104 protein-coding genes, 2 tRNA genes and 3 rRNA genes (2 of these 109 running past the window's edge) are annotated in these 113031 nt (G+C 62.2%); 45 read left to right on the top strand and 64 right to left on the bottom strand.

The genetic code is table 11. The features are described from left to right. On the bottom strand, nt 1-910 hold the 5' portion of the coding sequence (locus tag PQR27_RS27985) for an isopenicillin N synthase family dioxygenase (protein ID WP_408526842.1). The gene continues 68 nt to the left of window position 1, outside the view; only the first 910 of its 978 coding nucleotides appear in the window; the start codon lies at nt 908-910; the stop codon falls past the left edge of the window. Between the two features lie 282 nt (nt 911-1192). Between PQR27_RS27985 and PQR27_RS27990 the strand changes: the two genes are divergently transcribed. The 5 genes from PQR27_RS27990 (at nt 1193) to hutC (PQR27_RS28010) (ending at nt 5067) form a co-directional block, all read left to right on the top strand. Beyond that, complete coding sequence (locus PQR27_RS27990) at nt 1193-2020, top strand: transporter substrate-binding domain-containing protein (RefSeq protein ID WP_408526843.1); 828 nt, start codon at nt 1193-1195, stop codon at nt 2018-2020. An 80-nt stretch (nt 2021-2100) separates the two neighbouring features. Continuing rightward, on the top strand, nt 2101-2751 hold the full coding sequence (locus PQR27_RS27995) for an amino acid ABC transporter permease (RefSeq protein ID WP_408526844.1): 651 nt from the start codon (nt 2101-2103) through the stop codon (nt 2749-2751). Between the two features lie 15 nt (nt 2752-2766). Further along, a complete protein-coding gene (locus tag PQR27_RS28000; RefSeq protein WP_408526845.1) occupies nt 2767-3429 on the top strand; it encodes an amino acid ABC transporter permease in 663 nt (220 codons plus the stop codon). A gap of 19 nt (nt 3430-3448) precedes the next feature. Further along, nucleotides 3449-4318: an amino acid ABC transporter ATP-binding protein gene (locus PQR27_RS28005; protein WP_408526846.1), complete on the top strand. Its 870-nt coding sequence runs from the start codon at nt 3449-3451 to the stop codon at nt 4316-4318. Then, entirely contained in the window at nt 4315-5067 is a 753-nt protein-coding gene (gene hutC, locus PQR27_RS28010; RefSeq protein WP_408526847.1) for a histidine utilization transcriptional repressor HutC, read from the top strand. Before PQR27_RS28005 ends, hutC (PQR27_RS28010) begins: the two co-directional genes overlap by 4 nt. Nucleotides 5068-5123: 56 nt before the next feature. Here hutC (PQR27_RS28010) and hutC (PQR27_RS28015) read toward each other — a convergent pair whose 3' ends face one another. From hutC (PQR27_RS28015) to PQR27_RS28055, 9 genes are all read right to left on the bottom strand, one after another. Then, nucleotides 5124-5807 carry a histidine utilization transcriptional repressor HutC gene (hutC, locus tag PQR27_RS28015; protein ID WP_408528322.1) on the bottom strand — a complete coding sequence of 228 codons (684 nt, stop codon included), beginning with the start codon at nt 5805-5807 and terminating at the stop codon, nt 5124-5126. Nucleotides 5808-5988: 181 nt separating this feature from the next. Beyond that, nucleotides 5989-7638 (bottom strand): HAL/PAL/TAL family ammonia-lyase, encoded by a 1650-nt coding sequence (locus PQR27_RS28020; RefSeq protein ID WP_408526848.1) that lies wholly within the window; start codon nt 7636-7638, stop codon nt 5989-5991. Nucleotides 7639-7659: 21 nt separating this feature from the next. Next, nucleotides 7660-8451: an ABC transporter ATP-binding protein gene (locus PQR27_RS28025; protein WP_408526849.1), complete on the bottom strand. Its 792-nt coding sequence runs from the start codon at nt 8449-8451 to the stop codon at nt 7660-7662. A 35-nt stretch (nt 8452-8486) separates the two neighbouring features. Then, nucleotides 8487-9242 carry an ABC transporter permease gene (locus PQR27_RS28030; RefSeq protein ID WP_408526850.1) on the bottom strand — a complete coding sequence of 252 codons (756 nt, stop codon included), beginning with the start codon at nt 9240-9242 and terminating at the stop codon, nt 8487-8489. Nucleotides 9243-9256: 14 nt separating this feature from the next. Further along, the gene (locus PQR27_RS28035; RefSeq protein WP_408526851.1) at nt 9257-9979 is read right to left on the bottom strand and encodes an ABC transporter permease; all 723 of its coding nucleotides are present in this window, start codon (nt 9977-9979) and stop codon (nt 9257-9259) included. 89 nt (nt 9980-10068) lie between these two features. Continuing rightward, on the bottom strand, nt 10069-10893 hold the full coding sequence (locus PQR27_RS28040) for a transporter substrate-binding domain-containing protein (RefSeq protein WP_408528323.1): 825 nt from the start codon (nt 10891-10893) through the stop codon (nt 10069-10071). 321 nt (nt 10894-11214) lie between these two features. Continuing rightward, complete coding sequence (locus PQR27_RS28045) at nt 11215-11895, bottom strand: methyltransferase family protein (RefSeq protein WP_408526852.1); 681 nt, start codon at nt 11893-11895, stop codon at nt 11215-11217. 24 nt (nt 11896-11919) lie between these two features. Then, entirely contained in the window at nt 11920-12777 is an 858-nt protein-coding gene (locus tag PQR27_RS28050) for an arylamine N-acetyltransferase family protein (RefSeq protein ID WP_408526853.1), read from the bottom strand. A gap of 409 nt (nt 12778-13186) precedes the next feature. Beyond that, complete coding sequence (locus tag PQR27_RS28055) at nt 13187-13867, bottom strand: hypothetical protein (protein ID WP_408526854.1); 681 nt, start codon at nt 13865-13867, stop codon at nt 13187-13189. A gap of 338 nt (nt 13868-14205) precedes the next feature. Here PQR27_RS28055 and PQR27_RS28060 point away from each other — a divergent pair, with 338 nt between their 5' ends. The 6 genes from PQR27_RS28060 to PQR27_RS28085 all read left to right on the top strand — a co-directional run bounded on the left by PQR27_RS28060 (nt 14206) and on the right by PQR27_RS28085 (nt 22227). After that, nucleotides 14206-15729, top strand: a complete 1524-nt coding sequence (locus PQR27_RS28060; protein WP_408526855.1) for a carbohydrate porin — start codon at nt 14206-14208, stop codon at nt 15727-15729. A 112-nt stretch (nt 15730-15841) separates the two neighbouring features. After that, complete coding sequence (locus PQR27_RS28065) at nt 15842-16990, top strand: NHL repeat-containing protein (protein WP_408526856.1); 1149 nt, start codon at nt 15842-15844, stop codon at nt 16988-16990. 36 nt (nt 16991-17026) lie between these two features. Continuing rightward, a complete protein-coding gene (locus PQR27_RS28070) occupies nt 17027-18424 on the top strand; it encodes a Dyp-type peroxidase (RefSeq protein ID WP_408526857.1) in 1398 nt (465 codons plus the stop codon). Nucleotides 18425-18497: 73 nt separating this feature from the next. Then, nucleotides 18498-19529 (top strand): iron ABC transporter substrate-binding protein, encoded by a 1032-nt coding sequence (locus PQR27_RS28075; RefSeq protein ID WP_408526858.1) that lies wholly within the window; start codon nt 18498-18500, stop codon nt 19527-19529. Continuing rightward, nucleotides 19530-21134: an ABC transporter permease gene (locus tag PQR27_RS28080; RefSeq protein WP_408526859.1), complete on the top strand. Its 1605-nt coding sequence runs from the start codon at nt 19530-19532 to the stop codon at nt 21132-21134. Nucleotides 21135-21168: 34 nt separating this feature from the next. Then, nucleotides 21169-22227 (top strand): ABC transporter ATP-binding protein, encoded by a 1059-nt coding sequence (locus PQR27_RS28085; protein ID WP_408526860.1) that lies wholly within the window; start codon nt 21169-21171, stop codon nt 22225-22227. 21 nt (nt 22228-22248) lie between these two features. Here PQR27_RS28085 and PQR27_RS28090 read toward each other — a convergent pair whose 3' ends face one another. Continuing rightward, nucleotides 22249-23139: a LysR family transcriptional regulator gene (locus tag PQR27_RS28090; RefSeq protein WP_408526861.1), complete on the bottom strand. Its 891-nt coding sequence runs from the start codon at nt 23137-23139 to the stop codon at nt 22249-22251. Nucleotides 23140-23241: 102 nt separating this feature from the next. Between PQR27_RS28090 and PQR27_RS28095 the strand changes: the two genes are divergently transcribed. Beyond that, the gene (locus PQR27_RS28095) at nt 23242-24162 is read left to right on the top strand and encodes a DMT family transporter (protein WP_408526862.1); all 921 of its coding nucleotides are present in this window, start codon (nt 23242-23244) and stop codon (nt 24160-24162) included. A 308-nt stretch (nt 24163-24470) separates the two neighbouring features. Then, entirely contained in the window at nt 24471-26609 is a 2139-nt protein-coding gene (locus PQR27_RS28100; RefSeq protein ID WP_408526863.1) for a TonB-dependent receptor, read from the top strand. A gap of 113 nt (nt 26610-26722) precedes the next feature. Here the strand turns inward: PQR27_RS28100 and PQR27_RS28105 are convergent, their stop codons facing one another. Next, on the bottom strand, nt 26723-28021 hold the full coding sequence (locus tag PQR27_RS28105; RefSeq protein WP_408526864.1) for an MFS transporter: 1299 nt from the start codon (nt 28019-28021) through the stop codon (nt 26723-26725). Nucleotides 28022-28195: 174 nt separating this feature from the next. Here PQR27_RS28105 and PQR27_RS28110 point away from each other — a divergent pair, with 174 nt between their 5' ends. From PQR27_RS28110 to mdcH, 8 genes are read left to right on the top strand one after another with little or no spacing between them, the layout of a single operon-like run. Beyond that, entirely contained in the window at nt 28196-28969 is a 774-nt protein-coding gene (locus PQR27_RS28110) for a GntR family transcriptional regulator (RefSeq protein ID WP_408526865.1), read from the top strand. Nucleotides 28970-28977: 8 nt separating this feature from the next. Then, a complete protein-coding gene (gene mdcA, locus PQR27_RS28115; RefSeq protein ID WP_408526866.1) occupies nt 28978-30639 on the top strand; it encodes a malonate decarboxylase subunit alpha in 1662 nt (553 codons plus the stop codon). Between the two features lie 2 nt (nt 30640-30641). Next, on the top strand, nt 30642-31589 hold the full coding sequence (locus PQR27_RS28120; protein WP_408526867.1) for a triphosphoribosyl-dephospho-CoA synthase: 948 nt from the start codon (nt 30642-30644) through the stop codon (nt 31587-31589). Further along, a complete protein-coding gene (locus PQR27_RS28125; RefSeq protein ID WP_408526868.1) occupies nt 31577-31891 on the top strand; it encodes a malonate decarboxylase subunit delta in 315 nt (104 codons plus the stop codon). Before PQR27_RS28120 ends, PQR27_RS28125 begins: the two co-directional genes overlap by 13 nt. Then, nucleotides 31888-32763, top strand: a complete 876-nt coding sequence (locus PQR27_RS28130; protein WP_408526869.1) for a biotin-independent malonate decarboxylase subunit beta — start codon at nt 31888-31890, stop codon at nt 32761-32763. The genes PQR27_RS28125 and PQR27_RS28130 overlap by 4 nt, the downstream gene beginning before the upstream one ends. Beyond that, on the top strand, nt 32760-33575 hold the full coding sequence (gene mdcE / locus PQR27_RS28135) for a biotin-independent malonate decarboxylase subunit gamma (protein WP_408526870.1): 816 nt from the start codon (nt 32760-32762) through the stop codon (nt 33573-33575). The genes PQR27_RS28130 and mdcE overlap by 4 nt, the downstream gene beginning before the upstream one ends. Beyond that, on the top strand, nt 33575-34264 hold the full coding sequence (locus PQR27_RS28140) for a malonate decarboxylase holo-ACP synthase (RefSeq protein ID WP_408526871.1): 690 nt from the start codon (nt 33575-33577) through the stop codon (nt 34262-34264). Before mdcE ends, PQR27_RS28140 begins: the two co-directional genes overlap by 1 nt. Continuing rightward, complete coding sequence (gene mdcH, locus PQR27_RS28145) at nt 34264-35196, top strand: malonate decarboxylase subunit epsilon (RefSeq protein ID WP_408526872.1); 933 nt, start codon at nt 34264-34266, stop codon at nt 35194-35196. Before PQR27_RS28140 ends, mdcH begins: the two co-directional genes overlap by 1 nt. 100 nt (nt 35197-35296) lie before the next feature. Here the strand turns inward: mdcH and yjfF are convergent, their stop codons facing one another. From yjfF to PQR27_RS28170, 5 genes are all read right to left on the bottom strand, one after another. Continuing rightward, nucleotides 35297-36394 (bottom strand): galactofuranose ABC transporter, permease protein YjfF, encoded by a 1098-nt coding sequence (yjfF, locus tag PQR27_RS28150; protein ID WP_408526873.1) that lies wholly within the window; start codon nt 36392-36394, stop codon nt 35297-35299. Further along, entirely contained in the window at nt 36391-37422 is a 1032-nt protein-coding gene (locus PQR27_RS28155) for an ABC transporter permease (protein ID WP_408526874.1), read from the bottom strand. The genes yjfF and PQR27_RS28155 overlap by 4 nt, the downstream gene beginning before the upstream one ends. Beyond that, the gene (locus PQR27_RS28160; protein WP_408526875.1) at nt 37419-39029 is read right to left on the bottom strand and encodes a sugar ABC transporter ATP-binding protein; all 1611 of its coding nucleotides are present in this window, start codon (nt 39027-39029) and stop codon (nt 37419-37421) included. The genes PQR27_RS28155 and PQR27_RS28160 overlap by 4 nt, the downstream gene beginning before the upstream one ends. A 142-nt stretch (nt 39030-39171) precedes the next feature. Beyond that, on the bottom strand, nt 39172-40155 hold the full coding sequence (locus PQR27_RS28165; protein WP_408526876.1) for an ABC transporter substrate-binding protein: 984 nt from the start codon (nt 40153-40155) through the stop codon (nt 39172-39174). A 282-nt stretch (nt 40156-40437) separates the two neighbouring features. Next, nucleotides 40438-41037, bottom strand: a complete 600-nt coding sequence (locus PQR27_RS28170) for an alpha-ketoglutarate-dependent dioxygenase AlkB family protein (RefSeq protein WP_408526877.1) — start codon at nt 41035-41037, stop codon at nt 40438-40440. Between the two features lie 143 nt (nt 41038-41180). On the opposite strand from PQR27_RS28170, the gene PQR27_RS28175 reads away from it, so the two are divergent. Then, the gene (locus PQR27_RS28175; RefSeq protein ID WP_408526878.1) at nt 41181-41765 is read left to right on the top strand and encodes a malonic semialdehyde reductase; all 585 of its coding nucleotides are present in this window, start codon (nt 41181-41183) and stop codon (nt 41763-41765) included. 37 nt (nt 41766-41802) lie between these two features. Here PQR27_RS28175 and PQR27_RS28180 read toward each other — a convergent pair whose 3' ends face one another. Further along, entirely contained in the window at nt 41803-42132 is a 330-nt protein-coding gene (locus PQR27_RS28180) for a hypothetical protein (protein WP_408528324.1), read from the bottom strand. Nucleotides 42133-42498: 366 nt separating this feature from the next. Between PQR27_RS28180 and PQR27_RS28185 the strand changes: the two genes are divergently transcribed. Next, complete coding sequence (locus tag PQR27_RS28185) at nt 42499-43662, top strand: metallophosphoesterase (protein ID WP_408526879.1); 1164 nt, start codon at nt 42499-42501, stop codon at nt 43660-43662. Between the two features lie 102 nt (nt 43663-43764). On the opposite strand, the gene PQR27_RS28190 is transcribed toward PQR27_RS28185, so the two are convergent. Further along, complete coding sequence (locus PQR27_RS28190) at nt 43765-44289, bottom strand: hypothetical protein (protein WP_408526880.1); 525 nt, start codon at nt 44287-44289, stop codon at nt 43765-43767. A 668-nt stretch (nt 44290-44957) separates the two neighbouring features. On the opposite strand from PQR27_RS28190, the gene PQR27_RS28195 reads away from it, so the two are divergent. Both PQR27_RS28195 and PQR27_RS28200 read left to right on the top strand, forming a co-directional pair. Then, complete coding sequence (locus PQR27_RS28195; RefSeq protein WP_408526881.1) at nt 44958-45665, top strand: MgtC/SapB family protein; 708 nt, start codon at nt 44958-44960, stop codon at nt 45663-45665. Between the two features lie 163 nt (nt 45666-45828). Beyond that, complete coding sequence (locus PQR27_RS28200; protein WP_408526882.1) at nt 45829-46083, top strand: GlsB/YeaQ/YmgE family stress response membrane protein; 255 nt, start codon at nt 45829-45831, stop codon at nt 46081-46083. Between the two features lie 45 nt (nt 46084-46128). Here PQR27_RS28200 and scpC read toward each other — a convergent pair whose 3' ends face one another. The 3 genes from scpC to PQR27_RS28215 form a co-directional block, all read right to left on the bottom strand. Beyond that, complete coding sequence (gene scpC / locus PQR27_RS28205; protein WP_408528325.1) at nt 46129-47643, bottom strand: succinyl-CoA:acetate CoA-transferase ScpC; 1515 nt, start codon at nt 47641-47643, stop codon at nt 46129-46131. A 191-nt stretch (nt 47644-47834) separates the two neighbouring features. Beyond that, nucleotides 47835-48050: a hypothetical protein gene (locus PQR27_RS28210; RefSeq protein ID WP_408526883.1), complete on the bottom strand. Its 216-nt coding sequence runs from the start codon at nt 48048-48050 to the stop codon at nt 47835-47837. Nucleotides 48051-48218: 168 nt separating this feature from the next. Then, nucleotides 48219-50384, bottom strand: coding sequence for an FUSC family protein (locus PQR27_RS28215; protein ID WP_408526884.1), 2166 nt, complete (start codon nt 50382-50384; stop codon nt 48219-48221). Nucleotides 50385-50583: 199 nt separating this feature from the next. Here PQR27_RS28215 and PQR27_RS28220 point away from each other — a divergent pair, with 199 nt between their 5' ends. Next, nucleotides 50584-51591: a LysR family transcriptional regulator gene (locus PQR27_RS28220; protein WP_408526885.1), complete on the top strand. Its 1008-nt coding sequence runs from the start codon at nt 50584-50586 to the stop codon at nt 51589-51591. Nucleotides 51592-51814: 223 nt separating this feature from the next. Here the strand turns inward: PQR27_RS28220 and rrf are convergent. The 14 genes from rrf to PQR27_RS28290 form a co-directional block, all read right to left on the bottom strand. Beyond that, nucleotides 51815-51927, bottom strand: a 5S ribosomal RNA gene (rrf, locus tag PQR27_RS28225). 220 nt (nt 51928-52147) lie between these two features. Further along, nucleotides 52148-55026 (bottom strand): 23S ribosomal RNA (locus tag PQR27_RS28230). 323 nt (nt 55027-55349) lie between these two features. Beyond that, a tRNA-Ala gene (locus PQR27_RS28235) sits at nt 55350-55425 on the bottom strand. 70 nt (nt 55426-55495) lie between these two features. Beyond that, a tRNA-Ile gene (locus tag PQR27_RS28240) sits at nt 55496-55572 on the bottom strand. Nucleotides 55573-55649: 77 nt separating this feature from the next. Further along, a 16S ribosomal RNA gene (locus tag PQR27_RS28245) occupies nt 55650-57180 on the bottom strand. The 16S, 23S and 5S rRNA genes sit together here with 2 tRNA genes alongside, the layout of an rRNA operon. Before the next feature lie 542 nt (nt 57181-57722). Beyond that, on the bottom strand, nt 57723-58283 hold the full coding sequence (locus PQR27_RS28250; RefSeq protein WP_408526886.1) for a phosphonate degradation HD-domain oxygenase: 561 nt from the start codon (nt 58281-58283) through the stop codon (nt 57723-57725). A 4-nt stretch (nt 58284-58287) separates the two neighbouring features. Further along, on the bottom strand, nt 58288-59739 hold the full coding sequence (gene phnY, locus PQR27_RS28255) for a phosphonoacetaldehyde dehydrogenase (protein ID WP_408526887.1): 1452 nt from the start codon (nt 59737-59739) through the stop codon (nt 58288-58290). Then, on the bottom strand, nt 59736-61001 hold the full coding sequence (gene phnA, locus PQR27_RS28260; protein WP_408526888.1) for a phosphonoacetate hydrolase: 1266 nt from the start codon (nt 60999-61001) through the stop codon (nt 59736-59738). Before phnA ends, phnY begins: the two co-directional genes overlap by 4 nt. A 60-nt stretch (nt 61002-61061) precedes the next feature. Next, complete coding sequence (locus PQR27_RS28265) at nt 61062-61796, bottom strand: phosphonate utilization associated transcriptional regulator (RefSeq protein ID WP_408526889.1); 735 nt, start codon at nt 61794-61796, stop codon at nt 61062-61064. An 82-nt stretch (nt 61797-61878) separates the two neighbouring features. Further along, nucleotides 61879-62742, bottom strand: a complete 864-nt coding sequence (phnV, locus tag PQR27_RS28270; RefSeq protein WP_408526890.1) for a 2-aminoethylphosphonate ABC transport system, membrane component PhnV — start codon at nt 62740-62742, stop codon at nt 61879-61881. Beyond that, nucleotides 62732-63685, bottom strand: a complete 954-nt coding sequence (locus PQR27_RS28275) for a 2-aminoethylphosphonate ABC transporter permease subunit (protein WP_408526891.1) — start codon at nt 63683-63685, stop codon at nt 62732-62734. Before PQR27_RS28275 ends, phnV begins: the two co-directional genes overlap by 11 nt. Beyond that, complete coding sequence (phnT, locus tag PQR27_RS28280; RefSeq protein ID WP_408526892.1) at nt 63663-64763, bottom strand: 2-aminoethylphosphonate ABC transport system ATP-binding subunit PhnT; 1101 nt, start codon at nt 64761-64763, stop codon at nt 63663-63665. The genes PQR27_RS28275 and phnT overlap by 23 nt, the downstream gene beginning before the upstream one ends. Nucleotides 64764-64863: 100 nt before the next feature. Then, a complete protein-coding gene (gene phnS / locus PQR27_RS28285; protein ID WP_408526893.1) occupies nt 64864-65955 on the bottom strand; it encodes a 2-aminoethylphosphonate ABC transporter substrate-binding protein in 1092 nt (363 codons plus the stop codon). A gap of 562 nt (nt 65956-66517) precedes the next feature. Then, on the bottom strand, nt 66518-67273 hold the full coding sequence (locus PQR27_RS28290; protein WP_408526894.1) for a DeoR/GlpR family DNA-binding transcription regulator: 756 nt from the start codon (nt 67271-67273) through the stop codon (nt 66518-66520). Between the two features lie 176 nt (nt 67274-67449). On the opposite strand from PQR27_RS28290, the gene PQR27_RS28295 reads away from it, so the two are divergent. Beyond that, the gene (locus tag PQR27_RS28295) at nt 67450-69009 is read left to right on the top strand and encodes an ABC1 kinase family protein (RefSeq protein WP_408526895.1); all 1560 of its coding nucleotides are present in this window, start codon (nt 67450-67452) and stop codon (nt 69007-69009) included. Between the two features lie 129 nt (nt 69010-69138). Here the strand turns inward: PQR27_RS28295 and PQR27_RS28300 are convergent, their stop codons facing one another. Further along, entirely contained in the window at nt 69139-69981 is an 843-nt protein-coding gene (locus PQR27_RS28300; protein WP_408526896.1) for a L,D-transpeptidase, read from the bottom strand. A 518-nt stretch (nt 69982-70499) separates the two neighbouring features. Between PQR27_RS28300 and nadE the strand changes: the two genes are divergently transcribed. Beyond that, the gene (gene nadE / locus PQR27_RS28305; protein WP_408526897.1) at nt 70500-71360 is read left to right on the top strand and encodes an NAD(+) synthase; all 861 of its coding nucleotides are present in this window, start codon (nt 70500-70502) and stop codon (nt 71358-71360) included. A gap of 85 nt (nt 71361-71445) precedes the next feature. Here nadE and PQR27_RS28310 read toward each other — a convergent pair whose 3' ends face one another. From PQR27_RS28310 to PQR27_RS28335, 6 genes are all read right to left on the bottom strand, one after another. Continuing rightward, entirely contained in the window at nt 71446-71712 is a 267-nt protein-coding gene (locus PQR27_RS28310) for an RNA-binding protein (protein WP_408526898.1), read from the bottom strand. Between the two features lie 5 nt (nt 71713-71717). Beyond that, nucleotides 71718-71864, bottom strand: a complete 147-nt coding sequence (locus tag PQR27_RS28315; protein ID WP_408526899.1) for a hypothetical protein — start codon at nt 71862-71864, stop codon at nt 71718-71720. Between the two features lie 276 nt (nt 71865-72140). Then, nucleotides 72141-72491 (bottom strand): hypothetical protein, encoded by a 351-nt coding sequence (locus PQR27_RS28320; protein ID WP_408526900.1) that lies wholly within the window; start codon nt 72489-72491, stop codon nt 72141-72143. Between the two features lie 101 nt (nt 72492-72592). After that, nucleotides 72593-73228 carry a hypothetical protein gene (locus PQR27_RS28325; protein WP_408526901.1) on the bottom strand — a complete coding sequence of 212 codons (636 nt, stop codon included), beginning with the start codon at nt 73226-73228 and terminating at the stop codon, nt 72593-72595. A 242-nt stretch (nt 73229-73470) separates the two neighbouring features. Beyond that, the gene (locus PQR27_RS28330; protein ID WP_408526902.1) at nt 73471-75120 is read right to left on the bottom strand and encodes a S10 family peptidase; all 1650 of its coding nucleotides are present in this window, start codon (nt 75118-75120) and stop codon (nt 73471-73473) included. A gap of 116 nt (nt 75121-75236) precedes the next feature. After that, nucleotides 75237-76796 (bottom strand): S53 family peptidase, encoded by a 1560-nt coding sequence (locus tag PQR27_RS28335; RefSeq protein WP_408526903.1) that lies wholly within the window; start codon nt 76794-76796, stop codon nt 75237-75239. A 300-nt stretch (nt 76797-77096) separates the two neighbouring features. Between PQR27_RS28335 and PQR27_RS28340 the strand changes: the two genes are divergently transcribed. Further along, nucleotides 77097-77606, top strand: a complete 510-nt coding sequence (locus tag PQR27_RS28340; protein ID WP_408526904.1) for a DUF1993 domain-containing protein — start codon at nt 77097-77099, stop codon at nt 77604-77606. 51 nt (nt 77607-77657) lie between these two features. On the opposite strand, the gene PQR27_RS28345 is transcribed toward PQR27_RS28340, so the two are convergent. Then, nucleotides 77658-77978: a YnfA family protein gene (locus PQR27_RS28345; RefSeq protein ID WP_408526905.1), complete on the bottom strand. Its 321-nt coding sequence runs from the start codon at nt 77976-77978 to the stop codon at nt 77658-77660. Nucleotides 77979-78108: 130 nt separating this feature from the next. On the opposite strand from PQR27_RS28345, the gene PQR27_RS28350 reads away from it, so the two are divergent. Continuing rightward, complete coding sequence (locus PQR27_RS28350; RefSeq protein WP_408526906.1) at nt 78109-78282, top strand: DUF1289 domain-containing protein; 174 nt, start codon at nt 78109-78111, stop codon at nt 78280-78282. A gap of 69 nt (nt 78283-78351) precedes the next feature. On the opposite strand, the gene PQR27_RS28355 is transcribed toward PQR27_RS28350, so the two are convergent. After that, nucleotides 78352-78981: a LysE family translocator gene (locus PQR27_RS28355; protein ID WP_408526907.1), complete on the bottom strand. Its 630-nt coding sequence runs from the start codon at nt 78979-78981 to the stop codon at nt 78352-78354. 154 nt (nt 78982-79135) lie between these two features. Between PQR27_RS28355 and PQR27_RS28360 the strand changes: the two genes are divergently transcribed. Together PQR27_RS28360 and PQR27_RS28365 are read left to right on the top strand one after the other, a co-directional pair. Next, on the top strand, nt 79136-79603 hold the full coding sequence (locus tag PQR27_RS28360; protein WP_408526908.1) for an Lrp/AsnC family transcriptional regulator: 468 nt from the start codon (nt 79136-79138) through the stop codon (nt 79601-79603). Between the two features lie 65 nt (nt 79604-79668). After that, on the top strand, nt 79669-79902 hold the full coding sequence (locus tag PQR27_RS28365; RefSeq protein ID WP_408526909.1) for a hypothetical protein: 234 nt from the start codon (nt 79669-79671) through the stop codon (nt 79900-79902). Nucleotides 79903-80146: 244 nt separating this feature from the next. On the opposite strand, the gene dhaK is transcribed toward PQR27_RS28365, so the two are convergent. From dhaK to PQR27_RS28420, 11 genes are all read right to left on the bottom strand, one after another. After that, on the bottom strand, nt 80147-81136 hold the full coding sequence (dhaK, locus tag PQR27_RS28370) for a dihydroxyacetone kinase subunit DhaK (protein ID WP_408526910.1): 990 nt from the start codon (nt 81134-81136) through the stop codon (nt 80147-80149). A gap of 14 nt (nt 81137-81150) precedes the next feature. Next, entirely contained in the window at nt 81151-81783 is a 633-nt protein-coding gene (gene dhaL, locus PQR27_RS28375) for a dihydroxyacetone kinase subunit DhaL (protein WP_408526911.1), read from the bottom strand. Beyond that, on the bottom strand, nt 81780-82802 hold the full coding sequence (locus PQR27_RS28380; protein ID WP_408526912.1) for an ABC transporter ATP-binding protein: 1023 nt from the start codon (nt 82800-82802) through the stop codon (nt 81780-81782). The genes dhaL and PQR27_RS28380 overlap by 4 nt, the downstream gene beginning before the upstream one ends. After that, nucleotides 82795-83898 (bottom strand): ABC transporter ATP-binding protein, encoded by a 1104-nt coding sequence (locus PQR27_RS28385; protein WP_408526913.1) that lies wholly within the window; start codon nt 83896-83898, stop codon nt 82795-82797. Before PQR27_RS28385 ends, PQR27_RS28380 begins: the two co-directional genes overlap by 8 nt. Nucleotides 83899-83902: 4 nt before the next feature. Next, nucleotides 83903-84097: a hypothetical protein gene (locus tag PQR27_RS28390; RefSeq protein WP_408526914.1), complete on the bottom strand. Its 195-nt coding sequence runs from the start codon at nt 84095-84097 to the stop codon at nt 83903-83905. Continuing rightward, nucleotides 84094-85047 (bottom strand): carbohydrate ABC transporter permease, encoded by a 954-nt coding sequence (locus PQR27_RS28395; RefSeq protein WP_408526915.1) that lies wholly within the window; start codon nt 85045-85047, stop codon nt 84094-84096. The genes PQR27_RS28390 and PQR27_RS28395 overlap by 4 nt, the downstream gene beginning before the upstream one ends. Then, on the bottom strand, nt 85044-86000 hold the full coding sequence (locus tag PQR27_RS28400; protein WP_408526916.1) for a carbohydrate ABC transporter permease: 957 nt from the start codon (nt 85998-86000) through the stop codon (nt 85044-85046). Before PQR27_RS28400 ends, PQR27_RS28395 begins: the two co-directional genes overlap by 4 nt. Nucleotides 86001-86066: 66 nt before the next feature. Further along, nucleotides 86067-87398 (bottom strand): ABC transporter substrate-binding protein, encoded by a 1332-nt coding sequence (locus tag PQR27_RS28405; protein ID WP_408526917.1) that lies wholly within the window; start codon nt 87396-87398, stop codon nt 86067-86069. 115 nt (nt 87399-87513) lie between these two features. Further along, a complete protein-coding gene (locus PQR27_RS28410; protein ID WP_408526918.1) occupies nt 87514-88533 on the bottom strand; it encodes a LacI family DNA-binding transcriptional regulator in 1020 nt (339 codons plus the stop codon). A 147-nt stretch (nt 88534-88680) separates the two neighbouring features. Next, entirely contained in the window at nt 88681-89157 is a 477-nt protein-coding gene (locus PQR27_RS28415) for an OsmC family protein (protein WP_408526919.1), read from the bottom strand. A 27-nt stretch (nt 89158-89184) separates the two neighbouring features. Further along, nucleotides 89185-89514, bottom strand: coding sequence for a hypothetical protein (locus PQR27_RS28420; RefSeq protein WP_408526920.1), 330 nt, complete (start codon nt 89512-89514; stop codon nt 89185-89187). A gap of 170 nt (nt 89515-89684) precedes the next feature. Between PQR27_RS28420 and PQR27_RS28425 the strand changes: the two genes are divergently transcribed. From PQR27_RS28425 to PQR27_RS28455, 7 genes are all read left to right on the top strand, one after another. Then, a complete protein-coding gene (locus PQR27_RS28425) occupies nt 89685-91694 on the top strand; it encodes a bifunctional DedA family/phosphatase PAP2 family protein (RefSeq protein ID WP_408528326.1) in 2010 nt (669 codons plus the stop codon). Between the two features lie 194 nt (nt 91695-91888). After that, a complete protein-coding gene (locus PQR27_RS28430; protein ID WP_408526921.1) occupies nt 91889-92836 on the top strand; it encodes a TauD/TfdA dioxygenase family protein in 948 nt (315 codons plus the stop codon). Between the two features lie 55 nt (nt 92837-92891). Beyond that, entirely contained in the window at nt 92892-93959 is a 1068-nt protein-coding gene (locus PQR27_RS28435; RefSeq protein WP_408526922.1) for an ABC transporter substrate-binding protein, read from the top strand. Nucleotides 93960-93975: 16 nt separating this feature from the next. Next, complete coding sequence (locus tag PQR27_RS28440) at nt 93976-94830, top strand: ABC transporter permease (protein ID WP_408526923.1); 855 nt, start codon at nt 93976-93978, stop codon at nt 94828-94830. A 41-nt stretch (nt 94831-94871) separates the two neighbouring features. After that, the gene (locus tag PQR27_RS28445; protein ID WP_408526924.1) at nt 94872-95750 is read left to right on the top strand and encodes an ABC transporter permease; all 879 of its coding nucleotides are present in this window, start codon (nt 94872-94874) and stop codon (nt 95748-95750) included. A 64-nt stretch (nt 95751-95814) separates the two neighbouring features. Then, nucleotides 95815-96666 carry an ABC transporter ATP-binding protein gene (locus PQR27_RS28450; protein ID WP_408526925.1) on the top strand — a complete coding sequence of 284 codons (852 nt, stop codon included), beginning with the start codon at nt 95815-95817 and terminating at the stop codon, nt 96664-96666. Between the two features lie 49 nt (nt 96667-96715). After that, entirely contained in the window at nt 96716-98107 is a 1392-nt protein-coding gene (locus PQR27_RS28455) for an LLM class flavin-dependent oxidoreductase (RefSeq protein WP_408526926.1), read from the top strand. 83 nt (nt 98108-98190) lie between these two features. On the opposite strand, the gene hpnR is transcribed toward PQR27_RS28455, so the two are convergent. Beyond that, entirely contained in the window at nt 98191-99729 is a 1539-nt protein-coding gene (gene hpnR / locus PQR27_RS28460) for a hopanoid C-3 methylase HpnR (protein WP_408526927.1), read from the bottom strand. Between the two features lie 486 nt (nt 99730-100215). Here hpnR and PQR27_RS28465 point away from each other — a divergent pair, with 486 nt between their 5' ends. The 3 genes from PQR27_RS28465 to PQR27_RS28475 all read left to right on the top strand — a co-directional run bounded on the left by PQR27_RS28465 (nt 100216) and on the right by PQR27_RS28475 (nt 102995). Continuing rightward, nucleotides 100216-100473, top strand: a complete 258-nt coding sequence (locus PQR27_RS28465; RefSeq protein ID WP_408528327.1) for a DUF1488 family protein — start codon at nt 100216-100218, stop codon at nt 100471-100473. Nucleotides 100474-101040: 567 nt separating this feature from the next. Beyond that, nucleotides 101041-101520, top strand: a complete 480-nt coding sequence (locus PQR27_RS28470; RefSeq protein ID WP_408526928.1) for a DUF305 domain-containing protein — start codon at nt 101041-101043, stop codon at nt 101518-101520. Nucleotides 101521-101543: 23 nt separating this feature from the next. After that, nucleotides 101544-102995 (top strand): YncE family protein, encoded by a 1452-nt coding sequence (locus tag PQR27_RS28475; protein WP_408528328.1) that lies wholly within the window; start codon nt 101544-101546, stop codon nt 102993-102995. 106 nt (nt 102996-103101) lie between these two features. Here PQR27_RS28475 and PQR27_RS28480 read toward each other — a convergent pair whose 3' ends face one another. Beyond that, nucleotides 103102-104010, bottom strand: a complete 909-nt coding sequence (locus tag PQR27_RS28480) for a LysR family transcriptional regulator (RefSeq protein ID WP_408526929.1) — start codon at nt 104008-104010, stop codon at nt 103102-103104. A 124-nt stretch (nt 104011-104134) separates the two neighbouring features. Between PQR27_RS28480 and PQR27_RS28485 the strand changes: the two genes are divergently transcribed. Continuing rightward, nucleotides 104135-104776: a glutathione S-transferase family protein gene (locus PQR27_RS28485; protein WP_408526930.1), complete on the top strand. Its 642-nt coding sequence runs from the start codon at nt 104135-104137 to the stop codon at nt 104774-104776. A gap of 51 nt (nt 104777-104827) precedes the next feature. Continuing rightward, a complete protein-coding gene (locus tag PQR27_RS28490; RefSeq protein ID WP_408526931.1) occupies nt 104828-106918 on the top strand; it encodes a 2Fe-2S iron-sulfur cluster-binding protein in 2091 nt (696 codons plus the stop codon). 34 nt (nt 106919-106952) lie between these two features. On the opposite strand, the gene PQR27_RS28495 is transcribed toward PQR27_RS28490, so the two are convergent. From PQR27_RS28495 to PQR27_RS28510, 4 genes are all read right to left on the bottom strand, one after another. Further along, complete coding sequence (locus PQR27_RS28495) at nt 106953-107615, bottom strand: VOC family protein (RefSeq protein ID WP_408526932.1); 663 nt, start codon at nt 107613-107615, stop codon at nt 106953-106955. Between the two features lie 269 nt (nt 107616-107884). Continuing rightward, a complete protein-coding gene (locus PQR27_RS28500) occupies nt 107885-108922 on the bottom strand; it encodes a threonine aldolase family protein (RefSeq protein WP_408526933.1) in 1038 nt (345 codons plus the stop codon). A 108-nt stretch (nt 108923-109030) separates the two neighbouring features. Further along, complete coding sequence (locus PQR27_RS28505; RefSeq protein WP_408526934.1) at nt 109031-109840, bottom strand: AraC family ligand binding domain-containing protein; 810 nt, start codon at nt 109838-109840, stop codon at nt 109031-109033. A gap of 496 nt (nt 109841-110336) precedes the next feature. After that, nucleotides 110337-110690, bottom strand: coding sequence for a BON domain-containing protein (locus PQR27_RS28510; protein WP_408526935.1), 354 nt, complete (start codon nt 110688-110690; stop codon nt 110337-110339). Between the two features lie 546 nt (nt 110691-111236). Between PQR27_RS28510 and PQR27_RS28515 the strand changes: the two genes are divergently transcribed. Further along, nucleotides 111237-111383 carry a DUF3563 domain-containing protein gene (locus tag PQR27_RS28515; protein WP_408526936.1) on the top strand — a complete coding sequence of 49 codons (147 nt, stop codon included), beginning with the start codon at nt 111237-111239 and terminating at the stop codon, nt 111381-111383. 16 nt (nt 111384-111399) lie between these two features. Here PQR27_RS28515 and PQR27_RS28520 read toward each other — a convergent pair whose 3' ends face one another. Both PQR27_RS28520 and PQR27_RS28525 read right to left on the bottom strand, forming a co-directional pair. After that, nucleotides 111400-111831 (bottom strand): hypothetical protein, encoded by a 432-nt coding sequence (locus PQR27_RS28520; protein ID WP_408526937.1) that lies wholly within the window; start codon nt 111829-111831, stop codon nt 111400-111402. A 677-nt stretch (nt 111832-112508) separates the two neighbouring features. Next, nucleotides 112509-113031 carry the 3' portion of an FUSC family protein gene (locus tag PQR27_RS28525; protein ID WP_408526938.1) on the bottom strand. The gene runs 647 nt beyond the window's last position, so only the last 523 of its 1170 coding nucleotides appear in the window; the start codon falls outside the window, past its right edge; the stop codon is at nt 112509-112511.

Consider the following 113031-nt stretch of genomic DNA (forward strand, 5'->3'; position numbering starts at 1 on the left):
AGTCGCCCGCGGCAACCGGCTGGTATTTCAGATCGGCGTCGCTCGTGCCGAGTTCGCGCGGATCGACGATCGCGCCGTAAGTCGGATCATAGAACGTCGCGATCGAATACCGCTCGCGCCCCGACGCATTGATCACGCGATGCAAGGTGGAACGGAAGCGGTCGTTGGTCCAGCGCGCCAGCAGATCGCCTACGTTCACCACAAAGCTGCCTTCGACCGGCGGTGCATCGACCCACGTATCGTTGGCGATTTCGCGCACCTGCAGGCCACCCACCCGATCCTGCCATAACAACGTGATGCAGCCGTAGTCCGTATGCGGCGCGACGCCGAACTGATCCGCGTCCGACCGGGGCGGCTGCGGCGGATAGTAGACCATCTGCGTGCGCTGCATCCGCTTCGTATAACGCGGCGCGAAAAAATGTTCGTCGACACCGAGGCTCACCGCCACCGCCCGCAGCAGATCGGCGCCGCAGGCCGCGACCGCTTCGTAGTAACCGTATAGCGCCGGCCGCAATTCCGGCATGAACTCCGGCCAGTTGTTCGGCCCGCGCAGCGCCTCACCGGCGAGCACATCGGGATCGTCCTCCGGCAATTCCAGTCCAATACTAAAGAACTCCTTGTAATCGGGATACTTCGCCTGATACATGGTTGCGTCGCCCAGCGCGTTGAAGCCGCGATGCCTTTGATTGACCGCCGCGCGCCGCTTGGTCTCGACCGGAAACGCGAAGAACCGGCGCGCCGCCTGTTCAGCGGCGTCGATCGACGCTTGCGGCACACCATGATTGATGATGTAGAAGAAGCCGATCGTCGTACACGCTTCGTGGATGTCGCGCGCCACCCGCGTCAAAGCCTGCGGATCGCCGGCACGCACGCCGGCCAGATCGATGATCGGAATGCGGGTCACGGGCATCGCGTCGCTCCTGAAGGTCCTGAAGGTCGTGAAAGGCCGGCACATTCAACTGAACAAAGCAGTGCGCGAAACCGCGTTGGCATCACTGCGCGCCGCATGCATCTCCAGTTGTATATACCGCCAAAAGCACGCTCGCAAGTTGCTTCGCAGCGCTTTATATAAGGGCTTTTCTCTACTCGCGGGATTATTTATTTCGTGGGAAAACTGCGGTATATACTGCCTCGCATGACTCGCGCCGAGCCATTCTTTCGCGCGACACCGCTTTGCCAACCGGAGAATCTCATGAGCATCCTTGCAGGCTGGAAGTGTCGTTTGGTCATGCTGGCTTTGTGCGCGGCAAGCGTGAGCGCCCACGCGGAAGATCAACTCGCCAAAGTGAAGAAAGCGGGCGAACTGGTGGTCGGCACCGAGATGCAGTTCGCGCCCTTCGACTTCCTCGAAAACGGCCAGCAAGCGGGCTTCAATAAAGATCTCTTCGCCGAAGTCGGCAAGGAAATGGGCGTCAAGGTGCGCTTCATCGACTTGCCGTGGCCAAGCGTGCTGCCGGGTCTCGAAGCCGGCAAGTTCGACATGGTGGGCGGCCCGCTGACGGTCACCAAGGCGCGCATGGAGCGCTACACCTACACCCTGCCGATTGCCGACGCTACCGATGCGCTGCTCAAACGCGCGAACGATACCGCCGTCAAGCAATCGTCGGATATCGCCGGTAAGACGGTCGGCGCGGGCAAAGGCTCGGCCCAGCTGGACCAGCTGAAGGCCTACGTCGCCACTTTGCCGAAGCCGCCTGAAATCCGTGAATACGTCGACAACAACCAGGCTTACGCCGACCTCGCCGCCGGCCGGATCGCAGCGGTCGCGAACTCGATGACCAACATCGCGTATGTGGCCAAGCAGCGCCCTGAAACTTTCGCCGTGGTGCAGCCGCCGTTCGGCGCGAAAGTGTACTTCGCCTATTGCCTGCGCAAAGACGCCGACAGCAAGCCGCTTGCCGACGCCTTCAACGCGGCGCTCGTGAAAATGCACAACGACGGTCGCCTCGCGACCTTGCAGAAGAAGTGGTTCGGTGTCGCGATGGATGCGCCGACCACCATGCCCGCGCCGAACTATTGATGTCCTGATGGCGTAATGCACGCGATGCGGACTGCACGACACGCCGCATCGCCCTCCCCGTTCCAGCGAGTGCGACGCTTATGTTCAGCACGACTGTCTTCGCCCAGGGCTTGCCGCTGCTACTGCACGCGGCGCTCGCCACCATCGGCATTTCGCTGACGGGTCTTCTGATCGGTTTCTTTGTCGCGATTGGCGTGTGCGCGGCGCGGCTCTCCTCGAACCACGCGGCACGCCGCTTCGGCGGCGCCTACGTGTTTTTCTTTCGCGGCGTACCGATGCTGGTGCAACTGCTGCTGGTGTACTACCTGCTGCCGTTCGCCGGTATCAATGTCTCGCCCGTGGTCGCCGCCATCAGCGCCGTGTCGCTGTGTTCCGCGTCCTATATCGCCGAGATTCTGCGCGGTGGCTTCCTCAGCATTCCGCCGGGTCATATCGAAGCCGCCCGCATGCTGGGCATGTCGCCGTTCGATATGCTGCGGCGTATTCAGGTGCCCCAGGCATTTCGTCTGACGCTCCCGTCGCTCGTCAATGAAATGGTGCTGCTGATCAAGGCTTCCTCGCTGATTTCGGTGGTGGGCGTGGCCGAGTTGACGCGCACGGCACAGAACATCGCGGCCAGCACGTATCGCCCGCTCGAAGCCTATCTCGCTGCGGGGCTCATCTATTTCGTGATTTGCGGTGCGCTGGCGTTTGTTGCGCACGCAGCGGAATACCGTTTGCAGCACGCCTGACCCCGAGCCCACGCCATGCAAAAGCTCGATCCCACTGTCATCACGCACAACCTCCAGCCGATCGCCGCCGGTCTGGCGACTACCCTCGGCACGTGGACCGCGGGTGTCGCGATCGGCATCCTGATCGGCTTTCTGATCGCGGTGCTGCAACTCTTTTGCGGACGCTGGGTGCGTGGCGTATTGCGCTTCTATATCGAAGTGTTTCGCGGCACACCGTTTCTCGTGCAACTATTTTTGCTGTACTACGGCGGACCTTCCTTCGGCATCACGCTCGAACCGATGACAGCCGGCGTGGTCGGCCTTGGCCTCTACGGCAGCGCGTATTTTGCCGAAGCGTTCCGCTCGGGTTTTCAATCGGTGCCGCCGGGTCATCTCGAAGCAGCGTCCTGTCTGGGACTCACCCGCTGGCAAGCCGTCCTGCGGATTCAGGTGCCGCAAATGCTGGTGCTGATCGTGCCCGCGCTGACCAATCTGATCATCGTGCTGAGCAAGGAAACCGCGGTGCTGTCCATCGTCACGGTGCCCGAACTCACGTTCGTGCTGACCGGGATCGGCTCGGCCACCTTTGCTTTCGTCGAAACGCTGCTGGTGCTGTGCGTGTGCTATCTGGCGCTCGTCGAACTGACGTCGCGCGCCGGCATGTGGGCTGAAGTCCGCATCGCGCGCTTCATGGCATGAACGGAATCCGGACCCTTCTATGAACGCCATCGCCGACATGCCCTCCTCCGCGCCCACCGTCAATCTCGATACGCAGCAAGGCGAGCCGCTGATTGAAGTGCGCGATCTACGCAAACGCTTTGGCGAAGTCGAAGTGCTGCGCGGCGTGGATCTCCAGATCGCGCGCAAGGAGGTGGTCTGCATCATTGGACCCTCGGGCTCGGGCAAGAGTACCTTGCTGCGTTGCCTCGCCGCGCTGGAAACCTACGATCAGGGCGACGTGCGCATCGAAGGCGAACTGCTCGGCTATAGCGAGCGCAACGGCAAACGCGTGCGGGCCACGCAGGGCGAGATCAATCGCGTGCGTCGCAACGTCGGCATGGTGTTTCAGCAGTTCAATCTGTGGCCGCATATGACGGCGCTCGGCAATGTAATGGAAGCGCTGTTGCGGGTACGCCATCTGTCGCGTGACGAAGCGCGCCGCCGCGCCAATGCGATGCTGGAAACCGTCGGCCTCGCGCACAAAGGCGATGCGTATCCGGCGAGGCTCTCCGGCGGCCAGCAGCAGCGCGTCGCGATCGCTCGCGCGCTGGCGATGGAACCGCACATCATGTTATTCGACGAACCGACCTCGGCGCTCGATCCGGAACTGGTGGGTGAAGTGCTGCAGGTGATGAAGCAACTCGCGCGCGACGGCATGACGATGGCCGTGGTCACGCACGAAATGGGCTTTGCCGCGCAGGTCGCCGATAAGGTGATGTTCATCGATCAGGGGCGCATTGCCGTGCAGGGCAAACCGCGTGAAGTCTTCCACGACGCCGGGCAGCCGCGTCTGCGGCAGTTCCTGCAAAACTATTTCGACCGCAACGCATTCTGGGCACGCGGTCCCGACGACACGGAGCCGGTATGAGTCCGCTCGCGCGCGCGGCCGCCGAGGCACCCGCCGCGCGCTACGAACAGGTCAAGAGCCATATTCGCCGCGCCATCGAATCAGGCGCGCGGCAGGCCGGTGACCGCCTGCCTTCCGAACTGGATCTGGTGGCGACGCTGGGCGTCTCGCGCATGACAGTCAACCGCGCGCTGCGCGAGCTCGCCGACGAAGGCCTTGTCACCCGCGTGTCCGGTGTCGGCACGTTCGTCGCGCAAACCAAGCCGCAGTCGACGCTGCTGATGATCGCCCATATCGGCGACGAAATCCGTTCGCGGGGTCATGAGTATCGGTACGACACGGTCCTCGCACAGCGCGAGACCGCGCCGGTGATCGTGTCCAACGCGTTGGGGCTGGCGCCTGGCGCGTCGGTGTTTCATGTGATCTGCGTGCATCGGGAAAACGGCCTGCCGGTGCAGCTTGAGGACCGCTACGTGAATCCGGCGATCGCCCCGGATTTTCTGCAGCAGGATTTCGCGACGATCCGGCCGTCCGAGTATCTGTTCGAGATCGTGCCGGCGCATGACGTCGAGCATGTCGTCGATGCGGGTCTGCCGACCCGCGCCGAAGCCGAGCTACTGGAAATCCGCGCGGAAGAGCCGTGCCTGACGCTGATGCGCCGCACGTGGACGAGCGGCGTAGCGGTGACGTTCGCGCGCTTCGTGCACCCCGGTTCGCGCTACCGGCTGGGGTGCCGGTTCTCGCCGGATCTGTCGCAGCGTCAGGGTTAGCCGCGCGCACGCCCCATGCGCATCAAAGCGCCGGGGCCGAGTCACTCCAAGCCGCGTCAAACATTCCCCGCCAGATGGAAACGCGATGCCGGATGCCACAACCGCACCGACGTTGCCACGACTTCCCCAACCCAGGTACGGCGCCACAACTGCAGGCAGGGTTCACCGATATCCATCATCAGATGCCGCCGCACATACGCGTCGGGCTTCTGCGCATAGATGCGGAACTCTGCCCGCTGGATCGGCGCGAGCCGCACCATGTAGTGATTCGGCGTCTCGATCGTGAAATCCTGCTCCAGATAATCAGGAAAGACTTGCGGATTCACATACCGGTCCTCGTACTGGATCGGCTCGCCCTCTTCGCTGTGCACGATGCACGAATGAAACGCCGGCCCGCCGACGAGACCAAGCGCTTCGAGCGCGTGGGGATCGTCGCTCGGTTCGAGCGTCAGCACGCGTGCGGAATGGCGATGACCGCGCGCGGCGATTTCGTCGGCGATATTGCGGATCTCCAGCACGGTCGATTCGTAGCGCTGCGGCGCGACGAAGGTGCCTGAACCCTGCACGCGCGTCAGCACGCGTTCGGTGGTGAGTTCGCGCAGCGCGCGCGATACCGTCATACGCGCGACGCCAAACTCCTTGACCAGTTCCGTTTCGGACGGGATCAGCCCGCCCGGCTTCCAGTCCCCTTCACTGATGCGCCGGATCACATAGCGCTTGATCTGCTCGTAGGCGGGCATCGCCTTTGCCGGAGTCTCGTGGTTGCGGCCTGGGGAGTCCTGCGTGTCTGCGGTGTGCGCGTTTGTAATAGTGTTCACGTCGGCCTCGTGGGTAGTACGCGGATGATACCCGGGTGGTACCCGGGCGATGCGCAATATGCCGGCTCGCCGGCGGGTAGCCCGCTCACCGGCTCCGTCTCCGTCAAGCCATATGAGCGGCGGCCTGGGTGTCATTGGCGGCGAGGCTCGCGCCCGCGCCGAGGCGGCCGGCGTCCGCCAGACTCGCGACGCTCGCGAGAGCGGCCAGGCTCGGGCCGCCAGCTGGACCGGTCAAGCCAGGCCGAATGTTACCCGGGTTCGGCAGCGGCGGCGGCATGCCGTCGGCAATCATGCGAAACGCGATGCTCATGTCGTCCGCCAGCGGCCGGTCGTCACGATAGGTGGGAACGGCGCGGCGTACGCGCTGCCAGAGCGCATCCGTATGCGGCGCGCGCGGGGCGTCGACGGATTGCAGGTCGTAGGCTTGCGCGGCTGCAAGCAATTCGATCGCCACGATGCGCCCGGCGTTGTCGAGGATCTCCAGCGCCTTGAGTGCGGCCGGTGTGGCGTGACACAGGTGATCTTCCTGCAATCCGGATGTGATGCCGCCGTCGAGGCTCGCGGGCATCGCGAGGCGCCGGTTCTGCGCCACCAGCGAGGCTGCCGTGTACTGCGCGATCATGAAGCCGGAACAGGTGCCGCCCGGCTCCGCCAGAAATGCCGGCAAGCCGCTGACAAGCGGATTGACGAGGCGGTCGAGGCGCCGCTCGGCCATCGCCGCGACCTGGGCGATCGCGGTCGCCAGACTGTCCATCGCCAGCGCGATCGATGCACCGACCGCATGCGCCTGCGAATACACCCGCGGATCTTCCGGCGTGCCGGCGACGATCGGGTTGTCGGTGATCGACGCGAGTTCGCGATTGACCACGTCGGCGGTGCCAGTCAGCACGTCGCGGGCGGCGCCGTGCACGTGCGGAATGGTCCGCATGCTCAGCGGGTCTTGCGTGCGCTGCCCGACCACCGCAGCCAGAATGCCGCTGTCCGCGAGCGCCGCGCGCATCCGTTCGCCGACCAGGTTCAGGCCCGGCGAGATGCGTAAGGCGAGCGAATCGGCGTCGAACGCCGCGAGCTGACCGCGCAGATTTTCGAAGCTCATCGCGGCGACCAGGTCGGTCCAGTCGAGCAGACGTTCGGCGCGCGCCAAAGCCAGCGCCGCCAGACCCGTGACGCACGGCGTGCCATTGATCAGGCTCAGGCCCTCTTTCGCCTCGAGTACCAGCGGTTCGAGGCCGAGCAGCGCCAGCGCGTCGCGCCCTTTGAGCCGTTCGCCGCGATAGCGCACATGTCCTTCACCGATACAAACGAGTGCGATATGCGCCATATGGCTCAGATAGCCGACCGAGCCGAACGCCGGCACCTCCGGCAGGCAATCCGCGTTGAGCAACGCGACGAGCTGGTCCGCGACTTCGAGGCGAATGCCCGAGTGTCCGTGCGCGAAATTGTTGACCGCCGCCGCCATGATCGCGCGCGTCTCGGCCACACCGAGCGGCGCGCCGACGCCCACCGCGTGGCTCATCAGAATGTTGCGCGACAGCGTGCGCTGCTCGGCCGGCGAGACGATCACGTCGCACAACGCGCCGACGCCGGTATTCACGCCATACGCGCGAATCCCGCGCGCGACGATCTGTTCGACGAGCACACGCGCCGCGGCGATGCGCGCGCGGGCGTCGGCGGAAAGCTCGAGTGGCTCGCCAGCGGCAATGGCCGCCACCTGAGCCCAGTCGAGAGGACGATCGGAACGGATTACGGCCATGGTATTGCCTGCTCTAGCTGATTAGTTGGTGGTACGGTCCTGATGGCTCGACACGAATTGCCGGAAGCGATCCGACTTGCATTCGACGAACACTTCATCCGGCGTGCCGTCGGCTTCCACCTGGCCTTGATGCAGGAACATCACGCGATTCGATACGTGCCGCGCGAAACCCATTTCGTGCGTGACGACCAGCATGGTGCGGCCTTCTTCGGCAAGCGAGCGCATCACGCGCAGCACTTCGCCGACCAGTTCCGGATCGAGCGCGGAGGTGGGTTCGTCGAACAGCATCACCTTCGGATGCATCGCCAACGCACGCGCAATCGCCACACGTTGCTGCTGGCCGCCGGACAGATGCGCCGGATAGTGGCCGCGCTTTTCCGCGAGACCGACTTTCGCCAGCAGGGCTTCGGCCTCCTCGACCGATTCGGCGCGGCTGCGCTTTTGCACGCGCATGGGACCTTCGATCAGATTCTCCAGCACGGTCATGTGCGACCAGAGATTGAAGTTCTGAAACACCATGCCGAGTTGCGAGCGCACCCGGTCCACCTGGCGGCGATCGCTCGGGTGCAGCTTGCCGTCACCGCGGCGTTTCATTTTCAGCTCTTCGCCGTCGAGGGCAACCGAGCCGTCGTCAGGCGTTTCGAGCAGGTTCAGACAGCGCAGGAAAGTGCTTTTGCCGGAGCCGCTCGCGCCGAGAATCGAGATCACGTCGCCTTGATGGGCGTCGAGCGAAATGCCTTTGAGCACATGGTGGTCGCCGAACGACTTGTGAATGTTCTTGACCGACAGTGCAACAGGTGCCGTAGCGTTCATGGGATTCTCCAGATTCATCCAGGATAGACGGTCGTTCAGGGCGCAGCGCGGCGCGCTTCGGTCGTGGCGGATACCGGCCGGCTCGGCGCGGCGACTGCAGGCGCCGCGCGCAGATGGCGCGACAGACGCGTCTCGAGGAAGCCGAGCAAACGCACGATGACAAAATTCAGGAACAGATAGATCAGCGCGGCGCAGATGAAAACTTCAGTGGTGCGATACGTTTGCTGAATGATCTGCTGCGCGACGCCGGTCACTTCCCACACGGTGACCAGACTCGCGAGCGCGGTCGATTTGACGAGCAGCACGGCCTCGGTCGAATACGCCGGCAGACACTGGCGCAGTGCAATCGGACCGATCACGCGACGCAACAGCGCGAAGCCCGACAGACCGATCGAATAACCCGCTTCGATCTGACCGACCGGCACGGCCATCAGGCCGCCGCGAATGATCTCGGCGGTGTAGCCGGCCGTGCACAGAGCGAGCGACAGCACCGCGCACATATACGGCTCGCGCAGCACCGGCCACAGGAAGCTCTCGCGGATCACACCGAACTGGCCCATGCCGTAGTACACGAGGAACATCTGGATCAGCAGCGGCGAGCCGCGAAACACGAGGATATAGGCGCGCGCGAAGCGGTTCGGCAACCAGTTCGGCGACACCCGCATCGTGACGATCACGAGCGAAAGCAGACCGCCGAGAATCAACGAACAGAAGAACAGGCCGAGGGTGGTCGGCACGGCCGCGATCAGTTGCCGCAGCGTGTCGAGCAGAAAATCGAAATCGAAGTGCATGATGTCCGTCCCGGTCAGTTGCGCGCGAAGTTGCGCTTGAAGGACCGGCCCACGCGCGCTTCGGCGCGATTGAAGACCCGGTTCGAGATGCTGGTCATCAGCAGATACAGCGCGCCGCCCACCACGAAGAACGTGAAGTATTGATGCGTGGAGCCCGCCGCCACCTGGCTCGTGCGCAGCAGTTCGGCGAGCCCCGTCACCGAGATCAGCGCTGAATCCTTGAGGCTCAATTGCCAGACGTTGCCGATGCCGGGCAACGCAAAACGCAGCACTTGCGGGATCAGGATGCGACGCGCCATGGTCAGCGTGGGCATGCCGATCGAACGCGCGGCTTCCAGCTCACCGCGCGACACGGCCAGCACCGCCGAGCGGTACACCTCGGCCTGGTACGCGCCGGAGATCATGCCGACGGCCAGTGCGCCGATCACGAAGGGTGGCACGCCGACGAAACCCTCGGCGCCGAACCATTGCCCGACCGTGGTGACGAGCGTCGAGCCGCCGAAGTAGAACAGATAGATGACGAGCAATTCAGGCACGCCGCGAAACACCGTGGTGTACACGTCGCCGATCACGCGCAGCGTGCGAAAGCGCGACAGCTTGGCTGTCGCAACCAGCGCACCGAACACCGCGCCGACCGCAAGCGCCGCCAGCGTGAGCGCGACCGTCATCAACGCCGCGAGCAGCAGCACGCCGCCCCAGCCTTCCGGCCCGAAGCCGAGCATCTCTATCAGAGCCATTTCCTACCCCTCATCCATGACCGTGGATCGAACCAGCCGGCACGCGCGGTATCACGCCCCGCATGCCGCTACATCTGAACGTTCAACCATCAAGGCGTGACGTCGGTCTTGAACCACTTGGTGGAGAGCTTCTTGACGGTACCGTCGGCGAGCGCGGCACTGATCGCCGTGTCGAATTTCGCTTTCAGGTCGGCGTCCTGCTTGCGGAACGCGAGGCCTTCGCCCGGGCCCCAGATCGGGCCGCCGATCTTCGGACCGGCCATTGCGATCGACGCCGTTTCCTTTTTGTCGATGTTCGCCGCGTAGTACGTCACGTCGTCGAACGAGGCGTCGATGCGGCCGTTGGCCAGATCGAGATCGCGCTCAGACGAAGTCTTGTAGACGCGGATCGTGGTGACGTCCTTGAAGCCGTCGTTGATGAACTTGGTGTAGACCGTGCCCGACTGGATGCCGATGGTCCTGCCCTTCAGCTGCTTGCGCAACGCATCGACGGTAGGCTGATCGGCTTTCGGGTCGCCCGACAGCTTGACGACGCCTGCGCCCGGCGAGGCTTTCGGCAGCACCTTCGGGTCCGTCACGGCGAAGGTGGCGGGCGTGGCGGCGTACGGCTTCGAGAAGGCAATGATCTTTTCGCGCTCAGGCGTGATCGAGATCGCATCCATCAAGACATCGAATTTGCCGGCCTGCAGACCAGGGATCATGCCGTCCCAGTCTTGCGCCACGAGGTTGCACTGCAGCTTGATGCGTTCACACAGATTGGCGACCAGTTCCGGTTCGAAGCCGCCCAGCTTGCCGCCCGGCAAGGTCAGATTCCACGGCGCGTACCCGCCTTCAAGGGCGATCGTCACCGTTTTCCAGTCTTTTGCCTGCACCGGTGCCGCAACAATTGTCGCGGCGCCGATAACGGCGCCCATCAATGCTTTTGCTAACGTCGTGCGCTTCACTTTCACGTCGAAACTCCTTGGATTAGGGTAACCGTCAGACTGGATTTTATTGCCGCTTAATTTGTATAGACAAGTTTGCATGAGACAAAAAGCACTCGCAAGCAGATTTGCGAGAAAGTGCGGGAATCATCGGGTAAGCCCCTAGTCGATCAGACAGGACAAGGCTTTTAATGGAGTTTTGAATCGCCGACGGCCGACGCGCTGTGCACGGTCGGGTGCGTCAGCTGATTTGCTTTGTCTAGACAGGTTGGTGCGTGGCGAGTTGGCGGGGTCGAGATTGGCTTGCGCGTTCTACCAGACCAATGGCACGAAGCGGTAGCGCACTCGCGTCATATAGTCGGCGTAGCCATCGAGCTGTTCGATCAGCACCCGCTCTTCGCGTACCGCGCGCCAGCCGATGCCGGTCACCAGCACCGGCACGCAGGCCAGCCCCCACCACGAGCCCAGCAGCAATGGCGTGCCGACGAACAGCAGCAAGGCGGCGGCGTACATCGGATGGCGGACATACGCGTAAGGGCCGGTATCGATGACTTTGTGGCCACGGCTTGCCTGGATCTTCACGACCGGCGCGGCATAGCTATTGGCCCGGAACACGTTGCGGCACATGAAGAGACAAAGGAATATGCAGAGCGAACCCAGGCTCACCAGCCAGACCGGCAGTGGCGCCGACCAACGGAAACGCACCGCGTCCAGCCCCATCAGAACCAGCCACGCGCTCCACGCAATCGAAACGCCGATCATGAACAGACGGTCCCAGCGGCTTTGCTGCGCCTGCAAGATAGGCGCGAGACGCTCGGCAAGCAGCCCGGGATCGTGACGCGCCAGCCAGAAGCCGACCCACAGACTCACGCCCCCGGTTTCGATCAGATACCACCAGGCGGCCGGCCACGTGAGCGTGCCGGCTGCGCCGAATAGCAGCGCGCCCATGCAGGCCAGCCAGATAACCGTTTGGAGAATCAGCCGGGTGATCACGGTTTTCCTTTTACCCGCGCGACGTCAAACGGTGGCCGCCGCGGATGCCGATGCACGCACACGGGCGAATACGTCGGCGATGTCGATATCGCCCGCGTTCAGACCGAACCGATCGCGCAGGCAGGTGGCGAGTTCAGCCGCGCTTCCGAGTTGCCGTTCGCTGATGATCTGACCGTCCGCGGCGCGTTCGTTGAGTTGATCGTTGAGCAGCGTGAGGCGCGACGCCGCCAGGACGCGGGTGACGATCAGATTGTTCGCGAAGATCGAATCCGGTGAGGTCGAGGTGTACCAGTTCGAGGTTTCGTAGTCGATCCATTCGACCGGATGCAGGTCGAAACGATAGACGCGGGACCAGGTGTCGTCGCGGTCCTGCACTTCGAGGTAGAGCGCATTGTGTGATGCGTCCGCGAGGCGGAATGTGCCCAGCTGGGTGGGCTGGGCGGTGCCTGGGGTCAGGCGTAGCGGTGTGATTAGCGTCACGCTGCCGAAGCCGACGTCGGCGATCCATGATTCGCTGTCTTTGGCCCCGTCGATGTCGATGCGCAGGACCATGTGGGTGCGGGGTGGGATGGCGTCGGGTTCGCGGCCCCAGAGTACGCGGCCCAGTAAGGGGGTGACTTTGAAGCCTAGCTGCTTCAGTACGCTCGCGAATAAGGCGTTTTGCTCGAAGCAGTAGCCGCCGCGGTGTTGGGTTAGCAGTTTTTCCTCGATCGATTCGAGGTTCAGGTTGACCGCGCGGCGCGTGAGGGGGTTGAGGTTTTCGAAGGGGATCGATCTGGGGTGCAGTGCGTGGAGTTGCTGCAGGACTTCTAGTGTCGCTTCTTGAGGGCCTGTGTAGCCTATGCGGGTGAAGTAGCTTTTTAAATTCACTGTGTGTGGCATTGGGGTGTCCCAGGGGTCTGTTTGAATGCTCGGCGCATTGGGGCTGGGGCGCTGCCGCGCGGGGTTCTGGCTGTGATCATAGCTTTTTCGGTTGTCTGCCTGGGGGTTGGGCTTTTCCTTGTTTTCTTATTGGTCTATTAGCGTTCCCCCTGTGCGGGGGGCACCTACTTTTCTTTGCCGCCGCAAAGAAAAGTAGGCAAAAGAAAGCGGCTTTACACCGCTAATTTTTAAGCGGCTCCCCTGGCTTGGAGGGGATCGTGGCTCCGTAGAGATTGGCTCTCTGCACTTTCTGGCGTGAGTGACAAGGCCGTCATTCATCCGGCGGCGCTGCGCGCGCCGGGGCGGTACTTCATACCCGCGGAGCGCACGTGATGCGGTACGCATCGCATGCGCTCCGCGCTGCCTTTTTTTACTGCCCGCCTTTCAGCGCGGCCGTCGCTATCGACGGTACGCTGATGCCGTGGCTCGATGCAAATTGCACCGCCGAACTCAGCGTCGACATCAATGATTGCAGTTGGCCCGGCGCGGATTTCGCTATGTACGATGCGCTCTGCGCGGTCTGTGGGTTTAGCCCGGACTGCAGCAGCGACGACGGATTCATCTGGCCAATGCTCCCCAGCCCCGACTGCAAACTCGAATACTGGCTCACACCCTTGCCCAACGATGTCAACCCGTCCGTGAACGCCTGCTTGTTGACCGGTGTCGCCGACGCACCACTCGCCCGGCTCGCGAAGGCCTGAGTCAGCGTCTGCGATAACGACTGCTGCGTGCTGCCCACCTGCGTCAATTGACTCACCGACGGCGTGCCGCCACTCAGCAGTCCCGCCGCCTGTTGCGCCTGCCCCGCCGCACCGCTCAATCCCATCGCCGAAGCAAGACTCGACTGACCGCTCAGCACCTGCTGGTTCGCACCCACGTATGTCTGCAACAACTGCGATACACCACCCGACGAAGCCCCCGCGCCAGCATTCGCCGAACTATCGCCACCCCCTATGCCGAACTGCTTCAGATTCAACTGCGCACTCGACACGCCACTCAGCAGCAATCCGCCGCTCGCCAGCAACGAAAGCACAAGGATACGTTTGTTCATACCTATCTCCTGACATTGACCTTGCGAAGTACTCGTGCGCTTCGACAGCGCCCACCCATCCGCGTTCGATATGTTCATAACAATACAAACACATTACGTTATTAATCTCTTTTCATTACGTCTAAATACCAATTTGTAGTAGTCCGTAAATATGGAAATTACATGTCAGTAATATTGATACGAATCGTTCTCATTTATATTGACGCACTTATTTCGCGTGCGTACGATCACGCCATCTGCGGTATCCGTCGTCGCGAACGGATCCGGCAATCGCGGGCGCTGAGTGACATACCACCGCGACGGTCAATTCAGTCGATACAACACAAATAAGGATTTCGATGAAGTTCGCCCAACTCCACGAATCCGCCACAGAGGCGGGTTCGCGTCGCGATTGCGCCGTGCGTGATCACACCGCTCGCCGTTCGCGTTTGCCGTCGATGCGACGCGCCGCCCTCTGTACCGCTTTTGCCTGGGCGTCGCTCACCGCCGGCACAGCCATGGCGGAAGCCAATCCGGACGCGGTACCGGAAGCCCCCGAAGCCGATCTGAATATCAAGGCGACCCAGACCAGCCAGTGGACCGGCTTCTGGAATCGCGAGCAGATGCTCGGCGACATCGGCGGTCTGCGCCCCTGGCTCGGCAAATACGGCGTGACCTTCGCGCTCACCGAAACCAGCGAAGTGCTCGGCAACGTCCGCGGCGGCCTCTCGCGCGGCGCGGATTACGACGGTCTGACGACGGCGACCGTGCAAATGGATACGCAAAAAGCGTTCGGTTTGCCCGGCGGCCTGTTCAACGCCAGCGCCTTGCAGATCCACGGCGCCAATCTCAGCGCCAACAAGCTCGGCACGCTCAATACGGCGAGCGGCATCGAGGCCGACGACACGACCCGCCTGTGGGAATTGTGGTACCAGCAGTCGTTCCTGAACAAGCGCATCGACGTCAAGATCGGTCAGCAAAGTATCGACCAGGAATTCATCACCAGCACGTATTCGGCACTGTTCGTCAATACGATGTTCGGCTGGCCGGCCCTGCCCTCGTACGACATGCCGTCCGGCGGCCCCGCTTATCCGTTGTCCGCCCTCGGCGTGCGCGTGCGCGGTCAGATCACGCCGTCGTTGACCGCCCTTGCCGGCGTGTTCGACGGCGACCCGCTCGGCAACAACCCCGACAACAAGAGCGGCACCAACTTCAACCTGCATAACGGTACGCTGTTCATCGGCGAATTGCAGTATGCGATCAACCAGCCGGCCGACGGCGAAATGGTCGGCACGAGCGGCGGCGGTTTGCCGGGCACCTACAAGCTCGGCGTCTGGTACAACAACGGCAGCTTCGCGGACCAGCGCTACGACAACATCGGCCTCTCGCTCGCCAACCCGGCAAGCACCGGCATCGCGCAGAACCATCGCGGCGACTATAGCTTTTACGCAGTAGCCGACCAGATGATCTGGCGTCCAAACCCGGACGAACCACGCAGCCTGGGCGTGTTCGCCCGCGTCATGGGCGCGCCGGGCGATCGCAACCTGGTGAGCCTCGCAGCCAACCTCGGCGTCGTGCTGAAAGCGCCGTTCGCCGGCCGCGACGACGACAGCGTCGGTCTCGCCCTGACCTACATCAAGGTCGGCAACCACGTGCACGGTTTCGATCAGGACAACCTCGCCTTCAGCGGCGGCCCGTATGGCGTGCGCACCAGCGAAACCACGCTCGAGGCGACCTATCAGTACCAGGTCAACCCGTGGTGGCAACTGCAGGCCGACGCGCAATACACCTTCAATGCCGGCGCCGGCCAGAACCCGAATGACCCGACGCAGCCACTGCGCAACACGTTCGTCATCGGCGTGCGGACCAACATCACATTCTGATGCGATTCGCGCCCACGAGACACGTTAACTCACACGCTACCGACAAATCGAACCCCATGTTTTCGATCATGACCGCCACCACCGCTTTGTGCGCAGGCACGGAGACTCACTCATGAACAATCCCACGCGCAAGTTTTCGCCGCGCGCCGCGCGGGCCCTGATCTCTGCCGCAGCCGGCGCCGCCGCGTTCGCCGCCGGCGTCGCGCAGGCCGAGCCGCAAGGTTTTCTCGAGACCGTCAAGCACCACACCACGCTGATCAACACCGTGCCGGGAAACGGCGATCAAAACCCCTATGCAGTCGTGGTCGCGCCGGTGACGGCGGGCACGGTCAAGCAAGGCGACGTACTGGTCGGCAACTTCAATAACTCGACCAACCTGCAAGGCACCGGCAGCACGATCATCAACTATCATCCGGACACCAAAGAGATGACGGTGTTCGCGACGGTGCCGCGCGATCTGAAGGAATGCCCGGGCGGCATCGGTCTCTCCACCGCGATGACCATGCTCAAATCGGGCTACGTGATCATCGGCAGCACGCCGAGCAATGACGGCACCACCGGCACCAAGGGCGCGGGCTGCCTGATCGTGCTGGACCCGAACGGCAAGGTCGCCTCGACCATCGTCAGCCCGAACATCAACGATCCGTGGGGCAACATGGCGGTCGTCGATAACGGCACCAGCGCGACGCTGTTCGTCAGCAACGCCGGCTTCGGTGTGGGCGGTGCGGACGGTAATCCGCCCGTGTTCAAGCAGGCCACCGTGCTGCGCCTTGACCTCGACGTGCCGGCCGGCAAGCCGCCGGTCGTGAAAAAGGAAACCGTGGTCGGCAGCGGCTTCGGCGCGCAGGCGGACAAGGGCGTGTTCCTCGTCGGCCCGACCGGCCTCGCGCTGTCGAACGATCAGAAACTGCTGTACGTGTCCGATGCAATCGGCAACCGTATCACCGAAATCGACGAACCCATGACGCGCGACACGAGCGCCGGCGTGGGCCGCCAACTGACCGCCGACGGCCTGCTGCATCGGCCGCTCGCCATGATCACCGCGCCGAACGGCCACCTGCTGGTGACCAATGCGCTGAACGGTCAGATCGTCGAAATCGACCCTGCCAGCGGCAAGCAGATCTACGCCCGCTGGATCGATACCGACAAGGCGCAATCGCCCCCGGGCAATGGCGACCTGTTCGGTCTCGCAATGACGCCGGAAGGCGACGGCTTCTACTACGTGCAGGACGACGTGAACACGCTGGTGCTGGCGAAGTAGCAGCAGAACTCAAAGCCACATGAAGGTGAAGTAACCATGGCAAACGATCATCCGTCGCGGCCCTCACGGCGCGGCTTTTTAAAGGCAGGCAGTGCCGCCGTCGCGGCGGGCGCAAGCCTCGGCGCGACCGGCGTTGCCCAGGCCGCGCTCGGCAAGACGCCGGCGCACAGTACCGATCCGCAGATGGCTGTCGAGCCGTTCTACGGCACGCATCAGGGCGGCATCGTCACGCCGCAGCAGAGTCACACGTACGTTGCCGCGCTCGATCTGACAACCGACAAACGCGCCGACGTGATCGCGTTGCTGCGTGCCTGGACCGACGCTGCCGCGCGCCTGACGCAAGGTGCCACAGCCGCGCCGCTGCCGACCGGCACCGCGGCCAGAACGGCACTGACCGACACAAAGCTTGATACGCAGGCCGGCACGAACGCCGATGCCAGGCCCGACGCCAAGACCAACGACACGGCCTACAGCCCGACCAACACCAAAGCCGCGCCGGATTCCGGCGACGTGCTCGGCCTCGGCCCATGCGGCCTGACGATCACGTTCGGTTTCGGCCCGGGTCTGTTCACGAAGGACGGCAAGGACCGCTACGGGCTGGCCTCACGCCGCCCCGCCGCGCTCGTCGATCTGCCGCGTTTCAACGGCGATCAGCTGATCGCCGAAAAAACCGGCGGCGACCTGTACATCCAGGCCTGCGCGAACGATCAGCAGGTCGCGTTCCACGCGGCCCGGCAATTGGCGCGTCTCGCGAACGGCACCGCAGCGATGCGATGGGGCCAGTCCGGCTTCCTGTCGGGTCCGCGCGGGCAGACGCCGCGCAATCTGATGGGCTTCAAGGACGGCACCAACAATCCGTCGACCGCCAAACCACAGTTGATGAACGAGTTCATCTGGGCCAAAGCGGCCGACGCGCCCTGGATGGAAGGCGGCACCTACACCGTGGTACGCCGCATCCGCATCACGCTCGAACACTGGGACAACACTGAAGTCGACTTCCAGGAGCAGGTGTTCGGCCGCCACAAGTACAGCGGCGCGCCGATCGGCAAGAAGAACGAGTTCGACGCCGTGGACCTGAAGGAAGAGGACAAGGACGGCAATCCGGTGATTCCGGAAAACTCGCATGTGCGTCTGTCGAACCGGGACAGCAACAACGGCGCGCAGATTCTGCGCCGCTCCTATTCGTACAACGACGGCACGAACTTCTACATCGAGCGCTGGCCGCCGTGGCGTCAGGAAACCGAATACGACGCGGGGCTGATTTTCGTGGCTCACCAGAGCGACCCGCGCACCGGCTTCATTCCGATCAACGACAAGCTCGCGAAGTTCGACATGATGAACCAGTTCACGACGCACGTCGGCAGCGCGGTGTTCGCGGTGCCGCCGGGCGCGAAGCCGGGTTCGTATATCGGCGCGGGGCTGTTCGAGACGTAATGCAAGCTGCGGCAAGCTGCGAAAGAGGCAGCAAACAAGATCAACTACACCATCACCAACGGACTTTAGGATCATGGCTCACTCCTGGTTTGGCACCCGCCTGCGACTCGTCAGCAGCGCCGCCGCGCTCACACTCGCTGCCCTCGGCACGGTGCCGTCGGCGGCCCACGCGGCATCGATCACGCTGTACAGCGCGCAGCACGAGCAGGTCGTCAATCTGCTGGCGAAAGACTTCGAGAAAGAATCGGGCATTTCGGTGAAGATCCGCGACGGCGAAGGCCCGGCGATGGCCGCGCAGCTCGTCGCCGAAGGCGCCGCCACGCCCGCCGACGTGTACTTCACGGAAAACTCGCCCGAGCTGATGCTGCTCGAAGAAAAGGGCCTGCTGAGCAAGGTGAACGACTCGACGCTCGCCACCGTGCCGGGGCGCTTTAATTCGCCCACCGGCGTGTGGGTCGGCGTGACCGCGCGTGAAAACGTGGTGGTCTACAACACGGCCAAGCTGCAAGCCTCGCAACTGCCGCAATCGCTGTTCGATCTGGCCAAGCCGGAATGGAAAGGCAAAGTCGGCATCGCGCCGAGCGACGGCGACTTCCTGCCGCTGGTGAGCGCCGTGCTCGCGCTGAAGGGCGAAGCGCAAACCGTGCAATGGCTCAAGGGCCTGAAAGCCAACGCCCAGATTTTCGACGACGACGAAGGCGTGGTGGCGGCCGTCAATCGCGGCGGTGTCGCGACTGGCCTGATCAACAACTACTACTGGGCACGTCTGCACGCGGAACTCGGCGATGCGAAAACCCGCAGCGCGATCTATCACTTCGGCAACGGCGACGCCGGTGCACTGGTGAACGTATCGGGCGCCGCGGTGCTGAAGTCCGCGCACAACGCGGACGGCGCGCAGAAGTTTCTCGCGTATCTGGTCAGCGAACGCGCCCAGCAGCTGATGGCGAACAGCCACGTCGAGTTCGAATATCCGCTGCACGCGGGCGTTGCGCCGGACCCGATCCTCAAGCCGTTCGCTGAACTGAACCCGCCGGCGCTGACCATCCAGCAACTCGGCGACGATAGCCAGGCCGGCAAGCTGCTGCGCCAGGCAGGTTTGCTGTAAATGAGCGATGCGGTGTCAGCCGGACCTCCGGCTGTAACCTCCGCCCCGGCGCGCGCCCGCTCGCGCGCGCCGCGCGGTTTGTTCGCGGCAGCAGCACTCAGCGCTTTGCTGGTGTTGCTGCCGATTGCGTTTACGTTCTGGCGCGCGGCGAGCTTCGGTATCGGTGATGCGGTCGACCTGGTGTTCCGTCCGCTGGTCGGCGAGCTGCTGGTCAATACGCTGATGATCACCGTATCGACCACGCTGGCCGCGGCCGTCATCGGCACTGCCGCCGCGTGGTTTGTCGAACGCACGCATTTGCCGGGGCGTCGCCTGTGGGCTGTGCTCGCCGCCGCGCCGCTGGCCATGCCGGCGTTCATTTCGAGCTATGCGTGGGTGTCGCTGAGCCTGGATTTGCAGGACTTCGTCGGCGCGTTGCTGGTGCTGACGTCCGCCTATTTCCCGCTGGTGTATCTGCCGGTGGCCGCCGCGTTGCGCAGCATGGACCCGGCGCTCGAAGAAAGCGCGCGGGCACTCGGCTGCAACCGCTGGACCACCTTCATTCGCGTCGTGCTGCCGCAATTGCGTCCGGCGCTGCTCGGCGGCATGCTACTGGTGGCGCTCGGCGTGCTGTCCGAATTCGGCGCGTTCACGCTGCTGCGGTTTCGCACCTTCACGACGCAAATCTACGCGGAATACCGCACGAGTTTCGATGGCGGCGGCGCCTCGCTGCTGGCGTGCCTGCTGATCGTGATCTGCCTGATCGTGCTCGCGTTCGAGTTTCGGGTGCGGGGTGCGGCGCGCTATGAGCGCGTCGATCGCGGCACCCGCCGCGCGGTGTTGCGCTACCACCTCGGCGCATGGCGCTGGATTGTCGTCGCCGGCTTTGCCGCGCTGGCAACCGCGACGCTCGGTGTGCCGCTCGGCATGATCGGCTACTGGCTCACGCAACCCGGCGCGGCCGCCGTCACACCGGCGGATGTGTCGCCCGAACTGCTGTTCAACGCCACCATGTCGTCGCTCGGTTTCGGCCTCGCCGCCGCCCTGCTGACCACGCTGCTGGTCGTGCCGCTCGCGTTCCTGCTGGTGCGCTATCCGACGCGCTTCGCGACCGTATTCGAGCGCACGGTGTTTCTCGCGCAAGGCATTCCGGGGCTGGTGATCGCGCTGGCGATCGTCTCGCTCGCCGTGCACGCATTGCAGCCGCTCTATCAAAGCGCGACGCTGCTGGTGATCGCCTATGCCATGCTGTTCATGCCGGTGGCGCTGGTGAGCGTGCGCGCCGCCTTCATGCAGGCGCAACCGCGCCTCGAAGAAACCGCGCGCGCGCTCGGCCTCGGCTGGTCGCAGACGGTGTTTCGCGTGCTGCTGCCGCTCGCCGGACCGGGCCTGGGCGCGGCTGCAGCAATGGTGTTCATCTCGGTGGTCACCGAACTGAACGCGACCCTGCTGCTCTCTCCCATTGACACGCGCACGCTCGCAACGCAAGTCTGGGCCGACACGTCGACCATGGCCTTCGCCGCCGCCGCGCCCTACGCGGCGCTGCTCACCGGCATCTCGCTGTTCGCCTCAGGCCTCCTGTTCGCGTTGCTCGGCAGATCGGCGCTTCTCGGCGAGCGCGATTGACGCTGATGTCCATCGCTTTTTCCATCGGATTTTCATGAGCGAACTTCGTATCCGCGGACTGCAAAAATCGTTCGACGGCCATCCGGTGCTGCACGGCATCGACCTGTCGGTCGAGCGCGGCACGCTGCTCGCGCTGCTCGGCCCTTCCGGCAGCGGCAAGACCACCTTGCTGCGCCTCCTGTGCGGCTTTGAACGGGCCGATCGCGGCAGCGTCGAGATCGACGGCCGGCGAGTGGCTGGCGACAACCTGCACATGCCGTCCGAACAGCGCCGCATCGGCTATGTGCCGCAGGAAGGCGCGCTGTTTCCGCATCTGTCGGTGGCGGACAACATCGTGTTCGGATTGCCGCGGACGCAACGCCGCGCGCGTCACCGCGTTGCCGAATTGCTCGAACTGGTCGGCTTGCCGGCGGACTTCGGCGAACGCGCGCCGCAGCAACTGTCCGGCGGACAGCAGCAGCGTGTCGCCCTGGCACGAGCGCTCGCGCCCTCGCCCACGCTGGTGATGCTCGACGAACCCTTTTCGTCGCTCGACGCCGCCTTGCGGCTCGAAACCCGGCAAGCGGTGGCGAGCGCATTGGCGGCCACGGGCGCGACCGCCGTGCTGGTCACGCACGATCAATCGGAAGCGCTGTCGCTTGGCCATGAGGTCGCGGTGCTGTGGCAAGGCAAGCTGATCCAGACAGCGACGCCCGAGACGCTTTACAGGCGGCCGGTGACGCGCGAACTGGCGTCTTTTGTCGGCGAGGCGGTGTTGTTGCCGGGCGTGGTTCGGCAAGATCGCGTGAGTTGCGAACTCGGCGACTTGCCGTTATGCGAGCCGATGGGCAACGGTCCGGTCGACGTGATGGTGCGGCCCGAGCAGATCCGCCTGCTGCGTGCCGACGAGGCGATGCCCGATGGCACGGCCTCCTATGACGCCGTCGTACGCGAGGTGATCTTCCAGGGACAGGACGCGGGCGTCGCGCTGCAATTGCAGTCCGGCGCGCAGACTGTGGTGCGCGCGCGCGTGCCCGGTTATCTGACGCCGCGACCCGGTGAGCGTGTGCGGCTCGCCGTGGACGGCGCGGTGACCGCTTACGCCCGCAGCTAGGCAATCACGCGTCATCCGGCACTACGCGCACGCCGCCGCCGAGGCGCGCGTTTGCGGACGCACCGACAAGTCCTGCACCATCTGCGCGGCCAGATAATCGCACGTCGGCCGATCCGATTTGGCGCTGCGCGCCACCACGATTTCCAGCGGCTCGATCTTCGGCAAGCCCTGCGCTTCGCCGAGAATCGCCAGCCGTGACGGGACGCTGCAGCGCGTCAGCGCGACCACCGACAAGCCGGCGTCCACCGTGGCCACGAGGCCCATCAGGCTGGCGCTGCTATAAGCGGCCCGATAGCGGATCCGCGCGCCGTCGAGCGCGGCGAGCGTGTGCTGGCGCGCCACGCAGCCGGGTTCGTAGAGCCCGACCGGCAACGGCGAGACCGCCAGCACCGGCGTATCGAGCGAGGCCCCCGCCCACACCATCGGCTCGCTGCGCACGAATTCACCGCGCATTCTGCGGTCCCGCGTGACAAAGGCGAGATCGATCTTGTTATCGGCCAGCATCGGCGCGAGCGACGTGCTCTGCGCGCAGACAATCTCGATCTCCACTCGCGGATACAGATTCGAAAAGCGCCGCAATACCGGCGACAGCAGCGACGATACGTAGTCGTCCGGGGCGCCGAGCACCACGCGTCCGGTCACCTCCGGCCGCACGATCGCGGACCACGCTTCCTCATGCAGATCCAGCATCCGTCGCGCGTATTCCAGCAGCGTGTTGCCGGGTCGCGTGAGCGACAGATTGCGCGTATTGCGGGCGAACAGGGTGGTGCCGAGCATGGTTTCGAGCCGCTTGATCTGCATGCTGACCGCCGCCTGTGACCGGTGCACGGTCGCCGACGCCTTGGTGAAGCTGCCCGTTTCCACTACCGCGACGAAGGTGCGCAGCAAATCGACGTCGAATTCGGGGTGCATGATTTATCAATCCGGCTTATGGAATTACTCAATTTAATTCGTTTGCCGGTGCCATGCAAGGCGCGCAATACTTGTGACTCCACGCTGCCGGAGCCGTTTCGCATGTCCCTCACTCAACGTCAACAAGGCGCCATCACGCTGGCCAGCGGCGGGCTATTGATGGGCACGATCGGCGTCTTCGTCGAGGAAGCACGGCTCGGCGCGCTGACCCTGGTGTTCTTTCGCTGCCTGTTCGGCTTTCTGTCGCTCGCCGCGTACTGCGCGTGGAAAGGCTTCTTCACGCGCCAGCATTTCACGCGGCGCACGGTCACGCTAGCGCTGATCTCCGGCGTGCTGATGGTGACGCAGTGGGTCGGCTTCTTCGACGCGATTCATCGCACCAGCATCGCGGTCGCAACCGTGGTGTTTCATGTGCAGCCATTCTGGGTCGTGCTGATCGGCGCGGCGCTCTTCAACGAACGGCTCGGTATCGACCGCCTTGGCTGGATCGCCACGGCCTTCGTCGGCCTCGTGCTCGCGTCGGGCGTCGCGGCTAGCGGGAATCTGCAGGGCCATGCGAGCTATCTGATCGGTATCGGCGAAGCGCTGGTGGGATCGGTGCTGTATGCGAGCGTCACGCTGATCGCCAAAGGGCTCGGCAATTTGCGGCCGCATTTGCTGACGCTCGCGCAATGCGCGGTCGGCGTGGTCTGCCTGCCGTTCATCGCGCCGCTCACCGCCGTGCACATCGGCCCAATGCAATGGTTCTGGCTGGTCGGAATGGGCGTGCTGCACACCGGGCTGTCGTACGTGCTGATCTACGGCGCACTGCCGAAGCTGACCACGCCGGTGATCGCCGTGCTGCTGTTCGTCTATCCGCTGACGGCGATCGTGGTCGACGCTGTCGTGTATGGCCGGGCCCTGTCGTTGCCGCAGCTTGCGGGCATGGCGCTGATCGTGATCGCGAGCCTCGGCGTCAATCTCGGCTGGCCGCTGCTGTCGCTGCTGCGTCACGGTGGACGGGCGCGGCATCGCACGGAATGAGCGTCGGGCACGGCTCCTTATGCCTTGAAGCGCCCGGGCAGGCTTTCAACACGCCGAAAATAACCCTACAAACTGCATGCATTTAGCATGCATTTCATACAATCGAGAATGATTCTCGATTATAATTTCAAAATATTACAAGCCGGGCACTGACCCGGCTTTCGCTTGACCTCCCTTCCCCACATCGACATGCCATCCCGAGGCAGCCGATGTCACGTCCGTGCATTTTGCACGCTGATCAGCGACGCCCCGGCCGCTCCGATTTCCTGAATCGCCACTACCACTGATCCACCTCGAAGAACGTCGTTATGAACGTCAACAAGAAGACTTACCACGCCCTCCTGATTGCCACCTCCCTCGTCGGCGCCCGACCCTTGATGGCGCAACAGACCACTCCCGCCTCGGGAAGCGCTGAAAGCACGCTACCCGCGATCGCCGTCAAAGCCGCAGCCGACCGCTCGTACGACACGTCCACGTCGAACACCGCGACGCGAATGAACATGTCGCTGATGGATGTGCCGCAGACGGTCAACGTCCTGCCGCGCGCGCTGCTCGACGAGCAGAACGCGACCTCGCTGCAGGACGCGCTGCGCAACGTGCCCGGCATCGGTTTTTCGGTCGGCGACGGACAGCGCGACCAGATCACCCTGCGCGGCTTTAACAACATCACCGACCAGTACGTCGACGGCATTCGCGACGATGCGCTCTACTATCGCGATCTGTCGAATGTCGAACGCGTCGACGTATTGAAGGGACCCGCTGCCGTGCTCTATGGACGCGGCTCGGCCGGCGGCCTGGTGAATCGCGTGCTGAAAAAGCCCACGGCCGATCCGCAGCAGGAAGTCGGCGTGATCCTCGGCACCGAAGGCGAACGGCGCGGCGAATTCGACCTGGGCTGGAATGCGAACGACGCCGCGCGTTTTCGCGTCACCGGCGCCGCCGAAAACTCCAACAGCTTTCGCGACCAGTTCCAGCTGAACCGGCAGGCGGTGGCGGCTTCCGGGCAATTTCGCATCGACCGCGACACCATCGTGAATCTCGAAGCCGACTATCTGCACGACCGCCGCACTTCCGATCAAGGCCTGCCCGCCTATCTCGGACGCCCGGTCAACGTGCCGATCAATACGTACTACGGCTCCGCGAACGCCGCGAACACCTCCTATAACGACGTCGACGTGAAGAGCGCGACGGCCTCGCTCGATCACCGTTTCAACGATTCGCTGTCCTTGCACACCGCCGTCCGCGCGTACGATTTCTCGCTCGAGCGCAAGAACTACGTCACGTATGAGCCGATCAGGACGGCGGCGAATCCGGTCGTGACGCTCGACCAGAGCACGCGTTTTCGTCAGGATCATGGCGTGGACGGTCTGTTCGAACTCACGCAGAAGGCCACGCTGTTCGGCATGAAGCATGAGGTGCTGTACGGCGTCGAGCTGTCGCAACAGCAGAAGTTCGACACCATCTACTCGACCAACAAGGTCGCGACCTACAACCTCTACAATCCGCAACTCATCGATTTGCCGGGTGTGACGCCGGGCACCCCGGCGAAGACGAATGCATCGACGGTGCTCGGACTCGCCGGCGTCTACGCGCAGGACCTGATCTCGCTGACCGAGCACTGGAAGATCCTCGCCGGTTTGCGTTTCGACTATCTGACGCAGACCCGCAACGACTACACATCGGCACACGTGAATCTGGACCGCACGGACCGCGCGTGGAGTCCGCGCGTCGGCCTGATTTATGAACCGTTCGATTGGGTATCGCTGTACGCATCGTATAGCCAGTCGTTCTCGCCGCTCGCGGATACGCTGATCAGCAGTGGCGCGTTCGCCAACGGTTCGTCGCTGGCGCCGCAGAAAACCACCAGCTTCGAAATCGGCTCGAAGTTCGACCTGGGCCGCGCGAGTGCGAGCGTCGCGTTGTTCGACATGAAGCAGACCAATCAGCAGATCGCCGATCCGTCCAATCCAACATACGCGCTGCCGATCGGCACGCAGCACGTCCGTGGTCTGGAGCTGTCGACGACCGGCGAGATCGCGCCGAAGTGGTCGGTCTATGCGGGTTACGCGTATCTGAATGGGAACGTCGACGGCTCGCCGCAAGCGAGTTCCGCGGGCCTGGTTCTACACGACAACACGCCGGGGCTGATGCCGCGCCATAGCGCGAGCGTGTGGATCAAGCGCGATCTGAAATACGGTTTCTATGCCGCGGGCGGCGCCCAGTTCCAGTCGGCGCGCTATACCTCGGCGAGCGATGCGGTAACGTTGCCGTCGTTCGTGACATTCGACCTCGGCGCGGGCTATCACGGCAAGAATGTCGATGTAGCGCTGACGCTCGACAATCTGTTCGACCGCAAGTACTTCATCTCCGCACACGGCAACGCGGATATGTACAACATGCCGGGCGCGCCGCGCACGCTGACGGTGTCGGCGCGGTGGCATATGTGAACGCGCGAGACGCCGCGATAGTTGCAGCGCGTTGAATGAGAAACCGGGCCTTGCGCCCGGTTTTCTGTTTCAGTCGTCATTCAGTCACGCGCCACTCGGCCGAACGGCCAATCTCACTGCGGCAACACCTCTCCCCGCGTCTCCGGCGCAAACGGAATCACGAACAGGCCGACAATAAACACCACCGCCGTGAGCGCGACCGGCACGCCGAGCGTATGCATATGCAGCACAGCCGCGCCGAGTAGAAAATTGACACCCGCGCCGACAAACCGCCCAAACGACGTGCAGAACGCGAATGCGGTCGCCCGTACGCGCGTTTCAAACTGCTCCGGCAGCCACAAGCTGAACAGCGCGAAATTGCCGCCGAAAAAGCCGAGCACGAAAAGCCACGCAATGAACGGTGCGAGCCCGTTCGGCAGATAGAAAGCCCAGCCGAAGCTACCGACAATCGCTACCGCCATACCCACGAAGTACACCGCCAACGTCTTCCTGCGACCGATGCGTTCGGCCATCGGCGGCAGCGCCAGACAGCCGAGAATCGTCGCAATCGACAGCAGACCGGTCGCGAGCGAAGCGGTTCTGATCGCATCGTTCTTCGCCATGCCAGCTTTGGTGGCGAGCTGGATCACTGCAGAAGGCTCGTACACCGCGCCCGCCCACAAACCAATGATCGCGATGGTCAGGAGAATGCACGCAGCCCACGTGCGGCGCCGGTACGCCGGCCCGAGAATTTCGCGTATCGGGCTCACGCGCACCGTGCCCGCCTCGGCCTTTTGCCACTTCTCCGATTCCTTCACGCGCAGCAGCACCAGAATGGCGACCACGACAGGCACCGCGCCGGTCAGGAACATCGCGCGCCAGCCGTAATGCACGCCGACCGTGTAGTTGAGCGCGGCGGCGAGGAAGAAGCCGGCGTAGTAGCCCGTCTGCAGATAACCGGCGCCCATCTTGCGACGATCTTCAGGCCACGACTCGGCCACATAGGTCCCCGCCAACGCCCACTCGCCACCGATACCCACGCCGGCAATGAAGCGGTAAATGCCGAGCTCCCACACATTGTGCGAGGTAGCGGCAAGCCCCGTAAAAATGGCGAAGGTGAAGATGGTGCCGGCCAGTACTTTGGTGCGGCCAAAGCGATCCGCAAGCGGCCCCCAGATGAACGAGAGCCCCCAGCCGACCAGAAAAAGCGCAAATAGAATCGAACCGGCGAGACCGACATTGGCGGGCGTCGCGGCGTACCCCGAGCGCGGCAACAGTTCGGTCAGAGCGGGCGTCAGCACGAGCGCGTAGATGAACGAATCCATCCCGTCGAGCGTCCAGCCGGCCCACGCGCCCCAAAAGCCTACGATTTGCGAACGATTCAGCGGCGTGCGACGCTTAGTGACCGACGTGCGGTCGGTTAGTGAACTCATCTTGCTCCTCCGGCCCTACGGTTGACGTACGTAACGGGAAACACGGTATGGCGCATCTGTTATCGACTAAATATGCCCGTTGCAACAACGGACAACGCCGACAGCCCGGGTTGAAAAAACTTCCGGGTTTGTCCGCGTGCAAATCGCGTCTTTTTATATATAATATTTGATCCTATGAGCGACGCAACAGATGGTTTTCCCCTGGACGCCCCGGCGCGCGGCCCGCTTCTCCCCGCGGCAGCGCCGCGCGAGAGCACGTCCCGCGTCATCGCGGAGGCGCTGCGCGCGGCGATTGTCGACGGCACGCTCGCGCCTGGCTCGCCATTGCGCCAGGACGCGATCGCGCGGCATTTCTCTGTCAGCGCAATTCCCGTGCGCGAGGCGCTGCGTCAGTTGGAGAGCGAAGGCTGGGCCAAAGCCGCCGTGCACAAAGGCGCGACTGTCGCGCCGTTGTCGGCGGACGAGGCGCGCGAAATCTATGAAATCCGCTCGGCGCTCGAGAGCCTTGCGATTGGCCTCGCGATTCCCCAGCACACCGAGGCCACGTTGCGCGAATCCGCCCGCCTGTGCCGCGCCGCCGAGCGCGAAGCGGACCCGTCCCTGTATGTCGAGCGCAATGTGGCGTTTCATATGAGTCTTTATGCACCGGCCGCGCGTTTGCAACTCGAGGAGATGATCGGCACGCTGCATCGGCGCGGCGAGCGGTATCTGCGCCTGAAGTTCGACTTGCCTTCGTATAAAGGCGAATCCGACAATGAGCACATCGCCTTGCTCGATGCGGTGCAGCGGCGCGACATCCCCGCGGCCCAGTCACTGGTCGTCGCGCATCTGCTTGGCACGGGCGATCTGCTCTATCGTTTCCTGACCGAACGCGCGCTGGCGGAAGCGGCGCTGGCGAATCAACCCAAGCCGCGCGCGAAACGCACGCGTACCACCACCGGGAGCTGAATCCTCCGATGAAACGACCCGCCCAGGCATCCCCCACCGCACGGTCATGGACCACGCTGCGCGACGAAAAGAACCGCCGCCTCGCCGCCATTGCACCGTGGCTGGAAGACGGCGTCCTGCCGTCCCACCGCATTGTCGATGCGCTCGAAACGCTGATTCAGCCGGGCGACCGCGTCGCGCTCGAAGGCGACAACCAGAAGCAGGCTGACTTCCTGTCGCGCTCGCTGGTCAAGGTGGATCCGCAGAAGATTCACGACGTGCATCTGCTGATTTCAAGCATCAGCCGTCCTGAACATCTCACGCTGTTCGAACGCGGCATCGCGCACAAGGTGGATTTCGCGTTTGCCGGACCGCAGAGTCTGCGCGTCGCGCAATTGCTCGAAGACGGCCAGCTGGAAATCGGTTCGATCTATACGTATGTCGAGTTGTACGCGCGGATGTTCGTCGATCTGACGCCACAGGTCGCGCTGCTGTGCGCGGAGAAGGCCGACCGTCATGGCAATCTGTACACCGGCCCGAATACCGAGGACACGCCGACCATCGCCGAAGCCGCGGCGTTCCGGCACGGCATCGTGATCGTGCAGGTCAATGAGATTGTCGATGAACTGCCGCGTGTCGATATCCCGGGCTCATGGGTCGACGTGGTCGTGCAGGCGGACCGGCCGTACGCGGTCGAGCCGCTCTTCACACGCGATCCGCGCCACATCGGCGATCTGCAGGTGCTCACCGCGATGATGGTGATTCGCGGCATCTACGAACCCTATGGCGTCACTTCACTGAATCATGGCATCGGCTTCGATACCGCGGCGATCGAATTGCTCTTGCCCACTTATGGCGAAGCGCTCGGCCTGAAAGGCAAAATCTGCCGCAACTGGACCCTCAACCCGCATCCCACGATGATCCCCGCGATCGAATCCGGTTGGGTCGACAGCATTCATTGCTTCGGCAGCGAAGTCGGCATGGAGGCGTATATCGAGGCGCGGCCCGACGTGTTCTTCACCGGCAACGACGGCAGCCTGCGTTCGAACCGCGTGCTGTGCCAGTTGGCCGGGCAATACGGTGTCGATCTGTTTATTGGCGCGACCTTGCAGCTCGATGCCGACGCGAATTCGTCGACGGTGACGCGTGGACGTCTCGCCGGCTTCGGCGGTGCGCCGAACATGGGTCACGATCCACGCGGCCGGCGCCATTCGAGCGAGGCATGGCTCAAGCTCCTGAAGGATCAAGGGCCGGTATCGCGCGGACACAAGCTGGTCGTGCAGATGGCCGAGACCTACAAGAAAGGCGGCGAGCCGACCTTTGTCGACGAACTCGATGCGGTGGCGGTCGGCGCGCAAAGCGGCATGCCGATCGCCCCCGTGATGATCTACGGCGACGACGTGAGCCATGTGGTCACGGAAGAAGGCATTGCGCATCTGCACAAAGCCGAAGGGGTCGACGAACGGCGCGCCGCGTTGGCCGCGGTGGCGGGCGTGACGCCGATCGGCTTGCGCGCGAAGCCGGAGAAGACGGCCGAGTTGCGCCGGCGCGGCATCGTCGCCTTTCCGGAAGATCTCGGTATCCGCCGCGGCGAAGCGAAGCGCTCGTTGCTGGCGGCCCGTAGCATCGACGATCTGGTGACGTGGTCGGGCGGGCTATACGCGCCGCCGGCAAGCTTCAGGAGCTGGTGAACATGGCGCCCGCTGCCTTGTTCGAGCGCGCGGAGCAAGCGTCCACGCCCGCCGCACGCGCTGATTGGCGCATTGCGGCCGCGCACCGTACACCGTCCGATGCGCAGCTTGCGCGTTTCGCGCTCACGGCGCTCATCGAAGAAGCCCAACTCACGCCGAAACCCGCGCTGGTCGACCGGCGTGGCAGCGGCGCGCATCGAGACCTCGATCTCGCTACCATGCTGCGCTCGGCTCAGGCGCTGGAGCCGACTTTCGCGGCGCTCGCGCATGCGGCGCGGCGGCGTGGCGAGCCGTCCGCCCTGTTGCGTGCCGAACTCGCGCAGATCGGCCGGGCCGGCGAACTGGACATGCTGCATGCCACCGGCGGCAGCAACGCGCATCGCGGCGCGATCTGGATCGTCGGCCTGCTGGTCGCGGGTGCGGCGCTGCCACGCGACGCCGCACCCGAAAGTGCGCTGCAGATCAGCACACGCGCCGCGCAGATTGCCTGCTTCCCGGATCGCTTCGCCGCACCGTCCAATAGTCACGGTGAACGCGCGCGGCAGCGTTACCAGGTGGGCGGCGCCCGCCGCGAAGCGCAGGACGGCTTTCCGCATGTCGTCGAGATCGGCCTGCCGGCATTGCTCGCCGCGCGCGCGCGTGGCGTCGAAGAAAACGCCGCGCGCGTCGATGCCCTGCTCTCGATCATGGCCTCGCTCGACGATACCTGCCTGCTGCATCGGGCAGGTTTGCCTGGCTTGCACGCCGGGCAACACGGCGCGCGCCGCGTACTCGATGCCGGCGGAAGTTCGACACTGGACGGCCGCGCCGCGCTTGCGGCGCTCGAACACGAATTGCTGTCGCTCAATGCATCGCCCGGCGGCGCAGCCGATCTGCTCGCCGCTACCCTTTTTCTCGACATGCTGGCCCATCACGACGCCGGCGGGAGCTCAGTCCCATGGAACATCTGACCTTCGACTATCCGGCGCAACGCGCCGTCACGACACGCGCGCATGTCGGCGTGGTCGGCTCGGGCGATCTGGAAGTGCTGCTGTCGCCGGCCGGCAATGGCGCGGCACTGACCGCGCATGTGGTGGTGCGCACCAGCGTGGACGGCTATAGCCACATCTGGAAGAGCGTGCTCGATCGCTTCTTCACCCGCTACGACGGCGCCGCCCAAATCGAAATCAACGACTTCGGCGCGACGCCCGGCGTCGTCGCATTGCGGCTCGCGGAGGCCGTCGAAGCCGCGGAACTGGGAGACGACGCATGACCACCGCCGCCCCCGCGCCTTCCGCGCCGATGCTGCGCGACAGTTTCATCGAACTGCCGGCGCGCGAACGCGCCCGTGCGCTGCTGGATGAAGGCAGCTTCCGCGAACTGCTCGGACCGTTCGACAAGATCGAGTCGCCCTGGCTGCCGCTGCAGGGTGTCGTCTGCCAGGCGGATGACGGCTGCGTGATCGCGCGCGGCACCATCGACGGCGAGCCGGCGGTGGTCGCCGCGATCGAGTCCGCGTTCCAGGGCGGCAGCATCGGCGAAGTATCGGGCAGCAAGATCGCCGCCGCGCTCGAGATGGCGCTGCGCGACTGCGAACGCGGCACGATCGTGCGCCCTGTCGTGCTGTTCGAAACCGGTGGCGTACGGCTGCAGGAAGCCAATCTCGGCCTCGCGGTGATCGCCGAGATCCAGGCCGCGATCGTCGCGTTGCGCCGGCATGTGCCGGTGGTCGGCGTGATCGCGGGGATGGTCGGCTGCTTTGGCGGCATGTCGCTCGCCGCCGCATTGTGTTCGTACCTCGTTGTGACAAAGCAAGGCCGGCTCGGTATGAACGGGCCCGAGGTGATCGAGCAGGAAGCCGGCATCGATGAACTCGATGCGAGCGATCGCCGCCGCATCTGGCAGTTGATCGGCGGCGAGCAACGCGCGGCGGCCGCGCTCGCGGATACGCTGGTCGACGACGATCCGGAGGCTCTGCGCGACGCCGTTCGCTCGGCCTTCGCGCAAGGCGTGCCGGCGGCGCATCGCAGCGAACAGGTCGAGATCTTTCTGAACCGTCTCGCGCAAATCGATCCGGCCAGTGTCACGCCGGAAACCATGCGTGCGGTTTATAACCCGCCCAATCAGCGTGAGGAGCAGGCATGAGCGACACCACTCCGAGCCGCGGCGCGCGCTGGTTCCGCGCACTGGCCGGCGAATCGTCCAGCGCGGCGCCGGTATGGAGCGGCGATGCCTCGCTCGGCGGCGAAAGCGCCCGCTTCATTGCGGTCGTCCCCGATCCTGAGAACCGCTTTCCGCGCGCGACCGATAACGTCGTGGGCCTCGAACAGGGCTGGCAGCTCGCGCGCGTGGTGCGCGAAGCGATCGCACAGGACGAAGCGAGCGGCGTGCGGCGCCCGATCGTTGCCATCGTCGACGTGAAAAGCCAGGCATACGGCTATCGCGAGGAAATGCTCGGGATTCACCTCGCCTGCGCCGCCGCGGTGGACGCCTATGCATCGGCGCGCGCCGCCGGACATCCCGTGATCGCGCTGATCGTCGGGCCGGCCATGTCGGGCGCCTTCCTCGCACACGGCTATCAGGCCAACCGGATCGTCGCCCTCGATGCGCCCGGCACCATGGTTCATGCGATGGGCAAGGAAGCGGCGGCACGCGTCACGCGGCGCACCGTTGAAGCGCTCGACGCGCTCGGCGAAACCATCGTGCCGATGTCGTATTCGATGGCTTCGTTTGCCAAGCTTGGCCTGCTCGATCAACTGATTGAAGGCGTCGATGCGGACGCGCCGGATGCCGCGCAGATCGAGCGCGTTCGCCAGGTATTGACCGAGCAGATCCGCAGCGCGCGCGCAGGCGGCCGCGATTTGTCGCATCGTCTGGAATCGGCGGCGGCGCAGAAGAATCGCGCGGCGTCGATTGAAGTGCGGCGCCGTCTCGCCGAACAATGGGATGCCGTCTGATGCAGATGTGTGCCGCGCCGCCGTTCGCCGCTGATCGCGCCTTGCCGTGCGATGCACGATGGCGTGCGCATGATTTGCTGCGCTTGCGCCACCTTCCACGGTTCGAAGATGAACCGGCTTGGGTTCGCGAAGCCTTCGAGCGCGCGCCGTATGCAGTCGCGCGGCGCGCGCCGGCCGCCGGGGGTGTCGTCGCGATCGGCTTGCGTGGGCTGGCACGGTCCCAGCGTTACGGCACATGGGCAAATGTGGCCGATATTGAGGTGGTCACGCCGCCTGAAGCGCTGTCGCAGTGTTCGCCCCCCTCCGCACGCGGTACGCTGCCTGCTTTCAGAGTCCTCGCCGCTTTGCAGCGCGATGCCCGCGTGCTGACCGGATTCGTCTGGGGCCCCACCGGCAGCACGGGCTTCGAACTCGCGACGCAGGTGCCGACGGTCACTGCATCGAGCGATCTCGACCTGCTGATTCGCGCGCCGGAACGGCTCCCGTACAACGCCGCCCGTCAGATGCTGGATCATCTGCATGCGCTCGCGCAAGGCGCCGGCATTCGCGTGGATGCGCAACTCGAAACGCCCGCAGGCGGCGTTGCGCTGGCCGAATGGGCAGCGGGCAAAACACGCGTGATGGCACGCCACGCGAAAGGCCCGCAACTGGTTGCCAATCCGTGGGCGACGGCTCACGGTGACGCCTGATGCTCGCGCTGGTGTTTCCCGGTCAAGGGGCCCAGACGGACGGGTTCCTGCACCGCCTCGCGGATCACCACGCCGTGCACGACACGCTCGACGAAGCGTCGCAGGTGCTCGGCCTCGACGTACTCACGCTCGACACACCCGACGCATTGCACTCGACTGTCGCGGTACAGATCGGTTTGACGGTCGCGGGCGTGGCTACCGCGCGCGCACTTGCGGACGAACAGCTTGCGCCGGCAATCAGCGCGGGGTTGTCGGTTGGCGCTTATGCGGCGGCGGTTAGTTGCGGCGCGGTTCGCTTTGCTGACGCGTTGCGGATGGTTCGCAAGCGCGCCGAACTGATGGAGGCGGCGTACCCCTCGGGTTATGGCCTCGCCGCCATTTCAGGTTTGACCGAGCATCAACTGGACACGCTTGCCGCGCAGCATGCGAACGCAGGCCATCCGCGAGTGTATGTCGGCAACGTGAACGCGCCACGCCAGATTGTCATGGCTGGTGCGAACGACGCGCTGGACACGTTTATTGAACGCGCACTGGCGGCAGGCGCGCGCAAGGCAACGCGCCTTGCGGTCAGCGTGCCATCGCATTGCGAACTACTTGCGCATGCCACGGATGAACTGATCGCATACGCGCAGGATGTACCTTTTCACGCGCCGCAAAGCATCTATATTGGCAATCGCGGCGGCCGGCCGTTGTACACCGCCGACGCTATTCGCGACGACCTTGCGACCAATATGCGCTACACCGTGCGCTGGTTCGACGCACTCACCGTCATGCAGGAAATGGGCGCGCGCGTGCTGATCGAAGCGCCGCCAGGCCAGGTGTTGACGGACATTACCCGCGAGCACTTTCCGGACTCTGCCGCGCTGGCCGCGAGCACCTACGCGTTCGACAAACTGGTCGCGACCGCGCGAAGACGCCTCCAACTGGATTGACGCCGGTTCACTGTCGCTTTAACCGACGCCGGCATCTTCGCCTATTCGACAAAGATCTCCTGCAACGTCGACAACGCATTCGACATAAAAAACGCTAGAGCTAGAGAGCCTGTTCTGGCGCGCGTCCGATCGCATGTGTATCGGACGCGGCTGTATCCGGGTGACCGCGTGCGCGGCCCGGCGTCACGACCGCGCCGGTGCCGCCCGGACGCCGCGACGATTTTGCGTGCCGCTCGATCAACCGTTGCAGCAGGCAGAACGCACACAGCAATGCGCCGATCACGATGCGCGTCCACCACGAGCTGAGCGTACCGTCAAAGGTAATCAGCGCCTGGATCGTGCCGAGAATGCCCACGCCAAAGAGCGAGCCGATCACATAGCCGACACCGCCCGTCAGCAGGGTTCCGCCGATCACCGTCGCGGCGATGGCGTCGAGCTCCATCCCCTGTCCCTGCAAGCCGTAGCCCGACAGCACGTAGAACGTGAACACCGCACCGCCGAGCGCCGAACAGAAACCGCTCAGCGCATACACGCCGATCCGCGTACGCGCGATCGGCAAGCCCATCAGCAGCGCCGAGCGCGCATTGCCGCCGATCGCATAGACGTTGCGGCCAAAGCGCGTGAAATGCGCGACATAGATGGCCACAGCCAGCGTCACGAGTGCGATCAACACGTTGGCAGTCACCGAGCCAACGCCGATGTCGAGGCGGAATGCCGAGATCTTCTGGAACGTAGGATCGCTAATCGTGATGGACTGGGTCGTAATGAGAAAGCACAAGCCGCGCGCGAAGAACATGCCGGCGAGCGTCACGATGAATGCCTGCAAACGGAAGAAGTGAATCAACGCGCCTTGCACGGCGCCGAACACCGTCCCCATCAGCAGCACGATCGGCACGATCAGCCAGACAGACACATGCATGTGCTCGGACAGCACCGCTTCGACGATGGTGGTCAGCGCCACCACCGAGCCCACCGACAGATCGATCCCGCCGGACACGATCACAAAGGTCATGCCAATCGCGACGATCAGCAAAAACGCGTTGTCGACCAGCAGATCGAGCAACACTTGCCACGAGAAGAAGCCGGTGTACATCACCGAGCCGAAACCGAACAAGGCGCAGAACAGCAGGATCGTGACGGCGATCGGCAGCGTGCGCGGATCGACGATATGGGCCCAGGCATCGAGGAGTCGTCTCATCGCGCCACCCCGCGATGCGTAACGAACGACATGGCGAGCGAACGCGCCGAGGGTGACTGGATCACACTCACCGCAAGCACCACGGCCGCCTTGACCACGAGGGTTGCTTCAGGCGGCACGCCGATCGAATAGGTGGTGTAGGTGAGCGTCTGGATGATCAGTGCGCCGAGCACGGTACCCGCGAGGCTGAAGCGGCCGCCGAGCAGCGACGTGCCGCCGAGGGTGACCGCCAGGATCGCATCGAGTTCGAGCAGCAACCCGGCATTGTTGCCGTCGGCGCTGCGCACATTCGAGCTGAGGAGAATGCCCGCCATTGATGCAGTCAAACCCGAAAAAGCGTACACCGCGAACACCAGCGCTTTCGAGCGCAACCCGACGAGCCGCGTCGCCACCGGATTGACACCGATCGCGCGAATGAAGAGGCCGAGCGCGGTGCCCTCCACCAGCGCCGCGGTGGCCAGCACGGCAACGGTGGCGATCCACACCGAACACGGCACGCCGAGCCAATAGCCGCCGCCGACGAACAGATAGCCCGGTGCGCCAATCGGAATGATCTGCCCGGCCGTCAGCAGTTGCGCGATGCCACGCCCGGCAACCATCAGGATCAACGTCGCGATGATCGGTTGCATGCCGACAAAGGACACCAGCAGCCCATTCCACATCCCGCTCAATACGCCGACAATCAGCGCTGCGATCAACGCCTGCGCGATCAGCCCGGCACCCGGCGCGGGTTGCGTTGCCAGGATCGTGGCGGCCGCGGCGCCGGCAATCGCCACTACCGCGCCGACCGAAATGTCGATGCCGCGCGTCGCGATCACAAGCGTCATGCCGGTGGCGACCAGCGCGAGCGGCGCGGCGCGATTCAGTACGTCGATCGGTGCGCCGAACAGGTGGCCGTCGAGCATACGCAACGACAGAAAATGCGGATTCACCCACAGATTGAGGATGCACAACAAAACCAGCGTCACACACGGCCAGATCAACGGACGCTCCACGCCGTCGCGCACGAACCAGTTCGATAGCTTCATTCGCCGCTCCCCGCGATGAGTCGATAGATGTTGTCTTCGTTCGACGCGGTGCCGGCCACCTCCGCGATCTTGCGGCGGTCGCGCAGCACCGCTACGCGATGACTGACGCGCAGCACTTCGCTGATCTCCGACGAGATGAACAGGATACTCAGGCCGTTCGCGCACAACGCCAGCAAACGGTCCATGATGTCGAACTTGGCCGCGACGTCGATACCGCGTGTGGGCTCATCGAGAATGAGCAGTTTGGGGTCGGTGGCAAGCCAGCGCGCCAGTAACGCCTTCTGCTGGTTTCCACCTGAAAGAAGCGCGATGGGCTGCTCGGCGTCCGCCGTCTTGATGCCGAGCCGCTCGATCCACTGATCCGCCAGTTCGCGCGCGCGATGCCGGTTGATCTTGCGCAGCCAGCCGCGCCTCGCCTGCAACGCCAGCAGGATATTCTCGCGGATCGACAACTCGGCGACGATGCCCTCCTTCTTGCGGTCTTCGGCGCAATAGCCGATGCCGTGACGGACCGCATCGCGCGGCGAACGCAGCCGTACAGCGCGGCCTTCCACCATGATGGTGCCGCTGTCGGCGCGATCGGCGCCAAACAGCAGACGCGCCGTTTCCGTGCGGCCGGAGCCGAGCAACCCGGCCAGGCCCAGAATCTGGCCCGGCTGCACGTCGAGATCGATCGGTTGCATCGTGCCTCGCTTGCCGACCCCGCGCAATTCGATGAACGGCTGGCCGCCCTGCTTGCCCTGCGGCCCGGCCTGGACATCGTGCGCGACGTGCGCCGCCTCGCGCAAACGCGCGCTCATCCGCTCGTGACCGACCATCTTCGAGACCAGTTGATCGGCCGGCAGATCGCGCGCGAGGTATTCGCCTTCGCGTTCGCCATTACGCATGACGGTGATGCGATCGGAGATGGCGTAAGTCTGCTCGATAAAATGCGTGACAAACAGAATCGCAATACCCGATTGCTTAAGATGCCGAAGTATTTTGAAAAGCTGGGCAACTTCGCTGTCATCGAGGCTCGAGGTCGGTTCGTCGAGAATCAGCACGCGCGCGTCGACCGACAGTGCCCGGGCGATCGCCACCATCTGCTGCACGGCGATCGGATAGGCGTCGAGCGAGCGGGTGACGTCGAGCGACACATCGAGGCGTGCGAGCGCCGCCTGGGCGCGCCGCTTGATATCGGGCCAATCAATCGCGCCAAAGCGCCTGGGCTGCCGCCCCGCGAAAATGTTCTCCGCCACCGAGAGGTTCGGGCACAGATTCACCTCCTGATACAGCGTGCGCACGCCGGCCGCTTCCGCTTCCTGCGGCGAGGCGAACGCGACCATCTCGCCGCCGAGGTGGATCGTGCCCGCGTCGGGCGCGACTACGCCGGTTAGCACGTTGATCAGGGTGGATTTGCCGGCGCCGTTCTGCCCCATCAGCGTATGAATCTCGCCAGGAAACAGGCGGAAGTCGACCCGCTGAAGCGCTTTGACGCCCGGAAACGTCTTGCTGACGCCGGCGGTGGCAAGAATGGGCTCGAGTTCGTTCGAGGTAAAGGCCGCGCCGGTGTCGATTGCGACTGTGTTGATGGCCGGCGGATGCGGTTCGGAAGCGGGATGCGTCATAAACCTCGCTCGATCGGCGGTGCAGTGAGTCGGTAGGGTCAGCGGAAAAGAGACCGCCCGCTAACGAAGCAGCCGGGCGGTCAGGCACCACTGGAGAAACCCTTGCAATCTATCCGTATTTCGCCTTCGTCCAGTAGGACGCTCAGTACTTGCGTGTCGGCAAAGTCTGGGCCGCGACGCTCATCGGGAAGACGGTTTCTTCCGTCAGGATACGCTTGGGCAGCGGCTTGCCAGCCACCACATCTTTCACGGCCGACATCAGTTGCGGTCCCAGCAGCGGACTGCACTCCACATCGACGTTCATCTTGCCCGCGGCCATCGCCTGGAAGCCGCCCTTGGTCGCGTCGAACGACACCACGACGATGTCTTTGCCCGGATGCATGCCGGCCTCTTCCATCGCCTGGATGGCGCCAAGCGCCATATCGTCGTTATGCGCATAAACTACATTTATTTTATTTCCATAAGTTTTTATAAATGCTTCCATCACCTGCTTGCCGCCGGCAAGCGTAAAGTCGCCGCTTTGCGACGCGATGATCTTGAATTTGGGATCGCTCTTGATGACTTCGATCAGACCGGAGTGCCGGTCATTAGCCGGCGCCGAGCCGACCGTTCCCTGAAGTTCAGCGATGTTGATGGGGCCCGGATCACTTTTATAGTGATCCGCGAGCCAATGGCCGCCGCGCCGACCTTCTTCCATGAAGTCGGAACCGATCATCGTCACGTAGAGCGACGTGTCCTTCACGTCGATGTTGCGGTCAGTCAGGATGACGGGAATTTTCGCAGCCTTGGCCTCGCGCAAGACAGGCTCCCAGCCCGATTCGACCACCGGCGAAAACGCGATCACGTCGACTTTCTGCGCAATGTAGGAGCGGATCGCCTTGATCTGGTTTTCCTGCTTTTGCTGGGCGTCCGAGAATTTGAGCTTGATCTTCGCTTCCGCGGCCGCGGACTTGACCGATTCGGTATTGGCCGTGCGCCATGCGCTTTCCGCGCCGACCTGCGCGAAGCCGAGCGTGATCTGCTTGTCTTGCGCGTATGCGCCTGGCGTTGCCAGCGTCAGCGCTCCGATGCCCGCGAATGCGAGTGCGCCTAACGCACGACAAGCGGCGCGTCGTGTATTCGCCATGACTGTCTCCTGATCGTTGTTGTGTTGGCGACCCATCAAACCGCCCGCCGCTGCCGGCCCTTCGCGGAGCGTGGATCGTGATGTAGCGTAGTGTCTGGGGCGTTACCCGTCCAATCATATGATTCGAGTCCGCGATACCAATTTTGGTATCGCGTGTGGGATCGGCCGTGGATGGACGTGGACAGGATTGCGCAGCTTGCTCCCGTATCGGCGGCAATCCGCAGCGCATCAGGTGTGCTTTTTATGTGTTTAAGTGCTCCGCGGCCGATTCACACGAAAGGCCTAGCGGACGAGCTCGCGCGGCGTCACCCAACGGAACGTGAGATTGATCCGTTCGCCCGCCACGCGCGGCTCTTTCGGCACACGATGCCGCCAGTCGGCCTGCGTACTGCCCTTCATCACCAGCAGGCTACCGCCCTTCAGCGAAAACGACTGCATGACACCGGTCTTGTTGTGCCGCAAATCGAACGTGCGCGCCACACCCAGGCTGACCGATGCGATCACAGGCTGGGCGCCGAGCTCAGGCTCGCGGTCGGCGTGCCACCCCATGCTATCGGCGCCGCTGCGATAGCGATTGATCAGCACGCTATTAAAGCGCGCGTCGCAGACGGCCTCAGCGGCAGACTTCAGTTCGGCGACGGTGCGGGTCCACGGCTGCGGTACGTTCCGTATGCCCGAATAGACATAGACCGCGTCCGGTTCGCCCTGCCAGGCCGTCAACCGTGGCAGCGGCACACGGCCGGCGGGCGTGCCGATCATGTCCTGACGCCACTCGACTTCGTCGATGAGTTGCGCCAGCGCGCGCGCTGCTGCGTCGGGCGCCAGCCAGTCCGGGTACCACGCGACGTCGGGCGTGGGAAGGTCATCGAAAAGATCCGTCATGAGATTGCCTGGATGCGCTTGCGTACGCAGCACGTGCCCGAGTGATTACCTTGGCTATTATGGCGGCTACGGCGGCGCCACTCACGCATGCGGGTTGCGTTGTCATTCGCTTCTTTCACTCTGGACCCTACCGGAACACCATCATGATTCTTTCAGATCAGGCGCTCGATCAGCTCTTTCGCGAAGCGCGCACGCATAACGGCTGGCAGCCCAAACCGGTGGACGATGCCGTGCTCAGGCAGCTCACCGAACTCGTGCTGCTCGGGCCGACTTCGGCGAATTCGAGTCCCGGCCGCTTCGTCTATGTCAAAACGCCGGAAGGAAAAGAGAAGCTGCGCCCAGCCCTGTCGCCCGGCAATCTCGAGAAGACGATGGCGGCGCCGGTTACGGTGATCGTCGGGATGGATATGGCGTTTTACGAGCATCTGCCGAAACTGTTTCCGCATGCCGACGCGCGCAGCTGGTTTGCCGGCAACGACAAGGCGATCTCGGACACGGCCTTTCGCAATTCGACGCTGCAAGGCGGCTATCTGATTCTCGCCGCACGCGCGCTCGGTCTGGACACCGGTGCGATGTCGGGCTTTGATGCGGCAAAGGTCGACGAAGCCTTCTTCGCAGGCACCAGCGTGAAGGCGAACTTCCTGATTAACCTGGGCTACGGCGACGCGTCGATACTGTTCCAACGCAGCCCCCGCTTCACTTTCGACGAAGCCGCGCGGATCGCCTGAACGGAGTCCGGACGCGCCGGTGTTGATGCCGGCGCGTTTATCTGAGGAGCGCCACGTAGAACACGAGGGCGCCGATCAACGCGCCGATAAAACAGAAGCCTTCCTCCGCTTCGTCGCCATTGGAGCGCAACCACGCACCGACGACACCGAACAGGCCGGCGATACCCAACGCGACGCACACCATCACCACATCGAACAACGCGCTTTTGCCAAGTTCCGAAAAGTCGATGTCGCGCACGCCGAAGTACAAGCCGATTGCCATCAGGGATATGACCACCAGCGGCAGCATCACGTGGCTTCCCTCATACCCCACGTGGTGCGCGTGATGTTCGTGGTGCAGTTGATTACCTGATCTGAGCAGTTTCATCATGCGTCTCCTGCCTCGCCCTCTGCCGGCGATAGAACGAACCGCCGCCGAGCCGCTACGGCCAGGTGCAGCGCGGTTCACTTTCAGCATAGTCCACGCGCGAACTCAATTCAAAGACCATTTAATTAGTTGCCGCGGCCACTTCAATGTGTCTCATGTAGGTGCGCGGATGCTGCAATGCGGGAGTTGCCGCCATCGGCAGTCGTGCGCAGGGTCGCGCCGTTCGACTCGAATCCAGCATGGCCGGCAAGCGACTGCACATCTCGGTAGAATGATTCGGCCCGTCCGCTATCTCATTACTCCGCCTGACGGGCAACCGCCGCCATCTACCGATCGTGTCGGCCCCTTCCCGCCTCTATCCTCTCTATGCGCCGCTCATCGTTTCTCGTTCGTTTCATCCTGATTGGCATCCTGCTGCATATCTATGTCGGTTTCCGTCTGATTCCGGATCTGCCAATCAATGCTACCGGCCGGTGGCTGTGTGCGTTGTGGCTGGTCTTGTCGATCTTTCTGATTCCGCTCGGCATGCTGGCGCGCACCATCAAACGGCAACCACTCAGCGACCGGTTCGCGTGGGTCGGTCTTCTGGCGATGGGCTTCTTTTCCTCACTGCTGGTGCTGACTTTCGCGCGTGACCTGGTACTCGCATCGCTCCTGACCGTCGATGCCATCTGGCCGAACACCGTCGGCCTCGCGCATTTGCGTACCGACTCCGCCGCGGCCGTGCCATTGCTCGCGTTGCTCTCGACGCTGATTGGGCTGTTCAACGCGAGACGCCGTGCCCGGGTCGTGACGATCGAGGTGCCGATCGACGATCTGCCGCCCGCGCTCGACGGTTTCACAATCGTCCAGATCAGCGATATTCACGTTGGCCCGACCATCAAGCGCCGTTACGTCGACGCGATCGTTGACGCGGTGAATCGTCTGAAGCCGGACCTGATTGCCGTCACCGGCGATGTGGTAGACGGCACCGTGGCGCAATTGACCAACCATACCCAGCCACTGTCGCGTCTCAGCGCACGGCACGGCGCCTTCCTCGTGACCGGCAATCACGAGTATTACGCGGGCGCGAACGCATGGATCGACGAATTCCGGCGCCTTGGACTGAACGTGCTGCTTAACGAGCACGTGATCGTGAATCATGACGGCGCACGCGCCGTCATTGCCGGTGTGACCGACTACTCGGCCGGGCATCACGATCCACTGCATCGTAGCGACCCGGTCGCTGCACTTGCCGGTGCACCCGGCGACGTGTTGATCAAGGTGCTGCTCGCCCACCAGCCACGGTCCGCGGAAGCAGCGGCGGCGGCCGGCTTCACGCTTCAGCTTTCCGGCCATACGCACGGTGGTCAATTCTTCCCGTGGAATTTCTTTGTGCGCTTACAGCAGCCATTCACCGCCGGTCTCGCTCGCCTGAATGGATTGTGGGTGTACACGAGCCGCGGCACCGGCTACTGGGGTCCGCCGAAACGCCTCGGTGCGCCTTCGGAAATCACGCGATTGCGGCTCGTGCCTGGCGAGCCTGAATAAAGGACTACGCCGCGCAGGATCGCGCGGCAAAAAAAAAGCGCGGATGCCTCCTGGAAGGACATCCGCGCGCCGGCGCAAATGCGCCGCTTCGGCTTATATGGGTTACTGCGCCGGCGCCACGGCCACGCTGACCTGCGGCGTGTATGCCACTGACACCTGCATGCCCGGCGTCACGTTAGCGATCTTGGCCGGCTCACGCCCCTGAATGTGAAACACCGCGCCATTCGAACCCTTCAAGGACATGATGCCGGAAGCGTGATCGATCGCCTGAACTTCTGCGGCCACGCCCTGCACGGTATCCCCCGCGGCGGGTTGCGCCGCCACGGCGTGACCCGCCGCGCCACGCGTGACGCTAACGATTGCGTTGCGCGTCATCCGGATGTGCACCTTGCCACCTGGCTTGACCTGCCCGAGGCTGCCGGCATCCGTAACCGTGAACGACGCTTCACCACCCTGCGCGTCAATGACGGTCACCGAATGTTTCGCCTGATCGACTGATTTCACGACACCGTCAGCCTGCAGCGTGCTGCTGCCTTCAAAGGGAGCGGGCAAACCAGCGGCGAAAGAGACGAGCGGAGCAGCGGCCAGCAATGTACCGGCAATCATGCCAAGAGCTTTATTTTTCATACATTCCTCAATTGGGTGAACAGCGGAAAGCGACGGCGCCGTGCTGATCGAAGGCGCGCGGATCATGGCGCATGGCCTGCCGAACAACCCTTGTGCAAAATCGTGAGAAGACGAGACGCGGACTGAGCACCGAAAAAAACGGCACGACGGGTCCCGAAGTGTCCAGACAGTGTGTTTTCCGGGATGGACTCCGTCAATATTCGGAGTCCGTATTTATATGGAGATAAATCCGAGTTCACTGCGGAAATTTCCTCGTGTTTGAGAAAACCCGCTTGTCGCCAGACTTCTTCGCAGCTTGACTTACCTTTACAGAGCTGCCTAAAATTCGCCCAGTTTATTCAACCGGAATCACGATCTTGGACAGTAGCACTAGTACCAGTCGAGCTTCGATTCGCCTGATCGCCTGATCGGCAAGATTTCCGCGCCAGCCATTTGCCTGTCGCCGTCTTGCCTTCGGGCCCGACGGTGCACGTCGCTCATACCCTAGCACTACCCATAAAGGACCGCGTGGCTCGATGCCTTGCGGATACTCCATGACATTCGCGCCGCGAGCCCGGGCCCGAGCGAATTGTCTCGCCTGACCGTATCTGCGTTCCACGTCGGGATACGCGCTGCTGTCACGCGTAGCGTTCACACTGTGCGAACACGCGCATCAATCTTTCTTATCGATGACACTAGAATTCGTCTCGCGGCTCCTTGCCGCTTTCGCCTGCGGCGTCGCGATCGGCCTCGAACGGCAGATGCGGCAGCGCAATGCCGGCCTGCGCACGATCACCCTGGTCGCCAGCGGCGCGTGCCTGTTCGTGACGCTTGGCGTGTTGACCGGCAACGGCACGGCCGGCATCACGCAGATCGCCGCATATGTCGTATCAGGCGTCGGCTTTCTCGGCGGCGGCGTGATCATGCGCGACAAAGGTTCCATTCAGGGAATCAATACCGCCGCGACCTTGTGGTGTTCTGCGGCTGTCGGCGTATTGTGCGGCGCGGGCCACTACGGCCCGGCCCTTGCCGGTACCGTGGTCGTCCTGCTGACCAATACGGTGCTGCGCGAAGTGAGCCGGATGATCAATGCGACGCCGGTTTCAAACGCAGACCTGGTACGCGAGTATGTGCTGACGATAGTCTGCCGGGAGGCCGATGAGATTCACATTCGCACCGCGGTTTCCAATTCGATGTATTCCACACCGCTGTCCTTTCAGAGCCTGACAAGCGAAGACGTCGAAGACGATGTGGGACGCATTCGCGTGACGGCGACCCTGAAGCTCCACCCGAAAGATCAGCCGAAGCTCGAACAGATGGCGAGTCGCCTCAGCATGGAAAAGAGCGTGTCCAGCGTGAGCTGGACTGCCAGGGAAGCGGAGCCGACGCCGGAGTAACCCACGTCAGTGTAAGTTCCCCATATTCGCGTGCATCGTCTACACTTAGCTTGCAATAGATTCAGACAATGTTAATTCTGCGCCCTGAATATGGACTGTCCCATAGCCTTCGACTAAGCTCTGTCACCGTGAATTTTTCACACTCAACCATGGAGTCTCGATTATGGAACACGGCATCATTGCATGGCTCATCATCGGCGCGATCGCCGGCTGGCTGGCTGGCGTGCTTGTCAAAGGCGGCGGCTTCGGCCTGATCGTAGACATCATTGTCGGGATCGTCGGCGCGTTCATCGGTGGCTGGCTTGCCGGCGTGCTGCATATTTCGCTCGGCGGAGGCTGGATCGGCTCGATCATTACTGCGGCAATCGGCGCGGTCATTCTCTTGTTCCTGATCCGGCTTGTCCGCAGAGGAACCTGATGTAATTCGGCGTCAGGAGCGAATGCCGCCTGACGCCGCCCTGACTCAAAGAGGCGCTTCCACTGCCGGCAACATCGAGCCGGTATCACGCAGCCGCGCATGCCATGCGAAAGCCTGGTCCAGTCGATGCGGCGTTTGCCCACCCCATTGCAAGGCATCCCGATAGTAGTCGCGAAGCAGATCGCGATAGAGCGGATGTGCACAATTCTCGATGATCAGCGTCGCGCGTTCGCGTGGCGCGAGGCCGCGCAGATCGGCGAGGCCCTGTTCCGTCACGACCACGTCCACGTCGTGTTCGTTGTGATCGCAATGCGGCACCATTGGCACAACGCTGGAAATGCGGCCACCCTTGGCCATCGACTTGGTTGCGAAGATCGCGCACGACGCATTGCGCGCAAAATCGCCCGAACCGCCAATGCCGTTCATCATGTGTGTGCCGCCCACATGCGTTGAATTCACGTTACCGTAGATATCGAATTCCAGTGCGGTGTTCAACGCGATCAGACCCAGCCGGCGAATCACCTCCGGATGGTTGCTGACTTCCTGCGGACGCAACACGAGGCGATCGCGGTAGCGCTCGAGTTCACCGAACACCTGCGCCTGACGCGCAGCCGACAACGTAATCGACGCGCCCGAGGCGAATGTCACCTTGCCGGCATCCATCAGATCGAAGGTCGAATCCTGCAGCACTTCTGAATAAATTTCGAAAGCTTCGAACGGCGAATTGACGAAGCCAGCAAGTACCGCATTGGCGATCGTGCCGATGCCAGCCTGCAGCGGCGGCAGACTCTTCGACATGCGCCCGCACGAGACTTCGTGCTGAAAAAATTCGATCAGATGGCCGGCGATCAGTTCGGTCTCGACATCCGCGGGCAGCACCGTCGACGCGCTGTCCGCCATATCGGTGATAACAATCGCCGCGATTTTCTCGATCGGAATCTCGATGGCCGGTGTTCCGACACGGTCTTGCGGATGGATGATCGGCAGCGGCTCGCGATTCGGCCGGCGACCAGGAATCCAGATGTCATGCAAGCCTTCGAGCGCCAGCGGCTGGGCCAGATTGATTTCGACAATGACCTTGTCGGCAAGGATCGCGAAGCTGGCCGAGTTGCCTACCGAGGTGGTCGGCACAATGCCACCGGTTTCGGTGATCGCGGTCGCTTCGATAATCGCGACATCGAGTTTGCCGAGCTGGTTCGCGCGCAGCATTTCCACCGTTTCGGACAGGTGCTGATCGACGAACATCACTTCGCCGCGATTGATCGCGTCGCGCAGGGTCTTGTCCACCTGGAACGGCAAACGGCGCGCCAGCACGTGTGCCTCCGTGAGCATGCGGTCCACGTCGTGACCGAGCGATGCACCGGTCATCAGCGTAATGCGCAGCGGCTTGCCTTCCTGGCGTGCCCGTTCGGCAAGCGCCACAGGAACCGCTTTTGCGTCGCCGGCACGCGTGAAGCCACTAGCCCCAACGCACATGCCGTCATGAATCAGAAGCGCGGCCTCGGCAGCAGAAGTGATTTTGCCGCGCAGCGCGGCACAACGAATCCGGTCTTGGTACATGAAATTGAGTCTCTCCATAGTCACCAGTCCAGTCTACCGGTGCGCACGTCCGCAGTGTGCTTCGCTCAGTAGCCAGATTGCCGCACCGGCCGCGCTATCTCAAAGGGACGGCGTCGCCGCTGGTGTTTCGTCGCGTACAGCACGTTCGCGACAGGTTCTGCGGGTACTGCTGGTGTGACGCGTGGCGCTGCTTAGCTGCCGAAATAGATATTGCAGAAGCTCATGGGGCCGACGCACTCGTCAGCTTTGGCCTTCGGCACTGCAATGTGGCGTTTTGCGGCGACGCTGTCGGCGCGCTGTGCATTCGCTTGTGCAACCTGTTGTTCCGGGGCAGCGGGTGCCGTTTGTGCATGAGCGACTGCGGCGGACAAAGAGCAGGCAATCAGGACCATCTTCAACACTTTCATTTCGTTCTCCAGTACTTCCGGTTACGCCTCGGAGGAACTCCCTTTGAGGCACTGCGGGGCAGTGATGAAACTATATGACCGCCGTCTGCGCAGATAAACGGGGCTATCCGGAAGTGATCCTTCCATCTCGCAGAAAGATGGGAACGAACGGCGCCTTGACCCTATGCGTCAGCGCGCGTTGAATGGGGCGTCCTGGTCGAGCAAGGCCGTGCGGATGAAATGCAGGCAGCCAAGAATGCGCTGGAGATCGTGACGCCTGTCGCGATCGGTATGAACGGTCTCCAGCACGTCCTGCGCGGTCCACGTGGCCGAACGCACGGCGGCGAGCGCACGCTCGAGACCGCGCGCGTCGGGATGCTGGAAGAGCCGTGCAAGGTCATCGCCGGTTCGTTCAAGGCTGCTGCTCCAGCGTGGATGAAGTGCCTGGGCGTAGCTGGCGTGCGCAACCTCGTTGCGCAGATCGATCACTGCATGCCCTACTTCCAGCGTGACGAGCATCCAGCGCAGAGCATCGCGACGGCGCCGCGAGCGCCCTATCAGCAACATTCGCAACTGCGATGTCAGGTCGTGGGTGCGTGACTGAAAACGCTGACCCAGTCCTGGTAACGTGTCTTTGCAGGCGGACACGACCTCTGCGCGCAGATTACCCTCGATCCGCTCGATGAGCCACGGCATATTGGCCGGAAAAACCACCACGAACACGATCGCCGCCAATAGCAGCGACGCTGTCACCGCGATGCCGTTGTTGATCAGCAGATCCGGGGCATACGTGACGACATTGTCCGGTCCGGCGAGCAGACAGAAGAACACCGAAAAGCCAATGCCGTACCCGGCCGCGTGCTTGCGTGTCGCGATGAACGCACCGAGCGCGAGCACCGGAGCGAGTGTCGTGCAAAGCAGCGGAAAGCCGTCGATGTTGGGATACACATAGCAGGTGAACAGGTAGCCGGTCATGGTCGCCAGTACCGCGCCAACCGCCATCTGCACGGCCATTTTCGACGCATTCGGCGCTGTGGACGTCAACGCGCAAACGAGTGTCGCGCCGATGAACGCAAGACCGCCGCTCGGCCAGTCGGTGGCGATCCAGAACCAGGCGGCGATCGACATCACCACCGCTGACCTGAGAAAGGTGAATGCGACGACAAAACCATTCGTCTTGCTCACGTAGTGACTTGCATTGCGCTGCCGAGCGACCGGCTTACGTAATGCCAGCGACGCGTAAGTCTCCGAGTAACCGATCCACTCGTCGACGAACCGATATAGCAATTCCGCGGCGGTATCGAAATCCGCCAGCGATTCGGCGGGCGAGATTTCCAGCGGCCGCCTTGTTTCGCGCACGCGGCGTGGTAGCGCGGCCTGAAAGACACGCAGACGGGCTGCCACGCGCGAAGCATCGGCAGATGCGTCGTGGCTTGAGGCAAGCAACGCGGACAGTTCGTGAAAGTACGGCGCGAGGGCGTCGGCCATCCGTTGCGGTCCGTTTGCCCGCAGACGCTTGAGCAACTGGCGTAATGCGTGCAGACGCGCGCACGCGTCCATGAACTCGGCGTTTAAGCGACCCAGATGATGGTTGCGTGAGCGCATCGCCGGATCTTCGAACGCGGCGAACGTGCGCGTCGCTTCGAAACCGACAATTTCGTCGACGAGGTCCGCAAAACGCCGTTCGAATTGAGCGCGATTGAGCCCATGACCGAGCACGTCGGCGGCGAACGCAGTAAAATTTGTGTAGCGAACCTGCAGGGCGCGGCGCAGCGCAAGACTGGAGCGTTGTGGCACGATCAGCGCGCTCACTGCACTCGAGCACACAATGCCGACTGACACTTCCGCCGCGCGCGTGAGCGCAGCCAGAAACAGGTCATGAGGCGCCGTGACATTCGGAATGCCGATCAACGCGGCGGTGTAGCCCGCCAGCACAAAGCCGTACCATCTGAAATGCCGATACCGGACTGCTGCCGCGATACAGGCGCTCACCCAGCCAATCATGCCGAGCATGTACAACTCAGGCTGCTGGACGAACAGCGCCCCGAGCACCAGCGTAGCGACCGTGCCCACCGCGGTTCCGAGAATCCGGTAGAAACTCTTGGCGAGCACCATGCCGCTGAACGGCTGCATCAGCACGAACACCGTCGTCATCGCAATGCGCGGCTGTGGCAGATCCAGCAGCATCGCAATACCCAGTGCCAGCAAACCTGCGGTGACGGTCTTAAGCAGATGAAGCCAGATCAGACCGTCGCTGTTCGCCCAATCACGAATCTCAGGGCTGAGCGCCCGCAACATGGCGCCCCACTGGCGGCGGCAATCTGCCGTCGATTTGATCGCATCCTGGCGTCTCATCGGAAAGCAATGTACCCCGGTTTATCACTGAAAGAAGCGCCGGTGAACACCGCAAACACTGGCAGACAAGGTACCGATTGTAGGAGCGTGTGTGGCGCGCATTAATAGGACGGCCGCGGAACGTCCGTTCCAGAACGAACAACAATGAACTATCGAGACAGGCGGACAATACGGCTTCTGCCGTGAAAAAGAAGGATCGATGGATACGTTACAAAATATGCGAGTGTTCGTGCGCGTAGTCGAAGCCGGTAGTTTTACCGCCGCCGCGCAGTCACTCAATTCGACGACCGGCGCGATGTCGCGCGCGGTCTCTGAACTCGAAGCGCATCTGCGCACGCGACTCCTGAACCGTTCGACACGGCGACTCGCGCTCACCACGGCTGGCGAACGCTACCTGAAGCGAAGTCAGCAGATCCTTGCCGACGTCGACACCGCGGAAGAAGAAGCGAGTTGCGCGCATGAACGCCCTAGCGGCGCGTTGCGCATGCATAGCTTCGCCAGCATCGGCCAGCACTATGTGCTGCCAGCTATCTCGCGCTATCGCGCGCTTTATCCGGAGGTCACCGTCGAACTCACGTTGTCGCAACGCATGCCCGATCTGTTTGAAGGAAGCAGCGACGTCGCTGTGATCGGCGCCTCGACTTTGCCCAACTCTGATCTCGTGTCGCTCCCCCTTGGCACGACTTTCAGCATCCTGTGCGCCTCGCCTGCGTATGTGCGGGCGCATGGTGCGCCGCAACAGCCGGGCGACCTGGCGCATCACGAGTGTCTGATCCTGCACACGCCGGCTTTTCCGCCGCATGACTGGGTACTCGACGGCCCGAACGGCAGTGAAATGATGGAAGTGAATGGACCGGTGCAGGTCAACATCGCCGAATCGCTGCTGGTCGGGATTCGTGAAGGAATGGGAATTGGCATGGTGCCGCTTTACGCAGCGATCGACGGATTGCGTGACGGGACGTTAGTGCGCGTGTTGCCTGAATATACCCTGCAGAAGATGAACGTTTACGCGCTTTACCCGTCACGTAAGTTTATCGATGCAAAGACAAGGACTTGGGTTGAATTCCTGCGCACGCATCTGCCGAAGGTAATCGCACGCGATAAGGCATTGCTTGCTGAAGTTGGCCAGACATTCGCCGAGGATGACACGGTACCCGCTCGTGCGCCTGAGGCTGACGGTGGCGAAGGCCACGCCGCGGGACATTGACGTAGAAAAAAGACGAGCCGCCGACCGCTCGCGTGTTCGGCGGCGTTGTTATCGTGAATGTGCCTCGATGCTCGCGGAAGCTCGGCGCCCTTCGGACGAAGGTTGTGCAGAACTGGAGAAGCATGGCATCCGATGAAAGTGAATGCATACGTTCGCCTGTTTTCACGTGCCGTAAACGCAGAAACCCCACCTTGCTGGGTGGGGTTTCTGTTGCTGCTAGGGAGCCTGACGATTACCTACTTTCACACGGGAATCCGCACTATCATCGGCGTGGAGTCGTTTCACGGTCCTGTTCGGGATGGGAAGGGGTGGTACCGACACGCTATGGTCATCAGGCATGACTTGTTGTCGTGTCGCCCTTGAGGGCGGCACAACCAATCGGGAAGAAGTAGCTGAGAGGATGCCTCTCGCAACACGTTCAATACGTGCGGGTTGTGTTGTTTCTGGCACAACAACGATCACTCAACCGTGTGTGGTGTCCGCCCCCCCTTCGGGGGTGGGGTCCGCGTAAGTGCTGAAGCACTAGCGCTAACCGGACACGAAACACACCTGTTATAGGATCAAGCCTTACGGGCAATTAGTATCAGTTAGCTTAACGCATTACTGCGCTTCCACACCTGACCTATCAACGTCCTGGTCTTGAACGACCCTTCAAGGGGCTCGAAGCCCCGGGGATATCTCATCTTAAGGCGAGTTTCCCGCTTAGATGCTTTCAGCGGTTATCTCTTCCGAACATAGCTACCCGGCGATGCCACTGGCGTGACAACCGGTACACCAGAGGTTCGTCCACTCCGGTCCTCTCGTACTAGGAGCAGCCCCCTTCAAATATCCAGCGCCCACGGCAGATAGGGACCAAACTGTCTCACGACGTTTTAAACCCAGCTCACGTACCTCTTTAAATGGCGAACAGCCATACCCTTGGGACCGGCTACAGCCCCAGGATGAGATGAGCCGACATCGAGGTGCCAAACACCGCCGTCGATATGAACTCTTGGGCGGTATCAGCCTGTTATCCCCAGAGTACCTTTTATCCGTTGAGCGATGGCCCTTCCATACAGAACCACCGGATCACTATGACCTGCTTTCGCACCTGCTCGACTTGTCGGTCTCGCAGTTAAGCACGCTTATGCCATTGCACTATCAGCACGATTTCCGACCGTACCTAGCGTACCTTCGTACTCCTCCGTTACACTTTGGGAGGAGACCGCCCCAGTCAAACTGCCTACCATGCACTGTCCCCGACCCGGATCACGGGCCAAGGTTAGAACCTCAAACAAACCAGGGTGGTATTTCAAGGACGGCTCCACGCAAACTGGCGTTCACGCTTCATAGCCTCCCACCTATCCTACACAGATCGGTTCAAAGTCCAATGCAAAGCTACAGTAAAGGTTCATGGGGTCTTTCCGTCTAGCCGCGGGGAGATTGCATCATCACAAACACTTCAACTTCGCTGAGTCTCGGGAGGAGACAGTGTGGCCATCGTTACGCCATTCGTGCAGGTCGGAACTTACCCGACAAGGAATTTCGCTACCTTAGGACCGTTATAGTTACGGCCGCCGTTTACCGGGACTTCAATCAAGAGCTTGCACCCCATCATTTAATCTTCCGGCACCGGGCAGGCGTCACACCCTATACGTCCACTTTCGTGTTTGCAGAGTGCTGTGTTTTTATTAAACAGTCGCAGCCACCAGTTTATTGCAACCCCTTCACCCTTCTGGCGCAGGCCAGTCAAGCTACAGGGGCGTACCTTATCCCGAAGTTACGGTACCAATTTGCCGAGTTCCTTCTCCCGAGTTCTCTCAAGCGCCTTAGAATACTCATCTCGCCCACCTGTGTCGGTTTGCGGTACGGTCTTGTTAAACTGAAGCTTAGAGGCTTTTCTTGGAACCACTTCCAGTTGCTTCTTCACCGAAGTGAATGGCGCCACGCCCTTGAATTGCGCACCCGGATTTGCCTGAGTGCCTTCTCCAACGCAGCGACCGGGACTTCCAACACCCGGACAACCTTCCGCGATCCGTCCCCCCATCGCATTTAACAATGGTGCAGGAATATTAACCTGCTTCCCATCAGCTACGCATTTCTGCCTCGCCTTAGGGGCCGACTCACCCTACGCCGATGAACGTTGCGTAGGAAACCTTGGGCTTACGGCGAGGGGGCCTTTCACCCCCTTTATCGCTACTCATGTCAGCATTCGCACTTCCGATACCTCCAGCGCACTTTTCAATGCACCTTCGCAGGCTTACGGAACGCTCTCCTACCATGCACATAAATGTGCATCCGCAGCTTCGGTATATTGCTTAGCCCCGTTACATCTTCCGCGCAGGACGACTCGATCAGTGAGCTATTACGCTTTCTTTAAAGGATGGCTGCTTCTAAGCCAACCTCCTGACTGTTTTAGCCTTCCCACTTCGTTTCCCACTTAGCAATATTTGGGGACCTTAGCTGGCGGTCTGGGTTGTTTCCCTCTTGACACCGGACGTTAGCACCCGATGTCTGTCTCCCGTGATTGCACTCTTCGGTATTCGGAGTTTGCTATGGCGTAGTAATCCGCAATGGACCCCACAACCATGACAGTGCTCTACCCCCGAAGGTGATACACGAGGCACTACCTAAATAGTTTTCGGAGAGAACCAGCTATTTCCAGGTTTGTTTAGCCTTTCACCCCTATCCACAGCTCATCCCCTAACTTTTCAACGTTAGTGGGTTCGGACCTCCAGTACGTGTTACCGCACCTTCATCCTGGCCATGGATAGATCACCTGGTTTCGGGTCTACACCCAGCGACTGAACGCCCTGTTCGGACTCGCTTTCGCTACGCCTGCCCTAATCGGTTAAGCTTGCCACTGAATGTAAGTCGCTGACCCATTATACAAAAGGTACGCCGTCACCCCTTGCGAGGCTCCGACTGTTTGTATGCATGCGGTTTCAGGATCTATTTCACTCCCCTCCCGGGGTTCTTTTCGCCTTTCCCTCACGGTACTGGTTCACTATCGGTCGATCACGAGTATTTAGCCTTGGAGGATGGTCCCCCCATCTTCAGACAGGATTTCACGTGTCCCGCCCTACTTCTCGTACACCCAGTTCTTCCTCGCTGTTTTCGTCTACAGGGCTATCACCTGCTATGGCCGCACTTTCCAGAGCGTTCGACTAACAATGAAGATAAAGAGTACAGGCTGGTCCCATTTCGCTCGCCACTACTCTGGGAATCTCGGTTGATTTCTTTTCCTGCGGTTACTTAGATGTTTCAGTTCACCGCGTTCGCTTCGCATGACCTATGTATTCAGTCATGGATACTCCATAAGGAGTGGGTTTCCCCATTCGGATATCGGTGGATCAAAGCTCGTTTGCCAGCTCCCCACCGCTTTTCGCAGGCTACCGCGTCCTTCATCGCCTGTGATCGCCAAGGCATCCACCACATGCACTTGTTCGCTTGACCCTATAACGGGTGTGTCTCATGCCGCATCCACTGGGGATGCAGCGCTCCTCACATCGTTACAGGTTGAGTATTCGTGTTGCGCCGTATTCCAAAGCAATCTTTCGATCACCTTTTCATACATTGATACAATCACAACCCTGATTCACCTACTCGCACACCCATCTCTAAGTATGCTTTCGTGAATCTCTTTACTACTTCTTCCTGATTGTTAAAGAACGACAGCCGATATCGCAGTTGCTATAACCGCGTATCACTCTGACTGGCTCAATCGCCAATGCGAAACGCTCTGTGCCTTTAAACACAGAACCCTGCGCATTGAAGATTGGTGGAGGATGACGGGATCGAACCGACGACCCCCTGCTTGCAAAGCAGGTGCTCTCCCAGCTGAGCTAATCCCCCAGTCATGCAGATAACGCAATCTGATAGTCCCGGAGTCTTCACCGGTTAGCTGCAGCCACCGCAGAAACAGTGGTGGGTCTGGATGGATTCGAACCATCGACCCCCGCCTTATCAAGACGGTGCTCTAACCAACTGAGCTACAGACCCCTGAGTCTGTCTGCGTATCTGTCTTAATTTCACAGCCGATAAGCGTGAGCGCTCAACGTTTGACACGTTAGCTCGAGAAAGGAGGTGATCCAGCCGCACCTTCCGATACGGCTACCTTGTTACGACTTCACCCCAGTCATGAATCCTACCGTGGTGACCGTCCTCCTTGCGGTTAGACTAGCCACTTCTGGTAAAACCCACTCCCATGGTGTGACGGGCGGTGTGTACAAGACCCGGGAACGTATTCACCGCGGCATGCTGATCCGCGATTACTAGCGATTCCAGCTTCACGCACTCGAGTTGCAGAGTGCGATCCGGACTACGATCGGTTTTCTGGGATTGGCTCCCCCTCGCGGGTTGGCGACCCTCTGTTCCGACCATTGTATGACGTGTGAAGCCCTACCCATAAGGGCCATGAGGACTTGACGTCATCCCCACCTTCCTCCGGTTTGTCACCGGCAGTCTCCCTAGAGTGCTCTTGCGTAGCAACTAGGGACAAGGGTTGCGCTCGTTGCGGGACTTAACCCAACATCTCACGACACGAGCTGACGACAGCCATGCAGCACCTGTGTTATGGCTCCCTTTCGGGCACCCCCACCTCTCAGCAGGGTTCCATACATGTCAAGGGTAGGTAAGGTTTTTCGCGTTGCATCGAATTAATCCACATCATCCACCGCTTGTGCGGGTCCCCGTCAATTCCTTTGAGTTTTAATCTTGCGACCGTACTCCCCAGGCGGTCAACTTCACGCGTTAGCTACGTTACCAAGTCAATGAAGACCCGACAACTAGTTGACATCGTTTAGGGCGTGGACTACCAGGGTATCTAATCCTGTTTGCTCCCCACGCTTTCGTGCATGAGCGTCAGTATTGGCCCAGGGGGCTGCCTTCGCCATCGGTATTCCTCCACATCTCTACGCATTTCACTGCTACACGTGGAATTCTACCCCCCTCTGCCATACTCTAGCCCGCCAGTCACAAATGCAGTTCCCAGGTTAAGCCCGGGGATTTCACATCTGTCTTAGCGGACCGCCTGCGCACGCTTTACGCCCAGTAATTCCGATTAACGCTTGCACCCTACGTATTACCGCGGCTGCTGGCACGTAGTTAGCCGGTGCTTATTCTTCCGGTACCGTCATCCCCCCAGGGTATTAACCCAGAGGTTTTCTTTCCGGACAAAAGTGCTTTACAACCCGAAGGCCTTCTTCACACACGCGGCATTGCTGGATCAGGGTTTCCCCCATTGTCCAAAATTCCCCACTGCTGCCTCCCGTAGGAGTCTGGGCCGTGTCTCAGTCCCAGTGTGGCTGGTCGTCCTCTCAGACCAGCTACAGATCGTCGCCTTGGTAGGCCTTTACCCCACCAACTAGCTAATCTGCCATCGGCCGCCCCTGTAGCGGGAGGTCCTAAGATCCCCCCCTTTCCTCCGTAGAGCGTATGCGGTATTAATCCGGCTTTCGCCGGGCTATCCCCCACTACAGGACACGTTCCGATGTATTACTCACCCGTTCGCCACTCGCCACCAGGATTGCTCCCGTGCTGCCGTTCGACTTGCATGTGTAAGGCATGCCGCCAGCGTTCAATCTGAGCCAGGATCAAACTCTTCAGTTCAAACCTGTTACTGTTTTCGGTCTCTTTCGAAACCGGTCGCTCACTCAACGTACTGACGAATGATCATCCCATCCGAAGATGGGAAAACCTTCCTTTAATACTAGTGTGAGACTTGATACTTTCGCTTGTCGGCAGAATCCGGAGATCCCACCGCGCGTCGCGCATCAAGCGCCCACACTTATCGGCTGTTAATTTTTAAAGATCGAGTCCGCATTCACTACCAAACCCGCACCGGACACCTCAACTTCAACCACCCGGTACCGCTTCGTTCTGCGTCGCTGCATCAGCAGCAGAGAAACGAGATTATGAAGAACTTTCGCTACGTCGTCAACAGGTTTTTTTAACTTACCGAACCTGCCCGACACACCGCAAACCCCCGCCATTGCTGGCTCTCCCGCCTCCCCGTGCCCCGGTATCCGAAGCACGAAAGAGCGAGATTCTAGCGACCCAAACCGGGGCTTGCAAGCTTTATTTTGACGCGCATGGATTGCGCCGAAACCGGCGCAAAGATGGCAAAGGAGTGCCGCTGGAAATGACCTGCTTCAGGCAGCCGCGCGGTTGTGCATGACCCGCTCAACTATCCCCAGATAGTGGTCGAGATCCGGCGTCGCACGGTTCTCTTCTTTTGCGCGATCGTCCCATTTACGTAAGCGCAAAGCGTCTTCCGCATAGGGCTTCTTCAGGAACACCTCGGCCTCTTCCTTGCTGAAGATGCCGCCTTGCAACTCCAGGCTGCGCACCGAATCGGCCGAGAGCTGACCGAAATAGGTTTCGTCGACGGCGCACAGACAGCGCTTGGCGTCGACGTGCAGACGGATCGGCTCCAACACCGCATCCGACAACACCGGCCGCAAGAATGGCAGCGCAAAATACTGATGCAAATCGTCGATGCCGCGCTCGGTCGGCGTTTCGCCTTGCTGATTCAGCAGGTGGCCGAGGTCATGCAAAAAAGCGGCGGCGACGAGTTCGTCGTTAGCGCCCGCCTCTTCCGCCAACGCGCCGCTTTGCAAGGCGTGTTCAAGTTGCGTCACCGGCTCGCCGCTATAGGCAAGATTCCCATACTGCTCGAATAACGAACGGATATCGTTCAGACTCAGCGCCACTCTATTACTCCCACGGTAATGAAAAAGTCTTCAGGTTGGTGAAGCTCTTCATCGCTTCCTGAACACCTTCTTTATAGCCAAGCCCGGAATCCTTGATACCGCCAAACGGCGTCAATTCAATCCGGTAGCCGGGCACTTCCCATACGTTGACTGTACCCACGCGCAATTCGTTGATGAGGCGCGTGATCGCGTCCTGCCGGTTCGTGCACACACCCGAAGACAATCCGAAAGGCGTTCCGTTGCTGATACGAATCGCGTCGTCGAGCGTGTCGAAGGTGATCACCGGCGACACGGGTCCAAACGTTTCCTCGCGCACGAGCGTCATCGACGGATCGACGTTCTCCAGCACCGTCGGCGAATAAAGCGCGCCATTACGCCGATTGCCGATCCGCAGCCGCGCACCGCCCGCCACGGCCTCGTTGACGCGCGCCTCGAAAAGCTGCGCCGCGGCGACATCGATCACCGTGCCCATCTGATTCGCGACGTCGAACGGATCGCCGTAGGTCCATGCGCGCGTTTTCTCCACCAGCAGCTCCGTAAAATCCGCCGCCACGCTCTTCTGCACCAGCATCCGCTTGACCGCGGTGCAACGCTGCCCGGAGTTCTTATACGAGCCCTGCACCGCAAGCGTCGCCGCGCGTTCGAGATCGGCGTCTTCAAGCACGATCAGCGGATCGTTGCCGCCCAACTCGAGCACGACACGCCGATAGCCTGCCTTCGCCGCGATGTATTTGCCAATCGACACGCCACCCGTAAAAGTCACCAGCTCGGCCAGCGGATGCGTGATCAGTTCATCGGCAATTTCACGCGGATCGCCCGTCAGTACCTGCAACATTGGCGCAGGCAAGCCGGCTTCGTACAGAATGTCGGCCAGATAAAACGCCGACAACGGCACCTTCTCGGACGGCTTCAGCACTACCCGATTATTCGTCGCGATGGCCGGCGCGATCTTATGCGCCACCTGGTTCATCGGATGGTTGAACGGTGTGATCGCGACAATCACACCGGCCAGCGGTTCGCGCTGCGAGAACACCCGGCGCTTCTTGCCATGTGGCGTGAGATCGCAGGAAAAGCTTTGGCCGTCGTCGCGTAAGGCTTCGATCGAGGCGAACTTGAACACGTCAGCCACACGGCCAATTTCGTAACGCGAATCCTGCTTCGACAAACCCGATTCGCGCGAAATCAGATCCGACGCCGCCTCAGTCCGCTCACGCAACAACGCTGCGGCACGTTCGAGAATCTGCGAACGCTCGTAGCGCGTAAGCGTTGCCGGATAAGCGGCGGCATAGTCGAAGGCGGCACGCACGTCCTCCACGCTCGCCAGCGGCACCGTGCCGACCCGGGTGCCCGTGTAGGGATCGAACACGTCGAGCGTGCGTTCGCGCATGACGCGCTCGCCATTGAGCCGCAGCGCTTCCGCCCGGAATGCCGGATGGTCCTTCAAGAGCGCGTTCATGATGGCAACACGTGATTCAGCGCCACGTCGAAGATATCGAAATTGCGCAGCCGCCTGCCACTCCTGCCGGCCAGCGGATCCTCGACGCGCCGGTTGAACAGCAACGGTACTTCCTGCTCGGAGATCCCGCCGTGCGAGCGCAGCGGCACAGTCAGCCCGGAAAGATCATGTTCATTGCGCCGCGTGCCGAGCGTCACATGCCTCGTGCTCACCACGACAATATCGCCGACGCGGTCGTTCGGCAGTTCGAAGCGCTCGCACGCCGCGCGGTTATCCAGCACGACTTCGATCCCCTGCAACCTGCCGATCCGCTCGATCACCTGCGCGACGCTGACGTCGCGCGGCAGATACACCGTCGCGAACGACCCCAGCGCGCCGTGATGCACGACATACGGATCCGTGATCGGCAGAATGACGCGTGCTTTACCGAAGCCAAGCCAGTCGTCCAGCACGTCCTGCAGATAGATCACGTTCGGCTCGCCAGTCTGCGGATCGTGCTTGGCGTTCATGCCGTGGTCGGCCGTCAGGCCGATCACCCAACCGAGCGCGTCGAGCTTCGCGAGGTAGCCGTCCATCATCGCGTAGAACGCGTTCGCGCCTTCGGTACCCGGCGCCCATTTGTGCTGGATGTAATCCGTGGTGGACAGATACATCAGGTCGAGCTTGCGTGTTTCGGCGAGTCGTACGCCCGCGGCGAACACGAACTCGGACAACCCTGCGCTATACACATCAGGCAGCGGCAAACCGACCAGCTCGAGCACTTCGTCGATACCGTTTTCTTCGCGCGTCACCGTGTCGGCTTTTTCCGCGGAGAAACAGATGCCCTTCAACTGCCAGCCGAGCAGGCGGCGCAATTTGTCTTTCGCGGTGACCACCGCCACCGAAGCACCCGCTTGCGCGGCGGCGGCCAGCAAGGTGCCGGCGCGCAGATAGGCGGGGTCGTTCATCATCACTTCCGCGCCCTCGCCGCCATTCGCGTCCGGATCCCAGAAGTAATTGCCGCAGATGCCGTGCACCGAAGGCGGCACGCCGCACACGATCGACAGGTTATTCGGGTTGGTGAACGACGGAATCACGCAGTCGCCCTTGAAGGCCGCGCCGCCTTTGAGCATCTTGCCGATGAAAGGCGCCACCCCGGCGGCGGCCGCGGCTTCGAGGTAATCGTATTCGCAGCCGTCGACGCACACGACAACCGTTGGCTGCGCCGGTAGCCGATAGCGGCGGCCGTTGACTTCGATAGTACGTTCGCTGGGGTTTGCCATCGTTACCTTCCATGCGTGTCGAGCACGCGTGCCGTAATCAATCCATTGCGATCCACGGTATCAATCGTTCGATATCGAGGACATCTGCACCGCGCCCAGCGTCGCTGCCGGTTCGCACGCCTCATGCGCGCGCTGCAAGCCGCCGTTCACATGCGCATGCATCAGCGCGGCGGCATCGTCGGCGCGGCGCGAGGCCAGCGCCGTCAGAATCGCGCGGTGTTCGGCGAGCGAGCGCTCCATTGCGTCGGCATGTACCACCAGCGCCGCCCGGCGAAACAGGCTCAATTCGCTCACCAACCTTCGATACGTCTCATACAGTTTCACATTGCCCGATGCCGCCACGATCGCGTCGTGGAACGCCACATTGGCGCGCGCGTAGGCCTCGTGATCGTGTGCGTCGAGCGCGGCACGCATGGCGTCGAGCCAGTCACGCAGCACGGCCAGTTGCCGCGCGTCGATAGTGGGCGCCAGCATCCGGCACGCCGCTTCTTCGAGCACTGCGCGTACCGCGTAGATCTCGTCCGCTTCCACCAGCGAGACCGTGCGCACGAACACGCCACGATTTTTCTCGGTACGCACGAGGCCGGCCTGCTCCAGCGCGCGAAACGCCTCGCGCACCGGCCCGCGCGACACCTGCAGGCGCGCCGCCCAGTCGGCTTCGTTAAGTTTGTCGCCGGGAGCGAGCGCTCCTTCGATGATGTGCCGCTCAATTTCTTCGCGAACCAGCGCCGTCAGCGAATGCCTGCGCACAACCTCAATCGGATCGACAGAAGCAGTTTGCATATATTCGGTCATTTTGACAAATTTCGCCACATCGATATGTGTCCGGATTTGCGCGCCGTCATGGCACGCAAATCCATCCATAGGAAGTTGCTCGTCAGTCCAACCGACGACGTGGGACGCGCGCCGCGATCAGCAACAGCGCGGCAAGCGAGACCAGCAGCAGAATCAGCGACAGCGCGGAGGCCGGGAGGTAATAGCCACGCTCCACCTGCCCGACGACGACGATCGGCACCGTCGCGAATCCAGGCGGATAAACAGTGAGCGTCGCACCGAGTTCGCCGAGCGAGAGCGCGAAGCCGAGTGCCAGACTGGCGCGGATCGCCGGCACCAGTTGCGGCAGCACGACACGGCGCAACACCATCGAAGGCGGCGCCCCCAGGCTCGCGGCGGCTTCGCGCAGAATGGTCAATTCGGGCCGCAGCGCGGCGGCCGCGCACCGGTAGCAGAAAGGCAGCACTAGCGCGAGCTGCACGAACACGACGATCGCCGCCGAGCTCGATAGATCGAACGGCCGCTTGTGATAGGCGATCAGCACCGCCAGCCCGAGCACCACGCTCGGCACGCCGTTGGGCATCATTGCAATCGTGTCGACGACGGCGCCCAGACCGCGCCGGTCACGCCCTTCGAGCGCGAGCGCAAGCCACAGGCCGAGTATCGTGCCGAACACCGCCACGCCCATGCCGATTTCCAGGCTGGTGGTGAGCGCGTCGAAGTCGCTCGAACCGAGACGCTCGAACCAGCGCGTGCTGAAGCCGTCCGGCAGGATCGTGCCGGACCAGTGCCCGGCCACGCTCGAGAGCGCGACCACCAGCACCGGCAGGACAAACAGCCAGAAACACAGCAATGCGGCAAAACCGAGAAACAGACTGCCCAGCATGCGCACCAGCAGACTGCGCCGCACCGGGCGCGCTTTCTTGTGCATGACCGGCAAAACGGTCGGATCGAGTTCAACGGCCATGGCCCGCTCCTTTCACCTTGCGGCGGTTAACCTGGCGGTACAACGCATACAGCGACAAAGACATCAGCAACATCACGACCGCGCCGGCGGCGGCGGTCGGCAGATCCAGATCGACGGTCGCGGAACTGTAGATCGCGACGGGCAGCGTAATCAGGTGCGCGCTGCCAAGCACGAGCAGAATGCCGAACTCGTTGAGCGTCAGCAGAAAACACAGGATCGTGCCGGCGGCGATACCCGGCCACGCGAGCGGCAGGATCACCTTGTACGCCACCATCCAGCCATGCGCGCCAAGACTGCGGGCGGCTTCGATCAGACGCATGTCGAGCGTGGCGAACGAGGCCAGCGTGGGACGCACGACGAACGGTGCGTAGAACACCACTTCCGCGAGAATCACGCCGCCCACGCCGAACAGGAAATCGAGCGGCGGCGCCTGCAAATGAAAGAGCCGTTGCAGGCCGATGCTGACCGAGCCTTGCGAGCCGTACAGAAAGATTAGCGTGAATGCGACCAGAAACGACGGGAACGCGACAAACAGTTCGAGAAAACGCGTCACCATCCGCGCGCCGGGAAATGGCTTGAAGAACAGTAACGACGCCAACGCCACGCCCAGTACCGAAGCAAGGCCCGCGCTCGCAAACAGGATCCACAGCGTGGTGCCGACCACGCCGCGCGTTTCCGGATTGCCGAAGAACGTCGAGTACGCTTGCAGGCTCAGACCGTGCGGGCCGGTCAGGCTCAGCAGCACCAGACGCACGAGCGGATAGATGACCAGCGGCCCAAGCACGAACACCGCGATAAACAGCAGGTGCCACTGAGCCGCACGTTCGCGGCGCTTCACCGCGGCCGTATGCGAGGCCGCGCTGGCGCTGCGGCGCGCGTCGGCGGCCGCGGCGTTGAGCGGATTGGGCGCGTCGGATGTATCAGGGGTTGATAAGGACGACATCGTCTGCCTCATAACGCAGGGAAACGCGCGCGCCCTTCTCCGGCATCATGCCGTGGCCGCGCTGCATGGTGACCAGCACGGGCTCGCCCGGCATCGCATCGAGCGCGACCGAGACCGACAACACCGCGCCATACCATTCGACCGATGTGATCGCGCCATGCAACTGGCCTTCGCCGAGCGGCACGATGCGCAGCGCTTCGGGACGCAGACACGCCACGCGCTCGCGCTCGTTATAGCGCGCATCGCCCAGGCTGAAGGCGACCTGCGGCGGCAGCAGATTGGCCGCGCCCAGATAGCGCGCGACAAACGCGTCGTTCGGTGTGTCGTACAACTGCTGCGGCGTGCCCAGTTGCGCAATGCGGCCTTCGCGCATCAGCAGCGTGCGGTCGGATAGCACCAGCGCGTCGTCCTGATCGTGCGTCACGCAGACGATCGTCAGATTCGGCAGGCGCTCATGCAGCGCCTTCAGTTCGGAACGCACCGACGCGCGCAGATTGGCGTCGAGTGCGGAAAGAGGTTCGTCGAGCAACAGCACATCCGGCTCGATCACCAGTGCGCGCGCCAATGCCACGCGCTGCTGCATGCCGCCCGACAACTGCGCGGGCATCACATGGCCGGCGTCGCCGAGTTGCACGAGCTTCAAAGCGTCCGCCACGCGCCGTGCGACATCTTTCGCCGGCGTGCGCCGCGCGCGCAGCCCGAAGGCCACGTTGTCGAACACCGATAGATGCGGGAACAGCGCATAGCTCTGGAACAGCAAACCGAGATTGCGCTTGTGCGGCGGCACATGGGTGAGATCGTGACCGGCCACGGTCAGCGTGCCGGACAGGCCGTCCGCTTCAATGAACCCGGCGATGAAACGCAGCAAGGTGGTCTTGCCGCAACCGCTGCGGCCCAGCACGGTCAGCAGTTCGCCGCGCTGGATCGTCAACGACAGATCGTCGAGCACGGTGCGCGACCCGAAACGCACCGTCAGATGGTCGATCTGCACGCCGCCCGGCGTGTTCGAACGCGCGGCTTCGAGCGCGTCCGGGGTGGCGCCGAGCGCGCCTGGGTGAGCAAGACTGGCCGTATTCACCGGGTTCATCCTCCAACTAGATTCATGCTGATGCGGCGCCTCGCACGCGACCGAAGGCGCCGCCTGACTCAATTGCTGATTGCGGCTTGACGCGTGCTGCTTACTTCGGCTTGACGACTTCGATCTGCTTGCCCGACGAACCGATCACGTCGTTCTTCCAGCGTGCCGTCCAGTCGGCCTTCTTCGCCATTACCTGGTTCCAGTCCACCGGGATCAGCGTCACGCCGGCGATCGCCTGCTTGACGGCTTCGCCGTTCTTGCCCGTGAGCGGCACATCGGTGCGGCCCGGGATACCGAAGATGTCCGGTACCTTGGCTTGCACTTCCGTCGACATCAGGTAGTCGATCAGCTTCTTGCCTTCAGCCTGGTTCGGGCCGTTCTTGATCAGGCCGATCGCGTACGGCAACTGGAAGGTGGTCGGCTTGCCGCCGGCGCTGGCCGCGAGGAAGATCGGCTTGAGCGACAGACCGCCGTTCGCCGCGTCGTCCAGATCCATTTGCAGGTCGCCATTCGCGAAGGCGATTTCGTTACGCGAAAGCAGCACGTCGAGATAGCCTGTGCCCTTGGTGTGGAACTTGGCGCTCTCTTCGAGCTTCTTCAGATAGTCGAACGCCTTGTCTTCACCCATCAACGACGTGGTCAGGATGATCACCGCCATGCCGTCGCCAGCCGTGGCCGGGTTCGAGTACGCGACCTTGCCGGTGTAATCCGGATGCAGCAGGTCGGCGAAGGTTTTCGGCTGGGTCTTCGTGACTTCCGGGTTGATCGCGAACGAGAAGTAGTTGTTCACGAAGGTTGCCCACGCACCGTTCGGCGCCTTGGCGATGGCCGGCACGTTCTTGTAGTTGGCGCTCTGATAAGCCTGCAGCAGGCCAGCCTGGTCGGCTTGCTGGATGAACGGCGGCAGCGTGACGAGCACGTCGGCCTTCGGCTGATCCTTTTCGATGGTGGCGCGGTTCACCACTTCCCCGCTGCCTGCCGTGACGATGTTGACCTTCACACCTTCCTTCTTCTCGAAGGCCGGCAGCACGTCCTTATAGAGGTTCTCGAGGCCGTCGGCGGTGTACAGCACCACGGCGTCAGCCGCATGGGCCTGCATCGCGGCACCGCCGAACGCCGCAGCGGCGACCAGCACCGGCAAGAGTTTGCGTGCGAGGCCAGCCGTGGCGTGAAGGGAATTCGTCTTTGTCATGTCGTTCTCTCCGAAAGGCAAAAAAACCAGACGGTCGGGAAATCCCGATACCTGTTGTGATTTGAACGGCGGTAGCGCCGCGCCGCTTGCGTGTTGCCCGCAGCCAGTTGTCGTGCAGTTTCGCTCAGATTGCAGATTGCCAACAACTTTGCCGCTTCTTCTCCAGCCTGACTTACAGCTCACCTACGACACTCGCGCTGCCTGCCATGCCTGAACGGGCACGGCAAGGATTACAGGTTTCCATGACAACGCCATGACTATTCTGTCCAATTCCAAAAAATGACACAATTCGCCAATAATATCCAAATCGATCTTTTGTCGCGCTGACTGGCGAAACGGGCAATCGTCGGATGATGGAAGCTGTGTGATTCGTGGAAATGACCCGATCCTGTTGGCCCCGCAAAGCTGCCGCGAGTGGAAATGTTCCGCGTGAACCGCCTCACGCGGCGGCCAATGATTCGCCGCGCGCTCGAGCGGCTCGGCGTCCGCGTAACGGGAACTGAACCGCATTGAAGTGACACGGAGCAGCCTGCTGCCGGATGCCGTGGCAGCCGCCCGGTCTTCAGGCGATCAGAATTTCCGGCCCGTGCGCCGTGATCGCCTTGCCGAGCGCCTTCTCCGGCGCCAGTTCGGTCACGAGATAACGGGCCGACTCGATGCCATTGATGCGCACCGGCGTCACGCGCCCGAACTTCGAATGGTCGGCGACCACCACCACCATGTCCGCGGCCGCGATCATGCGGCTGCGCACTTCGGCGGCCATGCGGCTGTAGTCGGTCAGATAGCCGTCCGGCGAGATCCCGCCAGCGCCGATGAAAGCGAAATCCGCGTGATACTGCGTGAGTTGGTGGACCGTATCGAGACCGAAGGTGGCGTCTTCGATATCCGACAGCTCGCCGCCGAGCAGCGTGACGCGATTGTCATTGCGGCGGCCGAGCAGCAGCGCGATCCGCCAGTCGTTCGTATAGACCGCGAGGCGATGCCGGTCGAGCAGCGCACGCGCCACCGCCTGCGTGGTGCTGCCCGAATCGATGATGAGCGATGCGCCGTCCGGCACGAATTCGGCCGCGCGTTCGCCGATCGCCCGCTTGGCGCCGGCATTGGCGGCTTCGCGCGTATCGAGGTCGGGCTCGCGCCGATCGCTCGATAGCGCACCGCCATGGGTCGTGACCAGCAGGCCACGACCGGCCAGCGCGTTCAGATCACGACGGATCGTCTCGCGTGACACATTCAGTTCGCGCACCAGCTCAGCAACCGAGAGCGCGCCGGTTTTGGCGACTTGCGCCAGGATGTATTGGTGACGTTGTTCTGCGAGCATCGATGAAGGGCCGGGAGCCGGCACGCTGGGGTTTCGCCAGGATCAGGAAGGCCGGCGTATTGTATTACGCGTGGCGCGGGGATGCTCCTATTGGCGCGCTTCCCTGCTAACCTGAACGCCCCTGGCCGCGCAGCACACTCCTTTTGACTGCGCGTGGCCCGTCAACCGAACTGCCGATGCCGCCACTGTTTCGCCGCTTATTACTGCTGTTCCATGCGTTGCGTTACGGCGCCCGCCTGATCTGGCTTGCCGCGCCGCCCGATCACAAACTGCACTGGATGATCGAACTGGTGGGGCGCGTGCACGCGTCCGGGCGCAGCAAGCAGAGCCTGCACGGCGTGCTGCCGGCACTTGGGCCGCTGGCGAGCCGCTTCGCGCAGACGCTGGTCGAGCGTCCCGAGCTGGCTACCGGCACCTTACACGACGCTATCGATGCCATCGATCACCTCGAAGCGCCGCTGCCTCCCGCGGAATCCGAAGCGGCGCTGACACGCGCATTCGGCCGGCCGTTACCGACGCTGTTCAGCGCAGTCGATCTGGTGCCGGTGCGCGGCGGCTTTGCCGAACAGACGCACTTGGCCCGCCTCCTCGCACCGGTCAACGGCCACCACGAAGTGGCCATCAAACTGGTGCGCGCCGATCAGCTTCAACAGATCGGCGACGAACTCGCACTGCTGCGCTGGGTCGCGCGCTGGCTGGAAAAACTCTCCGGCACCGCCCGCCGCCTGCAACTGCGCACGCTCGCGCAAAGCTTCTCCGACGACATCCAGCGCCGCTTCGATCTGCGTGCCGAGGCCGCCAATCTGAGCCAGACCGGTCATCATTTCGACGGCGACAGGCGCATTGTCGTGCCGGACGTCATCTGGGATCTGTGCACCAGCCACACGCTGACGATGCAGCGCATCAGCACGCTGCCGGCAAGCGACCTGCCCGGGCTGCACGCCCACCACATCAAACTCGCGCCGCTGGCCGCGCATATCGTCGAGGTGGTGACCGAGCAGGCCTTCGAACACGGCTTCTTTCACGCGACGCTCGATGCGCGCCACGTGCGCGTGAGCATCGAACCGGACACACTGGGGCGTCTTGTGCTCGCGGAATTTTCGATCATGTCGAGTCTGTCGACCGGAGAGCGCGAATTTTTCGTGCATGGGGCGACCGCCCTGTTCGACCAGGATTACGGCCGGCTTGCCGAGTTGCATCGCGATGCCGGGCACGTGCCGCACGACACGCGCACCGAGATGCTCGAAGCCGAATTGCGCACGCGCGCCGAGGCGCATTTCGCGGCCGAGCCCGAAGATCGCTCGGCGGGCTCGCTGTTTCATCATCTGCTGCACGCGGTGCATCCGTTCGACGGCGCCGTGCCCGCGCGCCTCGCCACCGCGCAGCGCTCATTCCAGCAGGCGGAAATGCTGGCGCGCGCGCTGCATCCGGGTGTCGATACGTGGAATATCACGCGCGGCGTGTTAGCGGGGATTGCCCAGCGCGATATCGATCATCGTGGCTGGATCAAGCGCATCTCGCGCGAATTGCCACATCTTGCGCATATGCTGCCGCGCGTGCCGCAACTGGCCGTCCGGTATCTGCAACACCAGCACGATCGCGCCCGCACGCCGCGGCAGAATGCGCAACTGATGCTGGACATCAGCCGCGAATATCGGCGCACACGCGTGTTGCTCTGGGCATGTGCGGTGTGCGGCGGCATCCTCGGGGCAGGGACGGTTCTGCTGATGTGGTGAGCGCGCGTGGCGTGGCGGCTTCCGCAATCGGCTTGTCAGCGGGTCGCGGCGATTGCAGGGCGTGACGCTGGCGCGCTCGTCAGTCCGTGTCGAACGACGCGGGCGGCAACGCCCGTGCGCAGCCTGCGATCAATCCGCGGTATCCGCGTTGGCCGGCACTTTCGCCTGCGCCTTGGCACCCGGCGCGGGCGCCCACGCAGGACGGCTCTTACGCTCCGAATCCACGACGGCGATGTAACGCCCCGCCCACGGCATGACCTGGCGATCGCTTTTCAACACCCACAGCGATTTACCCGACTCCACCAGCGCCACATATTCGGCGTCGAGCATGCCGTAGTGGTCGAGAAACGTGTTGAGCGACGCGGGAATCCGCACGCAGCCCTTCGAATGGCGACTGCCGAGCAGCGCTTCAAGCCGGTCCGGATCGGTGGCGTGCATCTGGAAGCGCATCTGCGAGATGCCACCTTTGCTCCAGCCACGTTCGCCCTGGGCCCAACCGAGGTCGAAGATCCGCATATCGCGCTTGCCGTAGCCGCGGATGTGGTTCTCGTTCACAGTGCCTTCGGAGCGGAAGTCCATATTGGCGGGGCTATGCTCGAACACCCCAAGCGGCGTGATGAAGTGGTCGTATTCTCCCGGCCGGCCAGTCGAGACCGGTGACGCGCCGATCATCTGCCAGGTGTCGGCCGGTATCGCGCGAAAATAGATGAAGAGCGCCTGCACATTGGCATTGCGATCGACCAGCACGACATACTCGCCCGACAGATCGCCCAGCACGTGCTCACCAAGCGCGGTTTGCAGGCGCCTGGCGTAAGCGCGCTGCTGAGCGGCCGGGACATCCAACCGGCGTGTGACGTCATGTGCAAAGACGTCACGCAGCAGGAACGCACGCCGTGGATCGACCACGCCGGCCGCGTCCGGCGCGGCGACCGCAGACGCGTTGATGGCGGGCGTTGGCCGAGTCACGGGCATAGCGGCCGCCATGACGGCGCCGCATGAGAATATGCAAAAGACCGCGCTCAACGCGCACGCCCAATAACGTATTGAATGAACCGCCCGCGCTGAATGCAACGCGGCGGGTAAATACGGCACACGCATCACTTCGCTTCGATGATCTACCGATGCGGAAGTCATGCGGTCCGTTACAGGCTGGCCAGGCCGGTTAGGATAGTTCATCGCGTATTTGAGCAAACCTGATTATTATTGACTGCTCGCCGGCTCATGCGGCGCTCGGATAGACGAGGATGTTACTCAGCGCATTGCAATCTGTCGATGAAGAATCAATGGCTAATGAATATCGCCGTAATAACCCGTTATATTTGACGATCTGTAGAACAGATTCAAAGCCAATATCAGCCATAATTCCGTGATACCGATGTGTCACGGCATGCCGTTGAACTGACTCATTCGCGAGTTCATACGCTCGCGCAGTCAGCGCGGGCACTCATTGTTTAAGGTCGGCGCCACCGCGCACGGAGCAAAGAAAAATCATGACGCAACACGATGCAGCTACACGTCAGGCAGGTATCGCAGCGGAAATGCACGTTGGCGCAGAGTTCGACGCCGCACGGGAAATCGAGCGCCGGGTTACCTTTCTGGCGACTTATCTGCGTAGTAGCGGCCTGAAAACCTACGTGCTCGGAATCAGCGGCGGGGTCGATTCGACAACCGCTGGCCGGCTCGCGCAACTCGCAGTCGAACGGCTGCGCGCCGAACAATACGACGCGCGCTTCGTCGCAATACGCTTGCCTTATGGCGTGCAGCAAGATGAAGCCGACGCGCAGCAGGCATTGCGCTTCATTCGCGCTGACGAAAATCTCGCGATCGATATCAAACCCGCCACCGACGGCATGCTCGCGGCGCTGGGCACAAGCGGCGTCAGCTTTACCGACCACTCGCAGCAGGATTTCGTCCACGGCAACATCAAGGCCCGACAGCGCATGATCGCGCAATACGCCGTGGCCGGTGCGCGGGCTGGTGTGGTGATCGGCACGGATCACGCGGCGGAATCGGTCATGGGCTTTTTCACCAAATTCGGCGACGGCGGCGCCGACGTGCTGCCGCTCGCCGGCCTGAACAAGCGCCGCGTGCGCGCACTGGCCAAGGCCCTTGGTGCGACGGATGCCGTGGCGCACAAGGTGCCGACCGCCGACCTCGAAATGTTGCGTCCACAACGACCGGACGAAGACGCATACGGCATCCCGTACGACGACATCGACGATTTTCTGGAAGGCAAACCCGTGAGCGATGCCGCGCGCGCGACGATCCTGCGGTTCTACGATGTCACGCGGCACAAACGCGCGCTGCCCTACACGCCGTTCGATTGGCCGGCATCTTCAGGCGAGGAATGAAAGTTGGCGAATGAGGGCTGGAGAACAGAACAAGCGAGGCGCGTGGTTCGCACGCGTCTCGTTCGGAAGATACAGCGGGGATTGATCAGCTCGCGGCCGGCGGTTCGTCGGTAAACAGATCGGCGCTCGCTTCGAGCGTCAAGCCGCCCAGTTGCTTACCGTGGATCTGCCGCGCGATCACATCGCCCACATACGGCACTTCCGCGTTCAATTCGACGGTGGCGTAGGCGCTGGGCTTGCCGGCGTCGACCACCTCGACATGTTTCGCGTAGTGCCCGAGCTCGCGTTCGAGGAATTCACGCACTTCCTGCTCGCTGCACGATTCCGCGATATTGCGCACGATCAGGTTCATGCCGGTTAGCCTCGGCGTGTGCTACGGTCCGCGACGTGTACGCGCACAGGGCGCAGCGCGGCGCGTTGCTTTGCCTGAGCGGCGGCCATCTGGCGGATCAATGCGGCGCCGGCGGCAGCCAATGCGGCCAATGACAGATAGAAGGCAATCATGTAATTCTCCCCTTCGAATTTCGTCCTGTTTTCAGGATAGCCACAATAGACAGAAAGCGATGCGACACCTTGCCGTAATGAAACGGACTTAACGCTACCGTTTACGCACTGTACCTGAATAAGCGCCGCTAAAAATAGCAAAACACCTGTTCATTCAGCGGTACAGACCGGGCGCCGCACCAGATATTGACCTTGAACGCAAAAACCGGGCCGCGGCGGGCATCATGGCGGGCATCCTGCGGGGGACGTGCGTAAACTGCGGGCTGATCGTCCGGATCAGTCCGCCGCCTGCACGTTGACCGCGCTGACCCACCACGCATTTTTGCCCTGCGGCACCTGAACCAGCACGGCAGACGGATCGTCGACGCCGTCGTCGGCGATTTCACATACGGCCAGACCATCGGGCAGGCGTTTCACCTCGCCAGCGGCCTGAAACAGCGCGACGCGTTGCGCAGTCATGGGCCGCAGTTGCCGGTACACGTCGAAACTGATGGCGGCAGGTACGTCGCCGCGAATCTGCAACGCGTCGGCGCTGCCACAGCGCGCGGGCTCGACGGCAAGCGCCGCAGCGCTGGCGAACAGACAGCCGCAAGCGAGGGTCAGTGCGGCGAGGCGTGAATGGGTCATGGTGATTCTCCGGAAATAATGGGGGCAGCATTCTGCAAACAGCAAGCAGCGGGGCTGAACTTGGGTGAATGAACGGCGGTTGACAGCGACAGCGACCGGCCTCATGGCGCGCTGTCGCCGGCCGCGCCGGTGGCAACGTCGAGGCGGCTCACGTCGCAAGACGTCTGGCTGAAGCCCGAATAAATCACGGACCAGTTGCCGACAATCGCGGCCTGCGCTTGCGCAAGGCTCAGTTTGCCCTCGCATACGCAGCGCTTGAGCATGACCGCCGCGCGCGCCTTACGCCGCTCACCCAGCGGGCCTGCCCATGGGAGAAGATCGAGATTGGACGGGTCGTCCGGCGACCCGCCGAGGACGACCGGCACACGCCGGTCGAGCGCGAAGGCAAAGCCCTCGGCGGCATCCATGCCGCGTGCGGCGAGCATGCGGTCCTTGCGGGCCATCAGTTTGTCGAACGGTGGCGCCACCGCGTCCGCGTACCCTGGGCGGCAGATCGTCTCGCCCAGCGATTGCTGCGTGACGCGCTCGTCGAGCATCCCGGCATCCTGAGCGCAGGCTTCGCCGATGCACAAAGCGAATGCCGCTGTCAGGCCAAGCATGAGCGCAACACGCATCTTGCGTGGTGGACGCGCTGCGGCGCACCGGCGCGGGAGCGCCAGCGACATCGCTTCGTACGTTGTGCTGCCTGCGCCGCTGCAAAGGGTGCCACGGCGCCTGTCTGCCATGCCTGCGTTCATTCGTCGGCGCGCCGGGAACGGCGCGCAGTAGTCCAATTCGCAGATCAATTAAAACACATTCAAATCTATCCGTGAGGAATGCCGCACTCGGAGGCGCGGTTAAACACGGGGCGTATGCGGTTGCGGACGGCAAGCGCGGTCAGCCCCTTGCATGGATCGCGCTTTGCAAGAGCGCGCCGGACCGCCGGGCAACGGCGCCCCGCTCGCCCCGATGCCCCGCTCATCTGCGGCCTCGACCCGCCCTACTTCACCACGCGCGCCTGCAAGGCCCGGATACGTCCCAGCGCCTGGACGTTGGACACCGTCGCGTCGTACATCTTCGCCAGGTCGGCTTTGAGCGCGGTGCGCGAACCGCCGTCGAGATAGATCATGTGCCCCGACGGATAGAAGCGCGCCGACAGGTTCTGCCGGACCTGCTGACTGACGAGCGGCATCTGCTGCAGATCGAGCACGGTCTGGTAGAACGGCGTGACGTAATCGTAAAAGCCGTTCGCCGACAGCACTTTCAGATCGGGATTGAGCGCCATCACCGCGGCAAGGTCGCCGGCGGTGTACAGAATGATGTTGCCCTTCGCGTCGACGCCCTTTTGCGCGCCGGTCGGATCGATGTGGCTGAAATCCCAATACTGGAAGGCCTGATCGTTGAGGTCGGTGAACGACGAATTCGACGTGTATTTCAGTTGCTCGTTCAGATACACGTTCCACATGGTCGTGTAGACGCCGGTGACCGCTGTCATGGTCGGATCGTTGCCGCCCGAGTTCGGATCGATCTTGCCGGCGATGCCGGTGCCGATCGCCGTCACCCTGCCGTCATACTCGCCGAGCGCGAGACCTTTCGACTTCAGCAGCGTGGTCAGGAACAGCGAATTGCCGCGGCTGTCGTACGACGTGATATCGAGGCTCCACGCGAGCAAGGTGGTTTTGTCGATGCCGGTGTATTCGCTGAGTTTTTCGACTGTCGCGGAATCGGTGGTGGGGAACTTGCGCAGCGCCGCCAGGTAATCCGTACGCGCGAACTGCGCCACTTCTTCGGCGAATACGCCGAGATCGGTGGGCCGCGGCGCGATGCCGAGTTTCTTGTGATACCAGGCGTCCGCGGCGGCCGTGGGCAAGGCGCCGACTGGATTGCCGGCTTGCGTGTAGTCAAGAATCGACGACTGCAGCGTGATGCCGTTCAGATCGACGCCGTCTTCGTGAAGCCGGTACGCCAGCACGCAACTGCGCGCCGTGCCGTACGATTCGCCGAACAGATACTTCGGCGAATTCCAGCGGTTGTTTTTGGTCAGAAAGCGCTTGATGAACTGCTTGATCGAGTCCGCGTCCTGGTCCACGCCCCAGAAGTCGCGATTCTTCTTCGGCGCGATGGCCGCGGAGTAGCCGGTACCGACCGGATTGATGAAAACCAGGTCGCTCCTGTCGAGCAGGCTGTCCGGGTTGTCCTCCATCGAATAGGGCGCGGGCGGCGTAAAACCCGGCATCGACGTCTTGATGCGGCGCGGCGCGAACGAGCCCAGCAGCACGAACACCGAAGACGAACCCGGCCCGCCGTTATAGAAGAAGGTGACCGGGCGGGTTTCCTCCTTCTGGTTGTCCTCGGTGAATGCCACGTAAAACATCCGCGCTTCAGGCTGCGAACTGCTTGGGTCCACGATCACGAGGTGGCCGGCTGTTGCCGTGTAGTTGATCTTGTGCCCGCCGACCGTAACCGAGTGGCTCGTAGTCGCGGCTGTTTCCGCGGTTTCGGTCACGGAATCGTCCGGCCCGTTCCCGTAGGCAACCGGATCGAAGAACGGCTGGTCTTTAGCATGATGCGACGCACTGCCCGCCGCCGACGAGGCATGAGAATTGTGTGACGACTGCGGACTAACGGAAGCTGACTCGGGTTTCGTCATGATCGCTCCATGGATTCGTTAACGTCTTGAGTGTCTTGAGTGTCTTGAGTGGTCTTCAGTGTCTTGCGTATCGTGTACTCGCATCGTGGTCTGATGAGCCGATTCACGGCTCATCACTATAGTGCCGCCGCCACCTTCTGACCATTGGGACTGCCGAGTCCCGTGCACGCGTCCCAGCCGACCGCCGCGGCGAAACTGCCGTTGTTGCCCTGCGTAATGTCGTGGCACACCCCCTTGGCCTTATACAGCTTCGGGTTGATGAAGCCGGCCGGCTGCCCTTTCGCCGCATTGATCCGCGCGATCAACGCCGCCCACAGCGGCGCCACCGCACTGGTGCCACCAACCACCGTCTGCGTGCCGTCGATCAATACGCTATACCCAGTGACGGGCGATGCGTCACCTGCCACGTCCGGCACGCCGCGCCCGCCGAGCGGCGTCTTGCCTCCATTCGAACTGGTGGATGACAAGCCCTTTTGCCACACCGGCACCGGAAAAGTCTGGCTCACGCCACCGCCGCTTGCGCCGTCCTGAGCGCCGTCGTTCCACACCACCTCGCGGGAGATCGAAGTACCGGAAGCGGTCAGGTTTGTACCGCCGCAAGCCAGCACATAAGGGCTCGACGCCGGAAAATCGACCTGATCGCCACTGCCCGAACCGTCGCTCGAACCGCTGTCGCCCGATGCCGCGCAAACCGTCACGCCAACCGCGGCGGCCGCCTGCAGCACACTGTTGAACGCTTTGAGCGACTGCGCCGTCCAGTTCGACTCCGGCCCACCCCAACTGATCGAGATGACCGACGGCTTATTGGTGGTGTCGTGGACGGCGCGGCTCACCGCGTCGATAAAACCCGCGTCACTGTTCTGGGTGAAATACACCGCGATCGTCGCGCCCGGCGCGATCGCCCCAACGATTTCGATGTCGAGCGTGACCTCGCCGTCCGGGCCGTTCGGATCGCCAGTAGGCTGATTGCCGCCCTGATCGACGCCAACCGCCTTCACGGTCGGCGAGGCCACGCCAAGACTGGCGAAATAGCTTTTGAGGTCGGAGGTTTCGTAACCGCCGCCGAGTTCGATAATGCCCACGCACTCGCCACCGCCGTCGCCTTGCGGAAACTGATACAGCGAGGCGAGTTGCGGCGGCGTAAACGAAACCTGATGCGCTCTCGCCGGCTGGAACGGCGGCCGGATACGGAAATGCGGACGCGCGGCGGGCCGGTTGTCGAGTCCGAGCACCGCTTCCACGATGCCGCGCAGGTCGTCCGGCACGCTGATCGTGCCGGTGCGGCCACGAAACTGCCCCGCCGAATGATGCTGGTAGTGTTCGAGCTTGACCCCGAATGCGCTCTCGAACTGCGTAATCGTGCCGCCAAGCAGCACCGAGCGCGCCGCCGGATCTTCGCGCACCACGGTCAAGCTGTGTGCGGCGGCGAAGACTTTCACTTTGGCGATATCGTCAGGCGCGGCGCCGTACTCCTTGGCGAGCGCCTCACGCGAGAGCGGCTTGACGCTTGTGTCGCCCGCTTCGATGCTGTTCATCAGCGCATCGAATTGCGCCTGCTGCTGACGGCGCAGCATCACGAAAACTTCGATCCGTTCCGCGGGATCGCATTGTCCAACGACCTTCGAACCTTGTTCTACTGTTCGCTCGCTTCCTGGCAGCGGATGCTTGTTGACCATGATGTCGATCCTCCTGTTAGCGCAACGGCCCAGCCGCAAGGACCCAGCACGGTACGCGCCTGCCCAACCTCACTGCCATACAACCGGCTGAGGGTCGCCGTTTCAAGGACTCCGTCAAACGGTCCGACAAATGCATTCGACCACAGTTCCGGTGCACACGGCAGTTGTCCGAATGGCTAACGTCGCGCCTGGTCAATACGCGTCATGCGTCGCTCGCGCTATGATGCTGCAGCGGCAATCCAGCCGTTACATTGCCTCGCGCGCCGCCCGCGCGCACGATCAGGAAAACAGAGGAAGCCCATGCCCATTTCGATGTATCAAGCATCTGTGCCCGTGCTGGTACGCGGCCTGACCAACCTGCAAGTCATCCTCGGCAAAGCTGAGGCGCACGCGGCAGAGAAACAGATCGATCCGTCCGTGTTCACGAATGCCCGGCTCGCCCCGGACATGCTGCCACTGGTGCGCCAGGTCTATATCGCCAGCGATACGGCGAAGGGATGCGCCGCCCGTCTGGCCGGCGTCGAAGCGCCGAAGTACGACGATGTCGAACAGACCTTCGAGGAACTGGATGCCCGCCTTCAAAAGACGATTGATTATCTGAAGGAATTCAACGCGCAACAGATCGACGAGTCGGAAGAACGCAGCATTACGCTGAAAATGCGCTCGGGCCCGATCGAGTTTACGGGGCTGTCGTATCTGCTGGGTTTTGTGATGCCGAATTTCTATTTTCACGTCACGACGGCGTATGACATTCTGCGTCACAACGGCGTCGAGCTCGGCAAACTCGACTACCTCGGCGGCATCAAGTAAAGCGCGTGACGGCTTTCACGTGTGGGTTCGATAAACGCGGCCTGCGCGGCATCAAACGCGTGGCTGGAATGCGATGATCGCCATACCGGCCAGCGTGAAGGCCACGCCAGCTGCGTCCCACAGCGTGGGGCGCACCTTGTCCACGCACCATAGCCACACAATCGCCACCGCCACATAGACACCGCCGTAAGCCGCATACACGCGGCCCGCGGCGGTGCCGTGCAACGTGAGTAGCCAGACGAACAGTGCCAGGCTCAACGCGCCGGGCACCAGCAGCCAGATTGAACCGCCCTCTTTGAGCCAGCGCCACGGCAGATAGCACCCAACTATTTCGGCAACGGCGGTCACGGCATAAAGCAGAAAAGTTTTCATGGACAGATAGAAGCGCGTGTGACCGCATTGGGGTGTGCGGCATTCTATCGGCTTTATTAACACAATCACTTTGCCTGGCAGGCATGGCGCATGCGACAGTCGCCGTACACTTTTCTATTCGCTACCCGTTATGAGCATCGCGTCACCCTGCATCGATATCTGCAAGTTCGACGGCAAAACCGGCCTTTGCCTCGGTTGTTTGCGCACGCGCGACGAGTGCAAGAGCTGGAAAAAAATGAAAGACAAGCATCGCCGGAAAATTATCGAGGACCGCTCGCGTCGGGAGCATAAGCTGCGCAAGTAACGGCCCAGCAGCTCGTGCCCTGTCATCGACCACGGCAGCAACCCGGCGCCAGGCGTCGGGCGCCCGGCTTCAGTCCAGCGAGAGCCGCAACGCGAAGCCGATCAGCGCTGCCGAGAAGGTCCAGCGCTGCAGCGTTTGCGCAAGCGGATGCGCCCGCATCCAGCCCGCAATGCGCGCCGCGCCGATTGCATACATGGCGTCGAAACAAGCGCCGACAGCGAGCAGCACCAGACCCAGTTCGACCATCTGCACCGCAACCGGCCCCGCCTCGGGACGCACGAACTGCGGCAACAGCACCGAGCAGAACAGCAACGCTTTCGGGTTCAGCAGATTGGTCAACAGTCCCTTGACGAAAGCGGCGCGCAACGGCTGCGGCCCGGCGCTCGACGCGCCACCCTCAGGCAACGCGAATACCGGCGAACGGAAAATCTGGATACCGACCCACGCCAGATAGACCGCGCCGCCGTAGCGCACTACTTCATACAGCCAGGGCGCGCTGCGCAACAACGCCGCCACTCCACACGCGGACAGCGTGACATGCGTCGCCCGCGCCAAACCCAGGCCGCCGGCAGCCGCCAAACCCGTGCGCGCACCACGTCCGATGCTGGTTTGCAGCACCAGCGCCATGTCCGGCCCAGGCACGGCGTAGACGACAAACAGGGCGGCGATATAGACAACCAGAAGGTGAGCGGAAATCATGAAAACCTCGTGCTGTTGATGGCTCTATCTTGCTATCGCTCATGGAGGTTTTGCTGGCGAATTACCGGTCATGACGCGACGCCTTGAGGGGAATGCGCTAACATTCAATCTTCATCTGACGCTTTCCGCTCACACACAAAAGCAGGCGCCTACCATGACAACCGAGCTCGACAAAACCGACCGCGCCATCCTCGCCGCGTTGCAAAACGACGGCCGCATGTCGAATGCGCGGCTCGCCGAGATGGTGGGCCTGAGCGAGACGCCGTGCGCGCGCCGCCTCAAGCGCCTGGAGAACGACGGCTATATCGACCGCTATCGCGCGATGCTGTCCCGTTCCGCGCTCGGCCTTGGTGTGGTCGCGTTCGTCTACGTGCGTTTTGCCGTGCACGACCGCGCGATGGCCGACCGCTTCGAGCGCGAAGTGCAAGCCATCCCGCGGATTCTGGCGTGCCACAACGTGTCGGGTAGCGCCGACTACATCCTGCAGGTGGTCGCGCGCGATCTCGACGACTACGGCACCTTCATGCGCGACGAGATGCGCAGCCTGCCGGGCGTGACGTCGGTGGAGTCGGCCTTGTCGTTGCGGGAAGTGAAGGCCCATGGCGGCTTGCCCCTGTCATGAGCACGGTCGTGGCATAGTCACCCCTTTGAAACGGCGCGAGCCGAATAGACGAGTACGGAGTTCTCATGGATCACGAAAAGGCGCGAGCCGAAGAATCAGCCGCGATGGCGCGCGTATTGACCGCTACCCAACGCGTGCAGGCAGCTTTTGGGTCGCTGCAATCGCAGTTCCCGCCGGCCGGCAGTGGCCAGCCTTCGCAGTTCGCGCTGCAAACGTTCGACGCCGCCCTGCAGGAACTCGAAGACGCGCAGGCCGCCTTCGACGAAATGCTTGGCGATCTGCTTGACGGCAACCGCTGAGTGGCATAACCGGCCCCTTCGTTGCATAGCCGCTGGGCCGCGCGGCCGGCGGTCGTCCAGGGTTCCAGCAAGCGGGCGCCGCGTTATTCGGAGGCGCGTGACGGACTTGACCGTTAGTTGCGTCTTGGCGCGATTAAAACGAGCGCCCCACGACCCGATGTCGGTCACTCAACAAACGATATGAGTCCGCAATCCGGCGATCGCTCAGCACGTCTCAACGATGAACCATTGGCACACCGCCGCCCTATCTTCCCCAGCGCAATCCCGGCGTATGCACCGGGCTGTCCCAATGGCGCTTCATCTCGTCGTCGAGCACGCAAAGCGTAAGCGACGCACCCGCCATTTCGAGCGAGGTGGTCAGCGCGCCCACCTGGGCGCGGCCGATCTTCAGGCCACGCTGCTCGAGCCACACACGCGTAGAGTTGAAAAGCAGATAGAGCTCGCCAAGCGGTGTCCCACCGAGTCCATTGACCAGTACCAGCAACTCCGCTCCGGCAGCCGGTTTCAGATCCTCGGTGATCGCGCTCAGCAACTCGCTCACAATCGCATCGGCGGGAGCGAATTTCGCGCGACGCCGGCCGGGCTCGCCATGAATGCCGACGCCCACTTCAATCTCGTCGTCGCCGATCTTGAACGTGAGCGTGCCGGCCGCCGGCACCGTGCAACTGGTGAACGCGACGCCCATCGACGCGGTGCGCTTGTTGATCCGATCGCCGAACGCCTTGCACTGTTCGAGGTCCGCGCCGGTTTCGGCCAGGCTGCCCACCAGTTTTTCGACGATCACCGCGCCGGCCACGCCGCGCCGCCCGGTCGTATAGCTCGAGTTTTCCACGGCCACGTCGTCGTTGATCAGCACCATCGCGTTCGGCACCTCGGACATCTCCGAGGCCATTTCAAAGTTCATCAGGTCTCCGGAGTAATTCTTTACGATGAACAGCACGCCGGCGCCGGTATCGACAGCCCTCGCCGCGGCCATCATCTGGTCCGGCGTGGGCGAGGTGAAAATCTGCCCCGGGCAGGCCGCATCCAGCATGCCGTAACCCACGAACCCCGAATGCAAGGGCTCGTGACCGGAACCGCCGCCCGAGATCAGCGCAACCTTGCCGGGCTTCAGATCCTTGCGGCGCACGAACACCGGTTCGTTATGGAGCACGACCAGATCGCTGTGCGCGGCGGCGAATCCCGCCAGGCTCTCGGCAAGAAAATCGTCCACATGATTGATGAATTTCTTCACGGTCTCTCGCTCCTTCATTCGTAGTGTTGGGCCAGCCGAGCGCATACCGATGCGATCATGATCTGGCTGGAACGGGCACCCGGATCGATATGTCCGCGTGAACGCTCGCCAAGAAAAGACGCCCGCCCTTTGGTCGCCAGCATGTCGCGCGTAGCCAGCATGTTTTCCTCGGCGACGCGCGGCAGCGTGTCGAGCACCACGCGCGCCGCCACGCCCTCGGCAGCCAATGCCTCAAAGCGCTGAGCGACGGGAATCAGCACGTCCATCATCGTTTTACTGCCGACGCCCGTCTTGCCACGTTGACCGACCGCTTCCACGCCAGCGGCAAAGGTGTGCGCCATGCCGGCCACATCCATTGCACGTCCAGTTGAAGCTTTGGACATGCCGTTCAGCAACGAGTAGAACAGCGGCCCCGACGATCCGCCCACTGTCGAGAGCACTTTAGACGCCGCGAGATCCAGCGCGGGACCGAACGCATCGGCTTCGATATCCGCGCGCATGGCGAGCAGGGCTTCCATGCCCCGCAGCAGATTGAAAATGTGATCGCCGTCGCCGATCTGCTGATCGAGTGCGGCGATCTCGTCGGTATGCTCCTTCAACGAGGCATGCGCGGCGTCGATGCACGCCATGACCGTTTTGCCGTTCATGTCGGGATCCTCCTGCCGTCGGCACGGAAATAGAGAAGGCTGCGAGCCGGCAACGACACGCCGACCGATTGCCCAGGCGAGAAATTGCGCTCCGCCACCGTCGTGGCGACCACGGCGGTCCCCGCGCGATCGAGAATCAGCAGATGGCGCAGCGGCGAATATTCGAGCACCTTGAGATTCAATGCGTCCTGCGCGTCGGCGCCGTCGTGCAACACGATGTCCTCCGGACGAATGGCGACGGTGGCCGTACCCGCCGGCACGTGCGCCGAATCGAACAGCGTGGGCGGCAACAGATTGATCGGCGGAGAGCCGAGCCGCTGCGCGGCGCCCAGCGAGACCGGATTGCCATAAACCTCGCGCGGCGTGCCGAGCTGCACGAGACGTCCATGTTCGAGAATGCCGATGCGATCCGCGAGCGTGGTCGCCTCGACCTGGTCGTGCGTCACATAGACAATCGTCGCGCCGATCGTGCGATGCAGGCGCTTGAGTTCGATCCGCAATTCTTCGCGCAGCTTGGCATCGAGCGACGACAACGGCTCATCCATCAAAAACGCCTTGGGCTGCCGCACGAGCGCGCGCCCTATCGCCACGCGCTGCATTTCACCACCTGACAGATGGGTCGCCATGTTGTCGAGCTTCGATTCCATGTGCAGCATCTCCGCCACTGCCTGGACTCTCGCGCGCACCTCGGCCTCGCTGCTGCGCCTTCTGGGCGAACGCAGCGGAAACGCCAGATTGCCGAACACGGTCAGGTGCGGATACAGCGAATACTGCTGGAAGATAAACGCGACATCGCGATCCGACGGATGCACACCCGTCGCCACCGCGCCATCGATCAGCACGTCGCCGCTATCCGGCCGTTCGAGCCCGGCGATCAGACGCAGTGTCGTTGTTTTGCCCGCGCCGCTCGGGCCGAGCAGCACCACGAACTCGCCGTCTTTCACATCGATCGAAAAATCGTCGACGGCGCGGATGTCGCCAAAGCGTTTCGACACATTGCGCAACTGGATTTCAGCCATGAGCTTCTCCGTATGCGGGAATCGTGTGAGCGACGCCTGGCAGCAGGCGGCCCGTTGGTGCGTCGTATAGCAGCGTGCGTTCCTTGCGAAACGACAAACCCACCGGCGATCCGGCAGGCAATCCATCGTCCTTGGACGCCCGCACGCGCACGACGCCCAGCGCGGTTTCGATCACCAGCACCTGATGCGAACCGAGATATTCGTCGGCGATCACCTTGCCGCGCAGCGGGCCGTGTTCGTCGAGCACGATGTGCTCCGGGCGAATGCCCAGCAGCACGCGTTCGGCCGCTGCCGCGCAAGGCGGCACCGGCACGGTTGCGCCATGCAGAAGCACGGTGTCGTCGCCCGCTGCCACACCTTTGTCGACCGGCAGAAAATTCATCGGCGGGCTGCCGATAAAATTGCCGACGAACACCGTCGCCGGAAAGTGATAGATCTCGTGCGGCGAGCCGGCCTGCAGCACTTCGCCCTTGTTCATCACGACGATGTCGTCCGCCATCGCCATGGCCTCGCTCTGGTCGTGCGTCACGTAGACCGTGGTTGCGGCAAGCGCGTTATGCAGCTTGCGCAACTCGAGACACATCAGCTCACGAAAATCCGCATCGAGCGTGCCAAGCGGTTCATCCATCAGAAACGCCTTGGGCTGCCGCACGATCGCGCGGCCCAGCGCCACACGCTGCCGGTCGCCGCCTGACAGGCCGCCGGTTTTGCGGTCGAGAATGTTTTCGATGCGCAGCATGTGCGCGGCCGCATCGACCCGCGCGGCAATTTCCTTGCGCGATACGTGCTCGTTCTTCAGCGGAAACGCAATGTTGTTACGTACCGTCATATGCGGATAGAGCGCGAACATCTGAAACACGAACGCGATGTCGCGTTCGCGTGCGCGCAATGCCGTCACGTCTTCACCGTCAATCAGAATCTGTCCGGAGGTCGGCAACTCGAGCCCGGCGATCATTCGCAGCGTGGTGGTCTTGCCGCAGCCCGATGGCCCCAGCAAAACGACAAAGCGCCCGGCGCCGATCGTCAGACTGGTGTCGCGCACCGCGACGAAATCGTCGAAGCGCTTGTGAAGGTTGGCGAGAACGATGGTGGACATGGCGCTAGTCCGGAAAATGACTCGTGACGACGAACGCGAGCGCGCCCACCAGAATGACCGGAAACGACCACGTGAACAGCGCCAGCGAAAACGGCTGCACCAGCATCGCCACGCCAATGCCGATCAACGCGGTCGAGGCGTTTTCGCTATGGCGGCGACGCAGCCAGCGCCCGGGCGCGAGAACGGAATCACGTTTCATTTGCGCACCGCTCCAAAGGTGATGCCGCGCAGCAGATGCTTGCGCAGCACGACGGTGAAAAAGAGAATCGGCAGCACGAATAGTGTGGTTGCCGCAGCAACGGCCGGCCAGTCCTGGCCGCCTTCGCCGATGATGAAAGGAATGAACGGCGGCATGGTCTGCGCATCGCCGCTGGTGAGCAAGGACGCAAACGCATACTCGTTCCACGCGAAAATCAGACAGAAGATCGCGGTGGCGGCAATGCCGGTGATCGCCTGTGGCAACACGACTTTGACGAAGGCCTGCAAGCGCGTATAGCCGTCAACGAGCGCCGCCTCTTCATACTCGCGCGGAATCTCGTCCATGAAACCCTTCAGCAGCCACACGGCCAGCGAGACGTTCACCGCTGTATACAGCACGATCATGCCGACATAGCTGTCGCTCAGACCCAGCGCCCGATACATCAGATAGATCGGGATCGCCACGGCGATCGGCGGCATCATGCGCGTGGACAGGATAAAAAACAGCAGGTCGTCCGCCAGCGGCACCTTGAAGCGTGAGAACGCATAGGCCGCGAGCGTGCCGAGAAACACCGCGAGAAAAGTCGAGCCGAAACCGATCACGAGCGAATTCAGGAAGCGCGGCAATACCTTCGACGGTCCCGCGATCACCATGTTGCGCTTGCGGACGTCGCGCTCATACCAGGTCTGCGCGGGCGGCAAACTGGCGATGAACTCGGGCGTTTGCCGCGAGCGGATCGTGAACAGGTTCACATAGCCTTCCATGGACGGCTGGAATAGCACGACCGGCGGATAGGCGATCGCGTCCTCCTGGGTCTTGAAGCTCGTCAGGAAGATCCACACCATCGGCAAGGTGGCGAGCAGTGCATAGGTGATGACAGCCGCCGCCGCGAACCGCTTGCCGCGCGGCGACGACGCCACCACCGAAGATTGGCTGGCAGTCGGTCTCATCGCTGTTTCACCCGGTTGAGCGCTTTGACATAAATGTTCGCCGCGCCGAACACCGTGACGAACAGAATGATGGCAAGCGCCGATGAATAGCCGGTCTGCCATTTCTCGAACGCGGCGCGCTTTAGCGTGATCGACACGGTTTCCGTAACCGAGCCGGGACCGCCCGAGGTCAACAGGTTCACCATGTCGAACATCTTGAAGTTCTCGATGCCGCGAAACAGCACCGCGAGCATCAGGAACGGCAAGGTCATCGGCAGCGTGATCGACCAGAACTGCCGCCACGGCGAGGCGCGATCCACTTCGGCCGCTTCGTAGATGTAGTCGGGAATCGAGCGCAGACCCGCGAGGCAGATCAGCATCACGTAAGGCGTCCACATCCACGTATCGACCATCACGATGGTCCACGGCGCCAGCGACACATCGCCGATCATCTGGAACGATCCAGGCGCGATACCGGTGAAGAAGCTGACGATATCGTTGAACAGGCCCGTCTGCGGTTGCAGCAGAAAGGTCCAGAAATTGCCCACTACGGCGGGCGAAAGCATCATCGGCAGCAGGATCAGCGTGGTCCAGAAACTATGGCCGCGAAACTGCCGGTTGATCAGCAACGCGAGTCCGAATCCCAGCAGCACCTCGAGTCCGACCGACCAGAACACGAAACGCGCCGTGACCTGCATCGCGTACCAGATGTCTTCGTCGGTGAGAATATCGACGTAGTTGTCGATGCCGACAAAGCGCGCCGGCACGCTCGGCATATTCGACTTGAAGTTCGTGAACGATAGACGCAACGCCCAGATCAGCGGAAAGATGTTGATCGCGAGCAGCAGCAGGATCGTCGGGAGAATGAAGATCCACGCGATGGTTCGATCCGACAGCCCGGACAGGCGCTTACTCATGCGCGCGGAACTGCCCGCCTCGAGACCCGCCGGCGCAAAAGGCTTGTTTGCCAACATGCCTGACTCCTTTAAACGGACCGGCGGCAACCTGTGTGAGCCGCGCCGGTCCACTCCGGATACACGCTAGTTCTTGCCTTCGGTCTTGAAGACCTTGTTCCAGTCTTTGACCAGCAGATCGAGCGCTTCCTTGGCCGTCCCCTTGTCGGCCACCACATAGTCGTGCACGCGCTTTTGCATGTCGAGCAACAGCTCGGCGTACGCAGGCTCGGCCCAGAAGTCCTTGACGATCGCCATCGACTTCAGGAATGCCGGCGCAAATGGCTGGCTCTTTGGAAAGTCCGGCGCATCCACCACGGATTTGGCCGCCGAATAGCCGCCCAGTTGCCACCATTTCTTCTGGACGTCAGGCTGCGCGAACCATTTGATGTACTCGAGCGCGTCTTCCTTGTGATCCGAGTACGACACCACCGAGATGCCCTGCCCGCCCAGTTGCGTGAACTGCTTCAATTCCTTGGGGTTGACGAAGAAGCCGATCTTGTCGCCACCGACATTCGGGTCTTTGTAGAGGCCCGGGAAGAACGCGAACCAGTTCATCTGCATCGCCACCTGACCGGACTTGAACGCGTCGAGGCCTTCCTGCATGTACGCGTTGGTCATGCCCGGCGCCGTGCAGCACTTGTAGAGCGCTTTATAGAACTCCAATCCCTTGATCGCACCGGGCGAATTGACGAAGCCGTCGAGGTGATAAGGCTTTTTCGGGTCCTGGTATTCGAAGCCGAAGTTGTAGAGCATGTTGGTCACGCCCATCGTGATCCCTTCAGAGCCGCGTTCGGTGAAGATATAAGCGCCGTACACGGTCTTGCCGTCGATCTTGCGTCCCTGAAAGAACTCGGCGGTCTGCTTGAGTTCGTCCATGGTGGTGGGCGGTTCGAGCTCGCGTTTATATTTCTGCTTGAACTCGGCGCGCAACTCGGGGCGCGCGAACCAGTCCTTGCGATAGGTCCAGCCAACCGCATCGGCCATGGCGGGCAAGGCCCAGTAGTTCGGCGTATTCTTCGGCCACTCCGAATAGCCGACCACGGTGGCCGGCACGAAGTCGTCCATTGATATCTTGTTCTTGGTGAAGAAATCGTTGAGCTTGACGTAGTGCCCGTTGACCGCAGCGCCACCGATCCACTGGCTGTCACCGATGATCAGGTCGCATAGTTTGCCATGCGAATTAAGTTCATTGATGAACCGGTCGGCATAACTGGTCCACGGTACGAACTCGAACTTCATCTTGATGCCGGTCTTGGTGGTGAAATCCTTCGACAGTTCCACGAGTGCATTGGCCGGATCCCATGCCGCCCAACATAAGGTCAACTGCTTGTCCTGTGCTTGCGCGCCCGTGGCCATGCCGAGTCCCATCGATACGATGGCCGCCGCCATTACCCTTGCTGACGTAAGACGTAACATGTGTCTTCTCCTTGTCTTTTCTCGGGTCTCCAACCTGATATGGAACAGCGCCCATGCGCCGGGCACCGTGTTTCGGCTCCAGCGGATTCAGACAGCAATCCGCGTGTCGCGAGCTTCAGGCATGCGCATTCTCACGAAGATAAATTCGGGTTTCCGGCGTTGGGATGGCGAGCGCGCCACGCACGTCGTTCAGAAAATTGATCGCGGCAAGACCGGCCCAGTGCACGATGCCACGCACGTCCTGATCGAGAATCACATCGATCGCGCGCCCGGATAACTGGCTGCGCGTTTCCGCCGTGCACTCGTGGCCGATCAGAACCAGACGGGCCTTGTCGCCGGATTCCTGCAATGCCGCTGCGATGCCCGAGATACCGCCGCCCGTCGCATAGACGCCCACCAGATCCGGATGGCGCGCAAGCAGTCCCTGCGCGGCGAGGCCGGCACCGTCATCGTCTTCGGCAAAATCAGGCTCGGCAATCCAGCGCAGATTGCGAAAATCCTCTTCCAGTACCTGCGAGAAACCCGTGCGGCGTTCCAACTGATCGTGCAAACGGGACGAAGCGGACAGCACCGCCACCGTGCCGATGCGGGAGCCGAGAAAACGGCCCATCAATAGTCCGGCTGTGCGACCGGCAATCCGGTTGTCGACACCGACATACGCCGAGCGGCGGCTCGAAGGCAAATCGGAAAACACCGTGACGACAGGCACATTGGCCACGCCCATGTCCTCGATCAGACGTTCGACCCATGGATAGTCAAGCGGCACGAGCACCAGCGCGTCGTAATCGGCCACCTGTTCGGAGAATGCGGCCGTATCGCGCTGACTCGAAAAATCGCAGCGATAGAAAGACGGAATGATGCGGTGCTCGCGAAAGAAACTGGCGGACAGCGCGATGTTGCGCTCGACGTGGTCGAGAAAGCGCGAGTTGATCTGTGGCAAGACGAAAGCGACCCGAAACGAACCGAGCTTCGCCGGGCGGCCACGGCTCGCGCGTTCGTCGCGCAGCGTCGCCAGCGCCAGGTGAACGCGCTCAGCAGTTTCCGGACGTACGGCCTGATCGTCGCGCAGCACACGGTCGACCGTGGCCACGCTAACGCCCGCACGACGCGCAATCATCATACGTGTAGCCGGCATGTGTCTCCTCCGGTGCCGAGCCAGGAGCGATTTTGTTTATTGAAGGTAGCTTTTCCCGCGCGAAATGCAAGTTTTTTTATTTCGATAAATCCATCATTTCTGATGACATTGTGCATTGCACACAAGGTTCGCGCGGCTACTCAATTGTCAGACGGCATGCGTGGAAAAAGTCGGCTCACAGCGGATCGGAAAGTTGACCGAGTTCGCGACATAGCATTTCTCGTGGGCCACATGATGCAGATGCTCGGCGAGAGCCAGATCGCCGCCGGCCTGAATGACGGCGTGGGGATGCAGCACGATCTGCGAAAAACTGCCCTGCTTCGGACTGTCGAGCATCGTGCCTTCGGCGCGGTCCAGATACTGCAGAACGACGATGCCGGCCTCCGCGCACAGATGCAGATACCAGAGTTTGTGGCATGCCGAGGCCGAGGCCACCAGCAGGTCTTCAGGATTCCAGCGATTCGCGTCGCCGAGAAACGCCGGATCCGATGAACCCGGAATGGCGGGCTTGCTGCCCGCCGTAATCACGTGATCGCGCCCGTAGTCGCGGTATCCCGACGTGCCGCTTCCGCGGTTGCCGGTCCACTGCACTAATACCTCGTATTTATGTTCGCCGTGTGCCATGCAATCTCCTTGATGATGCGCCTGAGCCTAGCGCGGCGGCGCTGGCCTTCCTGTCACATTCGGCGCGCGAGGGTCCGGGTTCGTATCGAGGCTCGTGCCATTCGCTCTCATATTGCTCTGCGCCGGACCCGAGCCGCTGTTTCTCATCCCGGTTCCCGCGACATCAGGCGTGAGACCCGCGCCGGGATTGGTGCTCGTACTCAAGCCCGTGCCGAAGCCCGCTCCTGCGCTATTGGCCGCGCCGGACTGAGCGCCGTTCAGACCATTGCCGCCAGGGTTGCCCGACTGGGCATAAGCGCTACCGGTCAGACCGATGATCAGCGCCAACCCCGCCCAACCGCCCGTCACGATTTTCATAGCCGACTCCCTCACCTCGCCGAATCTCCCGACCGAAGCATCTATTTCATGGCATTGCCGTCGCGCGCGCAACCCTTAAGGCGAATTCACAGACGAAATGCTTGTGCATGCAGGATGACTACCTTGCGCGCTATTATCAATCGTTACGCCAGAACGGCCGATCGCGCACGATGGAGCATGCCTACATCCACCTCTTGCATCTGCTTGCCGGCCATCCGGGCTGGATGCTCACGGTCATTTTCCTCGCGGCGTTTCTCGAAGCCATCGCTGTCATCGGCACCTTCATCCCAGGGAGCACGGCCATGTTCCTGGCCGGCGCCCTCATCGGCACCGGTTCGCTGAGCCTCGGCTGGGCGCTCGCGTGGGCGGTCGTCGGTGCGATCGCCGGGGACGGCATGAGCTTCTGGCTCGGCAGCCGCTACAAGGAACGGATTGTCCAGGCATGGCCGTTCCGCACCCACCCGCAAGTCATGGACGCGGGTCATCGCTTCTTTCAGAAACATGGCGCGAAGAGCGTCGTGTTCGCCCGCTTCGTCGGACCATTGAGGGCGATCGTACCGGTGGTGGCGGGCATGATGAGCATGCCGCCGGTGCGCTTCTACGCCATGAATGTGCTGTCGGCGCTGCTGTGGGCGCCCGCGCATATCCTGCCGGGCGTGGTATTCGGCGCGTCGGTTCTGCTGGCGGGCGCGGTGTCGTTCCGGCTCGTGGTCATCATCGCGCTGCTGGTGGGGATTGTCTGGCTGAGCTTTCGCGCCACCCGCCTGCTGCTGGCGCACGCCAATGCGTGGTCGGGCGCGGCGGGCCGCTATGTGGGAAGCTGGGCCTGCCGACACCCCGGCCCGGTCGGCCGGTTCGCGCGGCACATGCTCGACCCGGCCCAGCCGGACGCCAGCAGCATCCTGCTGACGTCGTTGTTCGTGCTGCTTGCCGGCGCGCTTTTCTTCGGCGTCCTTGAAGACGTGATGAGCGGCGATCCACTCGTGCACGTCGATCTATCCGTCTATCACTTCCTGCAATCGGTCCGCACGCCATGGGGCGATACGGTTCTCGCCGGGCTCGCAACGCTCGGCAGCATCGTGACGCTGGCTACGGTGATCCTGACGGTCGTGATATGGATGCTGTGGGAACGGCTCTGGCACACCATCGGCTACTGGCTGGCCGCGGTGGTATTTTCCCAATTGCTGATCTTCGCGCTGCAGTTCGCGATGCACCGGGCGCCGCCCGACGAACTCATCTCCGGCGCCTACGTGTTTCCGAGCAATCACGTTGCCGCAACCGTGATCGTGTACGGCTTTCTGGCGTTTCTGCTGGCGCGGCGGGTCGGCATGGCGGAGGGCTTGCTTGTGGCGACGGTCAGCACGATCGTCGTGATCGTGGTCGCGCTGGCGGGACTTTACTTCGGCAGATTCTGGGTCTCCGATGCCATTGGCGGCGCTGCGCTCGCCTACATCTGGGTGGCCATCGTCGCGTTGACAGCAATCTGGCGGCATCCCGAAACGCCACCGGCACGCACCTTCATGCCGGTCGTGATCCTGCTGGTGACGTTAATAAGCGTGGGCGTCCAGCTCACTGTCCATCCGCCAGCCGCGCAGCCCGATAGCATGCGGCGCCCGCCGCCGGTGCTGGTCACGCAATCGCAGTGGACCGTCTCCCTATGGAAGAGCCTGCCGTGTTATCGCTCGGACATGGGTGGCGATCACAAGGAGCCGCTGACGCTGCAGTGGGTATCGAATCTCGATTCGATCCGGGGTCAGCTGCGCGCCCAGGGGTGGATTGAAGGCACCGACCTGTCGCCGCACAGTCTGCTCTCGCTGGCCTCGCCGAACGTCGCGGCGGTGTCGCTGCCGGTGCTGCCGAAGCTGAACAATGGCGTGCCCTCGTCGGTCGTGTTCATGCGTCCCGGCGACACTCGCGACGAACGCGACGTCCTGCGCTTCTGGCCGAGCGGCTATGCGGTGGAGAACGGCGTGTCAGCCACGCCGCTATGGGTCGGGGCCCTCGCGCATGAACGGCTCGCCCGCGCCTCGTGGCCGCTGAACATTCTGCGGGTCGACCGGGAAGTGACGCCGCTCGATGCTCACAGCAGATCGGCCGCCGGCCTCGGTGCGATGATCGTGGCGAGGGTGAGTTGTCATGGAGTGCCGGTGTCGCTGCTGGCCTCGCCGGTGAAACGATGAGCTTTTGCCGGTTTATCCGCTCCAGCCGCCAATTCCCGCAATCCAGCGGATGGTGACATGCGCGCGGCGAACTTCGAATTTTTGCTGATTTTCTTAGTTGCAAAGATTGGTTGGATTCGAGCGCTGACGAATTTAACGTGTAATGCCGGTCGTCGTTAAAGCCGTCATTGAACGTCATTCGTCAGGAGTCTTGCATGAGCGCAGCAGCATTGCAGGCAGTGCAGTCGATCGAAATCAAACCGCTTTCCGCGCACATCGGCGCGGAAATCCACGGTGTCGATCTCACCCAGGAGCTCAGCGCGAGTCAGGTCGCGGAGATTCGCGCTGCGTTGCTGAAGTGGCGAGTCGTGTTCTTTCGCGAGCAGTTTCTGACGCACGAGCAGCACATTGCTTTCTCGGCGCAGTTCGGCGAACTGACCTTGGGGCACCCGGTGTTCGGTCATGTGGACGACCATCCGGAAATCTATTCGATCTCAAAGTACCGCAAGGCCACGCGCTTTGAAGGTCAGGCACTGCTGCGTCCGTGGACCGGCTGGCACACGGACGTGACCGCGGCCATCAATCCTCCATGGGCGTCGATCCTGCGCGGGGTGACCATCCCACCTTATGGCGGCGACACGCAGTGGACCAACCTGGTGGCCGCCTATCAGAAGCTATCTGCGCCGCTGCGGGCATTCGTCGACGGTCTGCGCGGCATTCACCGCTTCACTCCGCCAGCCGGCGCAAGCGGTACGGACGCCTTTGTCAAAGCCGTCGAGCAGCGCGCGCTCGTCACTGAACATCCGCTGGTGCGTGTCCACCCCGAAACGGGCGAACGGGCGCTCTACGTCAGCCCGAGTTTTCTCAAATCGATAGCGGGCGTCACCCCGCGCGAAAGTCAGGCGCTACTCGAACTGCTCTGGGAGCACGTCACGCGGCCGGAATTCACTGTGCGCTTCAAGTGGGAAGCCGGCAGCATCGCCTTCTGGGACAACCGCGCCACCGCTCACCTTGCGCCCACCGATATTTTCGATCTCGACTTCGACCGGCAGCTGTATCGCACGACGCTCCTGGGCGATGTACCCGTGGGGCCTGACGGCGAAGCATCTGTCGCGATAGAAGGCTCGCCTGTCGGCGCCGCCGCCGCGCTCGCGCTGAACTGAGCAACGCATCCTTCATTTCGCCCTTTTCTTCCGCCGTTCTTACTCCCATTTCCGCATGCGCTATTTCCGTCTGCTGCAATCCCTTGTCGTCGTGGCGACCCTGTCGTTCGCCGCGGTTCACGCCTATGCCGAGAAACCCGCTGTGATTCGCATCGGCGTCGCGCAGCAAGGCACCGGCGATCCCCCTACGTTCGGCGGCTCACCGGCGGCCACCGTGCAACTGCAACAGTTGCTCGAAAAAGAATTCGCTGCCGATGGCATCAAGGTCGAATGGCTGTTCTTCAAGGGCGCCGGTCCCGCGGTCAACGAAGCGATCGCCAATAACTCGCTCGACTTCGCGTATCAGGGCGATCTGCCCGCGGTGCTCGGCCGCGCCAACGGCCTGAAGACGCACCTGCTGCTCGCCTCGGGAGTACGCGCCGGCGTCAAGGTCGCCGTTCCCGCCGATTCGGATATCCGCTCGATCAAGGACCTCAAAGGCCGGCGCGTGTCGATCTTTCGCGGCACCAACCTGCAGCTCGTCGCGGACAATGCGCTCGCCGCCAACCAGCTCGATGAGCGCGATCTGCGCGTGATCAATCTCGATAACGCGAGTTCGCTTGCCGCGCTGGCGTCCAAAGGAATCGATGCGTCGGTCAACGATTACCACCTGTACAAGCTGCGCGATCAGGGGCTCGCGAAGATCGTCTACGAATCGCAGAACGATGGACCGCAGCTCACGCGTCAGGCGCATCTGCTGGTACTCGACAACTTCGATCACGCGCATCCGGATATCGTGCAGCGCGTCGTCAACGTGCTGGTCAAAGGTGCGCAGTGGTCGTCCGACGAAGCGAACCGCGACGCGCTCTTCAAGCTGTGGGCCCAAAGCGGCGTGCCCTATTCGTCCTGGCAAGCCGAATATGCGAATCAACGCCTGAAAGACCGCAATTCGCCGCTGATCGACCCGTTCATCGTCGCGCGCTATAAAGCCGTCGCGGCGGATGCACTGAAACTCAAACTGATCCGCCAGCCGGTCGATGTCGATAGCTGGTTCGAAACGAAATACCTCGACAACGCGCTGCGCGGACAACAGCTCGACCACTACTGGACGCGCTACGACGCCGCCGGCAAACCGCTCGGCTAACACCGGAACGATCACGATGAGCGAAACCGCAATCACCGTAGAAAGCCAGCGGCTTGGCCCTGCGGACGTCGCGCACCGCGCGCCTCTGCATCGCAATCCACGATTGCGTGCACTTGCCTGGCGACTCGCGCCATGGGTGCTGCCTGCCCTGTTGCTCGCCTTATGGGCGGCGGGAAGCGAGCGCGGCTGGATCGCCCCGCAAATTCTGCCGCCGCCGGCGCGTGTGCTCGACACGTTCGTGGATCTGGAGAAGAGCGGCGATCTTGCGAGCAATACGCTGATCAGTCTGCAGCGCGTGCTGCTCGGCTTCGGCGCCGGCACGCTGCTCGGCTTCGCGCTCGGCGCGGCGCTGGGTCTATCCCGCACTGTCGAAGCCTACGTGCTGCCGAGCTTCAATGCGCTCGTGCAGATTCCGGTGCTCGGCTGGCTGCCGTTTCTGCTGCTGCTCGTCGGCGTCGGTGAACCGCTGAAATACATCCTTATCGCGCATGCAGCGCTGGTTCCGGTCACCTTGAGCACGCTCCAGGGATTCAGACAAACGCCCGCCACGCTCGACGAGGTCGCGCGCGTATTCGAATACAGCGGCTGGCAACGCATCGTTTATCTCGTGCTGCCCGCCGCCGTGCCAACGCTCGCCACCGGCGTACGGCTCGCGTTCACCAAGGCCTGGCTCGCGCTGGTGGTCGTCGAACTGGTGGCGTCATCCGAAGGGCTCGGCTATCTGATCGTCTACGGCAGGCAGCTGTTTCAGCTCGATCTGGTGATGGCGTCGGTGGTCGTGGTGGGTGCCATTGGTTACGCGATGAACCGGTTGCTCGACGCACTTGAAGCGCGTTTGCGGCGCGGACAGCCGTCGGCGTTTCGCGAGTAACCGCAGCAACGGGTGCCATGCGCCGTACTAAGGAATTCACGATGAGTCTCGCTTTATTCAAACGCTTCAAGCGGCCCGGTCCCTCCGCCGTCGCGTCCTGCGACTGCAACGCGCCCGCTGCGTTCCAGCGCGCGGCGCGTCCCCGCCGACCGCTGCTCGCACGTGTCGACTGGCGCGGCGCCGTGTTGCCCATTGCCGCGATTGCGATCTGGTGGGCCGTCTCGGAAGCGCACGTGATCAAAAGCGGCTTGCTGGTGAGTCCCGCGCAGGTTCTCGCCACCGCATGGCAGCAGATCGTCAGCGGCGCGCTGCTCAAGGCCCTCTCCGCCTCGCTCGCACGCGAAGCGAGCGGCTTCGTGATCGGCGCGCTGGGCGGGCTGCTGCTAGGCAGCGCCCTGGGCTTTTCGCGGATCGCCGCGCGCATGATCGGGCCGAGCTTCGACACGTTCAAACAGATCTCGCTGTTTGCATGGATTCCCTTGATTTCGGTGTGGTTCGGTCTCGGCGACGCCGCGAAAGTCGTCTTCCTCTCGCTCGCCGCGTTGCTGCCGGTCGCCGCCCACACGTGCGACGGCATCCATGCGGTACCGCGCGCCTATATCGAAGTCGCGCGCGCCTTCCGCTACTCGCGATGGCAACTCATCCGCGCCGTGATTCTTCCGGCCGCGCTACCGTCGATCTTCACCGGCATTTACCTCGCGTTGATCTATTCGTGGCTCGCCACGCTCGGCGCCGAATATCTGCTGGTGGCTGGCAGCGGCATCGGCAACACGCTGATCGACGGCAGCGAACAGTTCCGCATGGACCTGGTGCTGTTCGGCGTGATCGTCGTCGGCGTGACCGGCTGGGGGCTCAACGCGCTGGCGCGCGCCGTGGAGCGCGCGATCTTTGCGCGCCGCTTCCAGTCAGCCGCCCGCTGACCACGCACCTTCACGCACTCTCACGCAACTTCAGGCACCTTCACTCTCTCCACCGGAACCGCCCATGGCTTCTTCGACGCTTTCCGAAGGCCTCGACATTCTTCGCGTCAGCAAGCGCTATGCACAGCAGGACGGCACGCCGCTCGCCGTGCTCGACGACATCAGCCTGCGTGTGCGCCCCGGCGAATTCGTCAGCGTGCTCGGCTCGAGCGGCTGCGGCAAGTCGACACTGCTGCGGCTGATTGCGGGCCTGGATACGGACTACAGCGGCGATATCGTCGTCGCGGGCGAAAAGGTACGCGATACATCGCTCGAACGGGGCATCGTATTCCAGGACCATCGCCTGTTTCCGTGGCTCACCGCAGCGCAGAACATTCTTGCAGCGCTGCGCAACGCGCCTTTATCGACACACGAGAAACGCGACGCCGTAGCGCAACATATCGCGCTGGTCGGCCTGAACGGTTTCGAACATGCGTACCCGCATCAGTTGTCGGGCGGAATGGCGCAGCGTGTCGCGATCGCGCGCGGTCTCGTGAACCGTCCACGCGTGCTGCTGCTCGACGAGCCGTTCGGTGCGCTCGACGCGCTCACGCGCGGCCGCTTGCAAAACGAGTTGCAGCGCATCTGGGAACACGAGCGCATCACGATGATTCTCGTCACGCACGACGTCGACGAGGCGCTCTACCTTGGCGACCGCGTCGTCACGATGGCGCCGCGGCCGGGCCGCATCAAACGGATCGTCGATGTCGCGCTACCGCGTCCACGCGAACGCCACGATCCCCGCTTCGTTCAATTACGCGACGAAGTGCTGGCCGATTTCGCCGAACACGCCGGCGATCGTAACGATAAGCCGAACGGCGGCACGCGCATCCCGGTGGCAAGTCCACCGATCACCGAATGGCGGCTCGCCTGGTGACGCACGCCGCGTCACCCATGCATACAAACACCACTTCACGGAGCAGACGATGAGCGGCGGCAAACAGGGAAAACAGCAACAACCGAAGCGACAGATCAGGCTGGGCGCTTTCCTGATGGAGACCGGCCATCATATCGCCGCATGGCGGCATCCGGATGCGCACGCGGGCGGCGGACTCGACTTCGCGCATTACGCGGAGGTCGCGCAAATCGCCGAGCGGGCCAAATTCGACACGATCTTTTTCGCCGACAGCGTGAGCGTGCGCGACACGAATCTGGCGTCGCTCTCACGCACGGCGCGCGCCGATCATTTCGAACCCTTGACGCTGCTCTCCGCGCTGTCGGTCGTAACGAAACACATCGGCCTGATCGCGACCGTGTCCACCACCTTCAACGAACCGTACAACCTCGCGCGCAAATTCGCGTCGCTCGATCATCTGAGTGGTGGACGCTCGGGCTGGAACCTCGTCACGTCGAGCACCGAATCCGAGGCGCTCAATTTCAGTTTCGAACGCCACCCCGATCATGCGGTCCGCTACGAACGCGCACGCGAGTTCTATGACGTAGTGTCGGGCCTGTGGGATAGCTGGGAGGACGATGCGTTTATCCGCGACAAGGAAAGCGGTCAATACTTCGACCCGCACAAGCTGCACGTGCTCGGGCACGCAGGCAAGCACTTCAAGGTGCGCGGACCGCTGAACGTCGCGCGCTCGCCGCAGGGCTGGCCGGTCGTCGTGCAGGCCGGCGCCTCGGAAGCGGGCCGTGAACTCGCCGCGCAAACCGCGGAGGTGATCTTCGTCGCGCATCAGACGCTCGAAGAAGCGCAGTCGTTCTATCGCGACGTCAAAGGCCGGCTCGCGAAGTACGGACGCGCGCCGGATCATCTGAAGATCATGCCGGGCATTTTTCCGATTGTCGGCCGCACCCAGGAAGAAGCCGACGCGAAATTCGCCGCGCTGCAGGATCTGATTCATCCGGAAGTCGGCCTGTCGCTGCTGTCGAACATGTCGGGCGGCGTCGACTTGTCCCAGTACCCGCTCGACGGGCCTTTGCCCGAACTGCCCGAAACCAACGGTGGCAAAAGTCGCCAGCGCTTGCTGTTCGATCTTGCCCGGCGCGATAACCTGACCATCCGTGATCTGTATCTTCGCATCGCCGGTGCGCGCGGCCACCAGCAGGTGGTGGGCACGCCGCAAAGCATCGCGGATCAGCTGCAACAGTGGTTCGAAGAGGAAGGCGCCGATGGCTTCAACATCATGTCGCCCTGGCTGCCAGGCGGCTTGACGGAGTTCGCGGAACAGGTGGTGCCGGAACTGCAACGGCGCGGACTGTTCCGCACCGAATACGAGGGAAGCACGCTGCGCGAGAATCTCGGCTTGCCGCGGCCCGCGAACCGCTATGCGGACTCGCAACGGGATGCGCTGCGCTACGGTAATTCATAGTGTATAGGGGCTAGGGGCGCTTGCTTCCGCAAGGTCGCCGGCGAAGTCATGCAGCAATGCGACTTCGCTGAGGCGCCCCTTTTTCAGCCCGCCCCCATGCGGGTTTCGTCGACGAAATGCTCCGTTGCGTCATCAAGCTTGCGGCCCTTGCGTCCGGCCGGACCATGCACGTGGAGCATCTTGACACTGGCGTGCTCGGTCGACGCGGCAGGCGGCGTCATCGAGTAACGCACTTCGCGCGCGTGGTCGCTCAATTGCAGGTTCGGATTGAACACGGAGTTGAAGCGCCATAGCATCCGCACAAAGTTCGTTTGTCCGTGCATCAGCAAATGCGCCGCTTCGCTTGCCGCGCCCCGCAGCGCGGTCCAGCCAAGATGCTTGTGGTTGAGCACCTGCTGCGTGCGCACCAGCTCGCGATAGAACTCAGGCAACGGCAGCTTCGTCGGCAGTACGGCATGCTGAATGTCGTAGAGCCGGTAATCGAGGCTCGTCAACTGGCGATGCTCGCGCAGCCAGATTTCCGTGCCCGGATAAGGCGTATTCACGCTGATATTGACGATCTCGGGAATCTCCAGGCACCACTGCCTGATCGCTTCGAAGCGGTCATGATCCCAGTCGGGATCGGCGATCAGATTGATCGCGACCGTGATGCCGAGCGAGCGTGCGAACGCGAGCGCCTCGAAATTCTTGTCGAGATCGATGCGCTTGCGAAACGCCTTGAGTCCTTCGGCATCGATCGCCTCCATGCCGATGAACATGTATTGCAGGCCCAGCTTGCGCCAGTACTCGAATACTTCTTTGTTGCGCAACAGCACGTCGCCGCGCGTCTCGAGATAGTACTTTTTATGGATGCCGCGCCGCTCGATCTCGCCGCCGATCGCCATGCCGTGGTCCGCATGCACGAATGCGACGTCGTCGACGATAAAGACGCCTGGCTCGCGAATCGACGCCAGTTCCTCGGCAACCACTTCCGGGCTGCGCGAACGATAGCTGCGTCCATAGAATGTCCACGCGCTGCAGAACGTGCAATCCCACGGGCAGCCGCGCGCGAATTCGATCGATGCGCACGGGTCCAGCACGCCGATGAAATATTTACGCCGATGCCGCAGCAGATCGCGCGCGGGGCGAACCTGATCGAGGCTTTCGGTGAAGCCGGGCGGCGGCCCTTCGCCGTCGCGGGTCACGACGCCCGGTATCGACAGCAGATCGGCGTGGCGCGCAACGGCATTCAGCAACTCGACGACCTTCGCCTCGCCCTCGCCCTTCAGCACGCAGTCGATCGAGCCGTCGGCGTGCCTGAGCATATCGGCCGCGGTGAAAGACGCGCTATGCCCGCCGACGAACACGAAGCACGTGGGCCATTGCGCCTTGATCGCTTTCGACAGATCGATGATTTCGGGAATGTTGGCAAGATAGTTGCCGGAGAAGCACACGACATCGGGACGCCATTTGCGAATCAGCCTGTCCAGATCGCGATGCGATTCGACCTGCAGGTCGAGCAGCCGCACATCGTGCCCCGCCTCGCGAATGACGGCCGCAACGGTCTCCAGACCGAGCGGTTCGAGTCGCAGAAATACGCGGGTGTACATCAAGCCACTGGGGTGTACGGCGAGCACCTTCATGAGATCTCCTGCTGATGCCACCGCGGGCGGCTCCTTATGATTCTACTGGCCATTGGCGCAGCGTGCTCGTACGCCGCTCGGCGAAGTAGTAATAGTCAGACCAATCGCTGCTGCCACGGTGAGAACTGGCGCATAGAGGCAAGCACGACGAAAACGGCGTGCGGCCATCGCGCATCCGAACGTTTCGGAAAACTGAACGCCAATGCATTCAAGTAAATAAAGACGTTGGTGCAACGTAAAGGGTATACAGTAGGCAAACTGGTCGCTAATGAGCGATCTCCCGCTTTGGAGTTCTATCATGCGATCGCCATTCAAACCTGCTCAAGCTGCACATGGCAGCGAGAGCGAGTACGCCGTCGAACGCAGGACGCGCGCCCATCTACTCGACACGGCGGATGCTCTGCGAGCAGAGAAGAGACGCGTCAGTTACGCCACGATCGATTCCAACGCCAGTAAGTGGCGCTATTCGGCTGTGGGCGAGAAAAGCTGATCGCGGTGCTTCAATTTCCCAATCCCAGCCGTAGTTACGACGCCTCCCGACATTGCGTGTGTTTCTGGGGGTATGACAATTCGCGCGAAATCACCTTCATGGTCGATGACGCCATGCTCAGAAATCTGCAACCTGGCGTTGGATCCGACGAACTGTCGGTGCTGGGTGTCTTTGACGAGTTTCGCGAAAAGGTTCTCGAGATCGCCAAGAAGCTGTATGTCGGCGGACCGCAGAATCGCTATTCGATTTCGTGAGCTTGAGTCGACAGTCGCTGTCGCGCCGCGCCACGCGCGGAACGAAAACCCCGTGCGCAGACCAATTCTTCTAAAAGTGGGAAAGCATCATGATTGATGACCAGGTAAACAAGGAAGAAATTGAGGAAAACAGGAAACGCAGAGAGATAGCGTCGCCCGCACCCGAGCATGGCGCGGCTATCGCGCCAATGCAGGATGCGGAGGCGCTCAGTGCGGAAGGGCCACCGAAGCCTTGGGGCAAGCGAGTCTGGACGTCGTTAGGAATATGGAACGCCCGTACACGTGTGCGTCACCCCGGCGCGCATAGCTAATCCGGTGTAGCGCGCTCCATGAAGCGCCGCTTCCCCCGCGCATGGCTCTGCGCGCCAGCGAGAACCCCCGCTCGGTCATCACTTCAGCAAGCTCCCCTCTCCGGCAAAGCGTCTTACTAGCGCGATGGCCTGAATTGCCATACGGTGCTATTGCACCCTGTGGAAATCTCCAAGTGACTGGAATCACTCACCGTGTACCGGTGTTTGCTCCATCAATATCAATGGCCACCGGGCCGTCCTCAGGGATTGCGTCGACATGCCCTCCATTTTCCGCTCGATCTCCTTTTCGACCGTCATTGTCGCCGTGCTGACAGCGTTGAATGTCCCTCTGGTCGGGATCGCCGCCGGACAAGCCGGCGACAGCACTGACGAGGCACATTTTCTCTCGCAGAACGACGAAGCAATGACAATGATGATGAATCACATGTCAATCAGGCCCACGGGGAATGTCGACGAGGATTTCGTTGCGATGATGGTTCCGCACCATCAGGGCGCCATCGACATGGCGCAGGCCGAACTGCGTTATGGCCACAACGAGCAATTGCGACGGCTTGCACAGGAAATCGTCGTCGACCAGCAGCAGGAAATTGTCGCGATGCGACTCGCACTCGGTCAGCCGCTTCCACCTTCCGCACCTGCACCCGATCAGCCGGCCATGCCGGATCCCTCACCGAAGGCGGGCGATCCGCCGTCCCCTGACAGCATGCAAATGAACCTGCATAGGGAGCCGCAATGAAACGCACGTCCGTTCTCGCCATCATGCTGACGGCCACCGCGATGGCCGTTGCCCAATTTTCGTGGGCTGGGCAGGCGCCAGGCTCACTGTCCGATCCGGATATACCGGTGAGCCATCGAGATCGCGTCTACGCCGCGGAACAGTTCTCGAATACGGTGTCCGTGACCGATCCGGCCGACAACCGGCTGATAGGCGTGATTCGTCTGGGTGATCCTTCACCGGGCAACTTCAGTCCGCTTTACAAAGGCCAGGTTCTGGTCCATGGCATGGGCTATTCGCCAAACCATCGCACGTTAGCTGTGGTGTCGATCGGCTCCAATTCGGTGACTTTCATCGACACACAGACTAATGCCGTGAAGCACACAACGTATGTTGGACGTTCGCCTCATGAAGCCTTCTTCACACCGGACGGCAGCGAAGTGTGGGTCACCGTGCGCGGGGAAAACTACGTTGATGTGCTCGACGCCAACACCTTCGAGGAAAAGACCCGCATCACGGTGCCTGCTGGACCTGGCATGCAGATTTTTTCCCCCGACGGCAAGTATGGATACGTCTGTTCGTCGTTCAACCCGGAGACCGAAGTCATCACGGTGGCCGACCACAAGATCGTCGCCAGGGTGAAACAGGCTAGCCCGTTCTGCCCCGATCTGGCTGCAACACCCGATGGAAAACAAGTCTGGTTCACGCTCAAGGACGTAGGCAAAACTCAGGTGTTCGATGCCCGGCCGCCTTTCGCGTTGCTCAAGACGCTCGATACGGGTCCGATCACGAATCACGTGAACATTGTGCGGAACGCCAACGGCATGTTTGCATACGTGACAGTGGGCGGACTGAACCAGGTCAAGGTGTTCCGAACCGACGACTTCTCGCAGGTCGCAACGATCCCCGTTGGAAATCTGCCGCACGGCATCTGGCCGTCAGGCGACGGGAGCCGTGTCTATGTCGGCCTTGAAAACGCCGATGCAATGACAGCGATCGACACGCTGACCAACAAGGTCATTGCCACTGTACCGATCGGTCAAGCCCCACAAGCCGTCGCCTATGTTCCGAACGCGGTGCCAGAAGGCGACGGGATGGAGAATACGCAAGCGCTCGGGGTGGCGGGACAAACCGCCCATCTTGCGCTGGTGCCGGTTGGCGCGGGCAAGCCAGCGGACGCCGCGAATCCGCCCACCACCGTCGCGTTGTTCGACCAGGGCCTGCTGCAGGTCCTTCAGGCGGCAGTCACCGGCCTGCAGGCGAGACAGCCCTATGTGCTCGCCTTATCGGACAGTCCTGACGGCAGCGGCAACCTGACAGGCCTCGCCAGCTTTATGACTAACCCGGCCGGCTCCGCGATCGTCAATACGATAGGTCAGATCCGTCAGGTCGTGACCCCCGGGACGAATCCCGGAGGCGATAAACGTCGCTACCTCGTGATTGCCCCGCAAGTGGCGGGCAAACCGGGTGCGCCGGTTCAGGTGCAAGCGCTTTAAAGGACGCCGCGTGTGGGTACAAGTATCCCGCTCGACCGCGGACGCGCCCCGCGCCCGCCCTTGCGAACCGAGTTGCCGGGCATGGGCGCCGCGCTGCCCAAACGCATCAGGAGGGCACTGCGAGCCGCGCCCTGAAAACATCGATCAGGGCGCGCACTTTCGCCGACGGATAACCGCTCGGCGGACACACCACATGAATGCCCGCGGGCGCCGTCGTCCAGTCGGGCAACAGGCGCACGAGGCGCCCGGCCTCCACGTCCGCCGCGATGGAGAAGTCTGTCAGCACACCGAAGCCACCGCCTGACAGCGTGGCTGCGCGCGCGGCGTCGGCGGTATTGACGAGCAATTCGCTGCCGCAGCGCACGCTCGTCACGTCGCCATTGCTGCGTTGCAATTCGAGCGTCAGCGGATGCGGCAGCACCGACAGCGCCACAAAAGGCCATTTCGCCAGCGCAGCCGGCGAGCGCGGTTTCCCCCATTTCTTCACGAAAGCGGGACTCGCCACGACCCATTTGACGAAGCCGCCAATTGCCACCGCCCGATAGTTCGAATCGGCGAGCCGGCCGAGGCGAATCGCGATGTCGATGCCGTCCGCGATCAGATCGACGTAACGGTCGTTGCAAATCAGTTCGACGTTGAGTTCCGGATAGGCGTGGCGCAGATCGACCAGCGCCGGTGCGACCACGAGCGTGCCGTAGTCGTTCGGCGCGCTCACGCGCAAGGTGCCGCGCACGGGCGCGCTGGCGCCCGATACCGCCGACAGCGCCTCTTCCGTCGCCTGCAGGATTCGGCAACTCGCGTCGTAAAACGCGCGGCCGCTTTCAGTCACCCTGAGCTGCCGTGTGGTTCGCACCAGCAGGCTGGCGCCGACTTCCCGTTCGAGACGCTGAATGTGTGTGCTGACCATCGCTTTCGCGAGCCCGAGGCGCCCCGCCGCCGCAGTCAGCGAGCCCGCCTCGACCACCGCCACATAAATCGCCAGCCGGTTCAGATTGACGTCCCGCACATCTGCCATGGTGGATTGTCCACTTTCGATTGACTATGTTTCGAAGCTTATCAGTCTTCTCGCGCGAGGCGGCGGCCGGTACCCTGTGCTCATTCTCATTTGAAGCCGCTCGCTTTTCCAAAGGACTCTTCCGGTGCCCATCCGCAAACCTGCCCAACCGATTCGTCTGCATACCACCCTGCTTTCCGGACACGGCCATCGCGTCAAGCTGTTTCTGACGCTGCTCGATCTGCCGTTCGAAGTAGTCGAGCTGAACATGGCCGCCGGCGACAACCGCCGCCCTGAATATCTTCAGCTCAATCCGTTCGGTCAGGTGCCGACGATCGAGGACGGAGACACGGTGCTGTTCGATTCGAACGCGATTCTGGTTTATCTCGCGAAGCGCTACGGCGACCCGTCCTGGTTGCCGGAAGACGAACTGGGCGCCGCGGCGGTGCAACGCTGGCTCTCGCTTGCCGCCGGTCAGATCGCCTACGGCCCGTGCGCCGCGCGGCTCGTGACGGTATTCGGCGCGCCGCTGCACCTCGAAACCGCGCAGAATATCGCCACCAGGCTGTTCGACGTGCTGGAGCGCGAACTCGCTGACAAGCGTTTCGCGGCCGGCGAACACGTGACGATCGCCGACATCGCGGCGCACACGTATATCACGCATGCGCCGGAAGGCGGCGTATCGCTCGATCCGTATCCGAACATTCGTGCGTGGCTGCGCCGCGTCGAGGCATTGCCGCGCTTTGTCGCGATGCCGTCGACCAAAGCGGGGCTGCTCGCCGAGTAACGGCGCGCGCACGGACCGGTGCCGCGCGATTCGCCACCAACAGAGACCGCCATGTCCGAAGCATCCCGTATCAGGCCGACCGGCTGGGACGCCGACGCCGCGCCCTTTCACGACGCTGAAATCGCCGTGCAGCAGCGCGCCGGCGTAGCGGATGAAGCGGACCGGAGCGGCCGGCGTGGCATCCGGCGCTATATGCCCGACCAGCATCGGCAATTCTTTGCGGAGCAGCCCTTCATGGTGTTCGGCGCGGTCGATGCAAGCGGGCAGCCGTGGGCAACTCTGCGCGTCGGCAAGCCCGGCTTTGTTTCGTCGCCGGATGCGCGCACGCTGCGGATTGAAGGTGGCGCGTTGCCGGGCGATCCGCTCGCCGGAAGCTGGCAGAAAGGCGCGCTGATCGGTGGCCTCGGGTTGCAACCGCAGACCCGCCGACGCAACCGGATCAACGGCGTCGTGTCGTCGGTCAACGGCGACACTATTTCGCTCGACGTTTTGCAAAGCTACGGCAATTGCGCCAAGTACATTCAGGGCCGCACGCCCGAATTCGTCGCGGATTTTGCCGCCGCTCCACAGGCCGGCGTGGAATACGCCGCTGAACTGAGCGAAGCGGATCGCGCCATGCTCTCGCGTGCCGACACGTTTTTTATCGCCAGCGCGAATCTCGCGAGCAAGGCCAAGCTCGCGCGCGGCGCGGATGTGTCGCATCGCGGCGGTATGCCGGGGTTTGTTCGCGTCGACAATGCGACTACGCTGACCACGCCCGATTTCAGCGGCAATCGCTTCTTCAATACGCTTGGCAATCTGGTGCACGATCCGCGCGCGGGTCTGCTGTTCGTCGACTTCGAGAGCCGCGATCTGCTTTACATCGCAGCGCGGGCTGAAATCATCTGGGACGGTCGGCAACTGGCGGCCTTTCCGCTCGCTGAACGGCTGGTGCGCTTTCGTATTACCGAAGTGCGCCGTAGCCGCGCGGTGCTGCCGTTTCGCTGGTCTGCCGTCGACTACGCGCCGCAATTTCCCGGCGTGAAGCCAGCGCCGGAACCTGCCGCGTCGCCATGGAAGAAACTGCGGGTCGCCGCTATCCACGACGAGACGCCGTCAATCCGCTCCTTCTATTTTGAATCGATCGACGGCACGCCGTTGCCGCCGTTCAAACCGGGCCAGTTTCTGCCGATCCATGTGCCGGTAGACAACGTCGCGTCACCGCTTCTGCGAACGTACACCGTTTCGGAAGCGAGCAACGGGCGGCAGTACCGGATCAGCGTGAAGCGCCACGGCGTTGCGTCAAGCTGGCTGCACGACCATCTTGCCGTGGGCATGAGCGTCGATACGATGACGCCGCGCGGTGCATTCACTTACGATCCCTCGAGCACACGTGCGGCGGTGTTTCTCTCGGCGGGTATCGGTATCACGCCGATGATGGCGATGCTGGATCACGCTATCGCGGCACGCGCGGCGGGCTTGCCATCGAAGCCGCTGCACTTCTTCCACGGCGCGCGCAGTGACAGCGAACGTCCGTTCGGCGCGCATCTGAAGGAACTGGCGAGCCGTTATGCGGACGTCTCGATGCATCTGTTCAATAGCGATGCCAGCGCGCCTGCCGATCCTGCAAGCTCGCCGGGACGCATCAACGTCGCGGCGCTCAAACGTCTGCTGCCATTCGACGATTACGATTTCTATCTGTGCGGTCCCGAGACATTCATGCGCGATCTGTATGAAGGTTTGCGCGCGCTCAACGTGGCCGACGAACGCATCCGCTTCGAAGCGTTTGGACCCGCCAGTGTAAAACGTAAGCCCGCCGTTTTATCCGGCACTACCGCACAGCATTCAGGCGAGGACTCCGGTCACGCAGCAGTTCTGCCGGTCGGCGGCGTCGCCGTGACGTTCGCGCGCTCGCAGCGCACGCGGCAATGGCTGCCGAAAGACGGCACGTTGCTGGAATTCGCCGAAGCATGCGGTATCGACGCGCCTTCGAGTTGCCGTTCGGGCACGTGCGGCACGTGCTCCACTCGCGTGCTGCACGGCAGCGTTGCTTACGACGATCCCGTCGAAGCCGAGATCGAACCGGGTCATGCGCTGGTTTGCATGGGCAGGCCGCGCGTCGATGAAGGTGAATCGTCGCAAGCGTTGACGCTCGATCTTTGAGCGTTTGCAATTTCAGCGCTGGCAGTTTCAGCGACTATGTACCGGCCTGCTCACGGACGATATAGTCGGCATACCAGTCCGCCCAGTTTTCGTCATGCTGGCCGGTCAGTTTCTCGTGCTCGCCGTGCGCGGCCGCAGCGCGTCGGAGCGCCCCCGCGAGCTCTATCGGCGACGTGAATGTCGTGCCGTTCGCGTCCACCCTTCCGGGCAGTCGTGCAGTCACCTCCTGGAAGACCCAGCCGTTGCCATCGGGGTCGCTAAACGAGGCGAAAGAACCATAGCTGCGCCGCGCCGGATGCGGACCGTTCACGCGCCCTGCTTCACCAGCGTGGTGGAACACGCCGCCAACGTCATGGAAAACTTCGCTCACATTGATGCCCAGATGGACAAGCTCTGCGCGGACTGCTTCCACGTCGGACACAATCAGATGAAGTCCCTGCGCCGAACCCGGCTCGTCTGTCGTGACGCCCTTGCCGAAAAGAATCGAGCATTGCGAGCCTGGGGGCGTGAAATGCACCACCCGGAACTCGTCGTCCGTTGCGATATCGACGTCGAGCCTCCAGCCTAGCCCGGCGTAGAACTGCTTGGCGCGATCGACGTCCGCGACGGGAATGACCACGATCTCCAGCTTCATGTCGACCGTCCGTGCTTTCCCAGTCGCCGTTGTCGATTCGCTGCCTGTCTGCGTATTGCTCATGTCAGGTTCCTCACGGTTGGATGAGCAAGAAGGGCCAAATCTTGTCGGTTCAAAGGATGACAAGCTTGGCGGTCCTCCTAAGTCTAGACTCAGTACGCCTTGGAGGAACGGCGAAATGTTCACCATCGCGCGTCACGTGGGCCTCCTTCTCCCCCGCTGGCGCCACGTAGTGCACCTTTTTTCCGGAGGCTGCCTGGCAGGCTCCGTTCCAGGCGGAGGTGAGCGGACGGAGCGTGAGAATCGTGAATTTTGGCCAAGGAGGCCAAGGATCAAAGTTGGGCGAGCCGCGCCAAAAAGGCGTCAACCTGGTGTTCCTCTGTGGCCCAGGACGTGACCGGACGAATCACAGAATGATCGTTATCCGACTTTCTCCAAACGTAGAAAGCGAAGTGTTGCTTCAAAGCGGAAATGGCGGCGTCCGGCAAGATTGGAAAGACCTGATTCGTAGCCGTTTCCGCCTCGAGCGCGTAACCGCCAGAGACGATCCCTGAGGCGAGCTTTGCCGCCATCGCATTGGCGTGCTTTGCATTGTCGACGAAGAGATTCCTGGCGCCAAATAACTCCTGAAACTGGATACCCAGTAGCCGCCCCTTGGCTAACATGCCGCCGCGTTGCTTGACGTGAAAAGCAAAATCCTCCGTCAACGCCGGATTGCATACAACAATTGCTTCTCCCAGAAGCGCGCCTACCTTGGTTCCACCGATCCAGAAGATGTCAACGAGCGCAGCAATATCGGCTAATGTCGCGTCGCTCCTGCTTGACGCCAATGCCGCGCCCAACCGCGCGCCATCGAGAAACAGAATCAGGCCTTGCTGCCTGGCGAGCGCCGATATCTTCCGCAGTTCCTCAAGGGAGTAGACGGTGCCTGTTTCAGTTGCATTCGACAGATAGATAAGCCGAGGCTTGGCCATGTGCGGAAAATGAGCATTGCTGGCAAGCGCGGCCTCGATATTGGCGGGCGTGAGCTTCCCGTCGACAGCGGGAACGACGATGAGCTTGTGGCCAGTTGCCTCAATCGCACCGGCCTCCCTCACCACGATATGTCCCGACTCCACTGCAATGACGGCTTCGTGCGGACGCAGGCAGCTGGAGATCGAAATGATGTTGGCCATGGTCCCGCTTGCGACGTAGTGGATCGCTCCGTCGAACGCGTCCCCCAGGTGGGCCTTGATCCGGGTCGTTGCCTCGGCAGAGTACGAATCTTCGCCGTAGGGTGCCTGCTGGATATAGTTGGATTCCGTCAGGGCGCGGAGAATGTCGGGATGTGCGCCTTCGCTGTAATCGTCAAGAAAGCTGAAAGTAGTCATTCGGTGCTTCTGCCTTGGAGGGAGGCCGCGCAGGATGGGCGCGAGGCCAAAAGCCGAAGACTACCGATCTGTTACCTGAACGCCTTGTAAAAAATTGCTGCGCCGCCGTCAGAAGCGAGCAGGCGTCACGCCGTACGCCTCGCGAAACGCCCGCGTGAAATGGCTTTGATCAAAGAAGCCAACGGCGTGCGCGATTTCCGTGATCGGCATGTTCCTGTTCGCGTTGATCAACGCCACCGCCTTTTCCAGCCGCATGCGCAGTAACCAGGCATGAGGCGTCATGCCGATAGTGCGTTTGAACAGTTTCAGGAAGCGGAATCGAGCGAGGCCAACAAGCAGCGATAGATCTTCCAGAACGATTTTGTCGGCAAGATGCGCCTCGACGAATTCCCGAACCAGCCTCATTTGCTGAGACGATAAGGCGCCGGCGATAGTTTGCGGGGACGGTTGCTTCAAACGGGCGAACAGTGATTCCAGCAATTCCAGAACGTAGGTTTCGTTCATGATCGGATCGTTCATCCCCTGCCGAAGGGTTGTGTGCATGTTGAGCAACTGATCTGCGAGGCGGCTATCTTGCAGTACCGCTGCGGCCTGGGAGGGGAAATAATGCTTGCCTGTGATTTCCTCCCCGATGCCATTCAGTAGCGCGGGCGACAGTCGAAACGTTTGCAGCGTGTACGACTCATCAGCATTAGCCACGCCATCGTGAACCTCGCCCGCAGGCATCAGCTGAATGGCGCCACGCGTGAGCAACAGGGATTCCCCACGGAACGATTGACGTTGCACGCCGCTGGAAATGAGTGCGATATGGCAGTCGAGATGATAGTGAGGCTCAAAGCGAAACTCGGCAAACCGAGCCGTGCTGAGGATCAAACCGGGGATGTCGGCTGAGTGACTGTACTGGACTTCTTCGGGCATAACTCGCCTCCGGTTCGCCGCCGATACCTTGGAGACTAGCCCCGAAAGTTGCGCTGTGAGGCCCTGATTATCCCAGCTTCCTTCCGGTCTGCACTGACTCGATCGGGAGAACCGAAAGCACGTTGAAAGTTTAAGTAAGACCTGAATGAGCACACCAACACTGCGCGCACCGGCATGGGGTCATACCGGACCGGCGCGCTGCGCGTACGATAGGAGCAGTTGACTGATGAGTCTCAGGAGGCACCATGAAAGCGGTGTGCCCACTGCACGGGCCAACGACCATCATCCGCACTAACGCGCACGGCTTTCCGGTGTATGCGTGCTGTTGCGACGACGTGCCGTATGTAACGCCCCCGGACGCGTGTACGAGGGCGCCGACACAGCGCGGGCCTGAGCCGCGACAGCCACCCCAACAACCGAAATTGAAGCGGGAATGACGCTGACGGTCAGCCTGCTGCCGGCGCGCCATGTCGCAGCCGTGGGCATGCGGGCAGTATTACTGCCCGCCTTCGCGAATCGTCAGAGCATTCTTCACCGAGGTCACGCCAGGAACACCCTTCGCGATCGAGACCGCCTTATCGATCTGTGACGGATCGGTGACGCCTCCAGCGAGCGTTATTGCACCGCCTTTCGCGAGTACGTTGATGCCCTGGGTACTGACACCCCCCTTCGAAAGCGCCTGAGACACTTTCCTGCTCAATGCCCGATTCGCCTTCCTGATGGTGGATTTCGACGCCCCTTGCGTTGCCGTGGATGTGGCAGCAGATTCGCTTCCCTGCGCCCACGCATTGACGGAAGCGACAACAATCAATGCAGCACCGGCCAGTTTGAGTGTTCTGATTGCGTTCATTTTTGTTCCAGTATCAATGAGCCAACGGAAGACCCTCTCCAGGATCCTGACGTACCGCCACTTTACAAGCATTCACGCATAGGGGTAGCCGTTGCTGCAACGCTGCGCGTTCTATCGATGGATCAAGCGCCCTGTCAGGTGCTTTTTCGGCTTTCCCGTGTGAACACAATCTCCAAACTACATCCGTTTTCGGATTTGCAATATAAAACTTTGGTCTGATAGACATCATTGGCCGCTTTACGACCGTCCGGAGTCCATCGCCGCGTCGGGCTGCGAGCGCGTGAACAGTGAAGCGCGGCTGCCGCGCCACCTTATACATGGCTCGACGCGGGTGCCAAACGGTTTGATCCGCTGTGTTCAGGTGCTGTTTTTCGAGCCGCTCATTTCCGGCTCATTTTCGGCCTTTATATTCACCCCATCGACGAGCCCCGCTGCTTCCACTAGCGACAGACAGCGTGAAGCCAACGCCCCAGTGCTCGTCGGCGCTGCCGCGACGACACCCTCACCGATCCGCGGCAAACCACACACGAGATACTGGAGACCGTCATGTTTGCATACATTCTTGAAAAGCTGGCCGACTGGTTTGACCGCTCTGAACAGTGCCGTCTGGATCACTTTCTTGCCGGATCCGCGGATCTGGCCGAGGTTGAACACCGCCTGCGCTGGGTGGAAAAAAACGGCTATCCCAGCTAGCGAGGTGCGCGTGTAATCAATGGTACGTCGTCGTGGACGACTGCAGCTTCGTGAGCACGCCACGTTTGAATCGGAACCAGCCTTGCGAGCTTTGCATGACGACTTCATCGTCTTGCCAGAACACGCGCTTGACCGTCATGCGCTTATCCGAGCGCTGCACAAGCGGCGGACGGCGGCGAAAGTCGTACAGCACCGGGCCGGAATCCGTCTGCACGAGCGAGCGCGTGACAGTGCCGTTTGCGTTGCCGACATCATCGAAATGCGTGAGCGTATTCGCGCTGAAGCGATCGAAAACTTCCTTGTCGAGCATTCCCGCGAAATCGCGGTCGACGCGCACGAATTGCAGTTCACCCGAGGGCGTGACGAACGGGCCGGACGCGTTGCTTTGCGCATGAACGCAAGTCGCGAAAGAGGTGGCTGCGAGCGCAGCGAGGAACAGTCGTCTCATGTTTCCTTCTGGATTCAGCCTGGCTCGCCGAAGCCGCGGACCCTGTTCGGTAAGCGGCCCCGCACGACAACCAATCGCGAGACCGAGCCCCGCTGATTGACCAGGCACTTCTAGACCGACTGTCAGGCGATATCGTTGATGACATTGCCGGACAACTGGGTACCGGTTCCGGCGATATGTTCGTTGATCCGCCGATGGCCGTGGTTGTCGGCAAGCGCACTCGTTGAGGGTGACACATGACTCGCAGCGGCTTTCTGATTTAGCAACGCGTGAAACGAGTTCGAAGTCTGTTGCGCCGGTGTTGAGTTCGGAGCGGTAGATTCAGTCGAGGCGGCATCACCCACGTTCGCGGTTGAAGAAGGGTCCGCCCGATATGGGGCCTCGCCCAACATTTTCCGCATACGCTCCGTGCCAGAAGCACTGAATGTGAGTGCACCTATAGTCATAAACCACCTGTAATTTGTAATCAGATCAATTGGAAATGAATGATTCCGTGGCAACGGCTACTGCGCAGCCTTCAGCCTGTCCAGGAATTCAGACTATTTCAGAGACCGTGGCCGGCCATTCTTCAGAGGAGAGGCGGAAAACTCCCTCAATTCTCTTCGCAACCGCAGCCACGCCCACTGAAGGCTTACGCAGGCGGGTCGTTTCCTTGTAGCGCCGAATTGAAGCGTTTATTAACTCTCAGGCAACGATCTCTTTTCATAGTACCTGCTGGTCGCAAGCATCACCCCAGCCAGCACGACGATGCCGGTGAGAATGCCCGACAGCCGCATTAGCGCGGGTACCGGATCGGCCGACCAATGATGGTCCTGCACGAATACCATGATGAACGCGATCGTGAATTGCCGGCCGACGTAGCTTGCGCCTTCTCGTCCCGTCTGCACGTGACATCCTATCCATACTCCAGCCGACAGCGCCAACATGCACAGAAGCGCTTGCCCCTGCATCAGCGGCAGTAGCGCCACACCAAGCGCACCGGCCAGCAGGCAGCCGGCCACGCGCTGCACCATCTTTTCCATGACCGGCTGCTGCGTTCTGTCTGCTGGCAAGCCTGCCGGCAATATCAGCACCGCGATCGCCGTGACCATTGCCTGCGCGAATCCAGGCAGATGCAAAACATAGGTAAGGACTGCAAGGATGACGATCGCCACCGCGCCCTGCAAGCCCAGCAGCATACGAGTCGGGCGCATGGATTCT

This window comes from Paraburkholderia fungorum (genome assembly GCF_046027215.1).
Taxonomy (GTDB): domain Bacteria; phylum Pseudomonadota; class Gammaproteobacteria; order Burkholderiales; family Burkholderiaceae; genus Paraburkholderia; species Paraburkholderia fungorum_D.

What these genes read in the sequence shown, in the direction of transcription:
- PQR27_RS27990 (WP_408526843.1), top strand. Translation starts at nt 1,193, where the DNA reads ATGAGCATCCTTGCAGGCTGGAAGTGTCGTTTGGTCATGCTGGCTTTG.
- PQR27_RS27995 (WP_408526844.1), top strand. Translation starts at nt 2,101, where the DNA reads ATGTTCAGCACGACTGTCTTCGCCCAGGGCTTGCCGCTGCTACTGCAC.
- PQR27_RS28000 (WP_408526845.1), top strand. Translation starts at nt 2,767, where the DNA reads ATGCAAAAGCTCGATCCCACTGTCATCACGCACAACCTCCAGCCGATC.
- PQR27_RS28005 (WP_408526846.1), top strand. Translation starts at nt 3,449, where the DNA reads ATGAACGCCATCGCCGACATGCCCTCCTCCGCGCCCACCGTCAATCTC.
- hutC (WP_408526847.1), top strand. Translation starts at nt 4,315, where the DNA reads ATGAGTCCGCTCGCGCGCGCGGCCGCCGAGGCACCCGCCGCGCGCTAC.
- hutC (WP_408528322.1), bottom strand. Translation starts at nt 5,807, where the DNA reads ATGCCCGCCTACGAGCAGATCAAGCGCTATGTGATCCGGCGCATCAGT.
- PQR27_RS28020 (WP_408526848.1), bottom strand. Translation starts at nt 7,638, where the DNA reads ATGGCCGTAATCCGTTCCGATCGTCCTCTCGACTGGGCTCAGGTGGCG.
- PQR27_RS28025 (WP_408526849.1), bottom strand. Translation starts at nt 8,451, where the DNA reads ATGAACGCTACGGCACCTGTTGCACTGTCGGTCAAGAACATTCACAAG.
- PQR27_RS28030 (WP_408526850.1), bottom strand. Translation starts at nt 9,242, where the DNA reads ATGCACTTCGATTTCGATTTTCTGCTCGACACGCTGCGGCAACTGATC.
- PQR27_RS28035 (WP_408526851.1), bottom strand. Translation starts at nt 9,979, where the DNA reads ATGGCTCTGATAGAGATGCTCGGCTTCGGGCCGGAAGGCTGGGGCGGC.
- PQR27_RS28040 (WP_408528323.1), bottom strand. Translation starts at nt 10,893, where the DNA reads ATGGGCGCCGTTATCGGCGCCGCGACAATTGTTGCGGCACCGGTGCAG.
- PQR27_RS28050 (WP_408526853.1), bottom strand. Translation starts at nt 12,777, where the DNA reads ATGCCACACACAGTGAATTTAAAAAGCTACTTCACCCGCATAGGCTAC.
- PQR27_RS28055 (WP_408526854.1), bottom strand. Translation starts at nt 13,867, where the DNA reads ATGAACAAACGTATCCTTGTGCTTTCGTTGCTGGCGAGCGGCGGATTG.
- PQR27_RS28060 (WP_408526855.1), top strand. Translation starts at nt 14,206, where the DNA reads ATGAAGTTCGCCCAACTCCACGAATCCGCCACAGAGGCGGGTTCGCGT.
- PQR27_RS28065 (WP_408526856.1), top strand. Translation starts at nt 15,842, where the DNA reads ATGAACAATCCCACGCGCAAGTTTTCGCCGCGCGCCGCGCGGGCCCTG.
- PQR27_RS28070 (WP_408526857.1), top strand. Translation starts at nt 17,027, where the DNA reads ATGGCAAACGATCATCCGTCGCGGCCCTCACGGCGCGGCTTTTTAAAG.
- PQR27_RS28075 (WP_408526858.1), top strand. Translation starts at nt 18,498, where the DNA reads ATGGCTCACTCCTGGTTTGGCACCCGCCTGCGACTCGTCAGCAGCGCC.
- PQR27_RS28080 (WP_408526859.1), top strand. Translation starts at nt 19,530, where the DNA reads ATGAGCGATGCGGTGTCAGCCGGACCTCCGGCTGTAACCTCCGCCCCG.
- PQR27_RS28085 (WP_408526860.1), top strand. Translation starts at nt 21,169, where the DNA reads ATGAGCGAACTTCGTATCCGCGGACTGCAAAAATCGTTCGACGGCCAT.
- PQR27_RS28090 (WP_408526861.1), bottom strand. Translation starts at nt 23,139, where the DNA reads ATGCACCCCGAATTCGACGTCGATTTGCTGCGCACCTTCGTCGCGGTA.
- PQR27_RS28095 (WP_408526862.1), top strand. Translation starts at nt 23,242, where the DNA reads ATGTCCCTCACTCAACGTCAACAAGGCGCCATCACGCTGGCCAGCGGC.
- PQR27_RS28100 (WP_408526863.1), top strand. Translation starts at nt 24,471, where the DNA reads ATGAACGTCAACAAGAAGACTTACCACGCCCTCCTGATTGCCACCTCC.
- PQR27_RS28105 (WP_408526864.1), bottom strand. Translation starts at nt 28,021, where the DNA reads ATGAGTTCACTAACCGACCGCACGTCGGTCACTAAGCGTCGCACGCCG.
- PQR27_RS28110 (WP_408526865.1), top strand. Translation starts at nt 28,196, where the DNA reads ATGAGCGACGCAACAGATGGTTTTCCCCTGGACGCCCCGGCGCGCGGC.
- mdcA (WP_408526866.1), top strand. Translation starts at nt 28,978, where the DNA reads ATGAAACGACCCGCCCAGGCATCCCCCACCGCACGGTCATGGACCACG.
- PQR27_RS28120 (WP_408526867.1), top strand. Translation starts at nt 30,642, where the DNA reads ATGGCGCCCGCTGCCTTGTTCGAGCGCGCGGAGCAAGCGTCCACGCCC.
- PQR27_RS28125 (WP_408526868.1), top strand. Translation starts at nt 31,577, where the DNA reads ATGGAACATCTGACCTTCGACTATCCGGCGCAACGCGCCGTCACGACA.
- PQR27_RS28130 (WP_408526869.1), top strand. Translation starts at nt 31,888, where the DNA reads ATGACCACCGCCGCCCCCGCGCCTTCCGCGCCGATGCTGCGCGACAGT.
- mdcE (WP_408526870.1), top strand. Translation starts at nt 32,760, where the DNA reads ATGAGCGACACCACTCCGAGCCGCGGCGCGCGCTGGTTCCGCGCACTG.
- PQR27_RS28140 (WP_408526871.1), top strand. Translation starts at nt 33,575, where the DNA reads ATGCAGATGTGTGCCGCGCCGCCGTTCGCCGCTGATCGCGCCTTGCCG.
- mdcH (WP_408526872.1), top strand. Translation starts at nt 34,264, where the DNA reads ATGCTCGCGCTGGTGTTTCCCGGTCAAGGGGCCCAGACGGACGGGTTC.
- yjfF (WP_408526873.1), bottom strand. Translation starts at nt 36,394, where the DNA reads ATGAGACGACTCCTCGATGCCTGGGCCCATATCGTCGATCCGCGCACG.
- PQR27_RS28155 (WP_408526874.1), bottom strand. Translation starts at nt 37,422, where the DNA reads ATGAAGCTATCGAACTGGTTCGTGCGCGACGGCGTGGAGCGTCCGTTG.
- PQR27_RS28160 (WP_408526875.1), bottom strand. Translation starts at nt 39,029, where the DNA reads ATGACGCATCCCGCTTCCGAACCGCATCCGCCGGCCATCAACACAGTC.
- PQR27_RS28165 (WP_408526876.1), bottom strand. Translation starts at nt 40,155, where the DNA reads ATGGCGAATACACGACGCGCCGCTTGTCGTGCGTTAGGCGCACTCGCA.
- PQR27_RS28170 (WP_408526877.1), bottom strand. Translation starts at nt 41,037, where the DNA reads ATGACGGATCTTTTCGATGACCTTCCCACGCCCGACGTCGCGTGGTAC.
- PQR27_RS28175 (WP_408526878.1), top strand. Translation starts at nt 41,181, where the DNA reads ATGATTCTTTCAGATCAGGCGCTCGATCAGCTCTTTCGCGAAGCGCGC.
- PQR27_RS28180 (WP_408528324.1), bottom strand. Translation starts at nt 42,132, where the DNA reads ATGAAACTGCTCAGATCAGGTAATCAACTGCACCACGAACATCACGCG.
- PQR27_RS28185 (WP_408526879.1), top strand. Translation starts at nt 42,499, where the DNA reads ATGCGCCGCTCATCGTTTCTCGTTCGTTTCATCCTGATTGGCATCCTG.
- PQR27_RS28190 (WP_408526880.1), bottom strand. Translation starts at nt 44,289, where the DNA reads ATGAAAAATAAAGCTCTTGGCATGATTGCCGGTACATTGCTGGCCGCT.
- PQR27_RS28195 (WP_408526881.1), top strand. Translation starts at nt 44,958, where the DNA reads ATGACACTAGAATTCGTCTCGCGGCTCCTTGCCGCTTTCGCCTGCGGC.
- PQR27_RS28200 (WP_408526882.1), top strand. Translation starts at nt 45,829, where the DNA reads ATGGAACACGGCATCATTGCATGGCTCATCATCGGCGCGATCGCCGGC.
- scpC (WP_408528325.1), bottom strand. Translation starts at nt 47,643, where the DNA reads ATGTACCAAGACCGGATTCGTTGTGCCGCGCTGCGCGGCAAAATCACT.
- PQR27_RS28210 (WP_408526883.1), bottom strand. Translation starts at nt 48,050, where the DNA reads ATGAAAGTGTTGAAGATGGTCCTGATTGCCTGCTCTTTGTCCGCCGCA.
- PQR27_RS28215 (WP_408526884.1), bottom strand. Translation starts at nt 50,384, where the DNA reads ATGAGACGCCAGGATGCGATCAAATCGACGGCAGATTGCCGCCGCCAG.
- PQR27_RS28220 (WP_408526885.1), top strand. Translation starts at nt 50,584, where the DNA reads ATGGATACGTTACAAAATATGCGAGTGTTCGTGCGCGTAGTCGAAGCC.
- phnY (WP_408526887.1), bottom strand. Translation starts at nt 59,739, where the DNA reads ATGAACGCGCTCTTGAAGGACCATCCGGCATTCCGGGCGGAAGCGCTG.
- phnA (WP_408526888.1), bottom strand. Translation starts at nt 61,001, where the DNA reads ATGGCAAACCCCAGCGAACGTACTATCGAAGTCAACGGCCGCCGCTAT.
- PQR27_RS28265 (WP_408526889.1), bottom strand. Translation starts at nt 61,796, where the DNA reads ATGACCGAATATATGCAAACTGCTTCTGTCGATCCGATTGAGGTTGTG.
- phnV (WP_408526890.1), bottom strand. Translation starts at nt 62,742, where the DNA reads ATGGCCGTTGAACTCGATCCGACCGTTTTGCCGGTCATGCACAAGAAA.
- PQR27_RS28275 (WP_408526891.1), bottom strand. Translation starts at nt 63,685, where the DNA reads ATGTCGTCCTTATCAACCCCTGATACATCCGACGCGCCCAATCCGCTC.
- phnS (WP_408526893.1), bottom strand. Translation starts at nt 65,955, where the DNA reads ATGACAAAGACGAATTCCCTTCACGCCACGGCTGGCCTCGCACGCAAA.
- PQR27_RS28290 (WP_408526894.1), bottom strand. Translation starts at nt 67,273, where the DNA reads ATGCTCGCAGAACAACGTCACCAATACATCCTGGCGCAAGTCGCCAAA.
- PQR27_RS28295 (WP_408526895.1), top strand. Translation starts at nt 67,450, where the DNA reads ATGCCGCCACTGTTTCGCCGCTTATTACTGCTGTTCCATGCGTTGCGT.
- PQR27_RS28300 (WP_408526896.1), bottom strand. Translation starts at nt 69,981, where the DNA reads ATGCCCGTGACTCGGCCAACGCCCGCCATCAACGCGTCTGCGGTCGCC.
- nadE (WP_408526897.1), top strand. Translation starts at nt 70,500, where the DNA reads ATGACGCAACACGATGCAGCTACACGTCAGGCAGGTATCGCAGCGGAA.
- PQR27_RS28310 (WP_408526898.1), bottom strand. Translation starts at nt 71,712, where the DNA reads ATGAACCTGATCGTGCGCAATATCGCGGAATCGTGCAGCGAGCAGGAA.
- PQR27_RS28315 (WP_408526899.1), bottom strand. Translation starts at nt 71,864, where the DNA reads ATGATTGCCTTCTATCTGTCATTGGCCGCATTGGCTGCCGCCGGCGCC.
- PQR27_RS28320 (WP_408526900.1), bottom strand. Translation starts at nt 72,491, where the DNA reads ATGACCCATTCACGCCTCGCCGCACTGACCCTCGCTTGCGGCTGTCTG.
- PQR27_RS28325 (WP_408526901.1), bottom strand. Translation starts at nt 73,228, where the DNA reads ATGAACGCAGGCATGGCAGACAGGCGCCGTGGCACCCTTTGCAGCGGC.
- PQR27_RS28330 (WP_408526902.1), bottom strand. Translation starts at nt 75,120, where the DNA reads ATGACGAAACCCGAGTCAGCTTCCGTTAGTCCGCAGTCGTCACACAAT.
- PQR27_RS28335 (WP_408526903.1), bottom strand. Translation starts at nt 76,796, where the DNA reads ATGGTCAACAAGCATCCGCTGCCAGGAAGCGAGCGAACAGTAGAACAA.
- PQR27_RS28340 (WP_408526904.1), top strand. Translation starts at nt 77,097, where the DNA reads ATGCCCATTTCGATGTATCAAGCATCTGTGCCCGTGCTGGTACGCGGC.
- PQR27_RS28345 (WP_408526905.1), bottom strand. Translation starts at nt 77,978, where the DNA reads ATGAAAACTTTTCTGCTTTATGCCGTGACCGCCGTTGCCGAAATAGTT.
- PQR27_RS28350 (WP_408526906.1), top strand. Translation starts at nt 78,109, where the DNA reads ATGAGCATCGCGTCACCCTGCATCGATATCTGCAAGTTCGACGGCAAA.
- PQR27_RS28355 (WP_408526907.1), bottom strand. Translation starts at nt 78,981, where the DNA reads ATGATTTCCGCTCACCTTCTGGTTGTCTATATCGCCGCCCTGTTTGTC.
- PQR27_RS28360 (WP_408526908.1), top strand. Translation starts at nt 79,136, where the DNA reads ATGACAACCGAGCTCGACAAAACCGACCGCGCCATCCTCGCCGCGTTG.
- PQR27_RS28365 (WP_408526909.1), top strand. Translation starts at nt 79,669, where the DNA reads ATGGATCACGAAAAGGCGCGAGCCGAAGAATCAGCCGCGATGGCGCGC.
- dhaL (WP_408526911.1), bottom strand. Translation starts at nt 81,783, where the DNA reads ATGAACGGCAAAACGGTCATGGCGTGCATCGACGCCGCGCATGCCTCG.
- PQR27_RS28380 (WP_408526912.1), bottom strand. Translation starts at nt 82,802, where the DNA reads ATGGCTGAAATCCAGTTGCGCAATGTGTCGAAACGCTTTGGCGACATC.
- PQR27_RS28385 (WP_408526913.1), bottom strand. Translation starts at nt 83,898, where the DNA reads ATGTCCACCATCGTTCTCGCCAACCTTCACAAGCGCTTCGACGATTTC.
- PQR27_RS28390 (WP_408526914.1), bottom strand. Translation starts at nt 84,097, where the DNA reads ATGAAACGTGATTCCGTTCTCGCGCCCGGGCGCTGGCTGCGTCGCCGC.
- PQR27_RS28395 (WP_408526915.1), bottom strand. Translation starts at nt 85,047, where the DNA reads ATGAGACCGACTGCCAGCCAATCTTCGGTGGTGGCGTCGTCGCCGCGC.
- PQR27_RS28400 (WP_408526916.1), bottom strand. Translation starts at nt 86,000, where the DNA reads ATGTTGGCAAACAAGCCTTTTGCGCCGGCGGGTCTCGAGGCGGGCAGT.
- PQR27_RS28405 (WP_408526917.1), bottom strand. Translation starts at nt 87,398, where the DNA reads ATGTTACGTCTTACGTCAGCAAGGGTAATGGCGGCGGCCATCGTATCG.
- PQR27_RS28410 (WP_408526918.1), bottom strand. Translation starts at nt 88,533, where the DNA reads ATGCCGGCTACACGTATGATGATTGCGCGTCGTGCGGGCGTTAGCGTG.
- PQR27_RS28415 (WP_408526919.1), bottom strand. Translation starts at nt 89,157, where the DNA reads ATGGCACACGGCGAACATAAATACGAGGTATTAGTGCAGTGGACCGGC.
- PQR27_RS28420 (WP_408526920.1), bottom strand. Translation starts at nt 89,514, where the DNA reads ATGAAAATCGTGACGGGCGGTTGGGCGGGGTTGGCGCTGATCATCGGT.
- PQR27_RS28425 (WP_408528326.1), top strand. Translation starts at nt 89,685, where the DNA reads ATGGAGCATGCCTACATCCACCTCTTGCATCTGCTTGCCGGCCATCCG.
- PQR27_RS28430 (WP_408526921.1), top strand. Translation starts at nt 91,889, where the DNA reads ATGAGCGCAGCAGCATTGCAGGCAGTGCAGTCGATCGAAATCAAACCG.
- PQR27_RS28435 (WP_408526922.1), top strand. Translation starts at nt 92,892, where the DNA reads ATGCGCTATTTCCGTCTGCTGCAATCCCTTGTCGTCGTGGCGACCCTG.
- PQR27_RS28440 (WP_408526923.1), top strand. Translation starts at nt 93,976, where the DNA reads ATGAGCGAAACCGCAATCACCGTAGAAAGCCAGCGGCTTGGCCCTGCG.
- PQR27_RS28445 (WP_408526924.1), top strand. Translation starts at nt 94,872, where the DNA reads ATGAGTCTCGCTTTATTCAAACGCTTCAAGCGGCCCGGTCCCTCCGCC.
- PQR27_RS28450 (WP_408526925.1), top strand. Translation starts at nt 95,815, where the DNA reads ATGGCTTCTTCGACGCTTTCCGAAGGCCTCGACATTCTTCGCGTCAGC.
- PQR27_RS28455 (WP_408526926.1), top strand. Translation starts at nt 96,716, where the DNA reads ATGAGCGGCGGCAAACAGGGAAAACAGCAACAACCGAAGCGACAGATC.
- hpnR (WP_408526927.1), bottom strand. Translation starts at nt 99,729, where the DNA reads ATGAAGGTGCTCGCCGTACACCCCAGTGGCTTGATGTACACCCGCGTA.
- PQR27_RS28470 (WP_408526928.1), top strand. Translation starts at nt 101,041, where the DNA reads ATGCCCTCCATTTTCCGCTCGATCTCCTTTTCGACCGTCATTGTCGCC.
- PQR27_RS28475 (WP_408528328.1), top strand. Translation starts at nt 101,544, where the DNA reads ATGCTGACGGCCACCGCGATGGCCGTTGCCCAATTTTCGTGGGCTGGG.
- PQR27_RS28480 (WP_408526929.1), bottom strand. Translation starts at nt 104,010, where the DNA reads ATGGCAGATGTGCGGGACGTCAATCTGAACCGGCTGGCGATTTATGTG.
- PQR27_RS28490 (WP_408526931.1), top strand. Translation starts at nt 104,828, where the DNA reads ATGTCCGAAGCATCCCGTATCAGGCCGACCGGCTGGGACGCCGACGCC.
- PQR27_RS28495 (WP_408526932.1), bottom strand. Translation starts at nt 107,615, where the DNA reads ATGAGCAATACGCAGACAGGCAGCGAATCGACAACGGCGACTGGGAAA.
- PQR27_RS28500 (WP_408526933.1), bottom strand. Translation starts at nt 108,922, where the DNA reads ATGACTACTTTCAGCTTTCTTGACGATTACAGCGAAGGCGCACATCCC.
- PQR27_RS28505 (WP_408526934.1), bottom strand. Translation starts at nt 109,840, where the DNA reads ATGCCCGAAGAAGTCCAGTACAGTCACTCAGCCGACATCCCCGGTTTG.
- PQR27_RS28510 (WP_408526935.1), bottom strand. Translation starts at nt 110,690, where the DNA reads ATGAACGCAATCAGAACACTCAAACTGGCCGGTGCTGCATTGATTGTT.
- PQR27_RS28515 (WP_408526936.1), top strand. Translation starts at nt 111,237, where the DNA reads ATGTTTGCATACATTCTTGAAAAGCTGGCCGACTGGTTTGACCGCTCT.
- PQR27_RS28520 (WP_408526937.1), bottom strand. Translation starts at nt 111,831, where the DNA reads ATGAGACGACTGTTCCTCGCTGCGCTCGCAGCCACCTCTTTCGCGACT.